Source organism: Pseudomonas sp. JY-Q (genome assembly GCF_001655295.1).
GTDB classification, from domain to species: domain Bacteria; phylum Pseudomonadota; class Gammaproteobacteria; order Pseudomonadales; family Pseudomonadaceae; genus Aquipseudomonas; species Aquipseudomonas alloputida.
In genome coordinates this window covers 3,475,311-3,587,077 of record NZ_CP011525.1, presented here as the reverse complement: position 1 = coordinate 3,587,077, position 111,767 = coordinate 3,475,311, and the positions used below count along the sequence as shown (strand labels likewise).

Sequence of the window (111,767 nt, the reverse complement as noted above, 5' to 3'; positions counted from 1 at the left end):
GGTAATAGGCGCCCTTGCCGGCGGCAGGCAGGGCCAGGTAGGTGTAGGGCGAGCCATAGGTGGCCAGGAACGGGTCGGCGTAGGTGGGCGTGGCCATGCCGTAGGTCTTGCCGAACTCGAGCTTGCCCAGGGTGCGCGAGCGCAGGGCGACTGTCGCCAGGCGCAGGGTACCGACGGTGTCCCAGGTGCCCTCCAGGGCCTCGCCATTGAGGTTGAAGCCCTCCTCGACGTCAAGCTCCACGACGGTATCGGGGTCAAGCGCCTTGCGTGCGTACAGCCCGAGCTTGTTGGTCCAGGCGCCGCCACCGGCCAGCCTGAAACCCGAGTGGTGCTGTGAGTCGTGATAGCTGGCGAATGCATCCACGGTGCCGTACACCTTGAGCGTGTCATCGAAGCCGTAATCCAGCCCGTAATAACCAAAACCCGGCGCAATCCGCGCGAGCGTCGGAAAACCCTCTGCCTGTGTCTGCGCAGCAAGGCAAGCCCCTTGGATCATCAACAGCAACGATGTAATGCGAGTGTTCATTCACGACTCCAGGCCAGCACGGTGATGGGGTGGCTTTAGCGTCGGTGAACAGAACGTTGCAGCGTGATTGCTTATTCGGTCAGGTCATGCCGTTTGGTTAATCAGGGGCTGGCGCGGCGTGTGGATTGGCGAGCGCATCCGCGTTAGACAGGCTTGGTACCTGCGTCAACGCTGCGCTACGGCTGCTGATTTGTGGGCGTTATTGGGGCCGCGCGCGGAGCGAGGGCGGACTGTGCGCCAGCGCAGGGCAGTTTGGCCAACGATCGCGCCGGCTAATTAATCATTGGTTATCCCTATGCCGAAACTGCAAGTGTATTGGGTGCCCGATTGGCTGATATTCGCTGCACGCCGCGATTTGCCAACGGAGACAACAATGATCAGACCGCTACCCACATCGCCGAGCCTGCAAAAAGGTGCGCATTCAGCCGCGCAGGTATCGTCCCCCCGTAAAACCTTGGTCGCCTGCTCGTTGGGCAATGCGCTGGAAATGTACGACTTCACGATCTACAGCTTCTTCGCTGTACTGATCGGCAAGCACTTCTTCCCCTCTGACTCGGCCATGGCGTCGTTGTTGATGTCGCTGGCCACCTTTGGCGTCGGTTTCCTGATGCGCCCGGTCGGGGCGATGGTCATCGGCCGCTATGCTGACCGGCATGGACGCAAGGCCGCTTTGAGCCTGACCATCGGGCTGATGACCCTGGGCACCGCAATGATTGCCTTTGCGCCCACGTATTCACAGATCGGGATTTTCGCCACTTTGCTGCTGGTGACCGGCCGGCTCATCCAGGGCATGTCGGCAGGCGGGGAGGTCGGTACCGCGTCGGTGTTCCTGATGGAATCCAGTGCAGTCGGCAATCGCTGCCAGAGCGTCAGCTGGCAGGCCGCCAGCCAAGGCTATGCCGCCTTGGTAGGGGCCGGCTTTGGGCTGGCCCTCAGCCAGTTGCTCGACCTCACGGCGCTGGAAATCTGGGGATGGCGCATACCGTTCATCTTCGGCCTGCTGATCGGGCCGGTCGGTTGGTACATACGCACGCGGTTGCCGGAAACCCATGAGGCCGCACCGGCGCAGAAGGCAGAGCAGGGGCTGGATGCCGAACTGCTCAAACGCATCGCCCAAGGCATCGGCCTGATGGCCAGCTCGACCATTGGCATGTACCTGTTCGTGTTCTACATGCCGACCTACCTGACCACCGCCTTGCATTACCCACCCGGCAGCGCGATGGCGATTGCCTGCATCAGTAGCGGTTGCATGGCCGTCATCTGCCCGTTGGCCGGCAAATTCGCCGACAAGTATCAGCTCAGAAAACGCCTGCTGGTGTGGACGGTCGCCGCGCCGGTGGTGTTGACCCTGCCCGTGTTCTATCTGCTTGGGCACGTGCAGCACATGGGCCTGGCCATGATGGGCGTGGCGATCCTGATCTTGCCGACCTGTATCGGTGCCGGTGCGTTCTTCGCGCTGATCATGGAGGGCTTCCCGAAGGCCAGGCGCTCGTTCGGCACCTCGGTCAGCTACAGCCTGGGTGTGACCCTGTTCGGTGGTTTTTCGCCGTTGGTGGCCACCTGGCTGATTGCAGCGCTGGGCACGCCGTTGGCGCCAGCTTACTTCTTGCTGGCCGGCGGCATCGTCAGCCTGGCCTGCCTCAGGTACTTCCCCGAAAACAAAGGATGCGAGTGATATGGGTATTTTGCAGAGCAATCAAACACGGGGCTCAGCTGCCGAGCTGGATGAGTTCGTCATGCTGCGCCGGCAGATCCACGCTGCGCCGGAAATTGGCGGCGACACCCCCGATACAGCGGCCCTGGTAGCCGACAAGCTGCAAGCGTTGGGCTATGAAGTGCATCGCAATGTAGGTGGGCATGGTGTGGTCGGCGTGCTGAAAGTGGGGGACAGCCCGCGCAGCATCGGTTTGCGTGCAGACATGGACGCACTGCCGATGGGCGAAAAGAATGCGTTTGCGCATGCCAGCAAGCTCCCCGGCCGCATGCATGCCTGTGGCCATGACGGGCATACCGCGATCCTGCTGGCAGCCGCTGCGCAACTGGCGGCTACGCGCCAGTTCAACGGGACGTTGAACGTGATATTCCAGCCCGACGAGGAAGGCCTGGCGGGGGCCAAGGCGATGATCGACGACGGCCTGTTCGAGCGCTTCCCGTGCGACTCGGTGTATGCGCTGCATAACATGCCCGGCCTGCCGGTGGGCACGTGCGTGGTGCAGGCGGGGCCCACCATGGCGTCTTCCGAACGTGTCAGCATTCGGATTACCGGCAAAGGTGGGCATGGTGCGATGCCGGAACTGTCGGTAGACCCGGTGATGGCGTTGAACAGCCTGATCAGTGGCATCCAGACCATCAAGTCGCGCAACCTGAGCGTCGAGGACTACGCCGTGATCAGCATCGGCATGATCCAGGCCGGCACCGTCTACAACATCATCCCTGACGAGGCCTGCATGTTGCTGAGCGTGCGCACCGACACGGCCCAGACCCAGCAGAAGATCAACAGCCGCATTGACGCCCTGGCCAAGGGGCACGCAGAAAGCTATGGCGTGGAGATCGAGGTGCAATTCACCCAACTGGCGCCCGCCTTGTGCAACAGCGATCACGAAAGCGCGTTGCTGCGTGACAGCCTGAGGCCGTTGTTCGCCGACGGCGCGTTGCTGGACAAGATGCCGAAGAAGGTCATGGGCACCGAAGACTTTGCCTACATGTTGCAGGCGCGGCCGGGCTGTTACTTCATGCTGGGCAATGGCACGGGCGAGTTCCATGGGTGCTCGGTGCATAACCCCCACTACGATTTCAATGATGCGTTGGTGAAAATTGGCGCTGATTGTTGGGTGAAGTGGGTTCAGGACTATCTGCGTTGACACTGCGTCATCTGCGTTGGAATGGTCTACGCTCTCAGCCGAAGCGCGTCGTGACAGGCTTCATCCCGTTATCGTCGCTCTGGCGATTCACACCGACGGACCAGGCTCGGTCCAAAGAGGGTGCTGCAATGGCGACTATCGACACCGAGAACCTTGCAAAGGGGCTGCAGCAGGTTGAAGCCTGCTGGCAGGCGTATACCTCGTCACAGCGGCTTGTCGAAGGCCTCGCGGGCAGCGACCGGAGCAGTGCCATTGAAACCGCCAACCGCGATTTCACCAGGTTTCAGAACCAGTGCCAGCTGTTTTATGCCGAAGTGCGCAAGAGGGCAGCGGATGCGGACAAGCTGGAGAGCGACATGGCACGGTATCCCCATTACTTTCAGTGACGCCCTGATTGAACGTCGCGCTGTGCCTGGGTTCTGACAAGCAAAGGGTACAGCGAGGACGCTTTCATGAGCATCGAACGCAACATTCCCGAGCTTGAAGCCTGGTACGCCCAGTACGACGACATCAGTTACCGGCGCGCGTCACCGGATGCCTACCACCATGAACTGCTTCGCACAGCCGAGGCCCTGCGCGACAACGGTGCCATCGACTGGGACGACTGGTTGGCGCTCAAGGCGCTGGCCGATGAGGCGCATATCCGCGCGCTGGAAGATGCCGTGCAGGCCCATGTGAGCGACCCGGACGCATGAAAGCGCTGAAGATTGCCACCTTCAACATCAATGGCATCCGCAGCCGTTTGCCGGCGCTGCTGGCCTGGCTGGAGCGGGAGCAGCCCGACATTGCCTGCCTGCAGGAGCTGAAGGCGGCCGATCAGCAGTTCCCTCGCGCGGAGCTGGAGGCAGCAGGCTATGGCAGCCTTCATCATGGGCAACCGTCATGGAACGGCGTGGCCATTCTGGTGCGGGGCACCGATCCGCTCGAGGTTCGCCGCGGCTTGCCCGGCCTGGAAGAGGACAGCCAGAGCCGCTATCTGGAAGCTGCGGCACACGGGGTGTTGGTCGCTTGCCTCTACCTGCCGAACGGAAACCCGCAGCCCGGGCCCAAGTTCGATTACAAGCTGCACTGGTTCGAATGCCTGATCCAGCATGCGCGCAGCCTCTATGGAAGTGGCCACCCCACGCTGCTGGCAGGGGATTTCAATGTCGTGCCCACCGACATGGACATCTATAACCCGCGTTCCTGGCTGAAGGACGCACTGCTGCAGCCTGAGTCGCGAGCGTGTTACCAACGACTGCTTGATCAGGGCTGGCTCGATGCCATACGCCATCTGTACCCGGACGAGCGTGTCTACACCTTCTGGGACTATTTCCGTAACCACTGGGCCCGCAATGCCGGGTTGCGAATCGATCACCTGTTGCTCAATCGCGAGCTTGCGCCTTATCTGAAACGGGCGGGTGTCGATGCATGGGTGCGCAACGAGGCCAAGGCCAGCGACCATGCGCCCGTCTGGATCGAGCTGGGTACGCGTCGTGCTCGGTCATAGTCAGTTCAGCACATGAACGAGCGCCGGGCTGAGGCGCTCCGACAGTAGCCGACTTCAGATTGCATTCAGATTCGGCCCCGATAATTCCCTCCGTCGCACCCAGGCGGGGAAATTTCATGACTCAGACTCATCAATGGCACAGTTTGCTTCCGTTACCCATCGGTAGCCATGCCGATCATCAGGCGCATCTTTCTCTTCACCTCAGCGGCGATCATGGGCGAGGCGAGCTGGAGCACTTCATACACGAGCGCTTTGCCTGCGTGCACCAGGCGGATGTGCAGCATTACCTGCCGGAACTGCTTGCCTTGCAGGGTAGCCACGGTCGCCTGATCGCGGCGGCGGGCATGCGACCGGCCAGCGAAGGGCCGCTCTTTCTTGAGCGGTACCTGGACGAGCCTCTGGAATCCGCTGTTTCACGGGTAACCGGTGCCTCACCGGATCGCAACTGCATGGTAGAAGTAGGCAACCTGGCCTCGCTCAGCGCCGGCAGCGCTCGAATAATGATCATTGCCGTGACGTGGTTGCTGGCCATGCGCGGTTTGGAGTGGGTCGCATTCACGGGCGCCGCGACACTGTTCAACAGTTTCCAGCGACTGGGGCTGGTGCCCACTGTTCTGGCCTCAGCGGATCCTGCGCGCTTGCAGGGCCAAGTGGACCAATGGGGGACCTACTACGACCAGCGACCCCAGGTATTTGCCGGCAACATAGGCTTTGGCTTCGATGCCCTGAAGCAGGCGGGCATGTTCGAGCGGCTTGGGTTTCCCATGCTAACCCTGGAGACCGGCCATGCGGCATGAACTGACTGCCTTTCAGGCACTGTTGCGCCAGCACGCGCTGGAACATCCTGACGCCGTGGCCGTCCAGGGCGATGCGCAGCGTTACACCTACCGGCAACTGCTCGACGAAGTCGAATCTCGGGCGGGCTGCCTGCGTAGCCAACCACCAGGAACCTTCGCCGTGGTGCTGGATAACGGGCCCGAGGCGCTATTCTGGGATTTGGCGGCGCTGTTCGCCGAACGCGCCAGTGTGACAGTGCCGTCGTTTTTCAGCGCGACCCAGTTCCAGCACTGCTTGCAGCAAAGCGGAGTCACGGCGGTCGTGTGCGAGGCGCAGTGGGCCGAACAGCTCGTTGCGCTTGGCTTTGCCCGGCAGGCGCCAGCTGGCGTGTGGCAGCGTGACAGTTTTGTCGCCCCGGCGCTGCCTGAGGGCACAGCCAAGATCACTTACACCTCCGGTAGCACCGGCACGCCCAAAGGCGTGTGCCTGAGCGCTGAAACCCTGCTGCGTGTGGCGCATGAGCTGGAGGCCGCCAGCCGCCCAACCGAGCCGCAGCGATACCTGGCGGTACTGCCACTGGGTGTTCTGCTGGAAAACCTGGGCGTCTACGCCGCGCTCATGGCTGGCGCTTGTGTGCAGCTCTATCCGCAGCAGCAGTTGGGGATGGGAGGCGCAAGCCAGGTCGATTTCAAGCGCCTGCTGGGCGCAATCGCCCTCAGTGGTGCGCAGAGCCTGATCCTTGTGCCGCAACTGCTGATGGGGCTGGTGACAGCGATCGAACGCGGGCTGATGCGGGTCGGCCCTCTGCGTCTGGTGGCGGTAGGCGGCGCTCGGGTATCGCCAAGCCTGCTCGCGCGGGCCGAGGCGGTCGGTTTGCCGGTGTTCGAAGGTTACGGCTTGTCTGAGTGCGCCTCGGTAGTGGCGCTCAACCGCACAGGGGCTGTGCGCCCTGGGAGCGTCGGCAAGCCATTGCCGCATGTGCAGGTGCGCATCGCCGAGGATGGCGAAGTCCTGGTGGCCGGCTCGACATTGCTGGGCTATCTGGGAGAGCCGCCTGTAACCGGGCAGTGGTGGGCAACAGGCGATGTAGGGCACCTCGATGAGGAGGGCTACCTCTACCTGGATGGCCGCAAGAAGCATCAGTTCATCACCAGCTTCGGGCGCAACGTCAACCCGGAGTGGGTGGAAGCCGAGCTGAGCCAAAGTGGCGTGATCGCCCAGGCTTTCGTGCATGGCGAGGCCTTGCCACGCAACCTTGCCTTGCTCTGGCCGCTGGATCCCGGCATCAGCGACGAGGCCATCGAACAGGCCGTACAGCAATGCAACGCGCGATTGCCCGATTACGCCAGGGTGCACGCCTGGCGCCGCTTGCCAGTGCCTCTTAGCACGCTTGACGAAACCCTGACTGCCAATGGCCGCCCGCGACGTGAGGCGATCTTGCAGCGTTACCACACCCTATTGTCCGACATCTCGTTGTGAGGTTCACAATGTCCTTTTTCGACACCCTGCAAGTACAAACCGCCCAAGAGCGTCAGGCGCTGTTCGCCGTACCGGTGATCCGCGAAGCGCTGGCCGGCCAGGTCAGCCTGGACAGCTACGTCGCCTTCCTGACCCAGGCCTATTACCACGTGCGCCATACCGTGCCGCTGATGATGGCCTGTGGGGCTCGATTGCCGCTGCGGCTGGAGTGGCTGCGCGGCGCGGTCTGCGAATACATTGAAGAGGAATACGGCCACGAGCAGTGGATCCTCAACGACATCAAAGCGTGCGGCGGTGACTGGGAGGCCGTGCGCGATGGCCAGCCGGTGCAATCCATCGAGCTGATGGTCGCCTACCTGTACGACCTGATCGCCCGTGGCAACCCAGTCGGGTTGTTCGGCATGGTCAACGTGCTCGAAGGCACCAGCATTGCCCTGGCCACCCAGGCGGCAGGCGTTATCCAGAACACATTGGCACTGCCTGACCAGGCGTTCAGCTACCTCAGCTCGCACGGTGCGCTCGACCAGGAGCACATGGTGACCTACAAACAGTTGATGGACCGCCTCGACGATGCCGGTGACCAGCAGGCCGTCCTCCACGCGGCCAAGGTCGTCTACCGCTTGTACACCGAGATGTTCCAGGGCTTGCCGCGTGCCGGGCAGCAAGAGGTGCACCATGCGTTTGGCTGAGTCCGTGGTAATCCTCACCGGCGCCAGTGGGGGCATAGGCCTGGAATTGGCTGAACAGCTCTGCGCTGCCGGTGCCCAGGTGTTGGCCGTCAGTCGGCATATGGGCAAGCTGGCTGGCCTGATGAACCGGTACCCTGATCGTCTGCGCTGGCAGGAGGCCGACCTGCGCAGCCCGTCAGGGCGCGAACATGTCATCGAGCGGGCACGCGAGATGGGGGCTGTCAATGTGCTGATCAACGCGGCTGGCGTGAATCGCTTCGCTCTGCTCGACCAGCTGGATGAGTATGCGCTGGACGAGCTATTGGACATCAACCTGAAGGCACCCTTGCAACTGACCCGGGCCTGCCTGCCGTTGCTGCGTGCTCAGCCCAAGGCGTTGGTGGTCAATGTCGGGTCGACCTATGGCTCGATCGGCTACCCCGGCTACGCCACCTACTGCGCCAGCAAGTTTGCGCTGCGTGGTTTTTCGGAAGCGCTGCGCCGCGAGTTGGCCGACACCACGGTGAACGTGCTGTATGCCGCCCCCCGGGCGACCCGCACAACGATGAACAGCAGTGCTGCGACTGCGCTCAATCAAGCGCTGAAAGTTGGCATGGACGACCCTGCGGACGTCGCCCGTGCTGTGCTCGAGGCGGTGCAATCCGAGCGCACCGAGCTTTATCTGGGGTGGCCGGAAAAGCTCTTCGTGCGTATCAACGGGATGTTGCCGGGCATAGTCGATCGCGCACTGCGCAAGCAACTGCCAGTCATTCGCCGCTATATCGGCAGCCATTCCAAGGAGTCGAACAAATGAAGCGTCTGTTCATTGCCAGCTTGCTGGCATTTGCACCCTTCACCTGGGCATTGGACCAGGCAGGCAGCCAGCGCCTGAGTGATCTGCAGCAGCGCTGGGCGCAGATTCAGTACCAAATGCCCAAGGACACGCGTGCCGACGCCTTCGAAAAGCTGGCAGGCGATGCAGCAACGTTTGTTCATCAGTATCCGGGCACACCTGAACCCTTGATCTGGGAGGGCATCATCAACAGCAGTTGGGCGGGGGCGACGGGTGGCCTCGGTGCACTGGGCAAGGTCAAGGCGGCGAAAGCCAGCCTGGAGCAGGCCATGAAGCTGGACCCCAACGCCCTGCAAGGTTCGGCCTACACCAGCCTGGGCACGCTGTATGATCAGGTGCCCGGCTGGCCTATCGGTTTCGGTGATGCCGAAATGGCCGACAAGATGCTGCGCAAAGCCTTGCAGATCAACCCCAACGGTATCGACAGCAACTATTTCTGGGCTGATCATCTGTATCGGCAAAAGCGCTACCCTGAAGCTACCGCAGCCCTGCAGAAAGCCTTGCAGGCACCGCCCCGGCCGGGGCGTGAGTTGGCTGACCAGGGCCGGCGTGCCGATATCGATGCTTTACTCAAGGCCATCAAGGACAAACAGGACTGAACATGCGGCTGTTGCTGGTTGAGGATGACATTGCACTGGGGGAAGGGATCTGCGACGGCTTGCGCCAGGAGGGGTACACCCTCGACTGGTTGCGGGACGGTGTCAGTGGCTTGCATGCGCTGCAACACGAGACCTTCGACCTGCTGATCCTGGATCTTGGATTGCCCCGTATGGATGGCCTCGAGCTACTCAGGCGATTACGCGCCGGCGGCGACTGCTTGCCGGTGCTGATCCTCACCGCGCGGGATGCCCTTGATGATCGCATTGCCGGCCTGGATGCCGGCGCCGATGATTATCTGGTCAAGCCTTTCGACCTCAACGAGCTCAAGGCGCGCTTGCGCGCCTTGCTGCGGCGCAGCGTCGGGCGCGCCAAGGTACTGATCGAGCATGCAGGGGTCAGCCTGGACCCGACCACCCAACAAGTGCATTACAACGGCGTCGAAGTTGTGCTCACCCCCAAAGAGTATGTGCTGTTGCATGAGTTGCTGGCACATCCCGGCAAGGTATTCACACGTGAGCGCCTCACTCAACTGCTGTATGGCTGGGATGAAGAACCGGAGAGCAACACGCTGGAGGTGAACATCTACCACCTGCGCAAGAAGCTGTTCAACGGCCTGATTCGCACGGTGCGCGGCATTGGCTATCTGGTCGAGGTCAAGGCATGAGCTCGTTACGCCAGCGTACGCTGTGGCGCGTGATGCTCTTGCTGCTACTGGGCACCGGCCTGCTCGCGCTCTATAACTACCATGACAGCAGCCACGAAATTAACGAGGTGTATGACGCGCACCTGGCCCAGAACGCGCGTTTGCTGCAAGGCGTCATGAGCATGCCGGTACAAGAGGGCTCGCGTGAGGCGCTGTATGAGGCCTTCAACGATGCCTTGGGCAAAGCGGGGCGGCACCAGGTGGGCCACCCTTACGAAAGCAAGCTGGCATTCCAGGTCTGGGGTGAAGGCATGGCGTTGCTGGTGCATACACCCAGTGCGCCGCCCATTGACCCACCACCCACTGCTCCAGGGTTCTACGACTTTTCCAGTGGCGGTGAGCAATGGCGCGGTTTCGTTTTGCCGGTGCCAGAAAAGCACTGGCTTATCTGGGTGGGTGAGCGTGATGATGTGCGCTACGACCTGATCGACCGCATCGTTCGCCACACGCTGTTCCCGTTCCTGCTTGGCAGCCTGGCGTTGGCACTGCTGGTGTGGGCTGCGATCGGCTGGGGGCTACGGCCACTGCAGAACATGGCCAATGTCATCCGCAGGCGCCATGCCGATTCGCTGGAGCCGCTGCAACTGGTACCGCTTCCCACTGAACTGGAGCCCATGCAGGCGGCCATCAATCGCTTGCTGGCGCAGATCGACGATCTGCTGCGGCGTGAGCATCGCTTCATTGCCGATGCTGCCCACGAAATGCGTACGCCTCTGGCCGTACTGCGGCTGCACGCGCAGAACGCGCTGGCCGCCAGCAATGATGCCGAGCGCGAGAAAGCCCTGGGCTTTCTTGTGGGCGGGGTCGATCGGCTGACACGGGTGGTCAACCAGTTGCTGACATTGGCCCGCGTTGAGCCAAAACTGGGGCAGCGAGCCAGCGCCCGGATCGACCTGGCCGAGGTCGTCACCGAAACGCTGGCTGAATTGACCCCATGGATACTGGACCGTGGCCTGGAACCCTCGCTGGACATCGACGAAGGGGGCCACCACCTGCAGATCGACGCCGGCGCGCTGGGCATTGCGCTACAGAACCTGGTGTCCAACGCGGTAGAACACTCACCGCCTGGGGGGCGCATCGCCGTGTCACTGAGGCGCCTGGCCAGCCGTATCGAACTGGTCGTCGAGGATGAAGGGACGGGTATCGACGAGGAGAGCCTATCCCGTGTATTCGAACGCTTCTATAGCCGAAACAGCTCAAATGGTGCTGGCCTCGGGCTCTCCATCGTCGCGACCATCATCGACCGTATGGGGGGGCAGGTACGCCTTGAAAACAGAGCGGGTGGCGGGCTGGCCGCTACCCTGTCGTTTCCACTGTCTTGAATCACGTTTGCGTCAGATGGATCGCTGATTGACCCGCTCAGACAGCTGCTCGGCGCTTTCCTTGCGCTCCGAATAGCGATCCACCAGGAATGCCTGGCGGTCGCGCAGCAGCACGGTGAACTTCACCAGCTCCTCCATGACATCAACCACGCGATCGTAGTACGGCGATGGCTTCATCCGCCCGGTGTCGTCGAACTCCAGATAAGCCTTGGGTACCGAAGACTGGTTCGGGATGGTGAACATCCGCATCCAGCGGCCCAGCACACGCAACTGGTTGACCACGTTGAACGACTGCGATCCGCCGCACACCTGCATCACGGCCAGGGTCTTGCCTTGGGTGGGGCGCAATGCCCCCAGCGCCAACGGAATCCAGTCGATCTGTGCCTTGAACACCGCAGACATCGCCCCATGGCGCTCCGGCGAGCACCACACCTGGCCTTCTGACCATTGCACCAGTTCTCGCAGCTCCTGCACCTTGGGATGCTCCACGGGGACATCGTCAGGCAGCGGCAGGCCCGACGGGTCGAAGGTGCGGGTTTCGGCACCGAAGTGCTCCAGGAGGCGCGCGGCTTCTTCTACCAGCAAGCGACTGAAGGCGCGTTCTCGGGTAGACCCGTACAGCAGCAGGATGCGTGGTTTGTGTTCGCTGGTCGGGGTTGCCGAAGGCGGCAGGTCGAACAGCGTGAGGTCGAGGTTAGGCAGTTGCTCGGACATGATTTCTTCCTGTTCAATGCGAGCCGATGCGATCCAGCGCGTGCTTGAGCTGCTCGCGGTCGAGTTGATCGAACGGCAGTGCGAAGAAGGCCTGGCAGCGAGACTCGATGCGGGCCAGTGTGGCGCGGAACGCCGCATCGACCGATGCTTCGTCACCCACGACATCGGAGGGGTCTTCCAGCCCCCAATGCGACTTCAGCGCAGGGCCGAAATACACCGGGCAGGCTTCGCCCGCGGCCTTGTCGCAGACGGTGATGACGATGTCGGGTGGGTTGCCCTCGAATGCATCGTTGCCTTTGCTGCTCAGGCCCTTTGTCGAAATATTGGCCTGCTGCAACGTGCTCAGGCTGCGTGGCAACACCTGGCCCTTGGGGAAACTGCCAGCGCTGACTGCCTCGAAACCGGGCGGTGCCAGGTGGTTGAACATTGCTTCGGAAAGGATGCTGCGGCAGCTGTTGGCCGTGCACATGAACAGGACTCGCATGGAGGGCTCCTCCGCTGGGGGCGAACGTCAGAGGCTCAGGCGCAGTGCCAGAGCAGAAAGGGTGATCAGCAAAACCGGTACGGTGAGCAGCAGGCCGACCTTGAAGTAGTAACCCCAGGTGATGCGCATGCCTTTACGCGCCAGCACATGCAGCCAAAGCAGTGTGGCGAGGCTGCCAATCGGGGTGATCTTCGGGCCGAGGTCGCAGCCGATGACGTTGGCGTAGATCATCGCCTCACGTACCACGCCCTCTGCGCCGCTGGCCTGGATCGACAAGGCGCCGATCAGCACGCTGGGCATGTTGTTCATGACTGAGGACAGCAGCGCGGAGATCAACCCGGTGCCAATGGCCGCGCTCCACAGGCCCTGCTCGGCAAGCCTGTCCAGCAGGTGGGTGAGCATGTCCGTGAGGCCGGCGTTCTTCAGGCCGTACACCACCAGATACATGCCCAGAGAAAAAATCACCACCTGCCACGGCGCTTCCCGCAGCACGCGACGGGTTGAGATGCGGTGACCGCGAGCGGCCACGGCAAAGAGGATTGCGGCACAGACGGCGGCCACCGCACTGATCGGGATGCCCAGAGGTTCCAGTACGAACAGGCCTGCAAGCAACACCAGCAGCACCCACCCACCGACTTTGAAGGTGGCGTGGTCATGAATTGCCTCGCTTGGCGCCTTCAGCGCATCGAGCGCGTACTGCCTGGGGATATCACGACGGAAGTACAGAAACAGCACCAGCAGGGTGGCCGCCACGCTGGCGATATTCACCGGCACCATCACCGATGCGTATTCGGCGAAGCCCAGGCCGAAGTAGTCGGCCGAGACGATATTGACCAGGTTGGAGACCACCAGCGGCAGGCTGGCCGTGTCGGCAATGAAGCCTGCGGCCATGACAAAGGCCAGTGTCGCTGCAGGTGAGAAGCGCAGCGCGAGCAGCATCGACATGACGATGGGGGTGAGGATCAGCGCCGCACCGTCGTTGGCGAACAGCGCCGATACAGCGGCGCCGAGCAGTACGCAGAAGGCGAACAGGCGGTAGCCGCTGCCGTTTGCCCAACGCGCCACATGCAATGCGGCCCATTCGAAGAAACCGGCCTCATCCAGCAGCAAGCTGATGATGATGACCGCGATGAACGTGGCGGTGGCGTTCCAGACAATGGCCCATACGGCAGGGATGTCATGCAGTGAAACGGCGCCTGTAGCCAGGGCGATGATGGCGCCTAGCGCGGCGCTCCAGCCAACACCGAGCCCCTTGGGCTGCCAGATGACCAGTATGAGGGTGAAGACGAAGACAGCAATGGCGGGCAGCATGAAAATCTCGCTTGGTGATGATCAGCAGCAGACGGAATCACGCACGGGGCGACCGTCCATGTTCTTCAGCCGAAGGGCATTGTCAGCCAGCCATTGCGAATTGGCGTGCAAGGTGACCTGAAGCATTTCGTGAACCCAGGAAGGCAGTTCCGGATTCAGGCGGTAATACACCCATTGGCCCTGACGGCGGTCCAGCAGCATGCCAGTGCTGCGCAGTTGTGCCAGATGGCGACTGATCTTGGGTTGGCTGTCGTCCAGCGCGCACATCAGTTCGCAGACGCACAGTTCGCCCAGGCTGGCGATAAGCAGCGTGGCGCGAGCGCGGGTTTCGTCAGAGAGGCTCTTGAAGACATCGGGCGGTGTGATCATGGGGGTGCCTGTACATGCGGAAAGCCGAATATACGTATTTCCATATGTTCGAGCAAGCATTCCTGGGCTGGTGCGCTTGCAGCTCACCATGGCCACGCCCTTCGGTCGACAAAAGCAGGGTTTTCGCAGGCTTCAGACGCTGATGGCACTGCAGGGTGTATAGTGCCTGCTCGGGTGACTGTCGTTCAGTGGCTCATAACCGAGAGGCCAACATGTCCCAGACGTACCCCAGCGCGGCCCAAAAAGCCCATGTGCGCATCTGCGAGCAGGTCGAAGCTTTCCTTCAGCATGGCGGCCGCATTCAGCAGGTAGCGATCGGTGTCACCGGCTACGCTGATGGTGTCTCCAGGGCGCAGTGGAAAAAAGAGCGAACGGCCAAGCCTTGAGGATGCCGGCAGTGTTTATCTGCCAGTAGGGGCCACACCATCAGAGCGCCGCGCGCGCTTGCTTGCCAGGGGCTCTCCCGTGGACGAAGAACCAAGCGATTTTTCGGTAGCCGTGTGCATTGGTATTTCCGAACAGCAAGTCACGTTGTACCGCCGTGAAACGTTCCATTTAGGTGATGGTTCATGGCTTGTGCATTTCGCGTTCTCCATGCCCAAAGAGCTGCGTCAGCAACTGACCGGCAGCTTCACATTGTTGTTGAAAGCCCCGCGAGCGTTCGGTGACGCTCGTTGGACCGATGAAGCTTGAACAGCGTAGCGGGGTGCCTGCGCGTCTTCACTGCTGAACCCTGGGTGGTCGCGCAGAGCTCTTCCAGCAGTTTCTTGACCAACGCATGGTCTTGAATCAGCAAATCGATAGCATTCATGGTGTCACCTCGTCGCGGGCGAATGAACAATGGCTTGCATGGAATTGAGTGACAGTGGGCGGCAGGGTTCAACGTCGATGATGGCTGGCAAAGCGCGCTTCGAGGTCACGCTGCGATTACGCGCTGCCAGAAGCGCCAAGGCCCGCGTATGCAGGCCTCGGCAGCACGTTCAAAGGATAGGTTTGCCCCCCGTCACGGCGTACCGCGAACCCGAGATGTAGCTGGCTTCATCGGACCCCAGCAAGACATAGATTGGCGCCACCTCCACAGGTTGACCCGGCCGCCCCATCGGGTAACCGGAACCGAAGTTCCTCACGGCCTCATCAGGCATGGTGGCCGGGATCAGCGGGGTCCAGATCGGGCCGGGTGCGACGCTGTTGACGCGAATGCCCTGCTTGCCCAGCAATTGCGCAAGGCCTGCAGTGAAATTGGCAATGGCCCCTTTGGTCGCAGCATAGGCCAACAGGCTGGGTGACGGGTCGTCCGAGTTGACCGAGCTGGTGTTGATGATCGAGCCGCCTTTTGGCATCGAGGGCAGAGCGCGCTGGCAAATGCGGAAAATGGCGGTGATGTTGGTATCGAAGGTCTTTACCCATTCATCGTCGTCAATGTCGTCCAGGCTTTCATGGGCCATCTGGAACGCGGCGTTGTTGACCAGGATATCGATGCGACCAAACTGCGCCACGGTCTTGTCGACGATGTCATGGCAGTGCTGTTTCTGTGCCAGGTCGCCGGGCAGCAGCAGGCACTGGCGGCCCGCCGCTTTGACCCAGCGCGCGGTTTCCTGCGCATCGTCGTGTTCATTCAGATAGCCAATGGCAACGTCAGCGCCTTCTCGGGCATAGGCAATGGCCACCGCACGCCCGATGCCGCTGTCAGCACCGGTTATCAAGGCGATCTTGCCTGCGAGGCGATTGTTGCCGGTGTAGCTCTGCTCACCGCAGTCCGGATAAGGATCCATCCTGCGCTGGGAACCGGGAACGCTTTGCGGTTGGGATGCGAATGGAGGGGTAGGGTAGTCGCTCATGCTGGAAGCTCCTGCAGGTTTGGAACGCTCATTCCCGTTCGAAAGGTGCTCCAAGCCAGTGTTGAAGCGGATCTTCGTGCTGAGCGACGAGCGGTTGATGCATCCATTCCCAGTGAATTTTTACCCACCGCATGGCTCTACCGCTGACGGGGCTTGCTGGCATGGGTGAGGCCCACGCTATCAAGGAGTCTGCAGTGCCTCGAATCATCACGCCTTCCACGCCGGAACATGAGATCGATCAGACGAACGAGAGGATGTTCGGTACGCCCAAAGAGCGGCTGGATTTCTATCGACGCGAAATTCAGTATGAGACCACCATCCTGGCCAACCGTACCGACGCTTATCTTGCGGCCCAGTCGTTCCTGGTGATCGCCTACGTGTCATCGATGGGTAACCTGAACCAAAGCTGGGGCGAGATGTTCACCTTGATGGTCCCGGCTTTTCTCGCATTGCTCGGCGTGCTCAGTACACTGAATGCCTGGCCTGGCATCCGCGCGGCCTTCCGGATTATCGAGCACTGGCAGATGAAGCAGAGCCACCTGCTGCGCAGCGAGCCGATGATGGGGCTGGCCTATGACGAGTCGCCGCTGTTCTGCGAGGCCGAAACCTCTCAGGCGGGGCACCGCAAATCGCTGCTGTTTTCCTTGCGCACGCCCTGGATTTTCCTGTGCTTCTGGGTGTTGCTGGGCAGCTATTCGGTTTTCATCCAGTTGGCGTGATCAGCGCGCGCTGGTCGGTGCCATGGGCGACCAGCACGCGCTGAAGAGAATCACGCTCAGCCTGCCAATGCCTTGATCAACTGCTCATTGAAGGCGGGGATGTCATCCGGCTGGCGGCTGGTGATGAGGTTGCCATCGACCACCACTTGTTCATCCAGCCACGTACCGCCCGCATTACGAATGTCATCTTGCAAGGTTTTGTAGCTGGTCATTCGCTTGCCTTTGGCCAACCCGCTCGATATCAGCAACCATGCGCCATGGCAGATGACCGCCAGCGGCTTGCCGGCCGCATCGTGGCTTTTAACCAGCTTCTGCGCGCCGGGAATCAAGCGAATCGTGTCCGAATTCTGCACACCGCCGGGCAGCACCAGGGCATCGTAGAGGTCAAGCTGCGCACTGTCGAAAGTCGCATCCACGCTGAACGCGTCGGCGGGTTTGTCATGGTTCCAGCCACGTACCGTGCCTTCTTTTTCGCTCAGGATATCGACCACCGCGCCGCTGTTTTCCAAGGCTTCACGCGGGCCGGTCAGTTCCACCTGTTCAAAGCCATCGGTGACCAGAAAGGCCACGCGCTTGCCGTTCAATTGTGCACTCATCATTTTCTCCTCGTGCTGATAGGCCTTTCATAAGGGCCTGCAAACAGCGAGCAAAGTTCCTGCTCGATGCCTGGCGGTATGGGGAGAACCTGCTAACGGTTGCGCACGGTATCCAATGCAGGCGACCAGACCGTATGACCGCAACGTGAACACGCCAGGGTGTCATGAGGCTCATGGTAGGCCGGGAAACCACAGCTCACGCAGCAATGCAACCCGGCGCCGGGCGGCGATGTGTACTCCGGGCGATGCTCGACCGGCAGCACTGACAAGCCTGGGCGTGTGTCTTGCTGATCGTAGAAATACAAACTGAGATCGCCATCGGTTTCCAGAAGGCCCAGTCGAACCTGGCCCAGGTGCTCGACACCTTGTTGGCGTAGCTCCATGAACAGCTCATTCGGTGAAATGTTCATGTGACGCAGCGAATGGATTTCGTACATGCCATCTTTCACTACCGTGACCGGCAACCCGTCGATCCAGGCCTCGCAGGTTCTGTTTCGCCTCATGAGGTAGACCGTTCCTCGGTAAAGCATGAACAGCGTGAGGAAAACCAAGGCCACCGGAAGCAGCGGCACGTCCTCGTAAAAGGTCACATCGCCGGCAGCTGAACCCAGGGTGAGAATGACCACGAGCTCGAACCGGGACAGCTGTCTGATCCCGCGCCGGCCACTGAATTTCAGAAAGAAGAACACGGCCAGGAAGGCCGCAGAAACACGCACAGCAACTTCCAGCAGAAAGGTAAAAGGGAAGTCGCCTATCAGCATCCGTTGCAGATCAAACGAAACCATTCGCTGCACCCTTCCTTCTGCCGTTGTCAGATAAAGGGTTGACCGTTCTCGCTCAGGGCTGGTTCATCGACTTGGCCTGGAGCTCTCCGCCCGCGTCACCAGGGAATCGGCGTGCCATCCCACGCCCAGAACGTTCCGCTCTGCGCCGGGCCGTGACGGCTCACAAGTGCCAGGATGCAGGTGGCGGCAAACGCGGGCGAGAACAGTTTGCCCGGCGGCACATTGCCCTGAAAGGGGCGGGAAAGCTGGGTGTCGGTGGTGCCGGGATGCAATGCAAGTACCGTTGACGCGGGGTTCAGTCGCTTCAGCTCGATGCTTGCAGTGCGCAGAAGCTGATTGAGCGCGGCTTTGCTGGCACGGTAGCTGTACCACCCACCCAGGTGATTGTCGCCGATCGACCCAACCCGCGCCGACAAGGCGACGAAGGCCATCGGTTGCCGACGCAGCAGCGGCAGCAAATGCTTGAGCAGCAGAACAGGGGCGAAACAGTTGGTTGTGAAAGTGCTCAGCAACCCCGCCATGTCTAGCTGGGTCAGTGCTTTTTCAGCCCTCGCCGGGCCTTCTTGCAGCACGCCAAGCGTGCTGAAGACCAGGTTCAGTTGGTCGCAGCAGGCGCCCACCTGCGCGGCCAGTGTTTGCAGTGCCTGCTCGGATCGGGCGTCGCAGTCGAGGCGAACCAACCGTCGCGCGTGCTCTGTGAACAAGGTATCCAGCGCAGGGCTGGTGGTGGCGCGTCGCGAAACGGCGAACACCAGCCCGATGTCATCGCGCGCCAGCAACTGCGTGCACAATGCCAGGCCAATCCCTTGGCTGGCCCCGCAGACCAGCACGTTGGCGGGTGTGTAAAGGTCGTTTATCAGGCTCATCGGCGTGTCCTCTTGGCCGGGCGCTGGCGCCTCGTCCTGTGATGCCTGCCAACGTTCTTGCACATGACAGGGGTGAGCTCACAGCAGGATATAGTCGCTGTACTGCCGTAAGCCGGCATGGGGCCCTTCGATCAAGTGCACGTAACGGCCGTTCACCCAGTCGATCGGCAGGCAATCGTCGACGTCCAGTACCGCATCGGTATGCGGCTTGAGCCAGTCTGCCTGCAGGCGCTGCTTGGCCAGTTGCTTGGCCTCGGCCTTGTCCCTGGCCACCACCAGCAGGTAGCGGTGTGCCTCGCCAAACACCCCGGGCTCGTAGCCGCCCAGGTTGATGAAGAACAACCTGGGATCGTGTGGGCCAGGCGCTACCTGACTGAATTCGAGGCGGTAGTGGTCAATACCGTCGACTTCCATCCATGCGTCGATGTGCAAGCCCGTTCGGCTCCCGAACCAGGCTTGGCGCAAATGTGGGTAGGCCTGTTCAAGTGAGTCCGCCTGGGCGAACAACACATCGTGGACCTCGATATTGGCCCGTGGGTGGCGTCCACCGAGCATGACGACGTACAGCATGAGCAATTCCTTCTATCTCGACTTTCATGGGTGTTCGATAACGGGGCGCGAGGCTTGCAGAAATATGCATGCTGGGCATTAAAAAACTATACATGGCTCGTCAAATATCTGTACAAGCGTCTACTATTGTATAGTATTTAGCAAAGTGCTCGAGGTCAGAATGGCGCACCCTGCACGTTGGACCTGTCTGTGCCTGCTGCTAGCCGCCATGTCGTCGGCGGCAGACTGGCGAGCGGAGCTGCCTGCGGCGCAACGGCTGGGCGCCGGTGATTTCACCTGGTTCGGCCTGCGGCTGTATACCGCCCGGTTATGGGCAGTTGGCCCGGTTCAGGACTGGAACCAGCCGTTCGCCCTTGAGCTGCTTTATCACCGTTCATTGTCCAGGGACACGCTGGTCAAAGCCAGCCTCGAGGAAATGCAACGCCTGGGTGGCGGCAGCATGACGGCACAGCAACGCGCGGCATGGACCAGGGCGATTGAGCAGGCATTCGTGGACGTGAGCCCTGGCATGCGCATCACGGGCTTGTACCTGCCGGGGCAGGGTTGCCGCTTTTACGTCGACGGCAAACTGAGCCACGCGATCGACGATCCGGTGTTCGCCCGGGCCTTCTTCGCCATCTGGCTTGACCCGCGGGCCAGAGATCCCCAATTGCGTCAGCGGCTGCTTGGGCTGGCTGGCGATGACCGAGGAGCCTGAACATGTACAAAGCGCTGTTGCTGGCTGCCTGCCTGCTTCTGGGCAGTTGTGGCAATGTCGGTATCGAGCACTATGCCCAGGAGCAGCCGAAGCTGGACCTGGCGGCGTTCTTCTCGCGCCCGGTTCAGGCGTGGGGGATGTTCCAGAAGCGTTCCGGGGAGGTGGTCAAGCGCTTCCACGTGCGCATCGACAGCCGCCGCGAGGGTGAGCGGCTGATCCTCGACGAACATTTTCTCTATAGCGATGGCACGCGCCAGCAGCGTACCTGGACGCTGGTGCCGGACGGCCCCGGGCGCTGGCGGGGAACCGCGGGGGACGTGATCGGCGAGGCGCGTGGCGAAGTGGCGGGCAACGCGCTGCGATGGCGTTACCAACTGGACCTGCCGGTCGATGGGCGGCACTGGCAGGTAGACCTGGACGACTGGATGTACCTCATGGATGACGACACCCTGATCAACCGCTCGAGCATGAGCAAGCTGGGCGTTGAGATTGGCCAGATCACCTTGTTCTTCCGCCGCCTGCCAGAGGGCACACCATGAACCTGATCGCGCTGACCCAGCTGGTTTCGACCGGCGAAGCCAAGGAACTTGAACTGCTGTCGCTAGAGGGGGGCTTCTACCTCCTGCGCGCCCTGACCGACGCCGGCCCTGTGACATTGAGCGATGCCCAGGGGCAGCCCGTGCGCGTGCGCTCCACGACCGAACTGCGGCAGTTGCTGGCCGACCTGCCGCCGGTGCCCTGCATGCTGGTGCAGCAGGTGGTGCACGATGAGATGTGCGGGCAACGCGACGGCCCCATCGCGCCGCTGCGCGTACCGGTAACGCTCACCAGCCAGTGGTAGCCCGGACGATGCGCCTGGGCCTGGTGCTGGGTGACCAACTGTCGTTCGACCTGGCAAGTCTGGCGTCCCTTGACCCTGCTCGCGATGCGGTCCTGATGGCGGAAGTGGAGGGGGAGGCCCGATACGTACCGCATCATCCGCTGAAGATCATTCTCATCTTCAGCGCCATGCGGCATTTTGCCCAGGCCCTGCGTGAACGGGGTTGGCAGGTGCACTATGTCGAGCTGGATGCCGAGGGTAACAGCGGCAGCATCGTGGGGGAGTTGCGTCGATGGCAACAAGCCTTGGGCGCTACCCACATTCACTTGACCGAGTGCGGTGAGTGGCGCCTGGAGCAGGCCTTGCGTGATGCCGCACTGCCGCTTGTGTGGTTTCGCGACACGCGTTTTCTGTGCTCCCGTGAAGCCTTCGGGCGCTGGGCCACAGAACGTCGCCAGCTGCGTATGGAGCACTTCTACCGTGGCATGCGCAAGCGAACCGGCCTGCTCATGGAGCCTGACGGCAGCCCGGCAGGTGGGGCCTGGAATTTCGATGGCGACAATCGCAAGCCATTGCCACGGCAGCTGCGTGGCCCGTTCGCTGCGCATTTCGCGCAAGACGACATCACGGCAGCGGTGGTGGCCTTGGTGCGTCAGCGCTTCAGCGACCACTACGGGGGCGTCGACGGTTTCGACTACCCCGTGACCCACGCCGAGGCACAACAGCTGTGGCAGCATTTTCTGGATTTCGGCCTGGCGGCTTTCGGTGACTACCAGGATGCAATGGCCGAAGGCGAGCCGTACCTGTTTCATGCGCGCATCAGTGCGGCGCTCAACATCGGGCTTCTGGATGTGCGTCGTCTGTGCGACGACGTCGACAAAGCCTGGCGCGAGGGGCGGGTGCCGCTCAATGCAGCCGAAGGCTTCATTCGCCAGTTGATCGGCTGGCGTGAGTATGTGCGTGGCATCTATTGGCAGCGCATGCCGGCGTATGCCGGGCTCAATCACCTGAACAACGACCGGGCGCTGCCAGAATTCTACTGGACCGGGCACACCCGCATGCGCTGCATGGCCCAAGCCATCGGGCAGACCCTGCGGTTGGGCTACGCTCACCATATCCAGCGGTTGATGGTTACCGGCAACTTCGCCTTGCTGGCCGGTATCGTGCCAACCGCAATTTGTGAGTGGTACCTGGCGGTCTACATGGATGCCTTCGAGTGGGTCGAACTGCCCAACACGCTTGGCATGGTGATGCACGCCGATGGCGGCTACCTGGGGTCCAAGCCGTACTGCGCCAGTGGTCGTTATATCCAGCGCATGTCCGATCATTGCAAGGCTTGCAGTTACAGGGTCGACCAGGTGACCGAAGAGGAGGCCTGCCCGTTCAATGCCTTGTATTGGCATTTTCTCATTCGCCATCGCCCCCAGCTCTCGGCTAACCCGCGCCTGGCCCTGGTCTATCGCAGCCTCGATGGCATGCCCGCTGGCCGTCGCGATGCTGTGTGGCAACGTGGCCAGTCATTGCTGGCGCGGCTCGATGCGGGGCAGGCGTTATGAAAAAGAGCCTTCTGCCCAGCAAGGTTTGCGTGGTGTGTGGCCGGCCGTTCACCTGGCGCAAGCGCTGGGCACGCTGTTGGGAGCAGGTGCGCTACTGTTCCGAGCGATGTCGCCGGTCAGCGCCGCGCCGCGATGCGCGCCAGCAGGGGCAGGGCCAACGCCCATATCGGCATCAGTAGCAGGCCGGTTTCCAGCGCGCCCAATGGCAAGGCGACACCTGCCAGCCTGGCGCCGCCTACGTAGGCCAGAGGGCCGCCAATCGCCCCCAGCAGTGCGCCGATTCGCCAGTGCCTGCCGGCCCATGCCAGGCTGTGACGCATTCCGCTGGCCAGCACCAACCACAGCAGCGCTAGCCACAGTGGCAGGGGCCAGGCGTCGAAACCGAACACCCCCAGTGCTCCCAGCACGCTGTCGAGCACACAGCCGATAAAGGTGACGCGCAACAGCGCCTTGACCTCGGCATGGATGGCCGGGCACAGGCGCAGGTGCACTGCCACGCCCGGAATCACCAGTAGCAACAGCAAAGGCCGCTCGGCCCCCAGCACGCAGACCCACCAGCCGGCTTGCAGCCAGAGGGCATTGGCGATCAGCCAGCGGCTGCGCATCAGGCACTGCCAGGCAAGGGCGCGCGGCGTGCCTGGGGTGCTGCCCAGAGCAGGTGCGCAACACCGATGGCGCGTTCCTCGAAACCGCCTTGGCAGTAGCAGAGGTAAAACTCCCACAAGCGCTGGAACATGTCGTCGTAGCCAAGGTCCGTCAGCGCAGTGCGTGCCTGACGCAGGTTTTCGCGCCAGTGTCGCAGGGTGTGGGCGTAGTCCAGGCCAAAATCTTCCATGTGCACAAGGTTCAGGCCAGTGTGCCGGCTGGCGGTATCGAGCAACACGCTCAGCGAAGGCAGGGCGCCACCGGGGAAGATGTAGCGCTGGATAAAGTCGACCGAGCGCTGCGCCTGGGCATAGCGCTGGTCGCGGATGGTGATTGCCTGCAATAGCATCAGGCCTTCAGGTTTGATGAGCGAAGCACACTGGCGGAAATACACCGGCAGGTAGCGATGGCCAACCGCTTCGATCATTTCGATGGAAACCAGTTTGTCGAACGTGCCTTGAAGGTCGCGGTAGTCTTCGCGGAGCACTTGCACGCGCTGCCCCAGCCCCAAGGCCTTGACGCGCTCCAGGGTATGGCTGTACTGCGCCTCGGAGAGCGTCGTGGTGGTGACCCTGCAGCCGTAACGGGTGGCTGCGTGGATAGCGAGGCTGCCCCAGCCGCTGCCAATTTCCAGCAGGTGATCGTCAGGGCTCAGTTCGAGCTTCTGGCAGATGCGCTCCAGCTTGTGCAACTGGGCCTGCTCCAGTGTTTGCCCCGGGTGTTCGAATTGCGCAGCCGAATACATCATGGTGGGGTCCAGCAGCCGCTCGAACAGGGCATTGCCCAGGTCGTAGTGGGCCAGAATGTTGCGCCGGGCTCCACGCTTGTCGTTGCGGTTGAGCCGGTGCAGCAGGCGCAGGGCAGGGCGGCCCAGGCGGGCCAGGCCGCCCTCGAGCGCGTCGAGCACTTCAAGGTTGGCGACGAACAGGCGGGTCACCAGCGCCAGGTCGGGGCTGCGCCAATAGCCGTGAATGTAGGCTTCGCCAGCACCGATCGAGCCATTGCCGGCGATCAGGCTCCAGGTGGCGTCATCGAGGATCTCCACCTCGGCCTGCAACGGGCTGTCGGCATCACCGAAACTCCACTGCTGCCCGTGGCTGAGCAGGCGCAGGTGGCCGTGACGCAGCTTGCCCAACTGGGCGAGCACGGCGCTTCGTGCCAGCCCGCCGAGCAGTGGCGCAAGGCCTGCGAACTTGCTAACGCTCAGGGTGGGATTTGACATCATCAAGGTCCTCGCAAGGTTGGCCGAGTGCCAGGTCACCCTGGCAGGTGGTGTGGTCATGCACGGGGGTGCGTTTGAGTAACAGGCGAAGCGCTTGCCAGTAGATGGCCGAGACGGTGCGCAGGCTCATCCATGGGAAGTTCAGGACATACCGACGTAGCGCTGCTCCATCCAGTGGCTTGCGGCGCAGGGCGAGGTCGGCCTCGAACACCTTTGTGCCGCCTTGCCAGTTCTGCATCTGAATGCGTACATGGTCCGTGTCCAGGAAGAAGCGCAGGCGATAGTCCATGTCCAGCGGCATGAACGGTGACACATGGAAGGCCTTGCCGACGCTGAAGGGCCTGGCAAGGTTGCCTTGCACCGGGAGCACGTAATGAAAGCGTTCACGCCAGGGCGTGTTGCGCACTTCCATCAGGATCGCGGTCAGGCACCCGTCGCGGTCATGGCAGAAATAGAAGCTCACCGGGTTGAACGACAGCCCCCAGCACCGCAGTTGCGTGAGCAGCTGTACCCGGCCTTCGGGCAGGTGCCCCGTCGCCTGCCCGACCAGCAAGCGTGCAGCCTGGGCCAGCGATTCGCCTTGGCGGGTCAGGGCGGGCAGGTAGTCGGTCTCGCGCCAGCACAACGGCGCCAGGCGCCAGCGTCCCATCCAGCGTGACAGGCCCATCAACCAGGATTGTTCGTCCAGGTCCAGGTAGAACATGCCGATCCGGTAGCGGAACGCGTGGGCCCGCGGCGTCAGCCGACGGTGGCTGATCCAGCCCAGGCAGAGGCTGCTGTTCACAGGTGCTCTCCGAAGTGCGCGGCCACCTTCAGTGCGCTGACCACCCCGTCTTCATGAAAGCCATTGCCCCAGTAGGCGCCACAAAAGTAACTGTGCTGCTGACCCTGCAGTTGCCCTTGGCATGCCTGGGCAGCCGACGCTGCAACGCTGTACTGGGGATGGGCGTACTGGAAGCGGGCGATGACCTGCGCCGGGTCTATCAGTGCGGTCTGGTTGAGGCTCACACAGAAGGTTGTCGGTGCCTGGATACCCTGCAGAATGTTCATGTTGTAGGTCAGCGCGGCGGGAGCCCGCTCAGGGCCGCCCAGGCGGTAGTTCCAACTGGCCCAGGCGCGCTGGCGGCGTGGCAGCAGGCGGGTATCGGTGTGCAGCACCACGTCGTTGCTGGCGTAATCGATGGCGCTGAGTACGGCGCGCTCCTGGTTGCTGGGGCTTTCCAGCAGCGCCAGGGCCTGATCGCTGTGGCAAGCGAACACCACATTGTCGAAGCGTTCGGTGCCGGCCGCGCTCACGAGGGTCACGCCACCTTCGTCGCGGCTGACGCGGTAAACCTTGCAGTTGAGGCGGATGCGCTCAGCAAACGGTCGGCACAGCGGCGCGACATAGCTGCGCGAGCCGCCTTTGATCACCCGCCACTGTGGGCGTTGGTTGACCGACAGCAAGCCGTGGTTGCGACAGAAGCGCACGAAGAACTCAAGCGGGAAGTGGAGCATGTCTGCGCGAGACATCGACCAGATCGCCGACCCCATTGGCACGATGTAATGATCGATGAAGCGTTGCCCATAGCGGTTCGCTTGAAGGTAGTCGCCCAGCGTGGTGCTGGCATCGATACGCTGGTTGTCCAGGTCGGCCAGTGCCTGACGGTTGAAACGCAGAATGTCCCGGATCATCCCCCAGAACCCTGGGGACACCAGGTTGCTGCGTTGGGCGAACAGGGTGTTCAGGTCGTGGCCGTTATATTCCAGGCCCGTCATCGGGTCATGCACGGAAAAACTCATCTCGGTCGGCTGTGAAGGGACCTTGAGCTGGTCGAGCAAGCGGATGAAGTTCGGGTACGTCCAGTCGTTGAAGACGATAAAACCGGTATCTATCGCATGCCGCTGGCCTTTCCAGACCACATCAAGGGTGTGGGTGTGGCCCCCGACCCATTGCTCGGCCTCGAAAACCGTGACTTCGTGCTTGCGTGACAGCAAATGGGCGCAGGTCAGCCCCGCGATGCCACTGCCGATGATTGCTATACGCATGGATCATCATTCCTGTTCATGACGGGCGAGGCGTTGGCCCAGCGCCAGGCGCAGGCGCGCGGGCAGCGCCCCGAGCAGGCGCAACACCAAGGTGAAAAGACCGGGGAAGTTGATTTCCAGGGGGCGGCCGGGCAGGCGCTTGGCGATATGCCGGGCGGCACGCTGCGCAGACCACAGCTGTGGCATGGGGAAATCGTTGCGACGGGTCAGTGGCGTGTCCACGAAGCCTGGGCTCACCAGGGTGACCGCGATGCCTTCGCGGGCCAGGTCGATTCGCTGTGACTCCACCAGATAGCGCACTGCGGCCTTGGACGCGCCATAGGCGCCAGCGCGGGGCAAGGCCAGCCAGGTTACCGAACTGCCCATCACCACCAGGTGGGGGCGTTGGCCGGTGCGAAGCAAGGGCAGTGCCGCCGCCAGGCAGTAGCTGACGCCCAGCAGGTTGGTGCGCATGACGCGCTCGACCAACGCCGGGTCGAAATGCCCCGGCTCCAGGTATTCGCAGGTGCCGGCATTGAAAATGGCCATGTCCAGGCCCCCCCAGGCCTGCTCGATATGCGCAGCGATGCCGGCGACCTGCTCCGGGTTGTCAAGATCGCCAATGGCCAGCAATACCTGCCCAGGAAACCGTTCGGCCAGCGGGGCAAGGCGGTCGGCGTGGCGCCCGCCCAAGGCGACCTGGTGACCTTGTTCCAGGAGGATTTGCGCGAGCGCGGCACCGATACCGCTGCTGGCGCCGGTCAGCCAACAGCGGCTCATGCCAGCCTGCCTTTGAGCCAGCGGATCGCAGTGCCCATGACGGGAAGGTGCTCATAAAGCAGGGCACCGGCGTCGAAATAGTCCTGGTGAAAATGCACACGGTCGCGCCAATGCAGGCAGCTGCACCCTTGCAACGTGATCGGCTGGCCCCCCGCCAGGCGCGGGTGGCAAAACTGCAGTGTCCAACGCAGGTAACCTTGCCCGGGCTTTACCTCGTCGGCGCTGGTGAAGGCGTAGCGGATATCGGTGGCGTTGGCGTACAACTGCTCGAAGTAGGCGCGCAGGGCCTGCAGCCCCTGTATCTGGTGCAGGGGATCACGGAAGGTGACATCGTCGCTGTACAGTTTATCCAGCGTGTCGAGGCTCGCCCCATCAAGGCGGGCGAAGCGCTCGGCGAACTGCTGTAGGTACGCTGACATACTGGGCTCCAGGCAATCCTGTACAACATTGAATTGTTGTACAGGTATAACTGAAGCCTAAGCTTTTATCTATACAAGTCAACGTCCTTGTATAGGTTTTTTGTCAGCGCTTGGCCTGGCCCTGCTGCCGGCGCAGTTCTGCCACTTCAGCCTCCAGCTCGCGAACCCTTTCCTCGGCGAATATCTGCGCTGTGACATCGCGCTGGATGCCGATGTAGTAGGTTAGCTGGTCCGCCTCGTTGTGCACGGGTGTGATGGACAACTCGTTCCAGAACAGGCTGCCGTCTTTGCGGTAGTTGCGCAGCACCTGGCAGCAGGGGCGGCCTTCGCGGATCGCTTCGCGGATGGTTGCGATGCCCGGCTGGTCGTGATCCTCGCCCTGAAGAAAACGGCAGTCCTGATAGAGGATATCGTCGGCGCAATAGCCGGTCAGGCGCTCGAAGGCCGGGTTGACGTAGATAAGGATGCTCTCATTGCCTTCCTGCTCGGCGACGACGATGCCATCGTTTGAATGTTCGACCATCAGTTGCAGGAGTTTTGCGTTGATCATGGGGCTCACCTACAGGCATTTCGTATGCGATGTGCGCCAAAGGCTTCCGTGCAGTAGCTTTTGGCGCTGTTTGTTGCATGATGAACCAAGGAGGCTCGCCGCAGAAGGTGCATCTGGGTTTAGAATGTATCACCCCTTGAATGACACCTCGTTATGACCGACGCCACCCCACCCGAATTGCTACCCATGCGCGATGTGGTCAGCCTGACCGGCATCAATCCGGTGACCTTGCGTGCCTGGGAGCGGCGTCATGGGTTGATTCGCCCGCAGCGCACCGAGGGCGGCCATCGCTTGTACACGGCCCAGGATGTGCAGCGCATACGTGACATCTTGCGCTGGACCGCCAACGGCCTGCCCATCAGCAAGGTGGGTGACAGGCTCGCCGGCCAGCCTGAGGTGCCTGTGCAGCAGCCCTCGGCCTTTGACGATTGGCGCGCCGCCGTTGCACGCGCCTCCAGGGCATTCGATGCGCAGGCGCTGGAAGCTATCCATGGGCAGCTGTTCACACTCTTGCCAAAGGCCACGGTGCTGCGGGACGTGCTGATGCCGGTTTGGCATGAGCTGGCTTCAGGCACTGCGCCAGGCCAGCGTAGCCAATGGTTGTTTCTCGATACGTTCTTGCGCGCCCGGCTGTTGCTGCGCTTGCAGATGAACCAGGCCGATGCGCCACGGGTGCTGCTGGCGGGTACCGAGGGGCAAGCCGAGTGCCAGGTATTGTGCGCCGGGCTGCTGTTGAGCAGTGAGCAACAACGCATCGAAGTGCTCGGCTGCGGGCAGCCGCTGGAAGAGCTCCCGCTGCTGTGTGCGGCGATGCAGCCTGCGGCACTGGTGATCGCGCTGCAGCCGCCGGTGAGCCCTGCCTTGGCCAAGCGCCTGCGCTCCCTGCAGATGGACATTGCTTGTCCGCTGGCCTTGACGGGCGAGGGGCTGGCCGGTGTGCAAGCGGCCTTGCACGGGCTGCCGGTGTGCCTGCTGGACGAGCAGGGTGCTGACGTCGCGCGTGTGCTTGATGCCTTGCTCAGGGGGGCGCTGGACGTTTGAGCCTGGCCCTGCGCGATGCTCAGGGTGGTTGGGTCGTTGCTCGGCATGCTTTTGGCCCTTATCGGCGTCGATGAACAAGATCCTCAAGCAGTCGGGGAGCAACACGCCGGTCATCGGCTTCCGTCTGCTACGCCGTTTCCAATGTCCTGTTGGCAGTCTGCGGGCCGGTGATCATTGCGCTGACCGGCACCTGAGGCCTCATTGCTCACGCGGTGTTTTCAGGTTTGGACGGGGCCGTGTGCCACTGCTCCTTGGGCACCCATTTGGGTTGCTCGGGATCGCCCAGGTAGTGAGGCGACATGATTTGCACCCCATACTCGTTGAACACGTCCTGGATATTGGCGTGCAACAGGCTCAAAAGCTGCGCGCGTGGCCTGGGCTCTGACGGGATGGCCTGGGCCACTAATCGATACTCGGGGTAGAAGTCCGACAGTGCCGTCTGGAATACCTGGGGCATGGGCGTTTGCAGCACGCCGTCGGTGCGCCGAGCCGCTTCCAGCAACATCGCCTCGACCTGACGCCACGGGGTGTCGTAGCCAATGGTCACCACGGTGTCGACCACATAGCCTGGCCCTTGCACGATTCGTGAGTAGTTCTTGGTCACCGAGCCGGTAATCATCGAGTTGGGAAGTGTCAGCACTTCGCCAAGCCCGGTGCGAATGGTCGTGGTGAACATGCCCACCTCGGTCACCGTGCCCTCGTAATCACCCACACGTACAAATTCACCGACGCGCAGCGTGCGCGTGTAGGTGAGAATCAGTCCGGCGGCGCCTTGGCCGATGACACTGGTCGCCCCCAGTGAAACCATCAGACCGAGCAACACTGACAACCCCTTGAAGGCATCGGTACCCGAGCCGGGTAGATAGGGGTAGGCCATCACCAGGGCAAATAGCCAGATCGCCAGCGACGTCAGGCGCATGGTCGGTTGCAAGGTTTCGGCGGTCAGCCATTTCAATGTGCCTGGGCGTGCCATGCGCCTTAGCACACGTTTGGAGAAAGCGCTGATGCCCCGGGCGATGAAGAAGATCGACAGTGCAACGGCCAGGCCGGGCATGGCACGCAAAATACCGCTGATCAGGTAGTTGAGCAGCGCCATCAGGTGGATATTGAGGCTTTCCCCCCAAGACCTTGTGTAGGGGAACTGAGACAGCACGAAGCCCAGCCACTGGTAGCAGAACAACAACACGACCAACCAGTACAGCAGCCAGAGAGAGCGGTCTATCAGGTAGTACAGGTTCTGCAGGTCGAACAGTTGCGTGTGGCCGACCTTGAGGCGCTCGGAGTGTTTGCCCATCAGTTTAGGCAGCAGTCCCAGGAGCTTGCGTCGACAGTAGCCTGCGGCCTTTACCAGCATGAAAAAGACCAAGGTTGCCGCAGCGCTGTAGCCTACCGCGGTGAGCAAGAACCGCAGGCTTCGCGCCTGGCGGGTTTCCTCGACGACAAGGCGCAGGTTCTCGGCGGCCTGCTCGGCGGCTTCGCCTGTTGTAATGGTATCGGCCGCAGCATCCAGTGGCGTCACGATGAATGCCCGGCGCCCGCCCAGCAGCACCAGGTAGCTGTGCAGGATAGGGTCGACGCGAACCTCCAGATCGTTTGTTTCCTGAAGCGTATCCTCGATGACCTTCTTGGCGCGCTGGGCACGCACCGTGGGTGTTTCGCCCAGCAGCGTCGCACGAAAGACCAGCACCGTGCGGTTGATGACGGTCAACGGTGCGGGTTCGGCAATCACACCCTCTATCTCTGGCCCAGGCTGAGGGGTGTCCGCATGGAGCAGGGGCGAGAACAGCAAGTGGATCAGTAGCATCAGCCCAGCAGCCCGTCCGAACCTGCGCTTGTTGCCCATTTAACAGCCCCTGTGCCGGCGTGTGGATTGCTACCAGCATAGTCGGCTTCAGCCAGCATTCAGTGGCTTAGTTCGCGGGCACGAGGATCACGAAGTTCTTCTTCATGTCTTCCACTACGGTCCATTTGCCCTTGGCGCCCGGTTCGATAATGAACGTGTCGCCAGCGGCCAGTGTGACCGGGGCGCAACCCTCAAGCTCGATGACGCAGCATCCACTCAGGACATGGCAGAACTCCCAGACTTTGTAGTCAATGCGCCACGCCCCGGTGCTGGCTTCCCATTCTCCGGAAATGCGACCTTGCTGTTCATCGTGATAGTACTTGGACGTCAGCGTGTGAGGGCTGCCTTCCAGGACTTCTTCAAAGAACGGAAGGTCGCGCAGCGGTTGGATATCCAGTTCGCGGAACACGGTCAGTTTCTGGTTCATGGCTGTTTCTCGAGCACGTTGTGAGTAGGGCGATACATTAAATAGGCTTCACCGGTGACGCCCAGCATCGGGTGCGGAACGATCTGGCAGGTTTTAACAATTTGAAAACCATGACGTTCGTAGAAGCGGCGTGCACCGTGGTTTTCTGCGTAATCGATCAGGCACAACCCATCAAGGCCCGCGTCGTCAGCGCGCTGCTGGGCGTGGCGAAGAAACTGGGCGCCCAGCCCCTGGCTCCGCCAGGCTTCATCCAGCGCCAGGCTGGATATGTACAAGGTATCGGGTACTTCCATGTCGGAATAAGGCGCGAGGACGGGGTCGGTCTCGACTGGCCTGTCAGGCGTTGCGCGCAAGGCATAGCTATGCATCATGCCGATGACGCGCCCTTCAAAAGTGGCCATCAGGCAGTTCTTGTATGAAAAGTCGCCCTGTTCTCTGGCATAGCGAGACGCACCGACACTCAGCAAGGCTTCTCCAGGTGCGGCGAGCTTGCTCCATATGTAATCGGCCATGCCCTCCGATGTCAGTTGAAAGAAGCGCGCAATATCATGCGCGTCCGAGACTCGAGCGGGTCTGAAGTCGATAGGCATGCACAGTGCTCCCATGGTGCCGGGGGTCAGTTTTCAAGGGTTACGCCTTTGGCAGGGAGGCAGGGTAGACGGTTATAGCGGTTCCCATGATGCTCTGCGCGAACACCATCAGCATGGCCTGCGACACGCCTCGTGGCCACATGGCCCGACCGATTTCAGGAGCAGGGACGCTCCACCGTCGCCACCTGCGCCGGGGTCATGCGCCAGTGCCCGGGCGGTTGGCAAGCAACTCGGCGACCAAGGCGCTGGTATCGACGATATCCAGTTGCGCCAGGCATCGCACGGGCAGGCGAAAGGGGGCGATGCTGTCGGCCACCAGTACCCGTTCGAACGCGCCGCTGTCGAACAGCTCGCCACCGGTGGTGAACAGGCCGTGGGTGGCCGCAGCCAGTAGGCGGCTGGCTCCGGCCTGCCGGCAGGCCTGGGCAGCGCGCAGCAGCGTCTGCCCCGTACTGATCAGGTCGTCGAACACAATGACGGTGCTGCCTGCCACGTTACCGACCAAGTGTTCGCCGCTCAGGCCTGCCTGCTGGCGGTGTTTTTCCATCATGGCCACCGAGACCGGGCGCGCCAGCAGGTGCGCCAGGACCTGGCGAAACTGCTCCGCACGTTTGACGCCACCGATATCCGGCGACACCACCGTGACCGCCTGCTCACCGAGGAGCGGGGCCAGGCGTTGGGCGAACAGTGGGGTGCATTGCAGGTTCCAGTTCGGGATTCGGTAGGCGTTGTCGAAGGCGCTGGGGTTGTGCACGTCCAGCGCCACAATGCGGTCCACGCCGCAGCTTTCCATCAGCCGAGCCACATGGCGGGTGATAATAGCGTCCTGAAACTCCACCTTGCGGTCCTTGCGACCATAACAGAGGTAAGGCGTGACTGCCGTCACCTGGCGGGCAGCAGCGTCCTTGAGCGCGCCACAGAAGAACAACAACCGGCATAGCTTGTCATGCGCGCTGTGGTGCGCGTCACCATACAGCGAGTGGAAGACGATGACCGATCGACCGTCCACCGATTCGCCGGGCCAGCACTTGTGCTCTCCGTCCTCGTAGTCGCGCTCTTCATGTGCAGACAGTGTCCTGCCCAGGCGTTGCGCCACGGCATTCCCATAGGCCTGGCTGCCTTGCAGGGCGAACAGCAACGGCGAGGTGTCATTCATGCCCTGCGCTCCAGAGGTCGTTCACAGCGACATGAGCTGCATGGCACTGTGCGGTTTGATGAGTGTCCAGTCGAGCATAGCCAGTGGGCGACCGTTCAACCGTGAATCGCCAGGATACTGGAGTGAACCTTGTACAGGGTTTGCTCGGTAGTACTGCCGACGACCTTGCTCACCCCCTCGTGGTAGAGCGTGCCCATCACCACCACATCGAAGCCTTGCTGGTTCGCGTATTCGCTGACCACGTTACGGGCAGCGCCCCGCACCAGGTGCAGGTGGTCTGGCTTGATGCCATAGTGGCCGCCGAACGTCGCCATGCGCTCGCGCGCACGACCGGACATTTCCTCGACCAGTTTGTCGGTCCAGGCCACGGGTGCGGCGGCATAGGCGACGAAACTGGCGCTGGGTTCGTAGGCCTGCAGCAAATGCAGCTGCGCCTTGCAGCGTTGTGCCAGTGCCTGTGCCGATTGCAGGATGTGGTCGTTGAGCTTGTCGATCACCGGGTCGTGCTCGACCAGATCAACGGCGACCAGTATGCGCGCTGGCAGCTTCGTTTCAGCCTGGGCTACCAGGTGCAGCGGGATCGGGCAGCGGCGTAGCAATTGCCAGTCCAATGGCGTGAGCAGGGCACGGCTCAAGGCGGTTTCGTGCTGGATGTCCTTGATCACCATCCCGACCCGGTGCAGTTGGGCCAGCCGGATGAAGTCCTTGAGCGGGTCTTGATCGTCCAGTGTCTCGGCGTAGGCGGTAATGCCCAGCTCGCCCAGCGCCTTCACCTGCTCAGCGAGCCAAGCCTTGCGATGCTCGGCGTCCTGCTTGCGGGCGTTTTTGCGTAGCACCTGGTCCAGGGTTGCCAGGCGCGAGGGCAATTGGCTGAGCGCCACCAGGTGCAAGGTAGCACCTGTCGCACTGCTCAGCGCTTGAGCACGCGTCAGGGCAGGCGAAGGGTGCAGGTCTGGATGGCAGATCAGCAGCAGTCTTGAGTAAGTATTCATGATGGCCTCCACCGCGGTGGCAGCCTCGATGAAGGCCCACCGGTTCAGGCCAAGCGTGACGCAGTGGGGCTCGATGACCTTGATATTTATCAAGATTGGCTGAATGCGGTGTACTCATGACCGGGTCGCAGAGCTCGGCATGTTTCTCGCTGCGCATCAACACTGTTCGCTGTTGTACAGCTGATCAGCAGTGATGTCGTCCTGCAGGCATTAAAGCTGCTTCGAGTAATCTCTATGTCATTGTAAATAAAGAAAATATTTATTGGCATGGATTGTGTTGATAGAGCATTGAGAGGCGCCGAAACAGGGTGCCGAGCCTATCGATCAGGAGCTCCCATGCCACGTGAAATTCGTTTGAACGCCTTCGAGATGAACTGTGTCGGCCATCAGTCGCCCGGACTCTGGAGGCACCCCAAGGATCGCGCCTGGCAATACAAGGATCTGGAGTACTGGACGGATCTGGCCAAGTTGCTTGAGCGCGGTAAGTTTGACGGCATCTTCATCGCCGACGTGATCGGCATCTACGACGTGCTGGGTGGCAATGGCGATGCGGCCATCCGCCAGGCGACCCAGGTTCCGGTCAATGATCCGCTGGCGCTGATCACCCCGATGGCGCTGGTTACCGAACACCTCGGTTTTGGCCTCACCGCCTCGCTGACGTTCGAGCACCCGTATCCTTTCGCCCGGCGCCTGTCGACCCTGGATCACCTGACCAAGGGGCGCATCGGCTGGAACATCGTTACCTCGTACCTCGACAGCGGCGCGCGCAACCTCGGGCAGAAGGCGCTGAGCGACCACGATGCGCGCTACGACTACGCCGACGAATATCTTGAAGTGCTCTACAAGCTGTTCGAGGGGAGCTGGGAAGAGGGCGCTGTGCTGCGTGATCGCGAGCGCGGCATTTTCAGCGATCCCAGCAAGGTTCATGAGATCCGCCACCAGGGCAAGCACTTCCAGGTGCCCGGCATCCACCTCTGCGAGCCTTCGCCGCAGCGCACGCCGGTGCTCTATCAGGCGGGGGCGTCGAGCCGTGGCAAGGACTTCGCAGCCGGACACGCCGAGTGCGTGTTCGTCGCCGCACCGTCCAAGGTGATCCTGAAGAAAACCGTGGCCGACATCCGCCGTCGCGCTGCCGAGGCCGGGCGTGATCCACGCAAGGTGCTGATCTTCAACCTGCAGACAGTGATCGTCGACGAGACCGACGCCAAGGCTCAGGCCAAGTGGCAGGAGCTCACGTCATATACCAGCTACGAAGGTGCGCTGGCGCTGATCTCGGGATGGACGGGGATCGACTTCGGCCAGTACCGGCCCGACCAGGTGCTCAAGCATATCCATACCAATGCCATTCAGTCGGCAGTGGAAACCTTTTCCACCGCCGACCCCAATAAGCAATGGACGGTGCAGGAACTGGCCGATTGGGTTGGTATTGGCGGCTTCGGCCCGCTGATCGTCGGCAGTGCGCAGACCGTCGCCGACGAGCTGCAGGCCTGGGTCGAGGAAACCGACGTGGACGGCTTCAACCTGGCTTACGTCCTGGCCCACGAAACCTTTCGCGATGTGGTCGAGCTGTTGGTGCCCGAGTTGCAGAAACGCGGTGTGTACAAGACCGAATATCGTTCCGGAACCCTGCGCGAGAAGCTGTTCGGCGATGGCCCGCGACTGCCCGCCAACCATCCTGGCGCCGGCTATCGCGACCTCAGCCAGCAGCGCGAAAACGTCGATGTCAACCTGGCCGAGCCGGCCTGAATCGGCAGAGGAGTCATCGCATGAGCATTCATGAACGCTATCCGCCGTTGCCCGACGTAGTGGCCGACAGCGCGCTGACGGCGCTGCAGCGTTGGGCCAGAGAACGGCCGACACAAATCGCCCTGCGTCATCGCCGTCTCGGTGCGTGGAAGGCCTGGCGCTGGATCGATGTGCAGCACGAGGTCGAGCGGGTTGCCAACGGCCTGCGCCAGCAGGGGTTCGGCCCCGGGCAGCGCCTGGCATTGAGTGGCGCCTTCGAGCCGAGCCTGCTGATTCTGGCGTTGGCTGCCCACCCGCTTGGCGGCCAGAGTCTGGTGATTGGCCGCGACAGCCGTGGCGATGAGCTGCAACGGCAACTGCGCCAGGCGCGTCCGACGTTCGCCTTCGTCCAACGCCGTGAAGACGTGTCGCACTGGTTGGGCAGCGGCCTTGCCGAGCTGTGGCCACTGCGTTTGTTTTCCGCCCAGGCCAATGTCGTGAGCAACGGCTTGTGGCAGGTGCAGCCGCTGTCGACGTTGTTTGTCGGCGAGGCGCCGGTGGCGCAGCCTCAGGGTTGGGCGCAGGGCGCCGAAGATGACGTGCTGTGGGTCGATGAGGGCACCGAATGGCGTGAGGGACTGGGGCATTTGCTGAGCCGTTGGTTGCACCATGGCGAAAGTCTAGCCTTCCCGGAAACGAGCGAGTCTGCTGGTCGCGACCGTCGCGAAATCGCCCCGACCGGGTTGTTGTTGTCCGCTGCGGGGGTCGAGGCGCTGGCGGGCGAAATCGATGCCCGCCTGGCGCCACCAGACAGTTGGCGACGGCGTCTGTGTGACTGGACGCTGGAAAATCCACACCAGGGCTTGCGTCGCTGGCTGAAGCAGCGGGTGCGGCGTCTGCTCGGCTTCCATCGCTTGCGCCGGATCGAGGTGCCAAGTGCGTCTGCCAGCGTGGCGCTACAAGGCCCGGCACGCTTGTCATGGCTGCACGAATATCTGGAGCGCGCGGCATGAGTGCTTTGCTGGAGGTGCGCAACGTGTCGCTGTCGTTCAAGGGCGTGAAGGCGATTTCCGACTTGTCCTTCAGCGTCAGGCGCGGCGAGATCTGCGCCCTGATCGGGCCGAATGGCGCCGGCAAGAGCTCGCTGCTGAACATCCTCAATGGCGTCTACCGGGCCGATGCCGGCCAGCTGTTCTTCGCCACCGAGCCGTTGCGCCGGCCGCACCCGCTGCAGGCGGCGCGGCTGGGGATCGGCCGTACCTTCCAGAACAATGCGCTGTTCAAGAAGATGAGTGTGCTGGACAACCTGCTTACCGGTCTGTCGCGTTTCCAGCGCAGTTTCTTTCTCGAACAGGCGCTGGGCCTGCCACGTGCCCGGCGCGAGGCCCGGGCTTTCGCCGAGCGTGCCGAGCAGGTGCTGGAGTTCCTCGAGCTGCAGCCCTGGCGCGACGTTGCCGTGGGCAGCCTGGCCTATGGCCTGCAGAAACGCGTGGAGCTGGGGCGTGCGCTGATCGCGCAGCCGACCCTGCTGCTGCTCGACGAGCCGATGGCGGGGATGAACGCCGAAGAGAAACAGGACATGAGCCGCTTCATCGCCGATATCAACCGTGATCTCGGCACCACGGTGATTCTCATCGAACACGACATTCAGGTGGTCATGGGGCTGTCCAGCCACGTGGTGGTGCTGGACTACGGGCGCAAGGTCGGCGATGGCACACCGGCCGAAGTGCAGGCCAATCCCGATGTGATCGCCGCCTACCTGGGAGCGCCACACGGATGAACTTCTTCCTGGAAACCTTGATCGGCGGCTTGCTCGCCGGCACCCTGTATTCGCTGGTGGCCATCGGCTTCGTGCTGATCTACAAGGCCAGCGGCGTGTTCAACTTCGCCCAGGGCGCGATGCTGCTGTTTGCTGCGCTGACCTTCGTCAGCCTGCACGAGCAGGGCCTGCCGTTCGCCCTGGCGTTGGCCCTGACCGTACTGGTGATGATCGTCGGCGCGCTGCTGATCGAGCGCCTGGTGCTGCGGCCCCTGGTCAATCGCTCGCAGATCACCCTGTTCATGGCCACCCTTGGCCTGTCGTTCATCATCGAGGGCCTGGCCCAGGGCTTGATGGGCGCCCAGGTACGCGCGCTGGATCTGGGCATCGAGGACGTCCCGCTGTTCGTCGGCGAACTGATGATCAGCCAGTTCGACCTGGTTGCCTCCGGCGTTTCCGCCTTGTTGGTGGCGGTGCTGGCGCTGCTGTTCAACAAGACCCGCATCGGTGTGGCCTTGCGGGCGGTGGCCGACGATACCCGCGCGGCGCTGTCGCTGGGCATCAACCTCAACCGCATCTGGCAGATCGTCTGGGCCGTGGCCGGAATGGTCGGGCTGGTGGCCGGGCTGCTCTGGGGGGCGCGCCAGGGCGTGCAGTTCTCGCTCTCGCTGGTCGTGCTCAAGGCGCTGCCGGTGCTGATCATCGGCGGCTTCACCTCGATTGGCGGAGCCATCGTCGGCGGGCTGATCGTCGGTGCCGCCGAGAACCTCGCCGAAGCCTACATAGGCCCGCTGATCGGCGGCGGCATCACGCCCTGGTTCGCTTATTTCCTTGCCCTGATCTTCCTCTACATCCGTCCGGCCGGCCTGTTCGGCGACCGGGCCACCGAACGGGTATGACGCAATGACCGCTACCGTTTCACGCTTGGGCGCCGGCTTCGACGAGGCGCCGCTGACCCTGGTGCGCCGTCGCTGGCCAGTGGGCCTGCCGTTGTTGCTGCTGGTGGCCTTCGTCGGCTTGCCCTGGCTGGGCAACGACTACTGGCTCAACGCGATCCTGATTCCCTTCCTGGTGCTGTCGCTGGCCGGGCTGGGGCTGAACTTGCTGACCGGCTACACCGGGCAGACCTCGGTCGGTGCCGCCGGCTTTATGGCGGTGGGCGCCTTCGCCACCTACGGCCTGCTGCTGCGTGTGCCTGGGCTCCCGTTGCCGCTGGCGCTGATCGGCGGCGGGCTGATTGCCGGCCTGGTCGGCTTGCTGTTCGGCATACCCAGTTCGCGGATCAAGGGTTTCTACCTGATGGTCACCACGCTGGCTGCGCAGTTCTTCCTCGAATGGGTGTTCGCCAAGTTTCCCTGGTTCTACAACCATGCCTCGTCCGGCACCATCAGCGCACCGCGCCTGGAGTTGTTCGGCCACAGCCTGGCCTCGCCGGTAGGTCGCTACCTGCTGACCCTGAGCTGCGTGGTGCTGCTGACCTGGGTCGCGGTCAACCTGGTGCGCAGCCAGGTCGGGCGCAACTGGATGGCGATCCGCGACATGGACACCGCCGCCTCGGTGATCGGCATTCCGGTGGAGCGCTACAAACGCCTGGCCTTTGCCGTCAGCTCTTTCTACCTGGGCATCGCCGGGGCGCTCTGGGCCTTCGCCTACCTGGGCACGTCCAGTGCCGGCAGCTTCGATATCAACCGCTCGTTCCAGATCCTCTTCATCATCATCATCGGTGGCATGGGCAGCATCGCCGGCAATTTCATCGGCGCGGCTTTCATCAGCCTCACACCGATTCTGCTCAGCCATGCCGGGCAGTGGCTGTTCGGCGGCAACGTCGATGCCGGGCAATTGCAGAACCTGCAGAAGATCCTCTTCGGCAGCCTGATCATCTGGTTCCTGATCAAGGAGCCGGAAGGCCTGGTGCGCCTGCTCGGCGACCTGCGCGAACGCATCAGGGTCTGGCCGCTGCGATTCTGAGCACGACCGCCTCTTTCCATGAACCTTGACCCGACCGCGGGAAAGGAGGTTTTCACCCCAGCACAAGAAGTTCACACCATGCGCAAACCCTTGCATCGTCACCTGCTCGTCAGCCTCTTTGTGCTCGGCGCCCAGGCCCTGTCTCCGGTCGTCACCCAGGCCGCCGACAACCAGCAGTTCATTCCCATGGCCACCTACCGGGTCGGCGCCTATGCCTCCAGCGGGATTCCCTGGTGGGCCGGAGAGATCGACTACTTCCGTTACATCAACGAGGTCGAAGGCGGCATCAACGGCGTCAAGCTGGTCTGGCAGGAGTGCGAGACCGAGTGGAACGTCGACCGTATCGTCGAGTGCTACGAGCGCTACAAAGATGGCAAGGATGGCGCGCCGACGGCGTTCTTCTTCACCCACAGCACTCCGGGCTCCTATGCGCTGATGGAGAAGGGCGCGGCCGACCGCATCCCGCTGATCGATGGTGCCGGCGGGCGCACCGAGTCTACCGACGGCAGCGTGTTCCCCTATGCCTTCCCACTGCTGCTGAACTACTACGGGCAGGCCTCGGTGGGCATCAACTACATCGCCGAGCGCGAGGGCGGCTTCGACAAGCTCAAGGGCAAAAAGATCGTCACCGTCTACCACGACTCGGCGTATGGCCGGGAAACCCAAGCGCCGATGAAGCTGCTGGCGGAAACATACGGCTTCGAGAACATCCAGATCCCGGTGGCCGATCCGGGCAATGAGCAGTCGGCGCAGTGGCGCCAGGTGCGGCAGATCAAGCCAGATTGGGTGTTCCTGCGTACCTGGGGCGTGTCCACTCCGGTTGGCATAAAGACGGCCGCACGCTTCGGCATCCCGGTGGAGCGCATCATCGGCGACGTCTGGGCCGGCTCCGAGGCCGACGTGCTCCCAGCCGGCACGGCGGCCAAGGGCTACCAGGCCCTGGCGCCGTTCCCCGGTGGCGACGGTTTCGAGATTCACCAGCGCCTGCGCCAGCACATCCTCGATGTTGGCAAGAGCGACCTGAAGGATAAGCGCTACTTCGGCAAGGTGTACTACAACATCGGCCTGATCAATGCCGCGATTGCCGTCGAGGCGCTGCGCACCGCCCAGGGCAAGTTTGGCAACCGCCCGCTCAACGGTGAGGAAGCGCGCTGGGGCTTCGAGCACCTGAATATCGACGCCGCGCGCCTCAAGGCCAGTGGCTTCGAAGGGCTGCTGCCACCGCTGCAGCTGTCCTGCTCTGATCACGAGGGCGGTGGTGCGGCCCGCGTTCAGCAGTGGGACGGCGAGAAATGGGTGCTGGTGACCGACTGGATCCAGGCCGACCGCACCACCTTGCGTCCGCTGATCGAGGCCAAGTCCGCCGCCTATGCCCAGGAGAAGGGCATCACCCCGCGTAATTGCGCCAACGAGCAATAACCCCCCATGACCTGCGCCCGGCCACCGTCGCGTGGGCCGGGCGCCTGAGGAGAAAGACCATGCATGCAACGCTGAAACGCGGTGTCGCCGCCTTTGGCCTGGCGCTCGCGAGCTACGCCGCGATGCCGTCGGCGGCCCAGGCGGCCAATGAACAATTCTTCCCGCTAGCCACCTACCGAGTCGGTGCCTATGCCTCCAGCGGCATTCCGGTGTGGGCCGGGATGATCGACTACCTGCGCTACATCAACGACGTCGAAGGCGGCATCAATGGCGTCAAGCTGGTCTGGCAGGAGTGTGAGACCGAGTGGACGGCGGAGAAGGGCATCGAGTGCTACGAGCGCTTCAAGAACGGCCTCAATGGCGCTCCGGTAGCGGTCTACCAGCCCAATGGTGCGCCGGCTGCCTATGCCCTGGCGGACAAGGCCGAGGCCGACCGGATCCCGCTGATCACCCTCGGCTATGGTCGTACCGAGGCCACCGATGGCCGCGTCTTTCCCTACAACTTCCCGGTGATGCTGACCTTCTACAGCGAGGCTTCGGCATTCATCAACTACGTGGCCGAGCGCGAGGGTGGGCTGGACAAGCTCAAGGGCAAGAAGATTGCCACCGTCTACCACGACTCCGCCTATGGCCGGGAAACCCAGGGGCCGCTGAAGCTGCTGGCGGAGAAGTACGGCTTCGAGAACATCCAGATTCCCGTCGCCGACCCGGGTAACGAGCAGGCCTCGCAGTGGCGCCAGGTGCGCCAGCTCAAGCCGGACTGGGTATTCCTGCGCACCTGGGGCGTGTCCACCCCGGTGGCGATCAAGACTGCGGCGCGCTTCGGCTTTCCGGTCGATCGCATCGTTGGCGACATCTGGGCCAGCTCCAATGAAGACGTGCTGCCGGCCGGCGAGGCGGGCAAGGGTTATCTGGCCCTGACGCCCTATCCGGGCGGTTCCGACTTCGACATCCACCAGCGCATCAAGGCACACATCCTCGACAAGGGCAAGAGCGACCTCAAGGATCCGAAGAGCTTCGGCAGCGTGTACTACAACTCCGGCCTGGTGAATGCCGCCATCGCCGTCGAGGCGATCCGCGCCGCGCAGAAGCACTTCGGAGCGCGGCCGCTCAATGGCGAGGAAGGTCGCTGGGGCTTGGAACACCTCGATCTCGACGATGCGCGGCTCAAGGCGATCGGTTTCCTGGGGCTGATGCAGCCGCTGAAGCTGTCGTGCAGCGACCACGAGGGGGGCGGTGCCGTCAAGGTGCAGCAGTGGGATGGCCAGCAGTGGAAGCTGATCACCGATTGGGTGCAGGCCGATCATGTCACCCTGCGCCCCCTGATTGACGCCAAGGCTGCCGAGTACGCGAAAGAGAAAGGCGTGACCCCCCGTGCGTGTGACGCGCCGTGAGCGCTCGCTTTTCACCTGTGGCAGGGGCTTTAACCGCGACCGGCACGGGCAACGCATTTCAAGGCTGTGGGGCGGCAGGCGCCGCCCGCTGAACGACGACCAGAGGGCAACAATCCATGACCAGTGCGACTCTTCCAGCCGCCGTCAGCAGCGAGCTGCTGGCAGTGGAGGACATCGAAGTGATCTACGACGGCGCAATCCTCGCCGTGGCCGGTGTATCCCTGCGGGTCGGGCAGGGCGATATCGTCGCCTTGCTAGGCGCCAACGGTGCTGGCAAGAGCACCACACTCAAGGCTATTTCCGGCCTGGTGCAGGCCGACCGGGCGCAGGTCAGCCGTGGCCATATCCGCTTCCAGGGGCAGGACACCGCCGGTGTCGCGGCCAACCTGCTGGCACGCCAGGGTATCGTCCATGTGCTGGAAGGACGGCATGTGTTCGCCCACCTGACCATTGAGGAGAACCTGCGCAGTGGCGGCTTCCTGCGTAACCCGACGCGGCGCCAACTGGAGCAGGATCTGGAGCGCATCTATGCCTGGTTCCCGCGCTTGAAGACCAAGCGCAAGACTCAGGCTGGGCTGACTTCCGGCGGTGAGCAGCAGATGCTCGCCATCGGCCGCGCGCTGATGACCAAACCGCGCCTGGTGCTGCTCGACGAGCCCTCGATGGGCTTGGCGCCGATCCTCGTCGAGGAGATCTTCGCCATCGTCGCCCAGCTCAATGCGCAGGAGGGCGTGAGCTTTCTGGTGGCCGAGCAGAACATCAACGTTGCCCTGCGCCATGCTAGCCATGCCTACATCCTGGAGAACGGCCGGGTGGTGGGTGAGGGCAGTGCTGCCGAGCTGGCCGCGCGGGAAGATATTCAGCATTTCTACCTGGGCGGCAAGGCTGACTGAGCGGTGGCGACGGCTGTGGAACGCTGTGGTCATACCGCCTTTTACTGAGTAGGTGATGTTCCATTCAACGCGGCCCAGGCCGCGTTTTTTTGTCCTGACGAAAGCGCTGTGGCGCCGGCAACAGCGGTTGTGCAGATTGCTCCGCAGACGGTGCATCATAGTGTTGAGTAGATTGTTCAAGTGATTGAATAACAATGATTTTTTCTGTTGGCATGGTTGTTGGAACAACTGGATTTGCAGCGCCTGGAAAGGCGCCTACCTCGTCATTCCAAGGATCACTGCCATGCGCTCTACCGCTTGCTACAGAACAGCTCTTTCTCTGGCCATCCTGCTGGCCGGCCCCGCGTTTGCCGACAGCGATGATGAAGGCTTCATCGACGGCACGCAGATCCATGTGCTCAACCGCAACTTCTTCTTCAGCCAGGACTATCGCAACGGCGACTTCACCCTCAACCCCAACAAGGGTGAGCGGCAGAGCCTGCATCGTGAATGGGGCCACGGCATCATCGCCAATCTGCAATCCGGTTTCACCCGTGGCACTGTCGGCTTCGGCGTGGATGTGCAGGGGCTGGTCGGGCTCAAGCTCGATGGCGGCAATGGGGCAGTCGGCAATGGTGTCGGCGTGCCCGGCATCGTGTCGCGCTCGGGGAGCAACTTCGATGGCGAGCCCAAGGACAGCTACGGCAAGGTTGGCGCCGCGCTCAAGGTGCGCGCCTTCGACACCGAACTGCGCTATGGCGACGTCAGCCCGACCAGCCCGGTGCTGCACGCCAGCGACATTCGCCTGCTGCCGCAGACTCTGCGCGGCTTCATCTTCAACAACAACTCGCTGGATGGCCTGAGCCTGCAGGGCGGCAAGCTGGAGTCGAGCAGTGACCGCAACGCCAGCAACCACCGTGGTGATCTCGGCACCGTCTATGCCGGGCGTATCAAGGGCGCCAACGATGTGGTGTACCTGGGTGGCGATTACCTGTTCAACGACCAGCTCACCTTGCGCCTGCACAGCAGCCGCCTCGACGACGTATGGAACCAGTCGTTCTTCAGCGTCGACCATGTGCAGCCGCTGGGTAGCGAGCTGAGCCTGAAGACCGGCCTCAATTATTACCGCACCCGTGACAGCGGCCAGGCGCTGGCCGGCCAGATCGACAACGACTCATGGAGCGTGCATGCCGGTCTGGCTGCCGGCGCTCATGGCTTCAAGCTGTCCTACACACGCATCGATGGCGACACGCCGTTCGACTACGTGTGGAACACCTATGACCTGCAACTGGATGCCGCCTCGCAGGTTTCCGACTTCAACAACCCCAATGAGCGAGCCTGGGAAGCCCGTTACGACTATGACTTCGCCACGCTTGGCGTGCCTGGGCTGAGCCTGACGGCCCGCTACGTGCGCGGTACCGACATCGACGGTACGCGCGCGGGGGGCGCTTACAGCTACTTCAATGGTACCGAGGACGGCCGCCACTGGGAGCGCAACCTGTGGCTGAAGTACGTGCTGCAGAGTGGGCCGGCCAAGGACCTCTCGTTCAACCTGATGCAGGCCACCCACCGCGTCGGTGGCGATCACGTCGCCGAGTCCAACGTCGACGAACTGCGCCTGATCGTCCAGTACCCGCTGGATATCAGCCTCTGAGAACCTGCTCACGATCTCGCGAGATAACGCCATGCAACACCGATGGCGGCCCCGCAAAAACAGGCGAGGCGCGGTCGGAGTCGCGCTCGACTTCATCCGCTGTAAATGAGCAGTCCGACCACGCTGGCGCTCCAGCCTTTTTTAACGCAGGAGGGCCGACGCGCAGCAGGTCGTGAACAGGTCTGAGGCAAGTGTCCGCCCGGCAACAGCCAATCCACAGTTTGCCGCCACAGGTGCTTTTCCAATTATCTGGATTGCGCATCAAGTCATTGAATATGAAGGATTTTCCAGGTTGGTACGGGCTGTGCAGTAGCCCTGGAGAATCCATCACGCTTGGAGCAACACATGACTCAGTCACAACCCGCCGATCTGCGCGAGCAGGTCAGCTCGGCGCCTCGGCGCCCGGCACAGATCATCCGTAGCGACGCCGAAGCCATCGAGGTGGCGCAGCGCTTGGCCGAGGATTTTGCCCGTGAGGCAGCCTGGCGTGATCGCGAGCGGCGCCTGCCCTGGGAGGAACTGGATCGCTTCTCCGAAAGCGGTCTGTGGGCAATCAGCGTGCCCAAGGCGCACGGCGGCGCCGGGGTATCTTATGTCACCCTCAGCGAGGTGATCGCGACCATCTCCGCCGCCGATTCATCGCTCGGCCAGTTGCCGCAGAACCACTTTGGTGTGCTCAGCAACCTCGGCCTGACCGGCAGCGAGGCGCAGAAGCGCCGCTACTACGCCAAGGTGCTGCAAGGCTACCGTTTCGGTAACGCCTTTTCCGAAGCGCGCAGCCAGTACGTCACCACCTTCCAGACGCAGATCCGCTTCGACGGCGACAGCGCCGTGCTCGATGGCGAGAAGGCCTACTGCACGGGGGCACTGTTCGCCCACATCGTCCCGGTCGCGGGTGTCGACGAGGAGGGCCGCCCGCACATCGCCTTCGTGCCACGCGATGCAGCTGGCCTGACGGTGATCGACAGTTGGGATGGCTTCGGCCAGCGCATCACAGCCAGCGGCCAGGTGCGTATCGAAGGCGTGCGAGTGCCAGCGAGCCAGGTGATACCGGCCTGGAAGGCCTACGACCAGCCAACCGCTGATGGCCCGATCTCGCAGATCATCCAGGCCGCCGTGGACACCGGCATCGCCCGTGGCGCCTTTGCCGAAACCCTGCGCGTGGCGCGTCAGGCACGCCCCTGGGTCGACAGCGGCTTGCAGCACGGCTGGCAGGATCCACTTGGCCAGGCGCTAATCGGCGAGCTGGCCTGGCGCCTGCAGGCGGCCGAGGCGATCTTGCAGCGCGCTGCCGAGGCGGTCGATCGCGCCGTCGCCGAGCCTGGCGAAGAGCTCGTTGCTGAAGCCTCAGTGGTGGTCGGCCAGGCCAAGGTGCTGTCTACCGAGATTTCCCTTGAGGCGTCCAGTCGCCTGCTGGAGCTGGGCGGCACGCGCAGCGTCTCGGCCAGCCAGGGGCTGGACCGCTTCTGGCGCAATGCGCGCACCCACACGCTGCATGACCCGGTGCGCTGGAAGTACCACCTGGTCGGCAATCAACTGCTCAACGGCATCAAGCCGCAACGTCATTCCTGGAACTGAGGTCACGTCATGTCCAACACCCATTCCCAAGGCCGGGGTGACCTGGCCCACGCCCGTCATGTCGAGGCAGCTCTGCTTGACTACCTGCGCGGGCAGAGTGCTCGCCATGAAGCGCTGGTCATCGCTGCAGTCGGCGAGTTGCGCATCCGTATCGACGCCGCCGACGCGTTGCTGGCACGCGCCGACGCCTCGCAGTCGGCCGCCATCGCTTTTCGTTTGGGCGCCGCCGAGGCCGCGCGCCTGGCCGCGCAGACGCATTTCGAACTGGTGGGCAGTAGTCTGCCGCGTCCGCAGCCGGGCAGCGCCGAACCGGCACTGCCCACTCAACGGCGACTGCTCGGCGACCACTACCTCAACGGCGCCGCCTTGGCAGATCAGCAAAGGGCGCAAGCATGAGTCGAATCCTGACGTTGCTCACCGCCCTGGTGCTGGCATTGGCGGGCGGCCTGGCACAAGCCGAGGAGGAGGGCGAGGCCGTGCCGTCGCTGGCCGGCAAGCGCATTGCCGTGAGCATGACTGGCACCAGTCATTACTTCGACATCAAGGCGTTCCAGGCGCAGGTCAATGAGATCAAGCGCCTGGGCGGCACGCCGATCACCCTCGACGCCGGGCGCAACGACCGCAATCTGGTCACACAACTGAACACGGTGGTCACGCAAAAGCCCGATGCGGTGATTCAGACCCTCGGCACCCTGAGCGTGATCGACCCCTGGCTCAAGCGCATCCAGGCAGCAGGCATCCCGCTGTTCACCATTGATGTGCCATCACAGTACAGCCTCAACAACACCACCTCGGACAACGTCGCGGCCGGCCGCGCGTTGGCCGAACAGCTGGTGCGCGACACCGGCGGCAAGGGCCGCATCCTGGTGTTCAATGGCTTCTACGGGGTGCCGGTCTGTGGGATCCGCTACGACGAGTTGAAGAAGGTACTGGCCGATCATCCGCAATTGCAGATCGTCCAGCCGGAGCTGCGTGACGTGATTCCCAACACCGTGCAGGACGCCCGCAGCCAGATCGCCGCGCTCCTGAACAAGTACCCCAAGGGCGATATCGCCGCCATCTGGTCGGCCTGGGACATCCCTCAGCTCGGCGCCAGCCAGGCGCTGATCGACGCCGGGCGCAGTGAGATCCGCACCTATGGTGTGGACGGCACGCCGGAGGTACTGGAGCTGCTCGCCCCTGACAACTCGCCCATCGGCGCGGTGGTTGCGCAGCAGCCCGACCTGATCGGCCGCACCGCCGTGCGCAACGTTGCCCGCTACCTGGCCGGCCAGCGTGATCTGCCGAAGGAAACCCATGTCGCCGCGCTATTGACGACCCGCGACAACCTGGCTCAGGTCAAGCACCTGCGAGGTGACCAATGAGGGACAACGACTGCTCCGGCATTTCCCGGCGCGGCCTGCTCGGCGCGTCTTCGGCGATGCTCGCTCTCGGGCTTGCCGCACCATTGACCCGCACCATGGCGGCTGGAGCCGACAGCGGTGCCGAGGCCAGTGCCACAGTGCCTTCGCTCAAGGGCAAGCGCATCGCCATCAGCACCGTGGGCACCAGCATCTACTTCGACAGCCGGGCCTTCAAGGCGCAGGTCGAGGAGGTACAGCGCCTGGGCGGCACGCCGATCACCCTGGATGCCGGGCGCAACGACAAGGCCATGGTGACCCAGTTGCAGAATCTGGTGACGCAGAAGCCCGATGCAGTGATTCACACCCTCGGCACGCTGAGCATCATCGAGCCCTGGTTCAAGCGCATCAGCGCCGCCGGCATCCCGCTGTTCACCATCGAGGTGCCGTCGCAGTACGCGGTCAATACGATTTCCGCAGACAACTGGAGCACGGGTTTGCTGCTGGCCAAGCAGTTGGTGGCCGATCTGCGCGGCAAGGGCAGGGTGCTGCTGTTCAATGGCTTCTATGGCGTGCCGAGCTGCGGCATTCGCTATGACCAGTTGAAGCTGGTGAGCAAGTTCTACCCGCAGATCGAGTTCATCCAGCCGGAGTTGCGCGACGTGATTCCCAACACCGTGCAGGATGCCCGCAGTCAGGTTGCCGCCTTGCTCAACAAGTACCCCAAGGGTGAGCTCGACGCGATCTGGGCGGCCTGGGATCTGCCGCAGCTCGGTGCCAGCCAGGCGCTGATCGAAGCCGGGCGCAATGAAGTGCGCACCTATGGCGTCGACGGTACGCCCGAGGTGCTGGAACTGCTGCGCCAGCCCGGCAGCCCGGTGGCTGCAGTGGTGGCGCAGCAGCCTGCGTTGATTGGCCGTACGGCGGTGCATAACGTCGCCCGCTACCTGGCCGGCGAGCACGATCTGCCGCCCGAAACCTTCGTCGAGACCCTGCTGACCACGGCGGGCAACGTCGATGACGTCAAACGCATTCGAGGCGACGCATGAGTACGCCGGTGCTGGAGCTGCGTGGCATCGTCAAGACCTTCGGTGCCACCCGGGCGCTCGACGGCGCCAGCCTGCGGGTGGCGGCGGGCAGCGTGCACGGTCTGGTGGGCGAGAACGGCGCCGGCAAGTCTACGCTGATCAAGGTGCTGGCCGGCATCCACCGCCCGGACGCCGGCAGCCTGCTGCTCGACGGCCAGCCGCACGGGCATTTCAGTCCGCGCCAGGTGGAGCGCCTGGGCATTGGCTTCATCCACCAGGAACGCTTGTTGCCGGCCCGTTTCACCGTGGGTGAAGCCTTGTTCTTCGGCCACGAACGGCGATTCGGGCCCTTGCTCGATCGCCGCTCCCAGCAGCGCGAGGCCGCGCGTCTGCTGGACGACTACTTCGGCCTGCGACTGCCGGCGAATGCGCTGATCGGTGAACTGAGCAGCGCCGAGCAACAGATGGTGCAGATCGTCCGCGCGCTGCTGATCAAACCGCGTGTGCTGGTGTTCGACGAACCCAGCGTGGCCCTGGTGCAGCGTGAGGTGGAGCGTTTGCTGCGGATCGTCCAGCGCCTGCGTGACGATGGCCTGGCGATCGTCTACATCTCCCATTACCTGCAGGAAATCGAGGCCCTGTGCGACCGCGTGACGGTACTGCGCAACGGTCGCGATGTCGCTGAAGTCTCCCCGCGCAACACGTCGCTGGAGCAGATCACCCGCCTGATGGTCAACCGCGAAGTCGGCGAGCTGTACCCCAAGGTAGCGGTGCCTGCCGGTGCGCTGTTGCTCGACGTGCGCGGGCTGGGTCGGGCACGGGCCTACCAGGGCATCGACCTGCAGGTGCGCCGTGGCGAGATCGTCGGCCTCACCGGGCTGGTGGGCTCGGGCGCCAAGGAGTTGCTACGCAGCCTGTTCGGCCTGGCGCCACCGGACAGCGGCGAGGTGCGCCTGGACGGGCAACCGTTGTCCTTGCGCAGCCCGCGCGAGGCTGTCGCCCAGGGCGTCGCGCTGATGCCCGAGGAGCGCCGTCGGCAAGGCGTGGCGCTCGACCTGAGCGTGCAGGAAAACACCACCCTGGCGGCACTGTCGCGCTTCGTCCGCCTGGGGCTGCTGTCGCCGGCGCGCGAGCGGCATACCACCCTGGAGCTGATCGAGCGCCTGAGGATCAAGGCCCCTGGCGCGCATGCCAAGGTGCGTCAGCTCAGCGGCGGCAATCAGCAGAAGGTGGCGCTGGCCAAGTGGTTCGCGCGGTGTTCCAGCCTGTACCTGCTGGACGAGCCCAGCGTTGGCATCGATGTTGGCGCCAAGGTGGAGATCTATCGGCTGATCGGTGAACTGGTGAAGGAGGGCGCCGGGGTGTTGATCCTCTCGTCCGACCTGCCGGAGTTGATCGGCCTCTGCGACCGCATTCATGTCATGCACCGCGGCGCCATCGCCGCACGTTTCGCCGCTGGCGAGGCGAACAGTGACCGCCTGCTGGCGGTGGCTACCGGCGCGCAACGCGCGCAGAACGAGGAACGACCTTTCTATGCCTATGCCATTGCTATCTGATGCCTTCCACCCGCGATTCGCGCAGTGGCTGCTGCGCCGTGGCGCGCTGCTGGCCTTCGCCGCGATCCTGTTGGCCTTCGCCCTCAGTGCGCCGAACTTCCTCACCCCGAGCAACCTGGTCAATGTGCTGGCCCAGTCGGCGATCCTCGGCAGCCTTGCCTTCGGCCTGACCACGGTGATCATCGGCGGCGGCTCGAACGTGGTGTCCGGTGGGCTTGATCTGTCGCTGGCGGCCAACCTCGGGTTGTCCGCTGCGGTCTATGCCAGCCTGAACAACGCCGGTTTCGGCGATGTTGTCAGCATCGCCGCGACGCTTGGCACTGGCCTGGCCATCGGCACGCTGAATGCGCTGGTGGTGGTCGGTTTCCGTTTGCCGCCGCTGCTGGCGACCCTGGCCACGATGAACCTGGTGGCCGGGCTGGAACTGGTGCTGACCGAAAACACCGTGCTGCCCAGCACTTCGCCGTTGCTGGAAGGGCTGGCCTTCGGTAGTTGGCTCGGCGTGCCAGCTCTGGCCTGGGTGCTGCTGGCGGTCGGTGGCGTGCTGATCGTGTTGATGCAGTACACGCCATTCGGCCTGCGTCTGTACGCCATCGGCGAATACCCGGAGGCGGCTAATGCCGCTGGCCTGTCGGTGCGTGGCTACGTGTTCGCCAGCTACCTGATCAGCGGTCTGTGCGGCAGCCTGGCCGCGTTTTGTTCAGCGGCCTGGTTCAGCGGCAGCACCACCGGCTCCGGCGAGATGCTGCTGTCGGTGGTGGCCATCGCTTTTCTTGGGGTGATCTTCTCCCAGCGTCTGCAGCCGAGCATCGGCGGCACGCTGCTGGCAACGATGCTGGTCGGGGTGTTGATCAACGGCTTCCAGCTTCTGAATATTTCCAGCTTCTGGGTCGACGGCGTGCAGGGTGTCCTGATCCTGCTGGTGGTGGCCCTGTCCGGTTTGCGCAACAAGGAGGCCTGAGATGTCCGATTCGTTATCCGCCCCGCAGCCTGCCGGTCTGACCGGGCTCTCTGGCCGGGCGTTGCTGCGCCTGGTCATGCCGACGCTGTTCGCCGCCGTTCTACTGTTCTTCGCGTTGAAGGCACCCGGCTTTCTCACCGTCGGCAACCTGTCCAGCCTGTTATTGAACAATTTCGTGCTGCTGGCCATCGTCGCCATCGGCATGACCTACGCCATCGCTGCGGGTGGCATCGACCTGTCAGTCGGCACTGCGCTGGACTTCTCGGCGCTGACCTTCGTCCTGCTGCTCAATGCCGGCTTCGGGCTCTATGTCGCGATTCCCGGTGGGCTGCTGGCTGGCAGCCTGGCCGGGTTGTTCAATGCCGGGCTGATCGCCGGGCTGCGTATTTCCCCTTTTCTGGCCACCCTTGGCACGCTGTTCATTGGCAGCAGCGTGCAAAAGCTGCTTTCCGATGGCGGACAACCGATCTACCTGGAGGCGCAGGTGCGCAGCGGCTTGGCCAGTGAGCGCTTGCTCGGCGTGCCGCTACCCTTGCTGCTGGTGGCACTGTTGGCGCTGGTGTATGGCGTGGTATTGGCGCGTGGCCGCTTAGGCCGGGAGATCATCGTCCTTGGCAGCCAGCCACTGGTGGCGCGTTATTCGGGCCTGGCGCAGCGACGTATCGCTGCCCTGGTGTTCATCGCCAGTGCCTTTGCCAGCGCGCTGGCGGGCATCCTGCTGCCGGCCACGGTGAACGCCTACGCGCCGATGTCCGGCAATGCCTTCCTGATGAATGCCATCGGTGCGGTCTTCATCGGTGCCACGCTGAGCCTGCACAACCGGGTCAACGTACCCGGTACACTGCTCGGTGTGCTATTTCTCAACGTCACGGCCAACGGTCTGCTGCTGATCGGCTGGAATTTCTTCTGGCAGCAGGTGGCCACCGGCGTTCTGATTCTCTCGGTTCTGCTGTTCAGTTTTGCCAGTCGGCGGCTCGGCGCTGGCTAGTTCTGGCGTTCCGGGCGAAACGCCAGTGCCGTGACGAGGCCTGGGGTGTGCCCCAGGCCATGCTTTCAGGACTGCTTGGCACCGCCACCGATCTGCCAGACATAGGGCGGTTCGCTGCCATTGACGTGCCAGTCGCCGATGATGCGTTCCTTGTAGATCACCGGGTTGTGCGAGGCGGCAGTACGGGCGTTGCGCCAGTGGCGATCGAGCTGTTTGGTGGTGCTGGTACCGGAGGCGCCGAGGGTGTTGAACAGGTCGCTGGTGGCACGCAGCACCCATTCGATGGCCGCCACCTGGGCCTGGGCCGATTCCAGTTCGGCGGCGATGTTGGCCTTGCGCTCGGCGTTCTCGTCATTGCCGAAACGCGCCAGGTAGGCTTGCTGCGCGGCCTCGCTGGCGCGCAGGGTGCCTGCCTCGGCGGCGTAGATCAGGCCGGAGGCCTTGCCGATAACCTGCAATACCTGTGGATCCTCGCTTACCGCTGCGCCATTGCCATGGCTGAACACGCGCGTGCGCTTGCTGGTTTCCTGGCTGAAGTCACGCACGGCGGCGCGGCCGGAACCGACGATGACGGCGAGCAGCACCAGTTGGTAGAAGGCCGTCTGGTATTTGAAGCGGGTGGCGAAGTCGATGATGTTCTCTTCCTCGACCACCGCGTTCTCGAACACCGAGGTGCCGCTGCCGGTGGTGCGCTGGCCAAAACCATCCCAGTCGTCGCTCTGGGTGATGCCGGGTTGGCGGGTACGGATCGCTGCGATCACGTCGCCACCGGTGTCGTCTCGGCGGGCGAACAGGTCGATCCAGTCGGAGAAGAGGCTGCCGGTGCTGTAGTACTTGGTGCCATTGACCACCCACTGATCACCCTGGCGCGACACCCGGGTGCTGACGTCGCCGATCTTCACTGCGCCCACCTCCGTCCAGGCGCAGCCCACCAGATCGCCGTCGACGAAGCGTTTGAACCAGACGTCCTGTGGTGTGCTGGCATGGGCGTTGAGGCGGTCCTCGACGAAAGCAAAATGCCCGCGCAGTGCCTGCGGCACATTGGAGTCGGCTTCGGCCAGTTCGATCAGCAGCTGGAACAACTGTGGCAGGGAAGCGCCGGCACCGCCCTGTTCGACGGGTACACGCACGGCGCCGAAGCCGGCGTCCTTGAGCCACTGGATGGGCTCATGGGGCAGGGTGCGGTTGCGCTCGCGTGCCACGCTGGATTCGGCGATGCGGGCAAAGATGGGGCGGAAGCGGGCGGCAAGGGATTCGTAGTGGGTACCGGTAGACAGGTGGGGCAGTGGGGCTTGGGCGGTCATCGCAGTTCTCCTCGATTGATGCGATTGCTGACGGTGACGCTCTCGCAAACTTCGTGCCTTGCAGTGAATGCCTTTTAAATCAACGGGTTGTGATCATTCTGGTGGGGCGGGCTGTTCGCTCGCCGACAGCTTGCTGAATGACTGTTGGTGGGCGGTCAATTGCGTTTTCCGGGGCAACTGTTGGCCGAGGGTCAGTGGTTCAACAGCTTGTTGGCCAAAAGACAGTTCAGGCTGCTAGCGCTAGCGTTCAAGTACTTGAATTTAAATGTTTTTATGGGTTGGCACGGTTGCTGCTGAAGCTCCCTCAGGTAATGCCCGCTGGGCAAGGAGGGATGAGCATGAACGCACGTGTTATCAGGGTCGTGGTGGTGTCCGGCAGCCTGCGGGCCCCGTCACGCACCCATGGTCTGCTGCAGGCCCTGGTGGAGCGGCTGCCGGCCGTGTTGCCGAAGCTGGAGGTGCACTGGGTGCGCATCGCCGAACTGTCCGCCAGCCTGGCCGGTTCGCTGGAGCGCGATAGCGCCTCGGCTGACCTGCAACCGCATTTGCAGGCCATCGAGCAAGCCGACCTGCTACTGGTCGGCAGCCCGGTGTATCGCGCGTCCTACACCGGTTTGTTCAAGCACCTGTTCGACCTGGTCGATCACCAGTCGCTCAAGGGCGTGCCCGTGGTGCTTGCCGCCACCGGTGGTAGCGAGCGACATGCCTTGATGATCGATCACCAGCTGCGCCCGCTATTCGCTTTCTTCCAGGCCCACACCCTGCCGTACGGGCTGTACGCCAGTGTCGAGTCTTTCGACGATCAGCGCCTGGCTGACCCTGCGCAGTTCGAACGGATCGAGCGGGTGCTCGACACCGTCGGCGCCTTCTTTCATATCCCGGTCGCCCGCGCGGCCTGACTTTCCGAGTTACAGGAGACATCGCCATGAGCCAACCGATCAAATTCGCCTACTGGGTTCCTAACGTCAGCGGTGGCCTCGTTGTCAGCAAGATCGAACAACGCACCAGCTGGGACATCGATTACAACCGCAAGCTGGCGCAGATTGCCGAGCGTTCCGGGTTCGAGTACGCGCTTTCGCAGATCCGCTTCACCGCCGGCTATGGCGCTGACAACCAGCACGAGTCGGTAACCATCAGCCACGCGCTGCTGGCCGCCACCGAAAAACTCAAGGTGATCGCCGCGATCCTGCCCGGACCCTGGACGCCGGTATTGGCAGCCAAGCAATTGGCAAGCATCGACCAGTTCACCGCGGGCCGCATCGCCATCAACGTGGTGTCCGGCTGGTTCAAGGGCGAGTTTCGCGCCATCGGCGAGCCATGGCTGGACCATGATGAGCGCTATCGCCGATCCGAGGAGTTCATTCGTGCGCTGAAGGGTATCTGGACGCAGGACAATTTCAGCTTCCACGGTGATTTCTACCGTTTCAACGACTACACCCTCAAGCCCAAGCCGCTGCAGCAACCGCACCCGGAAATCTTCCAGGGCGGGAGCTCGCGGGCCGCGCGCGACATGGCCTCGAGGGTCTCCGACTGGTACTTCACCAATGGCAACAGTGTCGAGGGCATCAAGACCCAGGTCGACGATATCCGCACCAAGGCAGCGGCCAACGGGCATTCGGTGAAGGTCGGGGTAAACGCTTTCATCATCGCCCGCGACACCGAAGAAGAGGCCCGCGCGGTGCTGGCGGAGATCATCGCCAAGGCCGACCCGGAGGCGGTCAACGGCTTTGGCAGTGAAGTGAAGAACGCCGGTGCGGCCAGCCCGGAAGGCGAGGGCAACTGGGCCAAGTCGACCTTCGAAGACCTGGTGCAGTACAACGACGGCTTCAAGACCAACCTGATCGGTACGCCACGGCAGATCGCCGAGCGCATCGTCGCGCTCAAGGCGGTCGGCGCCGACCTGATCCTCTCCGGCTTCCTGCACTTCCAGGAAGAGGTCGAGTACTTCGGCAAGCATGTGTTGCCGCTGGTGCGCGAACTGGAGCAGGAGAAGCATGCCTCCCTCGCTGTGGCCTGAGGTGCGTGGCCATGCATGAGCCGCTCGCGGACAACCTGCCGGCCAGCTTGCTGGCCCGGGCACATCAACGTGGGGCGGACGTTGCGTTGCGCCACAAGCGTCTAGGCCTGTGGCAGGCGCGCAGCTGGGCGCAACTGCTGGCCGAGGTGCAGAGCCTGGCCACCGGGCTGCGCGAGGCCGGCTTCGCGGCCGGCGACAGTCTGCTGATCGTCAGCCGGCCGCGCCCTGAGGCGCTGCTGGCAAGCCTGGCGGCGCAGTGGCTGGGCGGCGTCGCGGCACTGCTCGACCCGCTGATGCCCGACGCGGAGCAACTGACGCTGTTGCGTGAACTGCAGGCCGGTTTCGTCTTTGCCGAAGGTCAGGAGGAGGTCGAGCGGGTGCTGGCGAGCGGTCATGTGCCGGCATTGCTGTTCTACGCCGATGGCCGTGGCCTGGCGGATTCCGGGTTGCCGAATTACGCTCGCCTGGCCGCGCAGTTGCCCGATCCTGCCTTGCCGGTGCAGGCGCAGAGCGAGCGCCCAGCCTTCAGCTTTCACCGGCTGGATGCCGATGGCCAGGTTCAGCAGCATGGGCTCAGCCATGCCGAGGTGCTGGGCGAGGGGCGTCGGCTGGTCGAACAGGAGCGCCTGACGGCGGCCGAGGAAGCCTTGGCCTCCCGCAACTTCGCCACCAGCGGCCAGGCCCGCTACCTGCTGGCGCCTTGGCTGCTGGCAGGCTTTCGGATGAATTTTCCGGAGAGCCTGGCGACCCGCGACACCGACCGCCGTGAACTCGGCGCGACCCTGGTACTCGGCACCCACGACAGCTACGGCCGCCTGTATGCACTGGCGCAGCAGCGTCTACCGCTGCCGGGCAGCCTGCTGCGGCGCTGGCTGGACTGGGCGCTTGACGCGCGCGGTGGGTTGCTGCGCAACGGCCTTGGCCAGGTGTTGCTGCGTCGGCCGCTGCGCGATGTGCTGGGCCTGAGCCGCACCCGGGTGCCGCTGCTGGTCGGTGAGGCCCTGCCGGGCGAGGTGCAGGCGTTCTTCGCCGCCCTTGGGGTGGCGCCGCGTATCTGGCGGGAGGCGCCCCGCTGGCAGGCCGTGCGCAGCCCTCGTTCATCCCTCGCTGCTCGGTCGCAAAGCCGGGTTCAGCCCGTCTGAGGAGTGTTCATGTCGAATTCCCCGTTGCTGGAACTGGAGGGCATCAGCCTGTCGTTCAAGGGTGTGAAGGCCATCAGCGACATCGGCTTCAGCGTCGCCGAAGGCGAGATCTGTGCGCTGATCGGGCCCAATGGCGCGGGCAAGAGCTCGCTGCTGAATGTCATCAATGGCGTCTACCGGGCGCAGCAGGGGCGTATTCGTTTTGCCGGGCAGCAGCGTCGGGTGATGCACCCACATGCAGCGGCACGCGGCGGCATCGCTCGCACCTTCCAGAACATCGCGCTGTTCAAGGGCATGAGCGTGCTCGACAACGTGCTCACCGGGCGCAACCTCAAGCGCCGCAGTTCCTGGCTGGAGCAGGCGTTGCGCATCGGCCGCGCGCCGGGCGAGGACGATCGCCAACGCGCCGCCGCCGAGCGGGTCATCGAGTTTCTGCGCATCCAGCCGTGGCGTGACGAAATCGTTGGCACCTTGCCCTATGGCCTGCAGAAGCGGGTCGAGCTGGCCCGTGCGCTGGCCGCCGAGCCTCGCTTGCTGCTGCTCGACGAGCCGATGGCCGGGATGAATGCCGAGGAGAAGCGCGAAATGAGCCGCTTCATCGTCGAGATCAACCGTGAGTTCGGCATGACGGTGGTGCTGATCGAGCACGACATCGGCGTGGTCATGGGCATTTCCCACCATGTGGTGGTGCTCGATTACGGCCGCAAGATCGGCGACGGCTCCCCCGAGCAGGTTCGCCGCAACCCCGACGTGATCGCGGCCTATCTGGGTGTCCGCCCGGCGGCGGCTTCGGGGCTGTTCCCACACAGGAGCGCGACATGGCATTCTTTTTCGAAGTGCTGATCGGTGGCCTGCTGGCCGGGGTGATGTACTCCCTGGTGGCCATCGGTTTCGTACTGATCTACAAAGCCAGCGGTGTGTTCAACTTCGCCCAGGGGGCGATGGTACTGTTCGCCGCGCTGACCTTCGTCAGCCTGCTGGAGCGCGGCGTGCCGTTCTGGCTGTCCTTTCTCGTCACCCTGGCGACGATGATCGCCCTGGCGCTGCTGATCGAACGGGCGGTACTGCGGCCATTGGTGGGGCGTTCGCCGATTACCCTGTTCATGGCCACGCTCGGCCTGGCCTACATCATCGAGGGCGTCGCCCAGGCCTTGTGGGGTGCTCAGGTTCACGGCCTGGAGCTGGCCATCAGCGACGCGCCGCTGGCGCTGGGTGGCCTGCTGCTGTCGCAGTTCGACCTGTTCGCCGCCGCAACGGCGGCGGCCCTGGTGGTGCTACTGTCCTTGCTGTTCAACCGCACGCGCATCGGCCTGGCGCTGCGTGCGGTGGCCGACGATCCCCGCGCGGCGATGAGCGTCGGTATCCGCCTGCCGAGGGTGTGGGCGGTGGTCTGGGCGGTGGCCGGGTTCGTTGGGCTGGTCGCCGGGCTGCTCTGGGGCGCGCGCCTTGGGGTGCAGTTCTCGCTCTCGCTGGTGGTGCTCAAGGCCCTGCCGGTGCTGATCATCGGCGGCTTCACCTCGATCAGCGGGGCGATCGTCGGCGGCCTGATCATCGGCGCTTCGGAGAAGCTCGCCGAGGTGTACCTCGGGCCGCTCATCGGCGGCGGCATCGAAAACTGGTTTCCCTATGTGCTGGCCCTGCTGTTCCTGCTGGTGCGTCCGGCTGGGCTGTTCGGCGAGCGCGCCATCGAGCGAGTCTGAGGAGCGTCGATCATGCTGTATCGAGAAGCGGGTCAGTTCAGCGTGCGTTACGCCGACGACCGACGATTCTTCCGCCTGCGCCAGGATCGGCTGGGCCTGGCGGCCTTGGTCCTGTTCGCCTTCATCGGCGTGCCACTGCTGGGCAACGATTACTGGTTCAGTGCCATCCTGATCCCATTTCTACTGCTGTCGCTGGCCGGCCTAGGGCTGAACCTGCTGACCGGTTATGCCGGGCAACTGTCCTTGGGTTCGGCGGCGTTCATGGCAGTAGGTGCCTTCGCGGCCTATAATTTCGAGCTGCGCGTGGCGTGGCTGCCGCTGCTGGCCAGCCTGCTGCTCGGCGGCCTGGTGGCGGCGCTGGTGGCCGTGGTGTTCGGCCTGCCAAGCCTGCGCATCAAGGGCTTCTATCTGCTGGTGTCGACACTGGCGGCGCAGTTCTTCGTGCCATGGACGTTGACCCGCTTCAGTTGGTTCAGCAACGACAGTGCCTCGGGGGTGATCAGCGCGCCGCCACTGCTGATGGCCGGGTATGACTTTTCGTCGCCGGCCGGGCGCTACCTGCTGACCCTGGCGGTGGTCAGTGCGCTGTTCTGGCTGGGCGCCAACCTGGTGCGCAGCGAGCTGGGGCGCAACTGGATGGCGGTGCGCGACATGGACACCGCCGCCGCAGTGATCGGCATTCCCCTGTTGAAGACCAAACTGCTGGCTTTTGCCATCAGCGGCTTCTACCTCGGCGTGGCCGGTTCGCTCTGGGCCTTCACCTACCTGGGCACGGTGGAGCCACACGGCTTCGACCTGAACCGCTCGTTCCAGATCCTGTTCATCATCATTATCGGCGGCCTGGGCAGCATCCTCGGGAACTTCCTCGGCGCCGCCTTCATCGTGCTGTTCCCGGTGCTGCTGTCGAACCTGGCCGGGTTGCTGCCGACCGGGCTGATCGATGCCGGACAGATAGAGAACCTGCAGAAGATGGCCTTCGGCACGCTGATCATCATCTTCCTGATCAAGGAACCGGAGGGCCTGGCGCGCCTCTGGCAACGCTTTCGCGAGCGCACTCGGCGTTGGCCGTTGCGCCACTGAGCGAACCTTCGCACCGGGCTTCGCCCGCCTTATGTCACTGCCCACTGATTTGTAAAGGATAACCACGATGTCGACCCGATCCGTCCTCGGCCGCCTGGCGCTGGCCGTGAGCCTGGCGGCCGGTGCACTCAACGTGCACGCGGCCAACGAACAGTATTTCCCCCTGCAGAGCTACCGCGTTGGCCCCTATGCCGCAGGTGGCACCGGTTTCTTCGGTGGTTTTATCGATTACCTCAAGTACGTCAACGCCCAAGGCGGCGTGAATGGTGTCAAGCTGACCTGGAGCGAGTGCGAGACTGAATACGTCGTGGAGAAGGGGGTGGAGTGCTACGAGCGCCTCAAGGGTGGGCTCAACGGCGCACCGGCTGCCGCCACCAATCCGCTGTCGGTGGGTATCGCGTATGCCACCCTGGAACGCTCCACGGCCGACAAGCTGCCGCTGATCACCATCAACCACGGGCGTACCGACTCCACCGATGGCAGCGTGTTCCCTTACGTCTTCCCGCTGCAGCTCAATCCCTATTCCGAGGTATCGGCCATCGTCAACTGGATCGCTCAGCAGGCAGGCGGCGAGCAGGGCCTCAAGGGCAAGAAGATCGTCACGCTCTTTCACGGTTCGCCCTATGGCAAGGAAACCAACGGGGTGCTGCAGGCCCTGGCGGACAAGTACGGTTTCGAGTTGACCCTGCTGGAGGTGCCGCACCCCGGCAACGAGCAACAATCGCAATGGCTGAACATCCGCCGTCTGAAGCCGGACTGGGTCATCCTGCGCGGCTGGGGCGTGATGAACCCGGTGGCGCTGAAGACTGCGCAGAAGGTCGGTTTCCCTGCCGACCGCATCATCGGCAATATCTGGAGCAATTCCGAGGAAGACGCGGCGCCTGCCGGTGCCGCGGCCAAGGGCTTCATCGCCATCACCACGCATCCGTCAGGTACCGAGTTCCCGGTGCTGCAGGGCATCGAACAGGCGGTGGTGGACAAGGGCCAAGGCGACCTGGCCGATCCGAAGCGCTTCGGCACCGTTTACTACAACCTCGGCGTGGTCAACGGCATCCTCAACGTCGAGGCATTGCGTCTGGCTCAGGAGAAGTTCGGCAGGCAACCGCTGAGTGGCGAGCAGGTGCGTTGGGGCTTCGAACACCTGAACCTGGACGATACCCGCCTGCAGGCACTCGGTGCCAAGGGGCTGGTGCAGCCGCTGAAACTGTCCTGCTCCGACCATGAAGGCGGTGGTGCGGTGCGCTTCCAGCAGTGGGACGGGCAGAAGTGGAAACTGATCAGCGACTGGGTACAGGCCGACCGCGCGTTTTTGCGGCCGATCATCGAGGCCTCGTCGCATCAATATGCCAAAGAGAAGGGTATCACCCCGCGTGATTGCAGCCAGGAAGGCTGATCGCGCAGGCAGGGCCGGTGGCGTCCCCCCGGCCTGTCTTCAGCCCTGCGCAGTTCGGGCGCCGCCGCGCACCAGGCCCACACCGGCTCAAAGGTTGGGGGCTGCTTCCAGTCTGTTGCGATTGCCGCCATTTGTCGCGGCCATGCGCTTCTGTCCTTCGCAACCCTCCTCGCGCAGTTGGCAAGGGGGGCGCAATCGTTCGTGGCGGCCTCTCAGATTGATAGTTGTATCGCCCGCTCAGGGCGCATCTGGGGCTCTGGCCGGCGCCGATTGACCACCAGTTCGCCGATGGCGATCAGTCGGGCGCGGGTGATGTTGCGGCTCAGACCCAGCAGGCTGGCCGTGTGCACCTGGTTGCAGTGGCAGAAACGATAGGCACTGCGTAGCAGGGTGTCCTCGACCTTCTCGTGCAGGCTGCCGGCCTGCTCCTCGAACAGGCGCTGAAAGGCACGCAGCAACTGCTCTTCGGCGCTTTCGGCGGTGCTCACCGGCGACTTGTCCTGGCGCTCGATGCGCAGGTGCGACAGGCGCAGGTCGTCGTCCTGCACCAGGCCATTGCGGCACACCAGCAGGGTGTGGTGGATGACGTTTTCCAGCTCGCGGATGTTGCCGGGCCAGTCGTAGCTCACCAGCTTGCGTTCGGCCTCGGGGGACAGGCGCACTTCGCCGTAACCCAGGCGGTTGCAGTAGGTCTTGATGAAGTGTCGGGTCAGCGGCAGGATGTCGCCCGGGCGTTCTCGCAGCGGGTAGAGTTGCAGGCTGACCACGTTGAGGCGGTAGTACAGGTCTTCGCGGAAGTTGCCGGCAGCGATGGCCTTGTCCAGTTGCACGTTGGTGGCGGCGACCACGCGCACGTCGATGGGGATGCTCTTGCGCGAGCCCAGGCGCACCACTTCACGCTCCTGCAGCACGCGCAACAGCTTGACCTGGATGGCCATGGGCAGGTCGCCGATTTCGTCGAGGAACAGCGTGCCGCCGTTGCCCTCCTCGAACCAGCCGGCCTTGGCTGCCAGGGCGCCGGTGAAGGCGCCTTTCTCGTGGCCGAACAGCTCGGCTTCCACCAGCGACTCCGAAAAGGCGCCACAGTTCACCGCGACGAAGGGGCCGTTGCGCCGTCCGCTGAGGTTGTGGATGTGGCGTGCGACCAGCTCCTTGCCCGTGCCGGTCTCGCCGATGATCAGGACGCTGGCCTCGCTGGGGGCGACCTGTTGCAGGTGGGCGAGCAGCGCCTGCGATCTAGCGTCTTCGAAGACCTGTGCGGTCGCCCGGATCGAGGTGGCCAGTGACGGCGAAGGGGGGAGGGTCAGCAACTGCATGGCGATTCCTATGAGTAGAAAGATGGGGTCGGTCGCGTCTGGCTCAGTGCCCACTCACCCAGCTCGTGGAGTTTGTAGTCCAGCGGGTCGTGCAGGCTCTGGGTACGCAGGTTGCGCCAGTAGCGATCGAGGCGTAGCGAGGCGTGGGTCGCGCGTGCGCCAGTGACCTCGAACAGGCGGTTGCAGATGTCCAGGCCAGTGCGTGCCGCCGCCACCTTGGCCGTGGCGATGGCCAGCGCCAGTTGCGCACGCTCTTCGGCGCCGAGCGCGTGCTCCTTGTGCCAGGCCGCGTCGAGTTGCGTAGCGGCGCGCTCCACCAGCAGGCGCACGCTTTCCAGACCGACCCAGAACTCGCCGAAGTGGCGCAGGATGTAAGGGTCTTCGCTGACATGTCGGGCTTTGGAGCGGAACCACGGGCGGCCTTCCTTCAACGTGTAATGGCGGGCCTCTTCCAGAGCGCCTTCGGTGATACCAAGGAATACGTTGGCGAAATGCAACTGGGCGATCAGCGGGCGCAGGCTGGCGAAGGGGGTGCTCAGCGGGCCGGGGTCGAGAAGCATCTCGTTCTCTTCGACGCGCACGCGCTCGAAAGTTGCGCTGCCGCTGTCGGTCTGGCGCTGGCCCATGTTGTTCCAGTCATCATGCAGTGTGATACCGGTGCGGCCGCTGGGGATGGCAGCGATCAGCAGCTTGCCGCCAGCACTTTCATCGACCGCCGAGGCAATCAGCATTTCCGAGTCGCTGGCGCCTGAGCAGAAACTCTTCTTGCCGGAAAACTCGTACCAACCGTCGAAGCGTGTGAGTACGGTGCGGCTGTCCAGGGGGTTGAGCGCATTGCCCCAGAACCAGTTCTTGCGCGCGGTCTGCTCGAACCAGGGTTGCCACTGATCGCGGCGGGAGAACAGGCGTACGGTAGCCAGCATCAGGTGCTGAAAGCCGAAGACGTGGGCGATGGAACTGTCGACCCGGGCGAATTCGCGCACCACCTCCAGGGTTTCGCTCCAGCTAGCGCCGAGGCCGCCGAACTGGGTGGGTATGCTCAGCGCCAACAAGCCGCTCTGGCGGATAGCGTCGCGCTGGGCCTTGGGTGTGCCGCCGGCCTCGTCGCGCTCGACGGCGGTTTCGGCGAACGCCGTCGCTAGGCGACGTGCAGTCTGCAAGGGGCTGAGCACGGCAGGTCGTAGAGGGGTTGTCACTCGGCATTCCTCGCTGGCGGGTGGGGAGGGCGGATTGGGGGGCGTTTCATAGCGGCTCCTCAGGCAATTTGCTCAGCACATGCGCTTGGCGGTGGAAGAGGGCTGCGGTGCGTTCTGCGGCTAGCGGGATGCGGGCCTGCAGAGGCTGGAAGAAACTGAACAGCGGGTGCAGCTGCAACAGCACCTGGGATTGGCCGGAGGTAGGCAATGACGTTGGCATCAGAAACTTCAACCCTCCAGCACGGTTACCCCGATTCATCGCGGGTCTGATGAAAGTATAAAAGTCGATTAATATCTCTAAAAATAATAAAAAATAATATTTATATTCCCGCATGGAATACTTAGTCATTGCAAATGCAATGGCAGCACAAGGCTGCCAAAGCTTTCGTTCAACTAAGACCGCAGGCGTGTTCCTCGCTGTTTCCCACACAACAGCAGCCATGCAACGTTGCTGCCTCTTCAACACCATGCCGGCATGACAAAAACCCGTCTCGCGCTTGAGTACGCGGGGTTTGGCCGATTGGCATGGCGTCTGCGTCGTTGCCCTGGAATCCACTGAACTCCAGGGGGCGACGTGATCGCTGATAAATATCCACTGATTGCCAACGACCCTTTGGAAACCCCTGCGCGGATCAGCGCAGACTTCCTTGGCTCTGCATCGATTCCTGCTGTCGCGCTGGAATTTCGCGCGGTCACCAAACGCTACGAGGGGAGCCGGTCAGGCTCCAGCAACGCGGTTGAGCAAGTGAACCTCGCGGTGCGGCGTGGCGAAGTGCTTTGCTTGATGGGTACATCCGGCAGCGGCAAGTCGACTTTGCTGCGCCACGTCAACCGGTTGATAGAACCGAGCAGCGGCGAGGTGCTCATCGACGGTGAGGCCCTGAGCGACTTGACGCAGCCTGCGCTGCGCCAACTGCGGTCGCAGCGCATCGGCATGGTGTTCCAGCATTTCGGTTTGCTGCCGCATTGAAGCGTGCTCGACAACGTGGCCTTGCCCCTGGGATTGCGCGGTGAGCCGGAGCGTACACGACGCGCAGCGGCACAACGGCAGTTGCAGGCGGTGGGGCTGAAAGCGTGGGGCGAGCGTTTGCCCCACGAGTTGTCTGGTGGCATGCAGCAACGTGTCGGGCTTGCGCGGGCAACCACCCACCGCTGGGTCATCTGGCTGTTGCCTATGGCCGGCTTTGCGGCGGGGCTGGTTTATCACCTGATCGGCAAGCCGGTGAACGCGGCAATAACCTACTGATCAACGAGATTCACGGCCCGACGAAAACCGTTCCGCTGCGCAGGGTACCTCTGGTGCTTGCGGGTACGGTGACACCCCATTTCTGGAACTCTCGTGCTGTTTCAAGCCATCGATTTTGTCATCTTACGATTCCTCTCCAAGCCCCATTGAGCGGCATAAATCAAAGGTTTCAGGGTGCGTCGGGATTTCCCACAAAAAGCACTGATGGCACGTTGACTCTCCCCTTAGGGGGAGACTTTAGACTCCCGGCCCTCGATAGATCTGGCCTGAAAACAGCTTTTTTGGCCCGATGACTTTATTCATTCAATGCGGCTTTTGTAGGGAAACAATCAATGAATAATCCGTTGGAACTGGACAGCGTTATCAGCAGTACACAGGAGATTCTTGCGCAGTTGCTGGTGTTGGACAGGGGCGACGTGACAGAGCACAGCAGTATCGTTGACGACCTCAGCGCCGACTCGCTGGACATCGTCGACCTGAGCTTCCAGCTGGGCCGTCAGTACGGTTGCACCTTGCCGAAAACCAGCGTGCTGGATCACGCGGTAGCGGTGTTCGGCGACGCCACCCGGTTTATCGAAAAAGGCCGAATCACGCAGGACGGCGTGGCCTTGCTGGAGCAGAGCCTCAGCGCTTATGCGCCGGGCCAGCTGCACGTGGGCATGCAGCCGGGCGATGTCTTCTCGGCCACCACCGTGCGGAACTGGGCGCAGCAATGCCATAACGTGTTCAACCACCTCCCCGAAACCTGCCCTGAGTGTGGCGCGGCTCATGCCCAACTCAATGAACGCCAACAAGTGGTGTGTGGCGGTTGCAGTGCTCGCCTGACCCCTCTGGACGGTGACTCGATCTCGCGTCTGCTGGTTGAGCAGTACGCGGCCGCCCAGTTGAAGGCTTCGGCGTAGGGGGTGCCTTGATGCAGGCCCGAGAGGTTCTGGTCACCGGCTATGGACTGGTGGCTCCCACGGCACTGGATGCGGCCTCGCTGTTCACGACGATCAGCGAAAACCGTTCCTGCATTGGCCAGCACCCGGCGTTTGTCGAACTGGGGTTTGCGAACCCGGCGGCCGGATTTATCGATGAGCAACAATGGCAGGTCATCGCGGCGGCCTTTCCGGGCGACCTGCAGACCACCTCCCGCCAGGAATGGCTGGCGCATTACGTGGCCCGTCAGGCGCTGGCCCATGCCGGGTTGGCCGACGGCGCATTTGCCCGAGTCGCCAGCGGTATTTTTGTCGGGGCCAACAAACATTGCGTGAGCAGTGATTTGCGGGACGCCAGCCGTTACATGGACGATCAGGGGCGGGTCGATCTCGACCAGTTCCTGGATAACCACACCCTCAGCGGTGGGGCGTTTGCCCGGCGGGTTGATCAGCAAACCCGCCATCTCGCCGAATGGCTGGGTGTACGTGACCATATTTCCACACATTCCGATGCCTGTGCCGCCGGCACCATGGCCATCGGCAGCGCCTATCGAGCGATCGCCCGTGGCGAGATCGACCTGGCGTTGTGTGGCGCGGTGGAGTTGATGGCCCATGAATTGTCCTACTACAGCTTTGATGGGCTGGGCGCACTCTGCCAGCGCGTGGACTTTTCCCCACAAGAACAGAGCCGGCCGTTCATGCCGGACCGCTGCGGCTTTGTGCTGAGTGAAGGGGCGGCGCTGTTGGTGCTGGAATCCCGCGAGCATGCCGAGCGTCGTCAGGCCTGTTCGCTGGGCCGGGTGCTGGGTTACGCGAATCTGTGCGAGGCAGAGAAAATCACCTCCAGCAGCCGCGACGGCAGCAAGTATGCCGCCTGCATGACGGCGGCCCTGGCCGATGCCGAACTGACCAGTGCGGCTGTGGACCATGTGAATGTTCACGGTACGTCGACACAGGCCAATGACCGTTGTGAGGCCCTGGGCCTGGCGCAGGTCTTCGGCGAAACCCTGGAGCAGATGACGTTCACCGCCAACAAGTCTGCCGTAGGGCATTCGTTGGCCGGCAGCGGTGCCATTGAGGCGGTGCTGTCGTTGATGAGCATTCAGTTGGGCGTGGCCTTGCCGACCCTCAATTTTCAGCCGGAAAAATCCGAATTTCCGGCGTTGAAATTCCTTTGCGAACCGTTGCAGCAACCGATCAATGTCGTGCTCTCCAACTCCTTCGGGTTTGGTGGCGTGAACAGTTCGTTGGTGCTGGGCAGGGCATGACATGACCAGATCCAATTCAACCGCTGTTTATATCACTGCGGCGTCGGTACTCAACGCCGCCGGTACTGAATGTGCGCCTCGTGACAGTCAACCTCAGGCCGCGCAACCGCTGGATTTCGACCCGGCACGTCTGGCCCATTGTGTTGCAGCGCCCGCCTTGCCGGCGGGTGTGTACGACCGCAAACTGTCCCGCAGCCTCGAGCCTCAGGGCGCGCGCCTGCTGTATTGCGCCGGCCGTCTCGCCGAGACCTTGCGTGGGCTGGAGCTGCCCGACGAGCGGATCGCATTGACCGCTGCCATTCCGGAAGTGGATGGCCCCAGCTCGTGCTGGGATGCAGTGCAGGCCATTGGTGCACAACCGGCCGATCTGTTGGCGCAATTCTTTGCCCACACACCGCCGCTGCATGCGCTGATGATGCTCAACAGCAGCGTCATGGCCCACACGGCTGAGGCCTTGCGTTGCAAGGGGCCCATGGGCGGTTTTTGCTCCCAGGGCAATGCGGGGCTGGATGCTTTGATGGAGGCCGCTGCCCATCTGAGCGAAGGCCGTGCCGATGCTGCCGTGGTCGTCAGCAGCAGTCCGAACATCACCCCCGCGTTGTACCTGCGTGACGCTACTCACCCACCTGTGAACCCCGGCTCGTGGGTTTTCGGCGAAGGTGCTGCGGCACTGTTGCTGACGACCAACCCGGGCAGCGGTGCTCAATCTGCGTTGCGTATTGCCGGGTTTGCACGGGGTTACAGCGCGCAACCCGAGCGTGGACTGGCGGTTGGTCGCGACGTCATCGAGCGTGCTTTGAGCAACGAAAAACTGTGCCTCAGCGATGTCGGGCAAGTCGTCGCCGATGCACAGGATCCGCAGATTGCCGCGTTGTTTACCCTATCGGGGCACACCCTCGAACACTCCAAGGCGTTGCTAGGTGACTTGGGCGCCAGCGCCTTGCTCAGCGAAATTGCTGTGACCTGGGCACTGGATTGCAGCCGTTACACGCTGTTGCTCGAACATAGCCGAGGCGGGCATTGGGGCGCGGTGCTGCTGGCCAGAACGTCGTCGGACACCCAGACAATGGAGAATTACCCATGAGCCCCACACGGATCGTGATCACGGGCATGGGCGCCGTCACCGGCTTCGGTTTCGAGTGGCAGTCCATGTGGCAAAGCATGTTGGCCGGCGAGCATTGCATTCGGCCATGGCAACCGGAAGGCGTCGAAGCGGGTGCGTTCCCCGTGCGTTACGCAGCGCCCGTGGATATGGGCTTGATGCCGGCACACTTGAAAAACCATCCGGCCTGGGGATTGTCGCTGGAAAAACGCACCCGCTTTGGTTGGGTCGCGGCCACCCAAGCCATTGCCGATAGTGGTCTGAGCCCCGAACAGTTGCGTGGCGCGGCGGTATTGTCAGCGTCCGGCGCACCTGCTCATCGTTTGCAGGACATGCTGCTCAGCCTGGCGGATAACCCGGCGCAGGCGCCGTCCTGGGCTCAATTGATGGCGCGACAGGCGCAGGTCGATCCTGACAGTTCACTGTGTCAGAGCAACGACCGCCTTGCGCGGGTGATTGCCGATGGCATCGGCAGTGAAGGCCCGGTGATCAATATCAGCAGCGCCTGCGCGGGAGCGTCCCAGGCCATCGGCAATGCATTCCAGATGATCCGTCGCGGCGAGGTCGAGCTGGCCATTGCCGGGGGCGCCGATTCGGTGCTGAGCCTGGACACCATGACCGCGCTGTATCTGCTCGGCGCCGCCAGCAGCGAACAGCGTTGGGGCACCGAACTGTGTCGGCCGTTCGACCGCCATCGCAGTGGCTTGATTGCGGGTGAAGGCGGTGGTTTTGTCGTGCTCGAAACCCTCGAACGGGCGCTCGCCCGAGGGGCCACGCCGTACGCCGAAGTGCTGGGTTTCGGCAGCAGCCTGGATGCCTACAAAATCACCGCCCCCGACCCGCAGGGCCGTGGCGCGGTGCTGGCGATGCAGGCGGCCCTGACGGATGCCGGGCTGGCGCCGCAACAGGTCGATCTGATCAATGCCCACGGTACCTCGACACCCCTCAACGATGCCGCCGAAACCCTGGCGATCAAGACCCTGTTCGCCGAGCGCGAACATTATCGGCGGTTGCTGGTGACGGCCAACAAATCCCAGTTCGGCCACCTGATTGCGGCCGCCGGAGCACCGGAGTTCATGCTCACGGCCCTGGCCTGCCGGGATGATCGGGTCACGCCGACCCTGAACCTGCAGGATGCCGACGAACAATGCGACCTCGACTACTGCGCCCATCAAGCGGTCAAGCGCAAGGTTGACGTTGCCCTGAGCAACTCCTTCGGTTTCGGCGGCCTCAACACTTCACTGGCGCTGGGCAAGTACCGGGAGGCGCCGCGATGAAACAGGCGGTCGCGATTGCCGGTGCGGGTTGCGTGTTGCCCAGCGGTTGGGGTGTCGAGCCTTTCTGGGCGGCCGCAACCGAAGGGCGCAGTGCAATTACGGCGCTGAACGCCCGACGGTTCAGCAGCGAACGCGTGGTGGCGTTCGGGCAAATTCAGGATCAGGACCACCAACGCAGCCGACAAGACCTTGCGCAAAACCTTCAGCGTTACTGCACGCCGGCAGTGATCTGGGGTGTCAGCGCGGTACGTCAGGCGTTGGAAGAAGCCGGCCTGGCCGATGAGCCGCCGGATGTCCGTTTCGGTTTGTATTGCTGTCAGGGCGGCTACACCCATCCGTCTCTGGAATCCTATGCCGAGTTGTTGCTCGGCTGTCGGCAGGACGGCGTCGCCGACATGGCGGCGTTCGCCAAACGGATCCTGCAAGACCGTGCCCAGGACCCTTTTCTGGTGCTCAAAGGCTTGAGCAACTGCTTGCTGGGTGTCACCAGCCTGGCGCTGAAACTGGTGGGTGAGTGCAACGCCTATATGCAAGGTGTCGCCGGCAACCTGGCAGCCTTGCGTGAGGCTACGGCCGCTTTGCAGGCTGGCCGAATTGACGCGGCAATCGTTGTCGGTGCGGGCAGTGAGCTGGATGCCCTGGCGCTGTCCGGGTTGGTCCAGGCGGGTGTCATCAGCGCCAATGGCTCGAACACGCTGCTGCCGTTTGACCTTCGGGGCACCGGCGGCATTGCCGGGGAGGGCGCGGCAGCATTGGTGCTGCGCCGGCGCGAAGACCTGCCGGCCGGTCCTCAGGCGTGCCTCGCCGACATGACGGCCCATGCCACCCTCGGTCGCTTGAGCCTGCCCGACAGCCCAACCGATGTGTTGGTGTGCAGCGGCACCGGCGATGCGCACAAAGACCGCGTGTTGTGCCAGACGCTGGCCCTTGCGCGCGCCTCGCACATCACCAGCGGGTTGGCGATCAACGGCATTCTCAGCGCGGCGCCGAGCCTGGTGGATCTGATGCTGGCGCGTTGCGCATTGCAGGCCCAAAGCGTGCCGCCGATTGCCGGTTTGCAGCAACCAGTGGCGAACCTGCCGTTTATCCAGGGCGCGCCTCACGCCGCGAGCCTTGCGCATTGCCTGGTGCTGAACCGCGACGACAACGGATTCAGCGCCGCCTATCAAGTGCTCTACAGCGCAAAGGCCACTCAGGACTGCCGCTGACTACCGCCTCTTTTTTACTTTCAAGGGATATGACTGTCATGGATTATCGCGATTTCGTTCGGCCCAAATTCGTCGGCCTGCTGCAGGCACTGGGCCTGGAATGTGAATTTCAGCGCGCCCTCGGTAGCCAGTTGTTCTACCGCAACCCCAAGGGCGACATGGTCGCGGTCACCGACTTTCTCGGCGGTTACGGTGCGGCACTGTTCGGCCACAACGACCCACAGTTTGTCGATCAGCTATGTGCGCTGCTGCGCAGCGACGTGCCGTTCAACGCACAAATGTCGATCCGCGGTGCGGCCGGGCAATTGGGGCGAGCGCTCAGCGACGCCTTCAATCGCGAACTGAAGAACACCGAACGTTATGTTTCGACTTTCTCCAACAGTGGCGCGGAGGCGGTGGAAATCGCCGTCAAGCACGCGGAGTTCCGTCGCCAGAAGAGCCTGCAAAAGCAGTTCGACGACATCGATTTCACCCTGGCCAGCCTGACCGCCAGCGAACACGCTTACCGCGAACTGGAGGTGGCCGACCTCGACCTGCCTGCAGGTGTCCTGCCGACCACCCTGAACAGCGTGACCTTGCGTCAGGTGGTTGAAGCCGTTCGCCAACACAACCTGGCGCAGTTGCACATCGAACCGGTATTCGTCGCCCTGCGCGGCAGCTTCCACGGCAAATTGGTCAATACCGTGCAACTGACCTATGGCCGTCAGTACCGCGCACCGTTTGCCCGTTTTGGGCTGAACGTCGAGTTCATCGACCCACAGCAGCCCCATCAGTTGCAGGCATTGCCGGCCCGGCACACGCACCATTGGTTGAGCCTGCAATGGGACGGCGAACACCTGCACGTGCTGCAACTGCCGTTCAGTGCGATTACCGCCGTGTTGATGGAACCGATTCAGGGCGAAGGCGGTATCAACGAGTTCGCGGCCGAGTTCTACCTGGGGCTGCGCAAGCTGTGTAACGAGCAACAATGCCCGCTGGTGGTCGATGAAGTGCAGTCGGGCTTTGGTCGCGCCGGGACGTTTCTTGCCAGCAGCCAGTTCAACCTGCAAGGCGACTATTACTGCCTGTCCAAGGCCCTCGGCGGCGGCTTGATGAAAATCGCCGCGACGGTGATCCGCAGCAGCCACTACGAAGGCGAGTTCAGCTACATCCACAGCTCGACCTTCGCCGAGGACGATCCGTCCTGCCATATCGCGCTGTCGGCATTGCGCCGGTTGTTCGCCAATGACGACGCGATGCTCAAAGACATACGCACCAAGGGCGCCTACCTCAAAGCCTCGCTCAATGAGCTGAAGATGGCCTATCCGGATGTGATCGCCGATGTGCGCGGGCGTGGCTTGCTGGTGGGGCTGGAATTGCACGACTTGAGTGTCAGCAGCTCGCTGGTACAGGCGTCGGCCCAGTACAACGATGCCTTGGGTTACTTGATCGCCGGTTACCTCTTGCAATTCGAAGCGTTGCGGGTAGCACCGTCGGGCAGCAACTCCAACGTGATTCGCCTGGAGCCGCCAGCCTGTATCACCCTGGGCGAAATCGACGGGCTGATCGCTGCCCTGCAACGGGTCTGCGACATGCTGCGACGTGGCGATGCGTTGCCGTTGGCGGCGGGTATCTGCGCGGACTCGATGCCCACCGTGCCAGCCCGTCAGGACGATTTTCGGGTGACCGAGCCCGTTGAAAACAGGGATGCCAAGGTCGAAGTCGTCGCTCGGGTAGCGTTCATCAACCACCTGATCGATGCCGATATCCTCGGTGACGTCGATCCCTCGCTGGCAGCCCTGAGCCCGGAACAAAAACGCACGTTCATCAATCGCACCAAGCCTGAACGCCGGGCTGTGCCAGTCGGCCCGGTGATCATTCGGTCGCGCCTCGGCATGGCGGTGGAGTTCACGTTGTACCCGCTGTGCATGGATTCGGATGCCATGGCCGAGTACATCCGCAGCGGTGACCTGGACAGCATTCGCGAAGAAGTCGGCAGGCGTGTCACCGATGCCCGCGCCGATGGCTGCAGCATCGCCGGCCTCGGGATGTACACCTCGATCGTCACCAACAATTGTCAGGCGCTGAAGATTGCCGACATGGCGCTGACGTCCGGCAACGCCCTGACCATCGGCATGGGGCTCGAAGCCATCGAGCAAGGCTGTGTACAGCAAGGTCTGGCCCTGCGCGAGCAAACCGCTGCCGTTGTCGGTGCCGCCGGTAACGTTGCGTCGACCTATGCCTCGGTGCTGTCCGCCACCGTCGATCACCTGATTCTGATTGGCAGCGGTCGTGACGGCTCGGTTCGGCGCCTGGAGAAAACCGCGCAACAGATCTACGCCGACGCGGCCCGTTCGATCCTCAAAGGCACGGCCGAACACGACCGGTTGGCGCAGCGACTGCTGACCCTTGATGGTTTTCGTGGCGTGTTGCACTCACATGGCCAAAAAGCCGACCTCGGTTTGCACATCGCCCGTCTGGTGGATGAGCGCCTTGGCGCGAACGCCTTCATCACGGTCACCAACGATCTCGACGCCATCAAGGGCGCACGGATTGTCCTGTGCGCTGCCAATGCGCCTCAGCCGTTCCTCGGTGCCGAACATTTTGCCGAGCGCAGCGTGATTTGCGATATCGCCGTGCCGCTGAACGTCCATCAAGACCTGCCGAGCCAACGCGAAGACGTGCTCTACATGCACGGCGGCATCGTCCAGACGCCGTTCGACGACGGCCTGGCGCCCAACGTGCGGGCCTATCTGAAAAAAGGTCAGCTGTATGCGTGCATGGCCGAGTCGGTGTTGATGGGCTTGTCTGGCATGAGCCAGCACGGCTCCTACGGCGATATCAGCCGTGAGCAAGTGCAGCAGGTCCGCGCACTGGCCGCGACCCACGGTTTCACCCTCGCGCAATTCAAAACTCAAAACTCACTGTAAGGAGCGGTCATGACTCAGAAAATAGCTGTCGTGACCGGCGGCAGTCGCGGCATTGGCAAGTCCATCGTGCTGGCCCTGGCCGGCGCGGGTTATCAGGTTGCCTTCAGTTATGTCCGTGACGAGGCGTCAGCCGCTGCCTTGCAGGCGCAGGTCGAAGGGCTCGGCCGGGACTGCCTGGCCGTGCAGTGTGATGTCAAGGATGCGCCGAGCATTCAGGCGTTTTTTGAACGGGTCGAGCAACGTTTCGAGCGTATCGACTTGTTGGTCAACAACGCCGGTATTACCCGTGACGGTTTGCTCGCCACGCAATCGTTGAACGACATCACCGAGGTCATCCAGACCAACCTGGTCGGCACGTTGTTGTGCTGTCAGCAGGTGCTGCCCTGCATGATGCGCCAACGCAGCGGGTGCATCGTCAACCTCAGTTCGGTGGCCGCGCAAAAGCCCGGCAAGGGCCAGAGCAACTACGCCGCCGCCAAAGGCGGTGTAGAAGCATTGACACGCGCACTGGCGGTGGAGTTGGCGCCGCGCAACATCCGGGTCAACGCGGTGGCGCCCGGCATCGTCAGCACCGACATGAGCCAAGCCCTGGTCGGCGCCCATGAGCAGGAAATCCAGTCGCGGCTGTTGATCAAACGGTTCGCCCGCCCTGAAGAAATTGCCGACGCGGTGCTGTATCTGGCCGAGCGCGGCCTGTACGTCACGGGCGAAGTCTTGTCCGTCAACGGCGGATTGAAAATGCCATGAGCCAGTTACGCACGATTGTGATTACCGGCGCGGCCAATGGTATTGGCCGCGCCGTCGCGGAAAGTTTTGCAGCCCAGGCCGAGCACCTTTTGATCTTGCTTGATCGGGATCTGGCAACCTTGCAGAGCTGGGTCACCGAGGGCGAATTTGCCGCTCGCATCGAAACCCATCAAGCGGACATCGCCGATCTCGCCAGCCTGCAACTTCTGTTCAAGGGCCTGGCCAACCGGGTCGGCTTTGTCGATGTGCTGGTCAACAGCGCCGGGGTCTGCGACGAGAACGAACCCGAAGACCTCGACAACTGGCACAAGGTGATTTCGATCAACCTCAACGGCACCTTTTACGTCACCTCGTTGTGCCTGCCACTGATGGCGGAGGGTGGGCGGATCGTCAACATGTCGTCGATCCTCGGCCGAGCGGGCAAGGTTCGCAACACCGCTTACTGCGCCTCCAAGCACGGCATCATCGGCATGACCAAAGCCTTGGCGCTGGACCTGGCGCCACGGCGAATCACCGTCAATGCCATCCTGCCCGCCTGGATCGACACACCGATGCTGCAAGGCGAATTGGCGGCTCAAGCGCGCATCGCCGGGATCAGCCACGAGCAAATCCTGCGCAATGCCAAGAAGAAGTTGCCGCTGCGGCGCTTCATTCAGGGCGACGAAGTGGCGGCCATGGTTCGTTATCTGGCGAGCCCGCAGGCGAGTGGTGTCACGGCGCAAAGCCTGATGATCGACGGCGGTGCCGGGTTGGGAATGTAGCCATGGCTCGACTGGGATTGAACCGCGGCCTTTTGGCCGCGCTGGTCAGCCTCGGCCCGCCAGCGGCGATCGCCGAGTGGTTGCCGGAGCATCATGAAGCGGAGATCGGCGTTGCCACGGCCGTGCGTCTGCACGGTGACGACCAGGTCACGCAAAAGGCCGTGTACCTCAAGTTCAGCCTGGAGGATGCCTGGGACAGCGGCTACTACAAGGCCAAGGGCCGAGCCCGTTACGACTTCCGTTATGACGGCAACAACCCATACAGCGCGCAAGCCCGGGACGATTACCGGGCGACTGCCGATTGGCGGCACCTTTACTGGGGGCTCTACGTCGGTGACGGCGAGCTGACGGTGGGCTGGCAGCAGGTGGTGTGGGGGCGTGCAGATGAATTACGGGTGCTCGATCAGATCAACCCGCTAGATTATCGCGAGGGTGTGATCGGTCTGTTGGAAGACAGCCGCATCGCCGTGCCGATGGTTCGCCTGGTGCAGCCGGTCGCCGAGTGGGAGCTGGAAGCGCTGGTGATCACTGATTTTGTGAAGAACCAGGCGCCGGCCGTCGGCAGCGAGTTCGATGCACCGATCTTTGCCACACCCGATCCGCAGATGTTCGTGGTCGATTCGCGGCCCGGTTATGACGGTCACAGTGGCTTCGGTTACGGCGCCAGTGCCAACGGCCGGATCGGCACGGTGGATGTCAGCTTCGTTGCCCTCAACGCCCGCCAACAGGACCCGGTTTACGCCGTCGAAGGCCAGACCGAAGAGGGCCTGATTCGCCTCGAGCGGCAATTCCCGCGCTATTCCATGGGCGGCGCCGGTGTGGCCATCGATGCCGGCCACAGCATCGTGGTACGCAGTGAAGTCGCCTACTTCGACAATTGGCGCGTCACTAATCCTTACCGCGCTTACGGCAGCGACCAGACGGCGATGACCAAGTCGCTGCTGGGCGTCGATTACCTCTTGCGGGACTGGCTGATCTCGACGCAGTGGCAACATCAGCGGCTGCTCGACTGGCAGCCCGGCATGGTCCAGGACAAACGCGACGACCTGTTCACCGTGTCTGCCGAAGGCTCGCAGTTCCAGGATCGCCTCAAGACCCGTCTGGTATTCGGCATGTCGCCGCCAGCGCAGGACGACAGTTTCGTTCAGGGGATCTTCACCTACAAACCGGTGGACTGGCTCAAGTTGGGGCTCGAAGTCGATGTGTTCTTCGGCAAGCCCGACCGCCAGTTCGGTGCGTACGACAACCGCGACCAGGTGCGCTTGTCCGCCGGTTATCTGTTCTGACCACACCGGTGCGGTGTGCGAACCACTCAAACAATGAAAAGGAAATCGCCATGTTGCCCATCTTCAAGACCCTGACTGTAAGCGCACTGCTGCTGAGCGCCGCTGCCGCCATGGCAGCTGAAACACGCACGGCCGACGACATCATTCGCCAGGCCCGGGACCGCGATGACGGCAAGAGCTTCATGTCCCAGGTGTCCCTGATCCTGATCGACAAGCAAGGTAACAGCCGCATCCGCGAGTTCAGCTACCTGCAAAAGGATTACCCGGACAGCGACAAATTCACCATGTATTTCTCCGCGCCGAGTGATGTGCGTGACGTCGCCTTCCACATCGAAAACCCGCGCGAGGCCCTGGGCCTCGAAGACAGCCAATGGATGTATTTGCCGGTCAGCCGACAGACCCGAAGGATTTCCACCACCGACAAACGCGGGGCGTTCATGGGGAGCGACTACTCCTATGCCGACCTCGACAAGATTCGCGCCGAAGACTATCGCCAAACGCTGGTTGGCGAAGAGCAGTTGCACGGCCGCGATTGCTACGTGATCGAGCGTGAGCCGGCGACGCCTGCCGTGCTGGCCAAGACCGGCTACAACAAGCTCAAGGTCTGGGTTGACAAGAAGAACTCACTGGTGCTGCGCCAGGACTTCTTCGATGTCAAAGGTGTGATGTTCAAGCAGATGCGCACCCTGAAGACTGAAACCATCGACCAGATCGACAGCATTACCCTCAGCGAAACCGAGGACTTCATCGCCGGTACGCGCTCTCAGCTGCGCTTCAACCAGTTGCAGTACAACGTCGCGCTGGACGACCGCCTGTTCACGCAGACCGCGATCAAGCGCGGGCTGAAAGCCGGCGACTTGCCGGAATACGCCGTGTCTGCCCGCTAAGCGCCGCTCTCGATTCATCTGGAACCCTCATTCATGGAAAGATACCTGAACTTCGTCGAGCGCTATGCGCGGGCAATTGTGTTCGTGTTGGTGGCGATCACCGCCTACTTCACCTACACCCTCGGCGCGCTGATGTCGGACACCAATCCGTATCTGCTCAAGGACACTCACCCGGCGCGCAAGACGATCATTGATCTGCAGCGCGAGTTCACCGGCACGTATGACTCGGTCATGGTGGCGCTGAACAACCCCGTGAGTGTCTTCAACACCACGTCGCTGAACGCCCAGTTCGAGCTGTCCCAGGCCATACGCCGGTTGATGCTGGCGAACGATGAGGACCGTGTCGAACTGCAGCGCATCGTCGGCCTGCACAGTGACGACCCTGATGCCCAGGGTTTGCTGGTGCAGATCCTCGCCGAGGGTTTTTCGCAGAACGATTACGCTGCCGCCAAAGCGCTGCGCGACCATGGGATTGCCCGGCACTGGGACAGCCATGACCTGCAGTTTTTGAGCTTTCTTGCCGAGCGGATCAACCCGATCCAGGAAATGGCCTCGATGGCTGACCTGGAAAACATCAGCTTGAGTGCCGATGGCGAGTTGTGGATCCACAAGACCCTGCACGCCCTGGATATGGACCCGATCAAGGTCGAAGCGCAGATCATGGGCAACGAGCAGATGGTCGGTGGCGTCGTCTCGGCGGACAAGAAAGTCGCCATGGTCGTCGCCGAACTGGGCACCAAACAGGACGACGCTCAGGCCCAGTTGCGTGCTTATCACCAGGTCCGCGAGATCATCGCGAAGTACCAGGCCGCTCACCCGGAGTTCACCGATGAGGTGTTCATCGCCGGCATGCCGATCTTCATTGCGGCCCAGCAGGAAATCATCGATCACGACCTGGCGATGCTGTTCCCGATCGTGTTCCTGCTGGTGACCTCTCTGCTGGTTTTCTTCTTTCGCAAACCACTGGGCGTGGTGCTGCCGCTGTTCAATATCCTGTTCTGCACCATCTGGACCCTTGGCCTGATGGCGCTGCTGCGTGTGCCCATGGACTTGCTCACCAGTGTCTTGCCGGTGTTCCTGTTCACCATCTGTTGTGCCGACGCGATCCATGTCATGGCCGAGTATTACGAACAGCTCAATTCGGGTAAGTCTTTCCGCGAAGCCAACCGGGAAACCCAGCGCCTGATGGTCACGCCCGTAGTTTTGACAACGGTCACGACTATTGCGACGTTCCTGATTTCCACCACCAACAACATTGTCAGCATCCGCAACTTTGGCGTGTTCATGTCCATCGGCCTGACGGCGGCGCTGATCATCTCGTTGCTACTGATTCCGGCGTGGATTTCGATCTGGGGCAAAGATGCCGTCCCGCGCAAAGTGCAACTGAAAGCGTCGCTGATCTCCCACTATCTGGTGGTGTTCTGTGCCTGGCTGATTCGCTGGCGCAAGCCGGTATTGCTGGTGACCCTGCCGTTGTTGGCGATGATGACGGTGTTCACGTTCAAGGTGGATATCGAAGACTCGGGCATTGCCTACTTCAAGAAGGACAGCCCGGTGCGGATGTCCGACGAGTTCATCAACCGGGCTGGAGTCGCCGGTACATCGCCGGGCTGGATCGCTTTCGACACCAAGACTCCGCGTGGCGCGCTGACCACTGAAACCGTGCAGTTCCTCGACCGTCTGGACCAGTTCATCAAGGCCCAGCCGAACGTGAGTTACACCTATTCGGTGGCGACCTACATCAAGCGCATGAACCTCGTGCTCAACGACATGAACCCTGCGTTCCTGCGGGTGCCGCAGGCGGTGGAGCAGGTGACGGTGGTCGATGATGACGGGAAACCGGAGACCTTCGATGTCGATGGCAACTCGCTCATCGAACAACACATCATGATGTTCGAGAACGGTGGCGGGACTGACTTGCAGAACGTGCTCAATGCCGATTACTCGAAGGCAGTGACGCTGTTCACCATGACCTCCTCTGTGGCGGGCGATTACCAGGCGATGCTCGATAAACTGGACGCCTGGCTGGTCATCAACAAACCGGCCAACCTGCAGGTCACCCATGCCGGTACGCCGTACATATGGACCGGGGTGTTGCAGGAAATCACCCAGGGTCAGGTGCTGAGCTTCTCGCTGGCGTTGCTGGCCGTGACCTTGATGATGATGTTCTGGCTCAAGTCAGTACGCCTGGGCATCCTCGGCATGCTGACGTTGCTGACCACGTCGGTGACGGTTTACGGCAGCATGTACCTGTTGGATATCGAGTTGAACATCGGTACCACACTGGTGACGTTCCTGGTGGTGGGCGTCGTGGATTACGCCGTTCACCTGCTGTCACGGATCAAGATGCTGGTGCAGAAGGGCATCGAGATCGACGAGGCCATCCTGGCGGCCATGCAGGGCGTCGGGCGCTCGACGGTGGTCAACGTCGTGATCTTCTCGATGGGCTTCGTCGCGCTGCTGTTCTCCGCCTACAAACCCGTCATTGACCTGGGTGTATTGGTGATACTGGCGCTGTCATCCAGCGGCTTCATGACCATTTTGTTGGTCACGCTGATTTCGCCGTGGTTCTTTGCCTCGATTGTGCCGCAGCCAGCCGTGCAAGAGGGCGAGCAGCCGGGGGGTGGGGCTGTGCCAGGCTAAATCGCCGGGGCGCCTGCGTGCTGAAAACGGCACGGGGCGCCATGGCCGGTCAGGGGCGGCGGAGCGGATTCAGCGGGCCTTTTCCAGGTGTTCGAACTGGCATTGCATCTGAGCATCTTTGAGGCTCAGCTCAAACTCAACCAAGCCGTCATGCACTTGCTGCAAGGCCTGGATCTGCCCCATCAATTCCTGCTTTTTGTTATCGATGGCCTGCATGGCCAGATCCCAGGGCAGCTCCTGGCCGCGATGATCCTGCAGAATGGCCTGCATTTCCTTGAGCTTGAAGCCGAGTTGCTGAGCGCATTTGATGAAGGTCAGCAGCTCTACGCTTTGCTGGCTGTAGATGCGGTACTTGCCTTCGCGTTGCGGGGGTGGCAACAGGCCGATTTCTTCGTAATGTCGAATGCTTTTGACGGTGGTGCCCGACAGCTGGGCAGCTTTGCCGATGTACATGAAAATCCCTTTTTATGACGCATCAGAAGCGAAAAGATGTCGCGTGCTCGTACAGGCGCGCGACATCTTTGCACAAGCGTCAGGGTGTGGGAAGCCAAGTTGGACAAGGTGTCACAGCAGGGAGGCCCGGCTGGGCGGCGCAGGGGCACGGCCCGACCGGGGCCGATCAGCGGCTGGCGACTGCCTGGACTTGTTTGAGCCAGGCTTCACGCTGTTCCGGCTTGGAGCCCAATACCGGACCGAAGGTCAGGGTTTTCAGGGGTTTTATGCCGCAGAACTCCAGGGTGGTCTTGCGCATCTGGTGCAGGCCCGGCATGCGATACACCCACCGGTAGTACCACGGCGGCGTGTCCATGGTCACCAAAAGGTGAGCCGTGCGGCCCTTGAGCAGCTTATCCGGGAAGGGCGAGCCCTTGCGGTACTTGAAGGCAAAGCCGGGCAGAAACACGCGGTCGAAGAACCCCTTGAGCAACGCCGGAATGCCGCCCCACCAGATCGGGTACACCAATGTCAGGTGTTCGGCCCAGGTAATGTCGTTCTGTGCGTTGATCAAATCGGGCTCAAGCAACTGGATCTGGTTATAGCCATCGTGCAAGACCGGATCGAAATCCAGGGTGTCCAGGCGCAGCAGGCGCACCTCATGGCCTGCTTGCGTGGCAGCCTCGACATACCGTTCGGACACAGCGCCGCAAAAGCTGTCGTTCGAAGGGTGGCCGAGGATTACGAGCATGCGTTTGCGCTTCATGACAAACTCCAGGTAATGAAGTGCCAAGGGTAAAGTCTGCCCCTTACGGTAGAGTCAAGCCTTGCCGGTTAGCGGTAGAGACAAACAGTCCAGCAGCGCTCGGCTGGAGCCCGGTAAACCGTCTAATGAGCGGGCGCAGAAACGCAATGTGCGTTGAGCCAGTACTCGCACCTGCAAGCGCCAACCGGATTGAAGGGCTTGCGCCTCCAGATAGACGGCGAGGGCACTGTTGGCGTTGAGGGCGACATAAGCGTGGCTGAGGGTGTCGTTGAACGTCAGGGGGGGGGCGAGCCCTGTCAAGGCATTATCGACCGGCATCACCAACATTAACGGGTCGCGATCGCGCAGGGGGCATGCCGACCTACAGCCAAAGCGTCTATGAAGCCTTACCGGCGCGAGATGAGCCGGCCGCACAGGTTTCGGTGAGGGTGTGCTTTTAGAGGTCTCGTACCTTATACCGGTCGTGCAGACCGTTTTTTTGGTTCTTCACGGATTGCCGGGCAAGTAATTCAAGGCCAGATTTGAGGCCAGAATGGGATAGACCCCAGTTCGGTTTTTCGATGGAGCGGGATCGTGGACGAGATGAGCATTTGGCTTCTGGCAGGTTCAGGAGGTCACCATGGCTCTTTCGGAAACAGCGATGGGCTTACTCGAACCGCTGTCTATACAGGAGGTCGAGTGCGTGCGGCTGTTGCTGGATCAGGTGGGCCCGGCTCAATGGCATTCATAGCGTGAAAGCGCCTGCCAGGCGTTTGCGCACAACCCTCTACGTTGTCACCGCTCGATCTTGCCGCGTGAACAGTGTTTTCAAAGTTATAGCCGGCACTGGCAACCGTGGAACAGATTCTCGATATCAACGTGGTCGGCAGCTTTCAATTCGCGGAGTTATCGCGGTTGCCATAAGCATGACGGCGGCCGCTTTTTTTAAAGGAGACGTTTTGATACCTATGGATAGACCAATAAGACTGGTGGTATTGGGCGCGTCGGGGCGCATGGGTCAGAGACTGGTGCGAAGCTTGCTTCATGCCCAGGGTGCGTGCCTGCATGCTGCGGTGGTACGGCCTGGTTCCAGCTTGGTTGGCAAGGACTGCGCTGAAGTGGTGGGGAGTGGCCCGACTGGGGTGCATTTCACTGACGATATGTTGCGATCGCTCGACGGGGCTGATGGCGTGCTTGATTTCACCCAGCCCGAAGTCACGTTGCAATGCTTGGAGTACACCTCGGCCCGAGGGTTGGTTCACATTATTGGTACGACTGGTTTCAACCCCGAGCAGGAAGCGGCGATTGCTGGCAGCCAAGGGGCGCGCATTGTCAAGTCTGGCAACATGAGCGTAGGGGTGCAGTTGCTCAGTGTCCTCGCTGAAATTGCCGGTCGAGTGCTACCTGCGGAGGATTGGGATGCTGAGGTGCTGGAAATGCATCACCGTCATAAGGTAGATGCACCGTCCGGCACGGCGTTGATGATGGGGGAAGCGGTCGCCAAGGGCCGGCAGGTGGACCTAGGCAGCCAGGCGGTGCGCGTGCGGGATGGGCTGACCGGCCCCCGTGAAGTGGGCACCATTGGTTTCGCCACCCTTCGGGGGGGCTCAGTGGTGGGGGATCACTCACTCATCTTTGCGGGCGAAGGAGAAGTATTTACCCTTAGCCACCAGGCACTAGATCGGCAGGTATTCACCCGAGGGGCGCTGCGGGCGGCACGCTGGGCTTGGCATCAGCCTGCCGGGGTATATTCCATGCAGGCGGTGCTTGGCTTGGCAGTGAGTTGAGCGTGAGTGCGATGCGGGCTAGTGGTGCTCTAGTCGCAAGGATTGGTCCAGCGCTTGCAAGAGTGTCTGGTCGATCTCGTCCAGATCCTTGCAGATGAACCGCACACCCGATGCCTGCATCTGCTGTTTCTGGTACAGGGTTGCGGGTTTGCCGATAAAGCCACAACCGAGCGTTTTGCTCACTTGGGCGACCCGGTTCAGGTCATCGATGAACACCAGCTCGCCGGCACTGGTAGCTGTTTGACGGTGGATTTCAGCCATGCCCGGGCGTGCGTGGCCCATGTCGATGTAAGGCAGGTCGGCATCGAAGTACTCACTTACCGACGCCAGGTAGCGGTCGAAGATCGCTGCCTTGGTGCTTCCCCCATATGCGGTGATACGAGCGCCTGTTTCTTTGAGCCGGGCGAGCAAGGCAACGGCTCCCGGTGCCAGCTGTACAGGGTGGCGTGCGGCGTACTGGGCTTGTTCTGCGAGGAAGGCATCTATGGTTTCCATGGCTGTCCAGGGCAGGTTGCAGGCCAGCGCCATGATGTGCCCCCCGGCCATATGCGGCGAGCCTAGTATCTGGCGTTCTAGATCGGCCGCGCGAAAGAACAGCCGAAAGCACCTGCCGATTGTTGCCCGCCGTCAATGTCGGTAGGCGGTGCCCCGCGTGTTGCCTTGGCGGAACTCATCACTGCCCGGGTCGGCAGGCACAGCCTCCATGATCAGATGGCTCAATGCCCAAAACAGCTTGACGTTGGCGTTGCTTTCAAAACCTTGCAGGTCGTTCTGCCCGGCCCGGGCGGCGGCTTCTTGCAATTTGCGTAGCTGTAAAGTCACACCTTCATGGAACAAGAGTGTCCAGCCATGTCGCAGCATCAGATCGCGACCTCACTGTCGATATCTTCGTCCAGATTTACAGCGTGGCCCGCATTGGCGAGCATGGTTTGCGCCAGGTCTTCCGGCAGGGGGGTGAGGTTGCGCCCGCTGCGGATGTCAGCCTCCAGCAAACCCAGGAACGCACCGATGGCAGGGTCTTCATGGAGGGTGTCTACGCGGCTGACCACGACTTCACCGTCGCGTACGTCGAACGCGATCTTGCCACCGGTATCAATGCCCAGTAGCTGGCGAACGGATTTGGGCACCGTGACCTGCCCCTTCGAGGTCAACGTGGCGATTTCGTGGATGGCAGGCATGGGCGTTCTCCCGGGTGTGCTGGATGAAAGGTAAGGAATACTCCTTGCTTGATCAATCTTGATTTTTTGCTGATTAAGCACCTGCATCGTGAAGGCCGTCGAGCTGGGTCGCGGAGAGTTTGGCGCCGTAGCCAACAAGCGCGGTAACATGTTCTTTTATCACCGCCGGACAGTTCTAGAGGTTTTGGTGCACATCGATTTTCAAAGTATTGAGAAAAAATTCCGGGCCCGCATCCAGCCGGAGAACATGGTGTTAACGCATACACTGGAGGTGGTTGTTGCAGGAGCTCACCGTCGGTTAGACGTAAAGACTACTGTATTGCAAGGCATTTTTGCTGCGGATGGCGGGACCGAAACTGCGGGCTACGAGTTCGAATACTTTCAAATCAGTGCACCCGCCCCACATAAAATCTCGGGGCTGTTGCCGCCCTTCCAATACAAACCGACCACTAACACATTTTCGGCCATCATTTGCCATACGACAAAGACTGTGCGCTTTGGCCCTGTCAATGCCATCAAAGCGAGCCCTGGCAAAATTGGTATCGGCAGCGCGTTGATGGGGGCTGTTATCGAGAGGCTGCAAGGCCAACCCCTGACGAGCAGCTACCGCGTTGCCCCCGGAAGCTTGGCGGAGGCGCATGCCATCGAGGATGAGGCAAGGAAGAACCGAAACAAGTTTTATATGGCTCACGGTTTTCAACTGTCGAGCAAATGCGGCTTGTTACACGGCCTCGATGTCGTAGAAGGATGTTTTGCCGCCGAATCGGTTGGATCGCTGACGACTAGCTATAAACGTGGAGTAAGGGCTGCACCAATAACGTCGGTAGCTGACCCTGGCCCTTCCTCGGTGTCTCTTTTCGGCTGGTTGCGAGTACGTATACTGCGGCTCAAGTGGTGGCGGAATTAGCCGGTCACAAGGCGTCAGTGCTCGCGAGCCTGCCCGGCGTTGGCGCAACCGTAGCGAATAGGGCGTCGAACCCGCCGCAGTGCGCACCGGCCTGCGCGTTCCTTGAGAGGGCAATGGCCAGCCCCTGCGGCGATTGGAAACTGTCCACCGGCTGTACCGCACTGCCGGGGAAGTTCGGGTCGTCATCTTCGCTCAGGATTCGAGCACTCCTTCACGGCCAAAGGGGCGACTCTTGCAAGGCCATCCTTCCAAGAGCCTGACAAGATCAGAAGAGGATGGCGCAAGATACCCTCAGTGGGATGCGCATCCAAGAACGGCGATTTCTGACAGCTATCGAGGTGGCGCACGCGGACTCAATGTACCCCATGGTAGATGGCCAGAAGCGGGGCGGGGCTGCGTACGTATGGGGCCGCTTGTCACGAGCGGCAGCTATCGACCCGATCGTAATTTGGCGGACTTCTGCTCTGTGACATGACAAGGCAAACGACAGCACTGGTTACTGCGGATGTAGGCGTGGTTAAAAGAACAAAAAGCGATTACTTTGTTGATCGTCCAGGGATCGGACATTGGTGTGGCTTTTAAGCGTCATGGCGTCATTGAGGCGGCGAGTGGCTTTCGGACTTTGGCGGCAATGATTGGCTACCTACAGTCCCGGCGGCGACATCTGGTGGGATTGCTGCAATTCATTCCTAAGGCGTGCCGAGGAATGAAGTCCATCAGGCATGAGGATGCGCTCAACGTTTTCCTGCCTGTTGTGGAGTTCAGCGGAGCTCCGATGAAGGGAGCTCAATATGCTCTGATGGTAAAGCTTGCACAGGAGCGACTGGGCATCCCGGATGATGCCAACGCTGAGACGGCCATGTTGAATGGACTATTCCTAGAGCCAGAGCGTGCTCTAATTTTCGAGATGCCCAACTCGCCAGAGGGTAGGCAGATACTGGAGGCCATGGAGCAGGTCCGGGCCGATCGATTATTTTCGGCCGCAGAGCTGATAAACGACATTCTCCTATGTGAAGCGGTCTACGCCGAGTTTGACCTAACAAGTACCGAGTTCGCCGTCGCCGCGTCATTAATACGTCGCCTATCCAAGGAATTTATAGAGGACGACTACTGGATTCGCATCTCCCCCGAGGATCTGACCTTGATCACCCTGCAGGAAGGAGCTTCGCCGCTGCTCGCGGCGGCGTTAACCTGCGGTGCCGACACTTATATGGAAAGCTTGTCGACCTACGCGCCGCTGGTGCTGTCTGGCGACCACTATTTATCTACCGTTACTCTGCTCAGCCGCTTTGCCTATAACTGGCGTGCGCAAGTACTTGATCGCCAGAAACGGTATCAGATTAGGGCAGGCTTCATCTTTGAGGATGTGGTCAAGGCAGCGCTGGAAGCCCAAGGCTTCATCGTCCAGGATATTGTGCGCGTCAGTCGCAGGAGTTTGACGTCGTGTCGCTACGCGATGGCATTATCTGGAATGTCCAGTGCAAGAACAACTTCGTCGATCTCAAGCGCGTCGACTCGGATGCGGTTGCCTTTGCCCGTTACAACCGCGGACTAGTGCGAGCATATGAGAGGGCCTTGATGAAGGAGCGAAATCGCGAGCACCTTCTGAAGATGAAACTGGACGTCGAGCCCGTGCAGCACATGCTGGTTTCGCGCTTTCCTGTAGTGACGGACAACCCGCGTATCGTGGTCTTCAGCCGCATCGCCGAGTTCGCATTGCGGGCCGATGGGGTCTTGGCAGCCTCTAAAGGTGAGTCAGCCCATGTCTGAGGATTGTTGGCGTTGATGCAGAATTGTCCTCCCTGCTGGGGCAAGACTGCCCCAACATGGATCGGTAGATGTCCAGCACATGCGGCCGTAGCCTTGAAGGTTGCTTGGGTCAGCGTTTTTTCGGCAGATGGGTCAATTCCTCATCAGCGCCTACGGTTCTAGGCCTATTAGCTTTTCCTGCGGTAATGCCTTGCCCGCCTTACGGACGAGCTGATAAACCCTGACAAGCTCAGGGTCAGTCAAGCTATCGAGAAAGGCCAGCTTACCTGCGACCTGCTTCTGGTAACGATGCTCGGTGCTGAGCTCGCCCATGAGTGCCTCAAGGCACTCGTCTGAAGGTGCAAGATACCGAGAGAAGCCGGGGAGGGTGGCAGCAATACAGATACCCTCAGGATCATAATCAGTGAAGGCTACTACTGGCAGCTTTAGCTCTGCCAACAACGCCTGGCTGCTATCCGTTTTGTAGCTTCCTGGCGCACCTCGAAATACCACCAGCGGATTGCCAGGCACCTGCTGGAGAAAGGGTGTCTCATGAGTAAGCTCAAAGTTTTCCCAGTTCTCGATAAGCAATACGCTGTCGTGCGCGCAGTGCTCAACCACCCAATTGCGATCGAGATCTAAGCTTGAACCTGGAGGGAGTTGAATTGGAGTTGGGCCTAGCAATAAAGGCCGACCGGGTAGGGCCTTCACTGCTACACGCTTACCACGCAGGCGTTTGGTGGTGAGTTTCTCATCACCGCCTTTCTTCAGCGCGCCATGGCGTGACTCTCCCTCCCACGCATCAAGCGATTGGTTTGGGTCGACCTTGGCCTCGTTCTGAAGGTAGGTCGCAATCTTCGCCTTGTGGCTTGGACTGAATCGCCAAACAGATCCGACGCGGTGGCCGACGCTGTAATCCTCACAGAATTCGTTCAGCATCTTGCTTGGGCGAAAGTCTTGCTCCTCTGACTGGAAGATAGACAGGAGCCTCTTGGTGAGGGCTAGCGTTGGCATAGCAGCACATCCTTGATGATTACGTTTCCGCTGAGCGTATCGTCCTCATTCTTAGCAACGTGGTTTATGGACAGCCGCCTGATGATCCTGGCGTTGGCGTTGATCTGTTTCTCGACAAGCGTGAGGAAGCACATCATGCAGGACTCCTGATCCAGTACCTTGGTTTCCTCGGCCTGTATGAAGTAGCCAGCAGCCGAAATCGGGGTGGGGGATTTAGCAGCCTCATTGAGAAGGCGTTGACTGACCACTACAAGTGGCGAGCCTTTGATGAGCGCAGCTTTCGGTGGCGCCTCATCGACCGGTGTGCCGGGCTTTCTGGTTTTGACGGGGACAGCCACCGCCTTTTCAATGCTCTTGGCAATATCGACCAATGAGTCTCTGATGTTTTGGGCGCCCAAGTCAGGCACCAGCTGAATCTTCAGAGGCTCGTGATGGTAAGCCCACTCCGGAATCTCATGATATTCATCTGGGGATCGCACCTCGTACTCAGGATGCTTCTGAAGATAGAGCTGCAGCGCACGAATGCGACGCGCGCGAGGGGCGACTGTCCTGATTTTGTAGAGATAGGTCTTAAGCACATGGATGATGTCGACTGTCCTGGAGCGCCACTCTGAAAGCTTGTCCAAAATGTGGCTCTGATACAGAACCTCTAGGGTCTCGCGCTCCGGTGGCGTCAACTCGTCAAGGATTGCCTCGCCATCGAACATACTCAGGGCCTTGAGGATCCGCTCAAGCTGGTTGAGATAGTGCTCGGTCTGCTTTTCCTTCTCCTTATATGTCGTAACGTTGCCGAAATTGTTCTCGGCCGCCGTGCGAAGATGGAGGAGGAAGTCATTCATGGCCTCCGCCATCTCGTACAGGGTCGCATCGATATCGCCCTGAATGAGTAATGAGTCTTCGATGCGATTCTGTAGGCAGGCGTCGGTGTAGTCGTCCATCAGCTTGATGAGACGTGCCATCTGCTCACCGAAATCGGCCGAGATATCGTAATTCCGAGCACGATGGGTTGCTTCGTTCAGCAGACGATTGAGGGTAGGCGAGAGCCGGTAGGTGTTCTCAACTGCGGCGTTGATACGCACGGCTCTTATCTGCTGCAGCTTCGTTAGCGCTCGGGCATTGTGATCATCCCGGGTGACATACCCGGCCGAATACATCTGTGAGATCACCCTGCGATATTTATGCAAGAGCTCAAGATGATTGGCCACCGACTCTTCGAGCGTGCTCATGACTCGGCTCTCTTGTCGTACTCGCTATCTTCTTCAGAGATCTCGTCGTGCAGCATGAGGTACTCGATAGCTTCCATCAGCCACTCGATGCGGCCAGTGAACATGTAGATCTCGGACTCAGGATTGATGAGGAGCAGGTACCCCTCATTCTGGAAGCGTTTGACGATCTTGTTCAGACGCTCCCGATCGGAACCATCCTTTGTGTTGATGTCGATCGTCGTCTGCCGCAGCTGTAGGTATAGACTGGGATTCTCAGAGATCCTGGCCATCATTTGATTGAGATTCAGAACCTGGCCTGCAGCAACAGACTCATCATCCCCAGTGATGCGCATCACCAGTTCAAGGAAAGACACCATGGGGCGCAGAACATTCTTAACCTCAGTGAAGCGCTTTTTCGCGTCCTTTTTCCCCTCAATGTCGATGTCAGCATGCGCGGCAAAGAATGCACCGCCATCCCGCGTGGTGGTCAATCTGAGATCAATGCGTCTGAGGTACTGATCAACATCGCCCTGGTTGACGGTGTTGGCCAAGAACTGATGGCCTTCGTAGTCGTTAATCTGGCAGATGAACCCGCCCTGCATGAGAGTAGTCGCTACCCGGGCAAAAGTGCTCATTCGCCGTCCTCCCAGGCAAGCTCAAGCTCGCTGTCATCGGTTGCGTCGTTTTCCAGGGCGAGCTCGCAATGCACCAGGCGTCGTTCCGCATCCAATTTGTATTTGTGTTCAAACAGCATCAGCGTCTCGGCGTCAGGATCGGGGAAAGCGGTGCACAGAGTAATTCTGTTCTGGCCTAGGTAGTTGCAGAGCGACACGATGTTCTCGGCATCAATCGCCTTGAGCTCATCGACACACCAGGTCAACTGTACAGGAGCGTTTCCCCGAACCTTACCAATGAACCCCAGGAACAGGATGATGAGCACGAGGTAACTGAGCCCGTTCGAAGAGATGTTTTCGAGTTCAGTACGATTGCGGAACTGCCGGAAGTTGCCCTGTTCCCGCACGGAGCCGCGGATACTGACCAACGATTTAAACTGAGCACTGATGCCGCGATTGCCATCCCAGATCGCGAGCAACGCGTTCAGATGGGCAACGGCATCCGCGCTGGGCAGACTGTCCTCCTGCGTCCATTCCTCTCGGTCATGGGTGATTTTGTTGATTACAGACCAATAGTCGAGCTCTTCAACACCCGAGTAGATGGAGATCTTCAGTTCGGAGAGGTTGTCGAACACCGTCGAGCTGTGCTCCAGATGCTCTTGCAGGGACGTATTGAAGCTGGAGAGCTTCTTGTTGAAGGTCTGCAGCTCACGGTGAAGGCCTTGGATTTCGCCGAAAATGGTTTTGGCATCTGCGACCAGAAGTCGTCGGCTCTTATCATGCTCGGTGGCGAACCAGTCCTCGACAACTCGAAGGGTCACGCGGGCATCGACATCCTCACCAGTTTCAGTGCGGATGTTGTGAAGGCGATCTTGGAAGTAGGTCGACGGGGCAGCAAGGGGCACCTCGTTGAAAGCAGTTCGCATTTTGGAGGTAAGCTTGCGCAGTTGACCTTCTGCTTCCGAAATTTGTTGCTGGAACGTGAGCATAGCTGCGCGCAGGGAGCTGGCTTGCCAGGCGCTGTCATAGGCTTGGTGACGACTGGTGGGTTCGTAGAGCTTCAGCCTGTCATCAATGCAGTTGGCAACGATGACCAATTGGCTCTCAATGGTTGAGATGGCTGTACGACACTCCTTGATGGCGGCGTTTACCAGTTCACGCTTTCGTAGCCAGGTCTCAGTCTCTTCATTGACAAGCAAGGTGTCTCGGTCGAAGTCTGCCTGCTTTTGCTCTTTTTTGGCCTGAAGCTCAGGAATCTGCGGGAGCATCTGGTTTTTCCAGACTTGCCACATGGATAAGAGCTCGCTCCATGACTGGATATCTTTGAGCGTTTTCAACAGCTCCGCACGCCGGCCTTCAAGTTCGCTGATGACGTCGACGTCTGCACCTTCGCCCGCGAGCTCTTTCTTTTGTTGTTCAAGGAAGAATTTAATACTGTCGTCGCACGTCCGCTTGTGTGCATCGACACCAGCTTGTATCTCGCGAACCGCGGAGTTCAGTCGTGCTTCATCCTCCGAGATCTGCTTCCTACATTGCTGGACGAGAGCTGCTTTCTTGCTTGCAATGCGCTCATTGAAGTCGGTGTGAGCCTGTTGAGCATGCCCGTGGAGGCGTTCGCACTCACCCAGTTGAGCTTGGGCAAGCTCGAGAGCTTGGGCAAAAGCATGGCTCAGCTGTTCGTTCAGCCCATCGACATCTCTCTCCAAGCCCTGGGCAGTTGATTTGGCCTTCGTCAGGCTGGAGCGAGCCAGAGCGAGCTCTTCAGTCGCGGCTTTGATCGACTTGCGCAGTTCAAACTGCTCATGAACAGCACGTTCCAGCTGAGCCTCGAAAGCCTCTAGTGCTTGGTTCGCGTCTTCAAGTTTTTCGTGAAGCTTCGACTCGTCCGCCTCGTCAGTGGCCTCAACAAATTCCAGCTCCAGCGCGATCCCGTATAGGTTTTCATACATCGCTGTCAGTTGCGGGCGGAGATCATTGCGGTATAGGAGTTTGGGGTTGATGACTTTGGCTATGTCTTCTGACCAACCTGGACGATTGGTTCGCAGAAACGCGAGGAGGCTATCCTGATCAGGGGTATGAGCTTGTCGGATGTCAGCAATCAGGCCTTTCTGTTTCTCGATGGAGTCTTTGATCGCTTTGATCGTCAGATCGTGACTGGCTGATCGGTCTTGAAGGTCGTCGACTGAACGCTGCTGGTCACCGACTAATGTCTGCGAGGTTACGATGGCCTTGTTTGCATCCCTGATCTCGAGATTTTTGTTGTCGATCCTGGCTCGAATTGACGGGTCAACCGGTGGGTTTGCCACGAGCACTTGAGCACGTACCAGATCACCATGACGTTGTTGCGCCTCGCGTACCAAGCGCTGGAGTTCATCGGCAGATGAGTCGTCCACCACCTTCAGTGCATCTTTACAGGCGGCCTCGATCCTGGTCTGAGCCTCGCGAGCTTCTTCCCTGAGGTTGTTGGCTTTCTGGATGGCTACAGCGTGAAATTCGTTATGAAGCCGGTTCTCCTCATTGATCTGCTGCTCGTACTTTGCCTTGACCTCCTGAGCAGCCCCTAGAGCCAGATTCAGCTTGTTGCCAACGCTTCGGAGTTCGTCTTCATAAACGGCTTTCTGGGCTGTGCGAGCGCGCTTCTCCTCAACACCCTTCCTTTCGTAGTCCTGCCTGGCGGCCTCAATTTCCTTGAGATTACGATCACATGAATCGATCTCAAACTGCGCACTATGGATGGCTTGGGTCAATGCCAAAGCGCGCTCGTCGTGGGCGGCGGTCTCGTCGTCGAGGTAAGTTTGCTTTAGCAATTGCTCGCTTTCGCGCTGAGCTTTTGTGAACTGAAGGTGGTCTTGAAGGAAGATGAATTTTTCCTTCACCTCTCGAATGGCATCTTCAGCAGATTCTAGCTCAGATCGGTGCGCCCGAGCGGTTTCGACCAGTGGGGTAATGTTCTTGATGCTTTGGTAGGCGTTGTAGTCTCGCGGCCAGTTTTCTACGCGCTTGCGCTCTGTTTGGATGCCGGCGGAAGGTTTGCCTTCGAAAACCCAGTCGGCAACCACCTGCTGGAGATCATCAAAATTGGCCTTTCGAGAGAACATACCTTTGGTGAGCTTCTCAAGATGCCGCAAAGGACGGTTGTAGGTAGTGAATCCGTACATGTCCGACATCCCAATCAGATAGCGCCTGTGCGTAGGGTCTACGTGCGGCGGCTGCCATCCCTGGATGATGGCCCTGTAGTCGATGTACGTATCTACCAGTCTGTCAGCATGGGGGATTTTCAGGTAGATCAGGCGCTGGCGGAACTCCTTATTGAGTACAAACTGGCCGTCATCGGTGACGAACATGTCACGTCGGAAATGGCTGTTCACGAACCTAAAACGGATCTTGTCGGCGGTAGAGTTGCTGAGCACGACCACGATCCGGCGGGTACCATCGGGACGTTCATACTCATACACGAGGTAGGAAGTCTGATTCGGTAGGTAGTAGTCGATGAACGAATCCTTACCTTGCGAAACCACGTCGCGGGGTTCAACGCCGGCGAAGAGCAGCGCCAAAGAGAGGAGGGAGGTCTTGCCTCGGCCGTTGCGCCCGGTCAGCGCCATGCCACCATCAATACCCATCGTCTGAACTCGCCCGCGGGAAAGCGAATCGATGAGATGGATGTTCATCAGTCGGAAAAGCGCCTCCGGCGCGCTCTGCGGCGGTTCAATTTGCTCCCGGGCCGGCAGTGGCGGCTCCTCGGCCATTACGTCCTCTGGTACCAGAAGGTCGAGATCAGCGTTATGTGTTTCAATATTCATCGCAACTCCTTTGCCGTACCCAAGTCCTGCAAGCACCAGGCGAGTCCACACGAGTGGATGGTCGTTTGGATGGCGACCAGGTTAGGGAATGTATAAACGTGAACGAGCAGTGAGTGGGTCGCTCTATCTGAAGGGAAGCGGTGCCTGGCGAGCTCATTGAGGGTTTCAAGGCGCTTTGGAGGGCTTCGCGGCGCCTGCCTTAGTAGCGGCCTTTGCTTTTTTCGTCTTGGTTGACGTACCTGACGTAGGTGAAATTTTCTCGATCAGCTCTTTGCCGATCTTCATACCCGTGCGTCGCAGTCGATCACAGGCTGCCATGAAGCTAACTTTGCTGAAGAACGGGATTCCCAAAGAGCCGCCTTTATAGGGGGGGCGCATGATTCCGTACACTACGGTGTAGTCACTACGATTGAAGTCAGATTTTCGCCCGTCCGGGAGTGACTTCAAAAATGCGCTTCCACCCTTGGTCTTCGAGACGGTGTCCTTCAGCTTCGTGCGGAATTTGCTATCTGCCACGAAGGCCTCAGCACTGACCACACCTTGCATCCACAGGTGGCTGATGGGCCCTGATGAACCGCCATCCTTCAAATGGATGAATATCTTGTCGTTTGAGTAGAAGTCACAAGGCTCAAGGTTGCCCGCAGTGACGCCCTCGGGATTGATTTTGGTACGGTCTAGCTTGATCAAGTCGGGACGCTTAGCAGTGATGTCCGCAATCAGCTCTTCCTCGTTCAGACATGAGGTTCGACCGATGATGCTGAAATCCGGAATGCTATCGAAATGTTTTTCGACCAGATCTTTGAAGGTTGCGGAAATTTCGTACCATTTTCCTGCAAATAGCACGTAGTGCGTCCGCGTCGGCTTGGTTAGCGTGCACTCCCAGTTCAGGCAGTCATAAACCTTCCAGCCAATCGGTTCGCCAGACTTTTGGCTCACGGAGCGGACCCGGTGCGAGGACTTCATGACCTCCATCGTTTGAGTGCAGGTCAGCCGATTTAGCTCGTCCACGTAATCGGTGATGGATAGCTTGGTGAACTCGCACTTGCGGCTACCAAAACCGGTGTACCCCAGTTCTGCGCCCTCTTGGTAATCAAGAATCTCTGGAGGGGACATGTGCAATAGGCTGTTGGCGCCTCCGCGGATCGCACGAATCTCGCTATAGAGCTGCCGATCCAAGATCTTCAACCGCTCAGAACTGGTCTCCTCCCTGACGTTGTCAAACCAGGCGTAATCGCGTTTGTAGGCGATTGACTTATAAGCCTTCAGAATTTCCGCGCACTTGTCGTGAAACTCGGACGGAGCCAGGGGGGCGTCTAGGCTTAGCGCGTCTTTGCCGGCAACAAACTTGGCAAATCCATCGTCACTGGGCTGACCGCCCGCCACCCTGGCCAGGTCTCGTAGTGTGTCCATACCAAACTGGCTGAAATCCGAGAGTTTGCTGGCTTGTATCCGCTTCTGAAATGTCACCGCGTCTGGAGTTGCGAGATCAAGGCTAAGCAAGCTACCTCGCGGCACAGTGTTGAGCGCCACCTTCAGTCCAAATTGATGAACGAAGGCATCTTCCTCCAGCGCGAGGTGGGCATAGCCAAAACAAAGGGCCATCCAGCGGTTTTGTACGTACAAAAAGAGGATGGCTGCAGAACCGCTGGAGTGCAGGCTTCCGAGAGGATCTGAGATGTGGGGCTCGAGCAGGGCCAGCCATTCAGGAGTTCGGTCATACACCTGGCCGTAGTAGAGGATGCCTTCTCCGCCACCCTCCCAGTCCTGCCCCTTCAACTCCTTAGCGCCGCTTGGCCCATATTTCGGGCTGAGGCCATCCTCTGGACCTAGGTTCGGCTTCAGTAGCCGCACCGTGATTGAGTTGACGCCAATCCTGCTCATTACCACCCCTTAGCAAATGACCAATTCAGACATATTTGGATCCGATTCTTGCTTACAGTGATGTCAAATTGCAATGAGTGCCAATATTCTGGTGGCTAGACCGCAGTGGCTAGGAACTGTACGAAAAGAGATGTCATAAACACCGCCGGCAGCAGGCCAATGTGAGCATTTCTGCATAACTTGTTGCGAGCTTGCAGTAGCGAGTCGCCAGGCGGCGGTGCTCCTTCAGCCTGCCAAACAGGCGCTCGATGACATTTACTGGTGATGGCGCCGTGTCACAACAAGCTGTCCCTAGGCACTTGGTCTAGGACCTGGATGCAGTAGGCAGGTACAGGGTAGGAAGGTGACCTGCTGTGGGCAGCTATTACCTGCGCTGGATAGCGAACGCGCTGGTGGAGGATGTGGCGCATTCGATTTCTGTTTGTAAGTGTTCGGCAAAGTCACCTTCCGAACTCCAGCATTAAGGGCGATGGTGCCCGCGTATTAAGTGAACACCATGGCCTTCGGCGGTGGAGTCGAGAAGGTGTGGTCGCCGGCCCCTTACGGTTGGACCTTAGACTGGGGGTATCATTTTCAAACCATCCAAAGCATACCCTCAGATTTGCCCCCAATGTAGCAATCCACTGGAAGTGAATGGAGCTCCACGGTCGATGAAAAGACAGAAGTGATCAGTTGAACGGTCTGCCCGACGACGCCTAAATACTCTCAGGGTCGCCGAAGAACATCTGTATCCGCGACCGCAGCCACCGCTCCGCCGGGTCATTGTCCTGTGCCCCGCGCCAGGCCATGTGCAGTTCGAAACTGCGCACGGGTATCGGCAAATCCTCGGCCCGCAAGCCGCCGGCGGCCGTCAGTGCATCCGCCGTGTAGTCCGGTACCGTCGCCACGATATCGGTACCTGCCAGCAAGCTCCCCAGCCCGTTGAACTGCGGTACCGCCAGCACCACGTGGCGCTTGCGGCCGATTTCTTCCAGGGCTTCGTCGATGAACCCGGACAAGTCCCCGGCAAACGACACCAGCGCATGGGGCCGGGCGCAGAAGTCATCCAGGGTGATGCTGCCGGGTACGCTGTCGGCGCGCAGCAGTTTCGGCATGCTGCGGCGCAACACCTTGCGCTTGGCGTTGGCCGGCAGTTCGCTGGTGTAGCTGACACCCACCGAAATCTCGCCCGAGGCCAGCAGGGTTGGCATCAGCAAGTAGTTGACCCGTCGCACCACCAGCACGATACCGGGTGCCTCGGCGCGAATGCGCTTGAGCAGTTGCGGCAGCAAGGCGAACTCGGCGTCGTCCGACAGGCCGATGCGGAACACCGCATTGCTGGTGGCCGGGTCGAACTCGGCGGCGCGGCTGACTGCCGTGGAAATCGAATCCAGTGCCGGTGACAGCAGGGCGAAGATCTCGTGGGCCCGTGCCGACGGCTCCATGCTGCGCCCTGTGCGCACGAACAACGGGTCATCGAACAGGTTGCGCAGGCGCGACAGCGCCGCGCTGATGGCCGGTTGGCCGAGAAACAGTTTTTCTGCGGCACGGGTCACGCTGCGCTCGTGCATCAGCGTTTCGAACACGATCAGCAGGTTGAGGTCTACACGACGCAGGTCGTTTCGATTCATCGGTGCGCTTCGCCTAATGTGGGGCAGAGGTGAATCTTAAGGCCAAAGGCTGTTACCCTGCACGGGTTTAGGGGGACCAATCGCAGGGAAAGTCAGGTGCCCAATCGATGACAAGCATGTCGACTATTAATGCCCACTGATGGTCTAACGGGCAAAGCCCGGATAGAGTCAGTGGTAATTAGAGGTTCACAAAGGCGAGGTATGCGATGTCCCGCATGATCCGTTTCCACAAGTTCGGCGCTGCCGACGTGCTCCGTTGCGAAGAGCAGGCCGAACCGTCACCCGCTGCCGACGAGGTGCAGATCCGCGTCGAAGCGGTTGGCGTCAGCTGGTATGACGTGCTTTGGCGCCAGAATCTGGCACCGTCCCAGGCGCGTCTGCCAGCGGGGATCGGTCACGAAATGGCCGGGGTGGTGACTGCGGTCGGGGAAGGGGTCGATGACATTGCCGTCGGTGATCGGGTCGCCAGCTTCCCGGCCACCAGTGCCAACGACCACCCGGTGTACGGCGATGTCATCGTACTGCCCCGTACAGCCATCACGCGCTACCCGAATGTGCTCACACCGATCGAGGCCAGCGTGCACTACACCCCGCTGCTGATCGCCTACTTCGCCTACGTCGACCTGGCACGGGCCAAGGCCGGGCAGACAGCACTGGTCACCGATGCCAGCCATTGCGCCGGGCCTGCCTTCGTGCAGCTGGGCAGGGCCCTGGGGCTGAAAGTGTTCGCCGCCACCAAGGATGCGGCGCAGCGTGACTACCTGCTGGGCTTGGGCGCAGACAAAGTGATCGTCACCGAAGAGCAGGACCTGCTGCTGCAGATTGGCAAGTACACCGATGGCCGTGGTGTGGACATGGTGCTCGACGGCATGGGCGGCCCGCAGATGTCGCTGTTGGGTGATGTGCTGGCGCCGCGTGGCAGCCTGGTGCTGTACGGTCTGCAAGGCGGCAACCAGACGCCGTTCCCGGCCTGCGCGGCATTCCAGAAGAACATTCAGTTCTATGTGCACTGCATCGGTAATTTCACCGGCAAGCCAGAGCTTGGCATCAGCCAGGACCAGGTGGCACTGCAGCGTGCCTTGCGCGATATCAACCAGTTCACCGCCGATCAGCTGCTGACACCGCAGATCATCAAGGTGTACCCGTTCGAGCAGGTGGTCGAGGCGCATCGCTACATGGACCAATGCCCGTGCGGCGGGCGCGTCGTGCTGGACATGGCGCAACACTGACGGTGGCTGGCGCAAGCAGAAAACCCGGGCAATGTCCCGGGTTTTTTATGCGCGGAGTAAAGTGTTTCAACACTTAAAGTAGGACTGTTCCTACAATAAACCCAGATGTGGACTACATATAAGTCCGTAGCTTTCGGGCTGTCAGAAATATCCCGGCAAATAATCAGCCTTGAACGCTTTTGCCTTGCGAGTCACTGTGAACTGACACGGATGCTGAATGGTTTTTTTACCCTGAACTGTATCTTCAATTCATGCTGCCTCCCTCTCGATAATGGCCCAATGATAGTTTGTGCAAGGAACGTGGGATGAGCATGGCTATGCCTGATATAGAGCAGCATGTGACAGCGACAGGCCATCGCAGGGGTGGTTTCTTCTCGATGGCTTGGCGACAGTGAAGGGTTACGTCATTACTTTCATTTTGTTGTAAGAAATTTCTTCTAGGTAAGTTCGGTGCATGTTCACGTTCAAATGTTGGATACCGCATGCGCTGGCTGCATGAAGTTGATGAGGTGATTGCGTGACTGCTATTCACGACCAGGCGATGCATTATATCTACCAGCAAGTACTCGAGCGCTTGTTGAACCACATGTCCCAGGCCCAGCGCGCTTCCTTGCAGTTGCTGATACAACGCCTGTTGGTCGCTGCAGGCGGGCCGGAGTACATCGGTACTTTCAGCTTGCAGGTATTGCAAGGGAGCGACCGCCATAGCAGCCGGCTGCTGGCCATGTTGCGTGCCGCGCAACTGAGCATTGCCCTGCGTTCGCCGGTAACCTTCCAGCTGCGGGTATTGGTGGTCAGCCTGCCGGTTGCCGATAGCGCCACGCTGGAAGCTCACGAGCGCAGTTTTAGCGCGTTGTTCATGCAGGATGACCCGCGGGTGCAATTGCAGATGATCGAGGGGCGCGCAGTGGTGCCGTTCAGTCGTCGGCTCTCGGTAATGCCTGAGCGCTGGCTGCTGGCGAGGGACGCGATGTTGATGTTCGGCCACATGATCGATGCCAGGCCTGAAGCCCTGCTGGGCTGCCGCCTGCACCTGGAGCTGGCCGGGGCCGTGGGTCAGGCGCTGCAGGCAGCGGTGCCTCCCGATGCGTTGGTCACCGCCATGCCCGGGCTGCAGCGGCGCCGATACCTGGCGTGGGCCCGGCGTAGCCTGCGCCTGGCCGGCGTGCGTGGCTCGCATGCAGTGCACCAGTGCCTGGCGGCGCTGGCCCAAGGGCTGAGCCGATTGCACGGTGCTGTTGGGGGCGCACCGGGTGGTCAGCACGAGCCGGTTCCAGGCGCCGTACCGGAGCGCGCGCCGGTGCGGCTGATTGCTATTGATGACCTGTTGCCGCACTTGCTTGAAGAGCCGCAGCTTGACGCGATGCTGGGTTGTCACTTCGAGACGGCTGCGGATGCTTTGCCGCTGTCCGAATTCGTTGACTCGCTAGCCACGGCCCAGCTGCATGAACTGCGCGCCCGCAGTCTGGAGCCGCTGGCCGGGCGCCCAGCGCTGAGGCTGGCAGGGCAGGCGGGCGGCAGCAAGCAGCGTGACGCCGCGTCGTTGCTATTGGGCAAAGCCTACGGCATCAATCAGGCCCAACTGGTGTGCCTGCTGTTCAGCCCGTTTGCCAGGCAGGGGAAAAACCTCGAGCGGTTCTTGCAGTGTCGGCACGCCGACATGGTGGTGGCGTTGCCGTACCTGCACAGGGCCTTGCAAGGCAAACCCTGCCCCGATGCAGTCAAAGCCTGGCTGGTGAATACCAGTGGCTTGCCGTTGGGGCAACTACGGCAAATTTATGATGGGCAGTTGCCGCTGGCGGGATGGCGCCTGCTTAACAACCTGGCCCGCCGCGATGTACACCTGAGGCTGCTGCCGCAGCTGACGTTGGGGCGGCGGCGTGGTGTTGCGGGGCTGCCTTGATGGGGCGAGCGGCCCCAGGCGAGTTCGCGTATCGCAAGGTGTATCGCTACCTGGAAGCGTTGATCGAACAAGCTGCAGGCGTTGGCACATGCCGGTTGCCATCATTGCGTGAGCTGTCCCGGCGGCTGCGGGTGTCGTTGGCCACGGTACAAAGTGCCTACAGCCTGCTGGAAGAGGAGGGCCGTGTACACTGCCTGCCGAGGTCGGGCTATTACGTACAGAGCGGTGGCAAAGATCAGGCCGTGGCCGTGGCCCGGCAGCCTCCCTTGCCGACGCAGCCACTGTTGGAGCGCATGCTGCTTGGTCACGAACGGCGTTTGGCCCGTCAGCGTGATCGCAGCGTTGCGTCCTGGGAAGCGCTGGGTAGCGCCCGTTTGCGCAATGCTGTGGCTGAGCGATACACCCGCTGCTCCAATCAGTACTGGCATGCCGATGATGTCCAGCTAGCTCCCGATGTGCTGGCGGTGCTGGAGACGCTGCTAGCGGCGCTGGCCCTGCAAGGTGGTACCGCATTGGTGCATTCGCCTTGTTGCTGGCAAGTGTTGCGCGCCCTGGCGCGTGCCGGCATGCGCGTGCTGGAAACACCACTGGATGCCCGTGGCAACCCCGAGCTGCACGCGTTGGCCAAGCTGCTGGGTAGCGAGCCGGTAAGCCTGCTGGTCATGCCGTCTTGCCTGGGCATGCCACAAGGTCGGCTGGTTTCACCGTATTACCAGCAGCAGCTTGGTCTTTTGCTTGGCCAGCACCCTGTATGGCTGCTGGAAAACGACCTGGACAGCGAGCTCTGTTACGACGGGCCGCCGAGCACACGCCTGCGTGACTGGATCGACCCGCGCTGGCTTCTGGTGATGGGCACGTTCGAGGCCGCAGTGGGGGCAGAGGCGCCGTATGCCTATTTACTGAGCCGTGACACCGTGTTGGCCAAGGCATTCGCTGAACGGGCGTTTCGGCTTGCGCCGCTACGTTTGCAAGCGCTCGCTCACATGCTCGGCAAGGGGGAAATCGAAACGCAGCTGGTACAGCAACGCACAGATTTGCAAAGGCGTACGCAATACCTGGCGCATGTACTGCAGTCGCAATTCGGCCAACGGGTGGTCTTCGACATGCCGCAAGGTGGGCAAATGCTGTGGGTGAGCTTTTGCCAGCCGCTGGCGTGGGACGGTATTGCCGCAGCGTTGGCAGGCTCTGCATTGCACGCACTGCCGGGCGAGCAGTTCGGCCTGCCGGGGCATTACCCTCAACACCTTGCGCTGATCTGGCTGGGGGGGCGCCCGGATGAACTGCAACTGGCGGTAAGGCGACTGGCGCAGGCGCTTGAGGTGCGCTGCGGGCGAAACACCCGCTTCTCAAGTTGAAATCAAGACGCTTGTAGGCGCCGCCAAGTGCTGCGAGAGGGCCGACAAACGAAATGACGGCCTGAAGATCTCAAGGCTCACTCGCAGCACAAAAGCCACCTGCAGGGGGCGTAAATTGAGTACGCCTCAGGGTTGCTCTTGCCCTTGACGCAAACGGGTACTGACCAGCGCCGCACATACCAGCAACGCTGCAATGATCCACAACCCGTTGCGGGTGCTGCCGGTGGTCTGCTCGATCAGGCCCATCACCGACGGCCCGACGAAGCCGCCAAACAGACCGCAAGTGGTGACGAAGGCCAGGCCCGCCGCCAACGCGCTGCCGCTCAGTCGGCTGGAGGGGAAGACGAAGATGATCGACTGCACCACGAACAGCATCAGCGCGGTCAGGGAAAACCCGATCAGGCCGATGAACGAGTTGGCCAGCGATGCCAGCAGCAATCCGGCCGCCATGGTGAGCAGGCCAAAGAACAGCAGGGTGCGGCAGCGGCGCGGCGAGGTGGCCAGGCGTGGGAAGGTCGCTGCACCCATGGCTGCTGCAATCCACGGCACTGCTGTCAACAGGCCGACCTGGAAGGGCGAAAGCGCAGCGTAGGTGCCGATAATGCCCGGCAGGAAGAAAATCACCGTGTAGATGGTGATCTGGTGCACGAAGTAGACCACGATCGCCAGCCAGATCTGCCGGTCGCGGAACATCTGCCCCAGCTTGCTCTGCTGCGGTGCGGCCGCCTGCTCTGCCGCCAGGCGGCGCTCGATGTCCTGGGCGTCGGCAGCCGTCAGCCAAGGCGCCGAGGCCGGACCGTCCGGCAGCTTCTTCCACACCACATAGGCCAGGGCTACGGCGGGCAGGCCTTCGAGCACGAACAGCCATTGCCAGCCATGCCAGCCCAGTACACCGTCCAGCTCCAGCAGGGCACCGCCCAGCGGGCCGCTAAGGATGTTGGCCAGGCACACACCCAGCAGGAAGTACCCCGTGGCACGGGCGCGTTGTTCGCGGTCGAACCAGTAGGTCAGGTACAGCATTACCCCGGGGAACAGGCCAGCTTCGGCTACCCCCAGCAGCAGGCGCATGATGTAGAACGAGGTTTCACCCTGAACGAAGGCCATGCCTGCCGAGAGCAAACCCCAGGTAATCATGATACGGGTGATCCAGAAGCGCGCGCCCACCCGGTGCATGATCAGGTTGCTGGGCACTTCGGCCAAGGCATAGGTAAGGAAGAACAAGCCCGCGCCCAGGCCATAGGCGGCTGCCGAAAGGCCCAGGTCGATGCCCATGCTGGCTTTCGCCAGGGCGATGTTGGTGCGGTCAAGAAAGCTCATCACGTAGACGACGATGAGCAGTGGCATCAATTTGCGTAGCAGCAGGCCGTTCAAGCGCTGCTCATGGGTGGTGGCAGGGGCGCAAGCCGCTGCGCGGGTGAGGGTTGTCATTGTTTTTTTCCCCGTGAAAAGTGCTGGTGGTGTGCCGCGCAGCAGCGGCACACTCAGGTCTGTGGGTCAGGAACGGTTGATGTCGAGCCACACTGCGCCGTTGGGGTACTGATAACGTTCCAGGGTCTCAGCGTGCATCTCGATGCTGTAGCCAGGGCGTTGTGGCGGCATGTAGCGCCCGCGATGGATCACCACCGGGTCGATGAAGTGCTCGTGCAGGTGGTCGACATACTCCAGCACCCGGTTGTGCAGCGAGGCAGACACCGCGATGTAGTCGAAAAGCGCGATGTTCTGCACATACTCGCACAGCCCGACGCCACCGCCGTGCGGGCAGACCGGCACGTCGTACTTGGCGGCCATCAGCAGCACGATCAGGACCTCGTTAAGGCCGCCCAGGCGGGCTGCGTCCAGCTGGCAGAAGTCCAGTGCACCGGCCTGGAACATCTGCTTGAACATCACCCGGTTGTGGCAGTGCTCACCGGTGGCGACACCGATTGGCGCAATGCGCTGGCGAATGGTGGCGTGGCCGAGAATGTCATCGGGGCTGGTCGGTTCTTCGATCCAAAGCGGTTCGAAGGCGGCCAGGCGGCGCATGTTGGCCACCGACTCTTCGACGCCCCACACTTGGTTGGCATCCATCATCAGGGTGCGTTCCCAGCCGATTTCGTCGCGCAGGATGCTGGCGCGGCGGATGTCTTCTTCCAGGTCGGCCCCGATCTTCTGTTTGATGTGGGTCCAGCCGTCTGCCACGGCCTCGCGGGCCAGTTTGCGCATTTTCTCTTCGCTGTAGCCCAGCCAGCCCGGGGCAGTGGTGTACCCGGGGTAGCCTTCACGCAGCATGTGTGCCTCGCGCTGGGCTTTGCCCGGCGCCTGGCGGCGCAGCAGGGCGATGGCCTCTTCGGGGGTGAGCACGTCGGTGACGTAGCTGAAGTCCAGGCAGCGCACCAGCTGCTCTGGCGTCATGTCGGCCAGCAGTTTCCACACGGGCTTGCCCTCGTGCTTGGCCCACAGGTCCCACACCGCGTTGATGATGGCGGCGGTGGCCAGGTGGATCACGCCCTTTTCCGGGCCCAGCCAGCGCAACTGGCTGTCGCTGACGGTAAAGCGATGCCAGAAAGCGCCCATGTCGGCGCTGATTTCTTCGAGCGTAAGGCCGACGATCAAGGGGGCCAGCGACTGCACCGCTGCCGCGCATATCTCGTTGCCACGGCCAATGGTGAAGGTCAGGCCGTGGCCTTCGAGGGCTGCAGCGTCGGTGTGCAGCACCACGTAGGCCGCCGAATAGTCGGGGGCACTGTTCATGGCGTCGGAGCCATCCAGCGACAGCGAAGTGGGGAAACGGATATCGCGAACGCTCAGGTGGGTAATGCGTATGCTCATGGTCGACTCTTGTTCTGTTCAGGCACAGGGAGAGCTGACTGTAGGTTGTCGAGCGATACAGGCATAATCGCCAAATCTTAATCAGTGATACCGGATTCGATATGTCTCGCTTGCCACCTGACAAGGCCCAGGCGCCTGCCGGCCTCGGTGCCTTGAAGATTTCCAGCCGTCAGATCACGTTGCTCAATGCCCTGGGCGAATTCGGCAACCTGCGCCGCGCCGCCGCCGCGATGCACACCACGCAACCGGCCGCCAGCCTGTTGCTACAGCAGCTTGAGGAGCGCCTGGGGGTACGTTTGTTCGAGCGCCTGCCCCGGGGGATGCAAGCGACGCTGTATGGCGAGGTGATGATTCGCTATGCGCAAAACGCATTGCATGAGTTCGATCATGCCCAGGCGCAAATCGCCGAACTGGCGCGCGGGGCGTTGGGCCTGGTGCGGGTGGGCAGCGTCATGGGCCCGGTACCGGGCGTGCTGACCAAGGCGGTGCTGGCCTACAAGCGCGACCAGCCCAAGGTGCGTATCTCGCTGGAAGTGGGCACCAGCGACACCTTGCTGCCGGCCTTGCTACGCGGTGATTTCGATATGGTAGTGGGGCGCCTGCCGGATCAGAGCGACAGCCAGGAACTGAATATCGAGCTGTTCGACGGCGGTGAGCAGATGCGCGTAATTGCTCGCGCAGGTCATCCCTTGGCGACAGCCACAGGGCTGCAGCTGGCCGACCTGGTGAGCTTGACGTGGATCTTGCACCCCATCGGCAGCCCGATGCGCCGTCGCGTCGAAAGCGCATTGCAGGCCGGTGGCATGGTGCAGTCGCTGGATATCGTCGAAACCGCTTCGATCCTGGCGACCACTGCCATGCTCGAAGCGTCCGAAATGATTGCGGTGGTGCCCAATGACGTGGCCCAGCATTATGCCCGCTATGGCATGGTCGCCATCCTGCCGGTGGAGTTGCCACTGGCGATGGCCAACCTCGGCGTGCTGACCCTGCGCTCGCGGCCCAACTCGGTTGCCCTTGATACCTTGCTGCGCTACCTGCGGGCACAATAACTTTCACCTGCATGAGGCCCTGCGTCTATGCCGCCGGACATGACCCATTCCAGCTTTTGCAACTGGATCCGCTACAAGCACCTGGTGTTGATCGACACGCTGGCGCGCACGCGCAATATGCACGCCACCGCCACGCGCATGAACCTCAGCCAGCCGGCGCTCAGCAAAATGCTGCGTGACCTTGAGGAGCAGTTCGGCTTTGCCCTGTTCGAGCGCCTGCCTCGCAGCATGCCACCCACCGAGTTGGGTGAATACGTGGTGCGGTACGCCCAGGGTGCCCTGGCCGAGTCGCAACAGTTCGTCGACCAGGTCAACCGCCTGCGCAACGGCGGGCACGGTTTCATCCGGGTTGGCGGGATCTTTGCCGCGACCGCATTGGTATTGCCGCAGGCCATCGCCGCCATCAAGGCGCGAAGCCCGTTACTGTCGATTGAAGTGGTGGAGCATTCCAGCGATCACCTGCTGACCATGCTCGAGCAGAACAAGCTGGACATCATGATTGGCCGCTTCACCGAGGAACGCTTCGGTCAGCTGTTCGACTTCCAGCCGCTGGAGCCTGAACCCTTCAGCCTGGTGGTGAACAGCGAGCACCCGCTCAACCGGCTCGACAACACACCGCTTGAGGCGCTAGGCGATTGGCCGTGGGTGCTGTACCCGGTGGGTACGCCGATCCGCAACCGCCTGGAGCAGGCGTTCCGAGTGGCCGGAATCGCCACGCCTGCCGACTGCGTGGAGACCATCTCCATGCCCATGTTCCTGCAGTTGCTGCAATCGGCACCGATGATTGCCATGCTGCCGCGCTCGATGGTGGCCGCGCAGTTGGCCAGCGGGCAGTTCAAGGAGCTGCGCAGCCCTTTGCAGGTGCCCGCGCTGGAGTATGGTGTGGTCACCCGCAAGGATGAACCGCTGAGCGCCTCCGCCAGGGCGTTTGTCGAGATTCTGCTGGAGGGCGCGCAGCGACGGCGGCAATCTCCGGCAGATGCTGCGTTCCACCCCTAGCCGATTGAAGATCACGCACCCAAATACCCTTGCGATAACTCCAGGTTATCGCTCGATCGGATCATCTCATTGGGAATGCGGCACCAGGCTTCTTACAGTGGCGACAGCCATAACAAGAAGTCAGCCGCTCCGCCCTGAGAGGTCCCATGCAACTGATTGCCAAATCCGGTGACCCCGCCGTCATCCGCCTCAACCCTTTGGACAACGTCGTCATCGCCCGCCAGGCCCTGGCGCCGGGCGTGCGCCTGGATGCCGAGGCGATTACCGTGCGCCAGCCCATCCCTTCAGGCCACAAGCTCGCCACCGAGCCTGTGGCGCAAGGCCAGCCGTTGCGCCGTTACGGGCAGATCATCGGGTTTGCGTCCCAGGCGATCGACGCTGGCGACCATGTGCACGTGCACAACGTGCAGATGGGCGATTTTGCCCGCGACTACGCGTTTGGTGTCGATACCCGCAGCCTGCCAGGCTGCGCTGCGCAGTTCCAGGGCATCGTGCGCGCCGATGGCCGTGTCGCTACCCGCAACTACATCGGCATTCTCACCTCGGTGAACTGTTCGGCAACCGTGGCCCGGGCCGTGGCCGACCATTTCCGCCGTGACATTCACCCCGAGGTGCTGGCCGACTACCCGAATGTCGACGGTGTGGTCGCCCTGACCCACGGTGCCGGCTGCGCAGTGGACCCGAGCGGTGAAGCCTTGGGCCTGCTGCGCCGCACCCTGGCCGGGTACGCCGTCCACCCCAACTTCGCTGCCGTGCTGATCATCGGCCTGGGCTGCGAAACCAACCAGATCGAAACCCTGCTGGAAACCCAGGGCCTGCAGGCGAGTGCGCAACTGCGCGCCTTTACCATCCAAGGGATCGGGGGCACCTCGAAAACCATCGCTGCCGGTATCGCCCAGGTCAAGGCGCTGTTGGCCGAGGCCAATCAGGTACGGCGCCAGCCGGTCAGTGCCCGCCACCTGGTGGTCGGCCTGCAGTGCGGCGGCTCAGATGGCTATTCGGGGATCACCGCCAACCCGGCACTGGGCAATGCCGTTGACCGCCTGGTGGCCGCCGGTGGTACCGCCATTCTCTCCGAAACCCCGGAAATCTATGGTGCCGAGCACTTGCTCACGCGCCGCGCGGTAAGCCGTGAGGTGGGGGAGAAGCTGGTGGCGCGCATTCGCTGGTGGGAAGACTACTGCCAGCGTATGAACGCCGAATTGAACAACAACCCCTCGGCCGGCAACAAGGCAGGGGGGCTGACCACTATCCTCGAGAAATCCCTGGGCGCAGTGGCCAAGGCAGGTTCCAGCAACCTGGTCGATGTGTATCAGTACGCGCAAGCCGTGCGTGCCCAGGGCCTGGTGTTCATGGACACCCCCGGCTACGACCCGGTCTCGGCCACCGGTCAGGTGGCCGGCGGGGCCAACCTGATCGCCTTCACCACCGGCCGCGGCTCGGCCTACGGCTGTGCCCCGGCGCCATCGATCAAGCTGGCAACCAACAACCGGGTGTTCGAGCACCAGCAAGAGGACATGGACGTCAATTGTGGCGGCATCGCCGATGGCTCCACCAGCATCGAAGAGCGCGGCGCATTCATCTTCGAGCAGATGCTGCGCATTGCCTCCGGGGAACGCAGCAAGAGCGAACAGCACGGCTACGGGCAAAACGAGTTCGTCCCGTGGCAGATCGGCGCCGTGACCTGATTGACCGCTCCCGTCCCATTTGCGAGGCAACTGCAATGATTCAAACCACACGGTACAACGTGCAAACGCTTACCACGTTTGTCGAGCAACTGTTCATGAAAGCCGGAGCCGACGTGGAGGTCGCCCAGGTGGTGACCCGGGTGCTGCTCGAAGGCGAACTGCTCGGCCACCGTACCCATGGCCTCAACCTGGTCAGCCGCTACATCGACGGCGTGCTCAGCGGGCAGGTCAAGGCCCGCGCGCAGGCACTGGAGCAGGTCGCCGACAGTGGTGTTTCCAGCCTGTTCGACGGCCACTACGTGTTGGGGCCCTATTGCGTCAGCCGGGCACTGGATTGCGCGGCCGCGGGCGCGACCAAGCAGGGCATCGGTATTGCGGTAGTACGCCGCGCTGCCCATATCGGCTGCCTGGCCGCCTACCTCAAGCCATACACCGACCAAGGGTTGCTGGCCATCGTCTACTCGTCGGATCCGTCGGCGGGGTTGGTCTGTGCTCATGGTGGCATCGACCCGGTGTACACCCCCAACCCTATTGCTGCCGGTATCCCGACCCAGGGTGAGCCGATCCTGCTGGATGTCAGCATGTCCACCGTCACCCTTGGCCTGGTCGGCCAATGCCGCGATGCCGGCCGACGTCTGCCGCACCCGGTGCTGGTGAGCAATGACGGGCAGCTCAGCGATGACCCGGGCGATTTCTTTACCCGCCCGCAAGGCAGCATCCTGCCGCTCGGCGGCCAGGCCTTTGGCCATAAAGGGTTTGCCCTTGCGCTGTTGGTCGAAGCCCTCACCTCGGGGCTGGCCGGCCATGGGCGCAAGGATGCACCGGACCAGTGGGGCGCCTCGGCCACTGCGCTGGTGATTGACCCGCGCATGTTCGGCGGCCTGGAGGCGTTCCTCGACGAAACCAGCTTCCTGGGGGGATTGGTTCTGGCAAGCCGCCCGCTCGACCCCGAACGCCCGGTACGCCTGCCGGGGCAAGCAGGCCTTGCCCTGCGTCGCCAGGCCGTGGAGCAGGGCGTGAGCCTTTCGCCGCAGTTGATAGCCGACCTTGAGCGCGTGGCTGGGCAGTTGCAACTGCCGGGACTTTTCCAATGATGCACAGCAAGGGAACACAGATGACTGATCGAACGAACGCCAATCAACCGCTGCCACTGAACCATGATGCCAGCGTTTTTGACAGCGGCAGCTGGGTAGGGCGCGTCTGGTTGCCGGAGCAGGGGCCGGCGGTGGTGCTGGTGAAAGCCGGCGCTGTCTACGACATCAGCACCCACGTGGCGACCGTCTCGGCGCTGCTGGAAGTGGACGATCCGGTGGCCTACCTGCGTGCCTTGCCGCTGGCCGAACCCTTGATTGCGCTGCCGGCATTGCTGGGCAACAGCGATCCCGCACGGCGCACCCCGCACCAGCCGTGGCTGCTGGCGCCGATCGACCTGCAAGCGGTGAAGGCCGCTGGTGTGACCTTCGCCACCAGCCTGCTGGAGCGTGTGGTAGAAGAACAAGCCAAGGGCGACCCGGCAAAGGCCGACGCCATCCGTGACACCCTGGCCAGCCGCATCGGCGCCGACCTGTCGCAGATCGTGCCCGGCTCGGCTCAGGCCGAAGCGCTGCGCAAGGTGCTGGTAGAGCAGGGCCTGTGGTCGCAGTACCTGGAGGTGGGTATAGGCCCGGATGCCGAAGTGTTCACCAAGGCCCAACCGCTGTCCGCGGTTGGCCACGGCGCCGACATCGGCATCCACCCCAAGTCCAGCTGGAACAACCCAGAACCGGAAGTGGTGCTGGCCGTGTCGAGCAATGGCAGCATCAAGGGCGCCATGCTCGGCAACGACGTCAACCTGCGTGACTTCGAAGGGCGTAGCGCGTTGCTGCTGTCCAAGGCCAAGGACAACAACGCCTCCACTGCACTGGGCCCGCTGCTGCGGTTGTTTGACGAAAGCTTCGGCCTGGACGATGTGCGTGCTGCCGAGGTGGACCTGCGGGTGGAAGGCGAGGACGGCTTTATCCTCGCCGGGCGCAGTTCCATGCGCCAGATCAGCCGTGACCCGCAAGACCTGGTGCAGCAAACCCTCAACGAAAACCACCAGTACCCTGACGGCCTGGTGCTGTTCCTCGGTACCCTGTTCGCCCCCAAGCAGGACCGCGATCAGCCGGGTAACGGCTTTACCCACAAACCGGGTGACGTGGTGAGCATCAGCAACCCGCAACTGGGTACCCTGTGCAACCGCGTGACCACCAGCGATCTGGCACCGCAGTGGGACTTCGGTCTGCGCGCGTTGATCGACAACCTCGGCCGGCGTGGCCTGCTGGAGGTTGCGGCCACCGCCCGCCCGCTTTGAACGGCTCGCTGCGTCAGGGAGGGGCGCAGCATCATCGAGGGATCGTCAAGGCGCTGACAGCGCGGCAACAATAATAATAAAGGTCATCACATGAACCCAATGAAGAAGTACCAGCGCATTACCGTCGTGTTCCTGCTGCTGATCGGCATCGTCAACTACCTGGACCGTAGTGCGCTGTCGATCGCCAACACCTCCATCCAGAAAGACATGATGATCAGCCCGTCGCAGATGGGCATCCTGTTGTCGGCGTTTTCCATTGCCTATGCCTTTGCCCAGTTGCCAATGGGCATGATCATCGACCGCCTGGGCAGCAAGATCGCCCTCGGCGCCTCGTTGCTGGGCTGGTCGGTTGCCCAGGCGGCGTTTGGCATGGTCAACAGTTTTGCCGGTTTCATGGGCCTGCGGGTGTTGCTGGGGATTGGCGAGGCGCCGATGTTCCCATCGGCGGCCAAAGCATTGTCGGAGTGGTTCGACGCCAACGAGCGCGGCACCCCGACCGGTGTGGTCTGGTCGTCGACCTGTCTTGGCCCCTGCCTGGCGCCGCCGTTGCTGACGCTGTTCATGGTCAACTTTGGCTGGCGCGGCATGTTCATCATCACCGGCGTGATCGGCGTGGTGCTGGCGCTGTGCTGGCTGACCTTCTACAAGAGCAAGGCCCGTTTTCTGGCAGAGCTTGCCGCCGAAGGCAAACCGCTGCCGAGTGAGCGCCAGGCTGCGGCCGCCACGGTAACCGCGCCGAAGGCTTCGTACTTTGCCGGCTGGCTTGATCTGTTCAAGCACCGCAGTACCTGGGGCGCGGTGTTGGGTTTCATGGGGGTGATCTACATGCTCTGGCTGCACCTGACCTGGCTGCCGGGCTACTTCGAGCGCGAGCATGGCCTGGACCTGTACAAGACCGCCTGGGTGGTGTCGCTGGCGTATGGCTTCGGTGCGGCGGGTACCATCGTTGCCGGGCGCTTCTGTGACTGGCTGGTAAGGCGTGGCATGAGCGTGCTGGGCAGCCGCAAGTTCAGTGTCATCACTGGCCTGGTGCTGGCAGCGCTGTTCACCTTGCCACTGTCGTTCGTCACCGGCCTGACGGGGTGCATCATGCTGCTTTGCCTGGCGCTGTTCAGCATCAATATGGCCAGTGCCACCGCCTGGATGATCGTCAACACCATTGTCGACAGCCAGCGCGTGGCCTCGTTTGGCTCGATCCAGAACTTCGGCGGTTACATCGCAGGCTCGGTGGCACCGATCGCGACGGGCTTCAGCATCCAGTACTCGGGCTCGTTCACCACAGCGTTCATGATCAGCGCGGTGGTGGCGCTGTGCTCGGCGGTGGCGTACTTCCTGCTGCTACAGGCACCCATTGGCAGTGCCAAGGTCGAGGCAGGCGGGATGGCTGGCGCAACTGAACAGGCGTGAACGCTACGGGGGCTGCAGTGCAGCCCCTGAACCCTTGGTTGATTGTGACGCGACCCGCGGCGCTTGTCATGGAGGGGTATCTGTATGTATAAACAGTGCCTGTTGCCGCCATCTGACTTCCGCCCGTGATCGCCCATTCCGTCGACGACCCGTTCT

The 111,767-nt window shown here is 61.9% G+C and carries 107 protein-coding genes and 5 pseudogenes (2 of these 112 cut by a window edge); 70 read left to right on the top strand and 42 right to left on the bottom strand.

From position 1 onward, the window contains the following. Positions 1–526, bottom strand: the beginning of a protein-coding gene (locus tag AA098_RS16295) for a porin (protein WP_060545006.1). The gene continues 605 nt to the left of window position 1, outside the view; only the first 526 of its 1,131 coding nucleotides appear in the window; its start codon is at positions 524–526; the stop codon falls past the left edge of the window. 373 nt (positions 527–899) lie between these two features. Between AA098_RS16295 and AA098_RS16290 the strand changes: the two genes are divergently transcribed. The 12 genes from AA098_RS16290 (at position 900) to AA098_RS16235 (ending at position 11,278) form a co-directional block, all read left to right on the top strand. Then, positions 900–2,201: an MFS transporter gene (locus AA098_RS16290; protein WP_064614770.1), complete on the top strand. Its 1,302-nt coding sequence runs from the start codon at positions 900–902 to the stop codon at positions 2,199–2,201. Position 2,202: 1 nt separating this feature from the next. Next, entirely contained in the window at positions 2,203–3,387 is a 1,185-nt protein-coding gene (locus AA098_RS16285; RefSeq protein ID WP_054888219.1) for a M20 aminoacylase family protein, read from the top strand. Between the two features lie 128 nt (positions 3,388–3,515). After that, the gene (locus AA098_RS16280; protein ID WP_003254043.1) at positions 3,516–3,773 is read left to right on the top strand and encodes a hypothetical protein; all 258 of its coding nucleotides are present in this window, start codon (positions 3,516–3,518) and stop codon (positions 3,771–3,773) included. A 66-nt stretch (positions 3,774–3,839) separates the two neighbouring features. Next, positions 3,840–4,082 carry a hypothetical protein gene (locus AA098_RS16275; protein WP_060538177.1) on the top strand — a complete coding sequence of 81 codons (243 nt, stop codon included), beginning with the start codon at positions 3,840–3,842 and terminating at the stop codon, positions 4,080–4,082. Beyond that, entirely contained in the window at positions 4,079–4,876 is a 798-nt protein-coding gene (gene xth, locus AA098_RS16270) for an exodeoxyribonuclease III (RefSeq protein ID WP_004576498.1), read from the top strand. Before AA098_RS16275 ends, xth begins: the two co-directional genes overlap by 4 nt. Before the next feature lie 116 nt (positions 4,877–4,992). Next, positions 4,993–5,673 (top strand): thermostable hemolysin, encoded by a 681-nt coding sequence (locus AA098_RS16265; protein ID WP_033725924.1) that lies wholly within the window; start codon positions 4,993–4,995, stop codon positions 5,671–5,673. Beyond that, a complete protein-coding gene (locus AA098_RS16260; protein ID WP_064614769.1) occupies positions 5,663–7,132 on the top strand; it encodes an AMP-binding protein in 1,470 nt (489 codons plus the stop codon). The genes AA098_RS16265 and AA098_RS16260 overlap by 11 nt, the downstream gene beginning before the upstream one ends. 8 nt (positions 7,133–7,140) lie before the next feature. Continuing rightward, positions 7,141–7,821, top strand: a complete 681-nt coding sequence (locus AA098_RS16255) for a TenA family transcriptional regulator (protein ID WP_003254035.1) — start codon at positions 7,141–7,143, stop codon at positions 7,819–7,821. After that, on the top strand, positions 7,808–8,614 hold the full coding sequence (locus AA098_RS16250; RefSeq protein WP_004576501.1) for an SDR family oxidoreductase: 807 nt from the start codon (positions 7,808–7,810) through the stop codon (positions 8,612–8,614). The genes AA098_RS16255 and AA098_RS16250 overlap by 14 nt, the downstream gene beginning before the upstream one ends. Further along, positions 8,611–9,252 carry a hypothetical protein gene (locus AA098_RS16245; protein WP_003254032.1) on the top strand — a complete coding sequence of 214 codons (642 nt, stop codon included), beginning with the start codon at positions 8,611–8,613 and terminating at the stop codon, positions 9,250–9,252. The genes AA098_RS16250 and AA098_RS16245 overlap by 4 nt, the downstream gene beginning before the upstream one ends. A gap of 2 nt (positions 9,253–9,254) precedes the next feature. Further along, entirely contained in the window at positions 9,255–9,917 is a 663-nt protein-coding gene (locus AA098_RS16240; RefSeq protein WP_064614768.1) for a response regulator, read from the top strand. Next, complete coding sequence (locus AA098_RS16235; protein WP_064614767.1) at positions 9,914–11,278, top strand: HAMP domain-containing sensor histidine kinase; 1,365 nt, start codon at positions 9,914–9,916, stop codon at positions 11,276–11,278. The genes AA098_RS16240 and AA098_RS16235 overlap by 4 nt, the downstream gene beginning before the upstream one ends. A gap of 12 nt (positions 11,279–11,290) precedes the next feature. Here AA098_RS16235 and arsH read toward each other — a convergent pair whose 3' ends face one another. From arsH to AA098_RS16215, 4 genes are read right to left on the bottom strand one after another with little or no spacing between them, the layout of a single operon-like run. Continuing rightward, positions 11,291–11,992 carry an arsenical resistance protein ArsH gene (arsH, locus tag AA098_RS16230; RefSeq protein ID WP_004576503.1) on the bottom strand — a complete coding sequence of 234 codons (702 nt, stop codon included), beginning with the start codon at positions 11,990–11,992 and terminating at the stop codon, positions 11,291–11,293. Between the two features lie 13 nt (positions 11,993–12,005). Continuing rightward, positions 12,006–12,476, bottom strand: coding sequence for an arsenate reductase ArsC (locus AA098_RS16225; protein WP_054888223.1), 471 nt, complete (start codon positions 12,474–12,476; stop codon positions 12,006–12,008). 27 nt (positions 12,477–12,503) lie between these two features. Then, positions 12,504–13,787, bottom strand: a complete 1,284-nt coding sequence (locus AA098_RS16220; protein ID WP_004576505.1) for an arsenic transporter — start codon at positions 13,785–13,787, stop codon at positions 12,504–12,506. Between the two features lie 21 nt (positions 13,788–13,808). Next, positions 13,809–14,156, bottom strand: a complete 348-nt coding sequence (locus tag AA098_RS16215; protein ID WP_003254021.1) for a metalloregulator ArsR/SmtB family transcription factor — start codon at positions 14,154–14,156, stop codon at positions 13,809–13,811. A gap of 212 nt (positions 14,157–14,368) precedes the next feature. Between AA098_RS16215 and AA098_RS29545 the strand changes: the two genes are divergently transcribed. Both AA098_RS29545 and AA098_RS16210 read left to right on the top strand, forming a co-directional pair. Then, positions 14,369–14,542: a hypothetical protein gene (locus AA098_RS29545; protein ID WP_019751183.1), complete on the top strand. Its 174-nt coding sequence runs from the start codon at positions 14,369–14,371 to the stop codon at positions 14,540–14,542. Positions 14,543–14,621: 79 nt separating this feature from the next. Further along, positions 14,622–14,849, top strand: coding sequence for a hypothetical protein (locus AA098_RS16210; protein WP_003254020.1), 228 nt, complete (start codon positions 14,622–14,624; stop codon positions 14,847–14,849). Positions 14,850–14,868: 19 nt separating this feature from the next. Here the strand turns inward: AA098_RS16210 and AA098_RS29255 are convergent. Next, positions 14,869–14,967: pseudogene (locus AA098_RS29255) on the bottom strand (hemerythrin domain-containing protein); the annotation flags it as partial. A 169-nt stretch (positions 14,968–15,136) separates the two neighbouring features. Continuing rightward, positions 15,137–15,994, bottom strand: coding sequence for a glucose 1-dehydrogenase (locus AA098_RS16205; protein WP_004576506.1), 858 nt, complete (start codon positions 15,992–15,994; stop codon positions 15,137–15,139). Positions 15,995–16,188: 194 nt separating this feature from the next. Here AA098_RS16205 and AA098_RS16200 point away from each other — a divergent pair, with 194 nt between their 5' ends. Beyond that, complete coding sequence (locus AA098_RS16200; RefSeq protein WP_003254017.1) at positions 16,189–16,713, top strand: hypothetical protein; 525 nt, start codon at positions 16,189–16,191, stop codon at positions 16,711–16,713. 56 nt (positions 16,714–16,769) lie between these two features. Here AA098_RS16200 and AA098_RS16195 read toward each other — a convergent pair whose 3' ends face one another. The 4 genes from AA098_RS16195 to AA098_RS16180 form a co-directional block, all read right to left on the bottom strand. Further along, positions 16,770–17,309 carry a type 1 glutamine amidotransferase domain-containing protein gene (locus AA098_RS16195; RefSeq protein ID WP_029380592.1) on the bottom strand — a complete coding sequence of 180 codons (540 nt, stop codon included), beginning with the start codon at positions 17,307–17,309 and terminating at the stop codon, positions 16,770–16,772. A gap of 92 nt (positions 17,310–17,401) precedes the next feature. Then, entirely contained in the window at positions 17,402–18,094 is a 693-nt protein-coding gene (locus AA098_RS16190) for a DUF421 domain-containing protein (RefSeq protein ID WP_003254014.1), read from the bottom strand. Between the two features lie 95 nt (positions 18,095–18,189). Further along, positions 18,190–18,960 (bottom strand): SDR family NAD(P)-dependent oxidoreductase, encoded by a 771-nt coding sequence (locus tag AA098_RS16185; protein WP_054888225.1) that lies wholly within the window; start codon positions 18,958–18,960, stop codon positions 18,190–18,192. 78 nt (positions 18,961–19,038) lie between these two features. After that, complete coding sequence (locus tag AA098_RS16180) at positions 19,039–19,530, bottom strand: DUF1543 domain-containing protein (RefSeq protein WP_003254012.1); 492 nt, start codon at positions 19,528–19,530, stop codon at positions 19,039–19,041. A gap of 160 nt (positions 19,531–19,690) precedes the next feature. On the opposite strand from AA098_RS16180, the gene AA098_RS16175 reads away from it, so the two are divergent. Genes AA098_RS16175 through AA098_RS28560 form a run of 5 tightly spaced genes read left to right on the top strand, consistent with a single transcriptional unit; the run spans position 19,691 to position 22,782 of the window. Continuing rightward, positions 19,691–20,227: a chalcone isomerase family protein gene (locus tag AA098_RS16175; RefSeq protein WP_003254011.1), complete on the top strand. Its 537-nt coding sequence runs from the start codon at positions 19,691–19,693 to the stop codon at positions 20,225–20,227. A gap of 2 nt (positions 20,228–20,229) precedes the next feature. Then, complete coding sequence (locus tag AA098_RS16170) at positions 20,230–20,766, top strand: DUF3833 domain-containing protein (RefSeq protein WP_003254010.1); 537 nt, start codon at positions 20,230–20,232, stop codon at positions 20,764–20,766. Next, entirely contained in the window at positions 20,763–21,068 is a 306-nt protein-coding gene (locus AA098_RS16165; protein ID WP_003254009.1) for a DUF6482 family protein, read from the top strand. Before AA098_RS16170 ends, AA098_RS16165 begins: the two co-directional genes overlap by 4 nt. 8 nt (positions 21,069–21,076) lie before the next feature. After that, entirely contained in the window at positions 21,077–22,603 is a 1,527-nt protein-coding gene (locus AA098_RS16160; protein ID WP_004576509.1) for a cryptochrome/photolyase family protein, read from the top strand. Continuing rightward, positions 22,600–22,782, top strand: coding sequence for a DUF2256 domain-containing protein (locus AA098_RS28560; RefSeq protein ID WP_003254007.1), 183 nt, complete (start codon positions 22,600–22,602; stop codon positions 22,780–22,782). The genes AA098_RS16160 and AA098_RS28560 overlap by 4 nt, the downstream gene beginning before the upstream one ends. On the opposite strand, the gene AA098_RS16155 is transcribed toward AA098_RS28560, so the two are convergent. From AA098_RS16155 to AA098_RS16125, 7 genes are all read right to left on the bottom strand, one after another. Then, positions 22,720–23,208: a DUF2878 domain-containing protein gene (locus AA098_RS16155; protein ID WP_060538161.1), complete on the bottom strand. Its 489-nt coding sequence runs from the start codon at positions 23,206–23,208 to the stop codon at positions 22,720–22,722. The genes AA098_RS28560 and AA098_RS16155 overlap by 63 nt on opposite strands. Beyond that, entirely contained in the window at positions 23,208–24,470 is a 1,263-nt protein-coding gene (locus AA098_RS16150; protein ID WP_003254005.1) for a cyclopropane-fatty-acyl-phospholipid synthase family protein, read from the bottom strand. The genes AA098_RS16155 and AA098_RS16150 overlap by 1 nt, the downstream gene beginning before the upstream one ends. Then, entirely contained in the window at positions 24,445–25,254 is an 810-nt protein-coding gene (locus tag AA098_RS16145; RefSeq protein ID WP_064614766.1) for a DUF1365 domain-containing protein, read from the bottom strand. The genes AA098_RS16150 and AA098_RS16145 overlap by 26 nt, the downstream gene beginning before the upstream one ends. After that, on the bottom strand, positions 25,251–26,498 hold the full coding sequence (locus AA098_RS16140; RefSeq protein WP_004576512.1) for an NAD(P)/FAD-dependent oxidoreductase: 1,248 nt from the start codon (positions 26,496–26,498) through the stop codon (positions 25,251–25,253). The genes AA098_RS16145 and AA098_RS16140 overlap by 4 nt, the downstream gene beginning before the upstream one ends. A gap of 6 nt (positions 26,499–26,504) precedes the next feature. Further along, positions 26,505–27,257 (bottom strand): SDR family oxidoreductase, encoded by a 753-nt coding sequence (locus tag AA098_RS16135; RefSeq protein WP_054888229.1) that lies wholly within the window; start codon positions 27,255–27,257, stop codon positions 26,505–26,507. Then, positions 27,254–27,676 (bottom strand): nuclear transport factor 2 family protein, encoded by a 423-nt coding sequence (locus AA098_RS16130; protein ID WP_003254001.1) that lies wholly within the window; start codon positions 27,674–27,676, stop codon positions 27,254–27,256. Before AA098_RS16130 ends, AA098_RS16135 begins: the two co-directional genes overlap by 4 nt. Positions 27,677–27,779: 103 nt before the next feature. Further along, entirely contained in the window at positions 27,780–28,226 is a 447-nt protein-coding gene (locus AA098_RS16125) for a PAS domain-containing protein (protein ID WP_003254000.1), read from the bottom strand. A gap of 153 nt (positions 28,227–28,379) precedes the next feature. Between AA098_RS16125 and AA098_RS16120 the strand changes: the two genes are divergently transcribed. Then, complete coding sequence (locus tag AA098_RS16120; protein ID WP_064614765.1) at positions 28,380–29,267, top strand: MerR family transcriptional regulator; 888 nt, start codon at positions 28,380–28,382, stop codon at positions 29,265–29,267. A 205-nt stretch (positions 29,268–29,472) separates the two neighbouring features. Here AA098_RS16120 and AA098_RS16115 read toward each other — a convergent pair whose 3' ends face one another. From AA098_RS16115 to AA098_RS16095, 5 genes are all read right to left on the bottom strand, one after another. After that, positions 29,473–31,110 (bottom strand): mechanosensitive ion channel family protein, encoded by a 1,638-nt coding sequence (locus AA098_RS16115; RefSeq protein WP_064614764.1) that lies wholly within the window; start codon positions 31,108–31,110, stop codon positions 29,473–29,475. A gap of 67 nt (positions 31,111–31,177) precedes the next feature. Beyond that, on the bottom strand, positions 31,178–31,537 hold the full coding sequence (locus AA098_RS16110; RefSeq protein ID WP_014860486.1) for a cupin domain-containing protein: 360 nt from the start codon (positions 31,535–31,537) through the stop codon (positions 31,178–31,180). After that, on the bottom strand, positions 31,534–32,127 hold the full coding sequence (locus AA098_RS16105; RefSeq protein ID WP_230065177.1) for a GNAT family N-acetyltransferase: 594 nt from the start codon (positions 32,125–32,127) through the stop codon (positions 31,534–31,536). Before AA098_RS16105 ends, AA098_RS16110 begins: the two co-directional genes overlap by 4 nt. Before the next feature lie 196 nt (positions 32,128–32,323). Further along, the gene (locus AA098_RS16100) at positions 32,324–33,283 is read right to left on the bottom strand and encodes a ribose-phosphate pyrophosphokinase (protein WP_064614763.1); all 960 of its coding nucleotides are present in this window, start codon (positions 33,281–33,283) and stop codon (positions 32,324–32,326) included. A gap of 95 nt (positions 33,284–33,378) precedes the next feature. Continuing rightward, positions 33,379–34,368, bottom strand: coding sequence for a universal stress protein (locus AA098_RS16095; protein WP_060545017.1), 990 nt, complete (start codon positions 34,366–34,368; stop codon positions 33,379–33,381). 243 nt (positions 34,369–34,611) lie between these two features. Here AA098_RS16095 and AA098_RS16090 point away from each other — a divergent pair, with 243 nt between their 5' ends. The 16 genes from AA098_RS16090 (at position 34,612) to AA098_RS16015 (ending at position 52,517) form a co-directional block, all read left to right on the top strand. Next, positions 34,612–36,021 (top strand): LLM class flavin-dependent oxidoreductase, encoded by a 1,410-nt coding sequence (locus AA098_RS16090; protein WP_003253993.1) that lies wholly within the window; start codon positions 34,612–34,614, stop codon positions 36,019–36,021. Between the two features lie 20 nt (positions 36,022–36,041). After that, positions 36,042–37,013: an AMP-binding protein gene (locus AA098_RS16085; protein ID WP_064614762.1), complete on the top strand. Its 972-nt coding sequence runs from the start codon at positions 36,042–36,044 to the stop codon at positions 37,011–37,013. After that, positions 37,010–37,780 (top strand): ABC transporter ATP-binding protein, encoded by a 771-nt coding sequence (locus tag AA098_RS16080; RefSeq protein WP_003253991.1) that lies wholly within the window; start codon positions 37,010–37,012, stop codon positions 37,778–37,780. Before AA098_RS16085 ends, AA098_RS16080 begins: the two co-directional genes overlap by 4 nt. Further along, entirely contained in the window at positions 37,777–38,658 is an 882-nt protein-coding gene (locus tag AA098_RS16075) for a branched-chain amino acid ABC transporter permease (RefSeq protein ID WP_003253990.1), read from the top strand. The genes AA098_RS16080 and AA098_RS16075 overlap by 4 nt, the downstream gene beginning before the upstream one ends. Before the next feature lie 4 nt (positions 38,659–38,662). Continuing rightward, positions 38,663–39,727 (top strand): branched-chain amino acid ABC transporter permease, encoded by a 1,065-nt coding sequence (locus AA098_RS16070; RefSeq protein WP_003253989.1) that lies wholly within the window; start codon positions 38,663–38,665, stop codon positions 39,725–39,727. Positions 39,728–39,805: 78 nt separating this feature from the next. Continuing rightward, positions 39,806–41,146 (top strand): ABC transporter substrate-binding protein, encoded by a 1,341-nt coding sequence (locus AA098_RS16065; protein WP_060538311.1) that lies wholly within the window; start codon positions 39,806–39,808, stop codon positions 41,144–41,146. 59 nt (positions 41,147–41,205) lie between these two features. Continuing rightward, the gene (locus AA098_RS16060) at positions 41,206–42,540 is read left to right on the top strand and encodes an ABC transporter substrate-binding protein (protein ID WP_004576520.1); all 1,335 of its coding nucleotides are present in this window, start codon (positions 41,206–41,208) and stop codon (positions 42,538–42,540) included. A 116-nt stretch (positions 42,541–42,656) separates the two neighbouring features. Beyond that, positions 42,657–43,433 carry an ABC transporter ATP-binding protein gene (locus AA098_RS16055; RefSeq protein ID WP_003253986.1) on the top strand — a complete coding sequence of 259 codons (777 nt, stop codon included), beginning with the start codon at positions 42,657–42,659 and terminating at the stop codon, positions 43,431–43,433. A 283-nt stretch (positions 43,434–43,716) separates the two neighbouring features. After that, a complete protein-coding gene (locus AA098_RS16050) occupies positions 43,717–45,066 on the top strand; it encodes an OprD family porin (RefSeq protein WP_064614761.1) in 1,350 nt (449 codons plus the stop codon). Positions 45,067–45,411: 345 nt separating this feature from the next. Next, complete coding sequence (locus AA098_RS16045) at positions 45,412–46,644, top strand: SfnB family sulfur acquisition oxidoreductase (RefSeq protein ID WP_064614760.1); 1,233 nt, start codon at positions 45,412–45,414, stop codon at positions 46,642–46,644. 9 nt (positions 46,645–46,653) lie between these two features. Continuing rightward, on the top strand, positions 46,654–47,040 hold the full coding sequence (locus AA098_RS16040) for a hypothetical protein (protein WP_020193806.1): 387 nt from the start codon (positions 46,654–46,656) through the stop codon (positions 47,038–47,040). Continuing rightward, complete coding sequence (locus AA098_RS16035) at positions 47,037–48,008, top strand: sugar ABC transporter substrate-binding protein (protein ID WP_064614759.1); 972 nt, start codon at positions 47,037–47,039, stop codon at positions 48,006–48,008. Before AA098_RS16040 ends, AA098_RS16035 begins: the two co-directional genes overlap by 4 nt. Beyond that, positions 48,005–49,033, top strand: a complete 1,029-nt coding sequence (locus tag AA098_RS16030; protein WP_003253980.1) for a sugar ABC transporter substrate-binding protein — start codon at positions 48,005–48,007, stop codon at positions 49,031–49,033. Before AA098_RS16035 ends, AA098_RS16030 begins: the two co-directional genes overlap by 4 nt. Further along, the gene (locus AA098_RS16025; protein ID WP_003253979.1) at positions 49,030–50,568 is read left to right on the top strand and encodes a sugar ABC transporter ATP-binding protein; all 1,539 of its coding nucleotides are present in this window, start codon (positions 49,030–49,032) and stop codon (positions 50,566–50,568) included. The genes AA098_RS16030 and AA098_RS16025 overlap by 4 nt, the downstream gene beginning before the upstream one ends. Continuing rightward, a complete protein-coding gene (locus AA098_RS16020; RefSeq protein ID WP_003253978.1) occupies positions 50,552–51,529 on the top strand; it encodes an ABC transporter permease in 978 nt (325 codons plus the stop codon). Before AA098_RS16025 ends, AA098_RS16020 begins: the two co-directional genes overlap by 17 nt. Position 51,530: 1 nt before the next feature. Continuing rightward, positions 51,531–52,517, top strand: coding sequence for an ABC transporter permease (locus tag AA098_RS16015; RefSeq protein ID WP_003253977.1), 987 nt, complete (start codon positions 51,531–51,533; stop codon positions 52,515–52,517). 65 nt (positions 52,518–52,582) lie between these two features. Here the strand turns inward: AA098_RS16015 and AA098_RS16010 are convergent, their stop codons facing one another. Then, positions 52,583–53,821, bottom strand: a complete 1,239-nt coding sequence (locus AA098_RS16010) for an acyl-CoA dehydrogenase family protein (protein WP_004576524.1) — start codon at positions 53,819–53,821, stop codon at positions 52,583–52,585. Between the two features lie 338 nt (positions 53,822–54,159). Here AA098_RS16010 and msuE point away from each other — a divergent pair, with 338 nt between their 5' ends. From msuE to AA098_RS15975, 7 genes are all read left to right on the top strand, one after another. Then, entirely contained in the window at positions 54,160–54,720 is a 561-nt protein-coding gene (gene msuE / locus AA098_RS16005; RefSeq protein WP_004576525.1) for an FMN reductase, read from the top strand. A 26-nt stretch (positions 54,721–54,746) separates the two neighbouring features. Beyond that, positions 54,747–55,838: a dimethylsulfone monooxygenase SfnG gene (gene sfnG / locus AA098_RS16000; protein ID WP_004576526.1), complete on the top strand. Its 1,092-nt coding sequence runs from the start codon at positions 54,747–54,749 to the stop codon at positions 55,836–55,838. 11 nt (positions 55,839–55,849) lie between these two features. Then, on the top strand, positions 55,850–56,980 hold the full coding sequence (locus AA098_RS15995) for an AMP-binding protein (protein WP_064614753.1): 1,131 nt from the start codon (positions 55,850–55,852) through the stop codon (positions 56,978–56,980). Positions 56,981–56,989: 9 nt separating this feature from the next. Beyond that, positions 56,990–57,823: an ABC transporter ATP-binding protein gene (locus AA098_RS15990; protein ID WP_003253972.1), complete on the top strand. Its 834-nt coding sequence runs from the start codon at positions 56,990–56,992 to the stop codon at positions 57,821–57,823. Continuing rightward, a complete protein-coding gene (locus AA098_RS15985) occupies positions 57,799–58,680 on the top strand; it encodes a branched-chain amino acid ABC transporter permease (RefSeq protein WP_003253971.1) in 882 nt (293 codons plus the stop codon). The genes AA098_RS15990 and AA098_RS15985 overlap by 25 nt, the downstream gene beginning before the upstream one ends. Positions 58,681–58,692: 12 nt before the next feature. Then, positions 58,693–59,760 (top strand): branched-chain amino acid ABC transporter permease, encoded by a 1,068-nt coding sequence (locus tag AA098_RS15980; RefSeq protein WP_004576528.1) that lies wholly within the window; start codon positions 58,693–58,695, stop codon positions 59,758–59,760. Between the two features lie 67 nt (positions 59,761–59,827). Further along, positions 59,828–61,153, top strand: a complete 1,326-nt coding sequence (locus AA098_RS15975) for an ABC transporter substrate-binding protein (RefSeq protein ID WP_004576529.1) — start codon at positions 59,828–59,830, stop codon at positions 61,151–61,153. 90 nt (positions 61,154–61,243) lie between these two features. Here the strand turns inward: AA098_RS15975 and AA098_RS29840 are convergent. The 4 genes and pseudogenes from AA098_RS29840 to AA098_RS15960 form a co-directional block, all read right to left on the bottom strand. Then, positions 61,244–61,312: pseudogene (locus AA098_RS29840) on the bottom strand (hypothetical protein); the annotation flags it as partial. A 53-nt stretch (positions 61,313–61,365) separates the two neighbouring features. After that, on the bottom strand, positions 61,366–62,469 hold the full coding sequence (locus tag AA098_RS15970) for a sigma-54-dependent Fis family transcriptional regulator (RefSeq protein WP_003253968.1): 1,104 nt from the start codon (positions 62,467–62,469) through the stop codon (positions 61,366–61,368). Positions 62,470–62,477: 8 nt separating this feature from the next. Beyond that, on the bottom strand, positions 62,478–63,665 hold the full coding sequence (locus tag AA098_RS15965; RefSeq protein ID WP_064614752.1) for an acyl-CoA dehydrogenase family protein: 1,188 nt from the start codon (positions 63,663–63,665) through the stop codon (positions 62,478–62,480). A gap of 46 nt (positions 63,666–63,711) precedes the next feature. Further along, positions 63,712–64,107 (bottom strand): hypothetical protein, encoded by a 396-nt coding sequence (locus tag AA098_RS15960; protein ID WP_054888242.1) that lies wholly within the window; start codon positions 64,105–64,107, stop codon positions 63,712–63,714. Between the two features lie 189 nt (positions 64,108–64,296). On the opposite strand from AA098_RS15960, the pseudogene AA098_RS15955 reads away from it, so the two are divergent. From AA098_RS15955 to AA098_RS15900, 12 genes and pseudogenes are all read left to right on the top strand, one after another. Next, positions 64,297–64,806, top strand: a pseudogene (locus AA098_RS15955) (ATP-binding cassette domain-containing protein); the annotation flags it as partial. A gap of 437 nt (positions 64,807–65,243) precedes the next feature. Beyond that, on the top strand, positions 65,244–65,813 hold the full coding sequence (locus AA098_RS15950; protein WP_033726736.1) for an acyl carrier protein: 570 nt from the start codon (positions 65,244–65,246) through the stop codon (positions 65,811–65,813). 11 nt (positions 65,814–65,824) lie between these two features. Further along, on the top strand, positions 65,825–67,099 hold the full coding sequence (locus AA098_RS15945; protein WP_060538301.1) for a beta-ketoacyl-[acyl-carrier-protein] synthase family protein: 1,275 nt from the start codon (positions 65,825–65,827) through the stop codon (positions 67,097–67,099). A gap of 169 nt (positions 67,100–67,268) precedes the next feature. Next, positions 67,269–68,183, top strand: coding sequence for a hypothetical protein (locus AA098_RS15940; RefSeq protein WP_064615236.1), 915 nt, complete (start codon positions 67,269–67,271; stop codon positions 68,181–68,183). Continuing rightward, positions 68,180–69,478 (top strand): beta-ketoacyl synthase, encoded by a 1,299-nt coding sequence (locus AA098_RS15935; protein ID WP_064614748.1) that lies wholly within the window; start codon positions 68,180–68,182, stop codon positions 69,476–69,478. Before AA098_RS15940 ends, AA098_RS15935 begins: the two co-directional genes overlap by 4 nt. After that, on the top strand, positions 69,475–70,686 hold the full coding sequence (locus AA098_RS15930) for a beta-ketoacyl synthase N-terminal-like domain-containing protein (RefSeq protein WP_003253961.1): 1,212 nt from the start codon (positions 69,475–69,477) through the stop codon (positions 70,684–70,686). The genes AA098_RS15935 and AA098_RS15930 overlap by 4 nt, the downstream gene beginning before the upstream one ends. A gap of 38 nt (positions 70,687–70,724) precedes the next feature. After that, entirely contained in the window at positions 70,725–73,595 is a 2,871-nt protein-coding gene (locus AA098_RS15925; RefSeq protein ID WP_064614746.1) for an aminotransferase class III-fold pyridoxal phosphate-dependent enzyme, read from the top strand. 9 nt (positions 73,596–73,604) lie between these two features. Continuing rightward, entirely contained in the window at positions 73,605–74,342 is a 738-nt protein-coding gene (locus AA098_RS15920; RefSeq protein ID WP_064614744.1) for a 3-oxoacyl-ACP reductase family protein, read from the top strand. Next, the gene (locus AA098_RS15915; RefSeq protein ID WP_004576536.1) at positions 74,339–75,103 is read left to right on the top strand and encodes an SDR family NAD(P)-dependent oxidoreductase; all 765 of its coding nucleotides are present in this window, start codon (positions 74,339–74,341) and stop codon (positions 75,101–75,103) included. The genes AA098_RS15920 and AA098_RS15915 overlap by 4 nt, the downstream gene beginning before the upstream one ends. 2 nt (positions 75,104–75,105) lie before the next feature. Next, entirely contained in the window at positions 75,106–76,389 is a 1,284-nt protein-coding gene (locus tag AA098_RS15910; protein ID WP_064614742.1) for a DUF1302 family protein, read from the top strand. 50 nt (positions 76,390–76,439) lie between these two features. Beyond that, complete coding sequence (locus tag AA098_RS15905) at positions 76,440–77,276, top strand: outer membrane lipoprotein-sorting protein (protein WP_064614739.1); 837 nt, start codon at positions 76,440–76,442, stop codon at positions 77,274–77,276. A 33-nt stretch (positions 77,277–77,309) separates the two neighbouring features. After that, a complete protein-coding gene (locus AA098_RS15900; RefSeq protein ID WP_064614737.1) occupies positions 77,310–79,919 on the top strand; it encodes an RND family transporter in 2,610 nt (869 codons plus the stop codon). A gap of 69 nt (positions 79,920–79,988) precedes the next feature. Here AA098_RS15900 and AA098_RS15895 read toward each other — a convergent pair whose 3' ends face one another. Both AA098_RS15895 and AA098_RS15890 read right to left on the bottom strand, forming a co-directional pair. Beyond that, positions 79,989–80,372 carry a MerR family transcriptional regulator gene (locus AA098_RS15895; protein WP_003253954.1) on the bottom strand — a complete coding sequence of 128 codons (384 nt, stop codon included), beginning with the start codon at positions 80,370–80,372 and terminating at the stop codon, positions 79,989–79,991. A gap of 166 nt (positions 80,373–80,538) precedes the next feature. Continuing rightward, complete coding sequence (locus AA098_RS15890) at positions 80,539–81,117, bottom strand: NAD(P)H-dependent oxidoreductase (RefSeq protein ID WP_003253953.1); 579 nt, start codon at positions 81,115–81,117, stop codon at positions 80,539–80,541. Between the two features lie 1,007 nt (positions 81,118–82,124). On the opposite strand from AA098_RS15890, the gene dapB reads away from it, so the two are divergent. Beyond that, the gene (gene dapB / locus AA098_RS15885) at positions 82,125–82,883 is read left to right on the top strand and encodes a 4-hydroxy-tetrahydrodipicolinate reductase (protein ID WP_232535911.1); all 759 of its coding nucleotides are present in this window, start codon (positions 82,125–82,127) and stop codon (positions 82,881–82,883) included. 18 nt (positions 82,884–82,901) lie between these two features. Here the strand turns inward: dapB and AA098_RS15880 are convergent, their stop codons facing one another. The 3 genes and pseudogenes from AA098_RS15880 to AA098_RS15870 form a co-directional block, all read right to left on the bottom strand. Continuing rightward, complete coding sequence (locus AA098_RS15880) at positions 82,902–83,411, bottom strand: hypothetical protein (protein WP_173880156.1); 510 nt, start codon at positions 83,409–83,411, stop codon at positions 82,902–82,904. Positions 83,412–83,513: 102 nt separating this feature from the next. Next, positions 83,514–83,744 (bottom strand): annotated as a pseudogene (locus AA098_RS15875) (type II toxin-antitoxin system YhaV family toxin); the annotation flags it as partial. Then, a complete protein-coding gene (locus AA098_RS15870) occupies positions 83,744–84,061 on the bottom strand; it encodes a type II toxin-antitoxin system PrlF family antitoxin (protein WP_060545026.1) in 318 nt (105 codons plus the stop codon). The gene AA098_RS15870 and the pseudogene AA098_RS15875, both read right to left, overlap by 1 nt. An 88-nt stretch (positions 84,062–84,149) precedes the next feature. Between AA098_RS15870 and AA098_RS15865 the strand changes: the two genes are divergently transcribed. From AA098_RS15865 to AA098_RS29250, 3 genes are all read left to right on the top strand, one after another. Next, positions 84,150–84,968 carry a hypothetical protein gene (locus AA098_RS15865; RefSeq protein WP_177342681.1) on the top strand — a complete coding sequence of 273 codons (819 nt, stop codon included), beginning with the start codon at positions 84,150–84,152 and terminating at the stop codon, positions 84,966–84,968. A 541-nt stretch (positions 84,969–85,509) separates the two neighbouring features. Next, entirely contained in the window at positions 85,510–86,523 is a 1,014-nt protein-coding gene (locus tag AA098_RS15855) for a hypothetical protein (RefSeq protein WP_064614730.1), read from the top strand. Between the two features lie 23 nt (positions 86,524–86,546). Beyond that, the gene (locus tag AA098_RS29250) at positions 86,547–86,738 is read left to right on the top strand and encodes a hypothetical protein (RefSeq protein WP_156747526.1); all 192 of its coding nucleotides are present in this window, start codon (positions 86,547–86,549) and stop codon (positions 86,736–86,738) included. A 150-nt stretch (positions 86,739–86,888) separates the two neighbouring features. On the opposite strand, the gene AA098_RS15850 is transcribed toward AA098_RS29250, so the two are convergent. From AA098_RS15850 to AA098_RS15825, 7 genes and pseudogenes are all read right to left on the bottom strand, one after another. After that, positions 86,889–87,731: a hypothetical protein gene (locus AA098_RS15850; RefSeq protein ID WP_064614728.1), complete on the bottom strand. Its 843-nt coding sequence runs from the start codon at positions 87,729–87,731 to the stop codon at positions 86,889–86,891. Further along, positions 87,719–88,957: a hypothetical protein gene (locus AA098_RS15845; protein WP_064614726.1), complete on the bottom strand. Its 1,239-nt coding sequence runs from the start codon at positions 88,955–88,957 to the stop codon at positions 87,719–87,721. The genes AA098_RS15850 and AA098_RS15845 overlap by 13 nt, the downstream gene beginning before the upstream one ends. Beyond that, complete coding sequence (locus AA098_RS15840; protein ID WP_064614724.1) at positions 88,954–89,571, bottom strand: hypothetical protein; 618 nt, start codon at positions 89,569–89,571, stop codon at positions 88,954–88,956. The genes AA098_RS15845 and AA098_RS15840 overlap by 4 nt, the downstream gene beginning before the upstream one ends. After that, complete coding sequence (locus AA098_RS15835; RefSeq protein ID WP_064614722.1) at positions 89,568–93,350, bottom strand: ATP-binding protein; 3,783 nt, start codon at positions 93,348–93,350, stop codon at positions 89,568–89,570. Before AA098_RS15835 ends, AA098_RS15840 begins: the two co-directional genes overlap by 4 nt. 165 nt (positions 93,351–93,515) lie before the next feature. Continuing rightward, on the bottom strand, positions 93,516–95,231 hold the full coding sequence (locus tag AA098_RS15830) for a DUF6119 family protein (RefSeq protein ID WP_064614719.1): 1,716 nt from the start codon (positions 95,229–95,231) through the stop codon (positions 93,516–93,518). Between the two features lie 133 nt (positions 95,232–95,364). Continuing rightward, a pseudogene (locus AA098_RS28555) lies at positions 95,365–95,487 on the bottom strand (transposase); the annotation flags it as partial. A 439-nt stretch (positions 95,488–95,926) separates the two neighbouring features. Then, positions 95,927–96,841, bottom strand: coding sequence for a LysR family transcriptional regulator (locus AA098_RS15825; RefSeq protein WP_064614717.1), 915 nt, complete (start codon positions 96,839–96,841; stop codon positions 95,927–95,929). 206 nt (positions 96,842–97,047) lie between these two features. Between AA098_RS15825 and AA098_RS15820 the strand changes: the two genes are divergently transcribed. The 3 genes from AA098_RS15820 (at position 97,048) to AA098_RS15810 (ending at position 101,328) form a co-directional block, all read left to right on the top strand. Beyond that, entirely contained in the window at positions 97,048–98,070 is a 1,023-nt protein-coding gene (locus AA098_RS15820) for a zinc-dependent alcohol dehydrogenase family protein (RefSeq protein ID WP_003253945.1), read from the top strand. Between the two features lie 517 nt (positions 98,071–98,587). After that, a complete protein-coding gene (locus AA098_RS15815) occupies positions 98,588–99,973 on the top strand; it encodes a hypothetical protein (protein ID WP_003253944.1) in 1,386 nt (461 codons plus the stop codon). Next, on the top strand, positions 99,973–101,328 hold the full coding sequence (locus AA098_RS15810; RefSeq protein ID WP_003253943.1) for a GntR family transcriptional regulator: 1,356 nt from the start codon (positions 99,973–99,975) through the stop codon (positions 101,326–101,328). Before AA098_RS15815 ends, AA098_RS15810 begins: the two co-directional genes overlap by 1 nt. Positions 101,329–101,454: 126 nt before the next feature. On the opposite strand, the gene AA098_RS15805 is transcribed toward AA098_RS15810, so the two are convergent. Together AA098_RS15805 and AA098_RS15800 are read right to left on the bottom strand one after the other, a co-directional pair. Further along, entirely contained in the window at positions 101,455–102,756 is a 1,302-nt protein-coding gene (locus AA098_RS15805) for an MFS transporter (RefSeq protein WP_003253942.1), read from the bottom strand. 66 nt (positions 102,757–102,822) lie between these two features. Beyond that, entirely contained in the window at positions 102,823–104,136 is a 1,314-nt protein-coding gene (locus tag AA098_RS15800; protein ID WP_003253941.1) for an L-fuconate dehydratase, read from the bottom strand. 101 nt (positions 104,137–104,237) lie between these two features. On the opposite strand from AA098_RS15800, the gene AA098_RS15795 reads away from it, so the two are divergent. The 7 genes from AA098_RS15795 to AA098_RS15765 form a co-directional block, all read left to right on the top strand. Next, positions 104,238–105,185, top strand: coding sequence for a LysR family transcriptional regulator (locus AA098_RS15795; protein WP_003253940.1), 948 nt, complete (start codon positions 104,238–104,240; stop codon positions 105,183–105,185). Positions 105,186–105,212: 27 nt separating this feature from the next. Beyond that, on the top strand, positions 105,213–106,184 hold the full coding sequence (locus tag AA098_RS15790) for a LysR family transcriptional regulator (protein WP_014861306.1): 972 nt from the start codon (positions 105,213–105,215) through the stop codon (positions 106,182–106,184). Between the two features lie 146 nt (positions 106,185–106,330). Next, the gene (locus AA098_RS15785; protein ID WP_047605147.1) at positions 106,331–107,872 is read left to right on the top strand and encodes a UxaA family hydrolase; all 1,542 of its coding nucleotides are present in this window, start codon (positions 106,331–106,333) and stop codon (positions 107,870–107,872) included. A 35-nt stretch (positions 107,873–107,907) separates the two neighbouring features. After that, positions 107,908–108,966, top strand: a complete 1,059-nt coding sequence (locus AA098_RS15780) for an Ldh family oxidoreductase (protein ID WP_004576549.1) — start codon at positions 107,908–107,910, stop codon at positions 108,964–108,966. Between the two features lie 20 nt (positions 108,967–108,986). Continuing rightward, the gene (locus AA098_RS15775; protein ID WP_014861308.1) at positions 108,987–110,204 is read left to right on the top strand and encodes a fumarylacetoacetate hydrolase family protein; all 1,218 of its coding nucleotides are present in this window, start codon (positions 108,987–108,989) and stop codon (positions 110,202–110,204) included. Between the two features lie 99 nt (positions 110,205–110,303). After that, a complete protein-coding gene (locus AA098_RS15770) occupies positions 110,304–111,611 on the top strand; it encodes an MFS transporter (protein WP_003253935.1) in 1,308 nt (435 codons plus the stop codon). A 125-nt stretch (positions 111,612–111,736) separates the two neighbouring features. Further along, positions 111,737–111,767, top strand: the 5' end (the start) of a protein-coding gene (locus AA098_RS15765; protein ID WP_012052578.1) for a VRR-NUC domain-containing protein. 1,619 nt of this gene lie beyond the right edge of the window; only the first 31 of its 1,650 coding nucleotides appear in the window; the start codon lies at positions 111,737–111,739; the stop codon falls past the right edge of the window.

What these genes read in the sequence shown, in the direction of transcription:
- xth (WP_004576498.1), top strand. Translation starts at nt 4,079, where the DNA reads ATGAAAGCGCTGAAGATTGCCACCTTCAACATCAATGGCATCCGCAGC.
- AA098_RS16260 (WP_064614769.1), top strand. Translation starts at nt 5,663, where the DNA reads ATGCGGCATGAACTGACTGCCTTTCAGGCACTGTTGCGCCAGCACGCG.
- AA098_RS16220 (WP_004576505.1), bottom strand. Translation starts at nt 13,787, where the DNA reads ATGCTGCCCGCCATTGCTGTCTTCGTCTTCACCCTCATACTGGTCATC.
- AA098_RS15835 (WP_064614722.1), bottom strand. Translation starts at nt 93,350, where the DNA reads ATGAATATTGAAACACATAACGCTGATCTCGACCTTCTGGTACCAGAG.
- AA098_RS16240 (WP_064614768.1), top strand. Translation starts at nt 9,255, where the DNA reads ATGCGGCTGTTGCTGGTTGAGGATGACATTGCACTGGGGGAAGGGATC.
- AA098_RS15975 (WP_004576529.1), top strand. Translation starts at nt 59,828, where the DNA reads ATGTCGACCCGATCCGTCCTCGGCCGCCTGGCGCTGGCCGTGAGCCTG.
- AA098_RS15770 (WP_003253935.1), top strand. Translation starts at nt 110,304, where the DNA reads ATGAAGAAGTACCAGCGCATTACCGTCGTGTTCCTGCTGCTGATCGGC.
- AA098_RS16135 (WP_054888229.1), bottom strand. Translation starts at nt 27,257, where the DNA reads ATGAGCCGCTGTTGGCTGACCGGCGCCAGCAGCGGTATCGGTGCCGCG.
- AA098_RS15810 (WP_003253943.1), top strand. Translation starts at nt 99,973, where the DNA reads ATGGGGCGAGCGGCCCCAGGCGAGTTCGCGTATCGCAAGGTGTATCGC.
- AA098_RS15795 (WP_003253940.1), top strand. Translation starts at nt 104,238, where the DNA reads ATGTCTCGCTTGCCACCTGACAAGGCCCAGGCGCCTGCCGGCCTCGGT.
- AA098_RS15960 (WP_054888242.1), bottom strand. Translation starts at nt 64,107, where the DNA reads ATGGCTGCTGTTGTGTGGGAAACAGCGAGGAACACGCCTGCGGTCTTA.
- AA098_RS15895 (WP_003253954.1), bottom strand. Translation starts at nt 80,372, where the DNA reads ATGTACATCGGCAAAGCTGCCCAGCTGTCGGGCACCACCGTCAAAAGC.
- AA098_RS16115 (WP_064614764.1), bottom strand. Translation starts at nt 31,110, where the DNA reads ATGGGCAACAAGCGCAGGTTCGGACGGGCTGCTGGGCTGATGCTACTG.
- AA098_RS16155 (WP_060538161.1), bottom strand. Translation starts at nt 23,208, where the DNA reads ATGCGCAGCCGCTGGCTGATCGCCAATGCCCTCTGGCTGCAAGCCGGC.
- AA098_RS16285 (WP_054888219.1), top strand. Translation starts at nt 2,203, where the DNA reads ATGGGTATTTTGCAGAGCAATCAAACACGGGGCTCAGCTGCCGAGCTG.
- AA098_RS16280 (WP_003254043.1), top strand. Translation starts at nt 3,516, where the DNA reads ATGGCGACTATCGACACCGAGAACCTTGCAAAGGGGCTGCAGCAGGTT.
- AA098_RS15900 (WP_064614737.1), top strand. Translation starts at nt 77,310, where the DNA reads ATGGAAAGATACCTGAACTTCGTCGAGCGCTATGCGCGGGCAATTGTG.
- AA098_RS16290 (WP_064614770.1), top strand. Translation starts at nt 900, where the DNA reads ATGATCAGACCGCTACCCACATCGCCGAGCCTGCAAAAAGGTGCGCAT.
- AA098_RS15945 (WP_060538301.1), top strand. Translation starts at nt 65,825, where the DNA reads ATGCAGGCCCGAGAGGTTCTGGTCACCGGCTATGGACTGGTGGCTCCC.
- AA098_RS16110 (WP_014860486.1), bottom strand. Translation starts at nt 31,537, where the DNA reads ATGAACCAGAAACTGACCGTGTTCCGCGAACTGGATATCCAACCGCTG.
- AA098_RS16030 (WP_003253980.1), top strand. Translation starts at nt 48,005, where the DNA reads ATGAGGGACAACGACTGCTCCGGCATTTCCCGGCGCGGCCTGCTCGGC.
- AA098_RS15990 (WP_003253972.1), top strand. Translation starts at nt 56,990, where the DNA reads ATGTCGAATTCCCCGTTGCTGGAACTGGAGGGCATCAGCCTGTCGTTC.
- AA098_RS15845 (WP_064614726.1), bottom strand. Translation starts at nt 88,957, where the DNA reads ATGAGCACGCTCGAAGAGTCGGTGGCCAATCATCTTGAGCTCTTGCAT.
- AA098_RS16165 (WP_003254009.1), top strand. Translation starts at nt 20,763, where the DNA reads ATGAACCTGATCGCGCTGACCCAGCTGGTTTCGACCGGCGAAGCCAAG.
- AA098_RS15805 (WP_003253942.1), bottom strand. Translation starts at nt 102,756, where the DNA reads ATGACAACCCTCACCCGCGCAGCGGCTTGCGCCCCTGCCACCACCCAT.
- AA098_RS15840 (WP_064614724.1), bottom strand. Translation starts at nt 89,571, where the DNA reads ATGAGCACTTTTGCCCGGGTAGCGACTACTCTCATGCAGGGCGGGTTC.
- arsH (WP_004576503.1), bottom strand. Translation starts at nt 11,992, where the DNA reads ATGTCCGAGCAACTGCCTAACCTCGACCTCACGCTGTTCGACCTGCCG.
- AA098_RS16180 (WP_003254012.1), bottom strand. Translation starts at nt 19,530, where the DNA reads ATGCTGTACGTCGTCATGCTCGGTGGACGCCACCCACGGGCCAATATC.
- AA098_RS15935 (WP_064614748.1), top strand. Translation starts at nt 68,180, where the DNA reads ATGAGCCCCACACGGATCGTGATCACGGGCATGGGCGCCGTCACCGGC.
- AA098_RS15905 (WP_064614739.1), top strand. Translation starts at nt 76,440, where the DNA reads ATGTTGCCCATCTTCAAGACCCTGACTGTAAGCGCACTGCTGCTGAGC.
- AA098_RS15820 (WP_003253945.1), top strand. Translation starts at nt 97,048, where the DNA reads ATGTCCCGCATGATCCGTTTCCACAAGTTCGGCGCTGCCGACGTGCTC.
- AA098_RS16060 (WP_004576520.1), top strand. Translation starts at nt 41,206, where the DNA reads ATGCATGCAACGCTGAAACGCGGTGTCGCCGCCTTTGGCCTGGCGCTC.
- AA098_RS16080 (WP_003253991.1), top strand. Translation starts at nt 37,010, where the DNA reads ATGAGTGCTTTGCTGGAGGTGCGCAACGTGTCGCTGTCGTTCAAGGGC.
- AA098_RS16275 (WP_060538177.1), top strand. Translation starts at nt 3,840, where the DNA reads ATGAGCATCGAACGCAACATTCCCGAGCTTGAAGCCTGGTACGCCCAG.
- AA098_RS15985 (WP_003253971.1), top strand. Translation starts at nt 57,799, where the DNA reads ATGGCATTCTTTTTCGAAGTGCTGATCGGTGGCCTGCTGGCCGGGGTG.
- AA098_RS15790 (WP_014861306.1), top strand. Translation starts at nt 105,213, where the DNA reads ATGCCGCCGGACATGACCCATTCCAGCTTTTGCAACTGGATCCGCTAC.
- AA098_RS29250 (WP_156747526.1), top strand. Translation starts at nt 86,547, where the DNA reads ATGAAGGAGCGAAATCGCGAGCACCTTCTGAAGATGAAACTGGACGTC.
- AA098_RS16090 (WP_003253993.1), top strand. Translation starts at nt 34,612, where the DNA reads ATGCCACGTGAAATTCGTTTGAACGCCTTCGAGATGAACTGTGTCGGC.
- AA098_RS16020 (WP_003253978.1), top strand. Translation starts at nt 50,552, where the DNA reads ATGCCATTGCTATCTGATGCCTTCCACCCGCGATTCGCGCAGTGGCTG.
- AA098_RS15920 (WP_064614744.1), top strand. Translation starts at nt 73,605, where the DNA reads ATGACTCAGAAAATAGCTGTCGTGACCGGCGGCAGTCGCGGCATTGGC.
- msuE (WP_004576525.1), top strand. Translation starts at nt 54,160, where the DNA reads ATGAACGCACGTGTTATCAGGGTCGTGGTGGTGTCCGGCAGCCTGCGG.
- AA098_RS16205 (WP_004576506.1), bottom strand. Translation starts at nt 15,994, where the DNA reads ATGAGCGACTACCCTACCCCTCCATTCGCATCCCAACCGCAAAGCGTT.
- AA098_RS15970 (WP_003253968.1), bottom strand. Translation starts at nt 62,469, where the DNA reads ATGCAGTTGCTGACCCTCCCCCCTTCGCCGTCACTGGCCACCTCGATC.
- AA098_RS15830 (WP_064614719.1), bottom strand. Translation starts at nt 95,231, where the DNA reads ATGAGCAGGATTGGCGTCAACTCAATCACGGTGCGGCTACTGAAGCCG.
- AA098_RS15780 (WP_004576549.1), top strand. Translation starts at nt 107,908, where the DNA reads ATGATTCAAACCACACGGTACAACGTGCAAACGCTTACCACGTTTGTC.
- AA098_RS16255 (WP_003254035.1), top strand. Translation starts at nt 7,141, where the DNA reads ATGTCCTTTTTCGACACCCTGCAAGTACAAACCGCCCAAGAGCGTCAG.
- AA098_RS16195 (WP_029380592.1), bottom strand. Translation starts at nt 17,309, where the DNA reads ATGAGTGCACAATTGAACGGCAAGCGCGTGGCCTTTCTGGTCACCGAT.
- AA098_RS15980 (WP_004576528.1), top strand. Translation starts at nt 58,693, where the DNA reads ATGCTGTATCGAGAAGCGGGTCAGTTCAGCGTGCGTTACGCCGACGAC.
- sfnG (WP_004576526.1), top strand. Translation starts at nt 54,747, where the DNA reads ATGAGCCAACCGATCAAATTCGCCTACTGGGTTCCTAACGTCAGCGGT.
- AA098_RS29545 (WP_019751183.1), top strand. Translation starts at nt 14,369, where the DNA reads ATGTCCCAGACGTACCCCAGCGCGGCCCAAAAAGCCCATGTGCGCATC.
- AA098_RS16150 (WP_003254005.1), bottom strand. Translation starts at nt 24,470, where the DNA reads ATGTCAAATCCCACCCTGAGCGTTAGCAAGTTCGCAGGCCTTGCGCCA.
- AA098_RS16010 (WP_004576524.1), bottom strand. Translation starts at nt 53,821, where the DNA reads ATGACCGCCCAAGCCCCACTGCCCCACCTGTCTACCGGTACCCACTAC.
- AA098_RS16185 (WP_054888225.1), bottom strand. Translation starts at nt 18,960, where the DNA reads ATGAGCCTGATAAACGACCTTTACACACCCGCCAACGTGCTGGTCTGC.
- AA098_RS16160 (WP_004576509.1), top strand. Translation starts at nt 21,077, where the DNA reads ATGCGCCTGGGCCTGGTGCTGGGTGACCAACTGTCGTTCGACCTGGCA.
- AA098_RS15890 (WP_003253953.1), bottom strand. Translation starts at nt 81,117, where the DNA reads ATGAAGCGCAAACGCATGCTCGTAATCCTCGGCCACCCTTCGAACGAC.
- AA098_RS16190 (WP_003254014.1), bottom strand. Translation starts at nt 18,094, where the DNA reads ATGGTTTCGTTTGATCTGCAACGGATGCTGATAGGCGACTTCCCTTTT.
- AA098_RS16120 (WP_064614765.1), top strand. Translation starts at nt 28,380, where the DNA reads ATGACCGACGCCACCCCACCCGAATTGCTACCCATGCGCGATGTGGTC.
- AA098_RS16100 (WP_064614763.1), bottom strand. Translation starts at nt 33,283, where the DNA reads ATGAATGACACCTCGCCGTTGCTGTTCGCCCTGCAAGGCAGCCAGGCC.
- AA098_RS15925 (WP_064614746.1), top strand. Translation starts at nt 70,725, where the DNA reads ATGGATTATCGCGATTTCGTTCGGCCCAAATTCGTCGGCCTGCTGCAG.
- AA098_RS16250 (WP_004576501.1), top strand. Translation starts at nt 7,808, where the DNA reads ATGCGTTTGGCTGAGTCCGTGGTAATCCTCACCGGCGCCAGTGGGGGC.
- AA098_RS28560 (WP_003254007.1), top strand. Translation starts at nt 22,600, where the DNA reads ATGAAAAAGAGCCTTCTGCCCAGCAAGGTTTGCGTGGTGTGTGGCCGG.
- AA098_RS15910 (WP_064614742.1), top strand. Translation starts at nt 75,106, where the DNA reads ATGGCTCGACTGGGATTGAACCGCGGCCTTTTGGCCGCGCTGGTCAGC.
- AA098_RS16175 (WP_003254011.1), top strand. Translation starts at nt 19,691, where the DNA reads ATGGCGCACCCTGCACGTTGGACCTGTCTGTGCCTGCTGCTAGCCGCC.
- AA098_RS16170 (WP_003254010.1), top strand. Translation starts at nt 20,230, where the DNA reads ATGTACAAAGCGCTGTTGCTGGCTGCCTGCCTGCTTCTGGGCAGTTGT.
- AA098_RS16215 (WP_003254021.1), bottom strand. Translation starts at nt 14,156, where the DNA reads ATGATCACACCGCCCGATGTCTTCAAGAGCCTCTCTGACGAAACCCGC.
- AA098_RS15785 (WP_047605147.1), top strand. Translation starts at nt 106,331, where the DNA reads ATGCAACTGATTGCCAAATCCGGTGACCCCGCCGTCATCCGCCTCAAC.
- AA098_RS15800 (WP_003253941.1), bottom strand. Translation starts at nt 104,136, where the DNA reads ATGAGCATACGCATTACCCACCTGAGCGTTCGCGATATCCGTTTCCCC.
- AA098_RS16130 (WP_003254001.1), bottom strand. Translation starts at nt 27,676, where the DNA reads ATGTCAGCGTACCTACAGCAGTTCGCCGAGCGCTTCGCCCGCCTTGAT.
- AA098_RS16025 (WP_003253979.1), top strand. Translation starts at nt 49,030, where the DNA reads ATGAGTACGCCGGTGCTGGAGCTGCGTGGCATCGTCAAGACCTTCGGT.
- AA098_RS16245 (WP_003254032.1), top strand. Translation starts at nt 8,611, where the DNA reads ATGAAGCGTCTGTTCATTGCCAGCTTGCTGGCATTTGCACCCTTCACC.
- AA098_RS15930 (WP_003253961.1), top strand. Translation starts at nt 69,475, where the DNA reads ATGAAACAGGCGGTCGCGATTGCCGGTGCGGGTTGCGTGTTGCCCAGC.
- AA098_RS16035 (WP_064614759.1), top strand. Translation starts at nt 47,037, where the DNA reads ATGAGTCGAATCCTGACGTTGCTCACCGCCCTGGTGCTGGCATTGGCG.
- AA098_RS16070 (WP_003253989.1), top strand. Translation starts at nt 38,663, where the DNA reads ATGACCGCTACCGTTTCACGCTTGGGCGCCGGCTTCGACGAGGCGCCG.
- AA098_RS16040 (WP_020193806.1), top strand. Translation starts at nt 46,654, where the DNA reads ATGTCCAACACCCATTCCCAAGGCCGGGGTGACCTGGCCCACGCCCGT.
- AA098_RS16075 (WP_003253990.1), top strand. Translation starts at nt 37,777, where the DNA reads ATGAACTTCTTCCTGGAAACCTTGATCGGCGGCTTGCTCGCCGGCACC.
- AA098_RS16225 (WP_054888223.1), bottom strand. Translation starts at nt 12,476, where the DNA reads ATGCGAGTCCTGTTCATGTGCACGGCCAACAGCTGCCGCAGCATCCTT.
- AA098_RS16045 (WP_064614760.1), top strand. Translation starts at nt 45,412, where the DNA reads ATGACTCAGTCACAACCCGCCGATCTGCGCGAGCAGGTCAGCTCGGCG.
- AA098_RS16265 (WP_033725924.1), top strand. Translation starts at nt 4,993, where the DNA reads ATGACTCAGACTCATCAATGGCACAGTTTGCTTCCGTTACCCATCGGT.
- AA098_RS16235 (WP_064614767.1), top strand. Translation starts at nt 9,914, where the DNA reads ATGAGCTCGTTACGCCAGCGTACGCTGTGGCGCGTGATGCTCTTGCTG.
- AA098_RS15850 (WP_064614728.1), bottom strand. Translation starts at nt 87,731, where the DNA reads ATGCCAACGCTAGCCCTCACCAAGAGGCTCCTGTCTATCTTCCAGTCA.
- AA098_RS15915 (WP_004576536.1), top strand. Translation starts at nt 74,339, where the DNA reads ATGAGCCAGTTACGCACGATTGTGATTACCGGCGCGGCCAATGGTATT.
- AA098_RS15950 (WP_033726736.1), top strand. Translation starts at nt 65,244, where the DNA reads ATGAATAATCCGTTGGAACTGGACAGCGTTATCAGCAGTACACAGGAG.
- AA098_RS15775 (WP_014861308.1), top strand. Translation starts at nt 108,987, where the DNA reads ATGACTGATCGAACGAACGCCAATCAACCGCTGCCACTGAACCATGAT.
- AA098_RS16140 (WP_004576512.1), bottom strand. Translation starts at nt 26,498, where the DNA reads ATGCGTATAGCAATCATCGGCAGTGGCATCGCGGGGCTGACCTGCGCC.
- AA098_RS16055 (WP_003253986.1), top strand. Translation starts at nt 42,657, where the DNA reads ATGACCAGTGCGACTCTTCCAGCCGCCGTCAGCAGCGAGCTGCTGGCA.
- AA098_RS16015 (WP_003253977.1), top strand. Translation starts at nt 51,531, where the DNA reads ATGTCCGATTCGTTATCCGCCCCGCAGCCTGCCGGTCTGACCGGGCTC.
- AA098_RS16065 (WP_060538311.1), top strand. Translation starts at nt 39,806, where the DNA reads ATGCGCAAACCCTTGCATCGTCACCTGCTCGTCAGCCTCTTTGTGCTC.
- AA098_RS15880 (WP_173880156.1), bottom strand. Translation starts at nt 83,411, where the DNA reads ATGGCGCTGGCCTGCAACCTGCCCTGGACAGCCATGGAAACCATAGAT.
- AA098_RS16125 (WP_003254000.1), bottom strand. Translation starts at nt 28,226, where the DNA reads ATGATCAACGCAAAACTCCTGCAACTGATGGTCGAACATTCAAACGAT.
- AA098_RS16085 (WP_064614762.1), top strand. Translation starts at nt 36,042, where the DNA reads ATGAGCATTCATGAACGCTATCCGCCGTTGCCCGACGTAGTGGCCGAC.
- AA098_RS15825 (WP_064614717.1), bottom strand. Translation starts at nt 96,841, where the DNA reads ATGAATCGAAACGACCTGCGTCGTGTAGACCTCAACCTGCTGATCGTG.
- AA098_RS16105 (WP_230065177.1), bottom strand. Translation starts at nt 32,127, where the DNA reads ATGCCTATCGACTTCAGACCCGCTCGAGTCTCGGACGCGCATGATATT.
- AA098_RS16050 (WP_064614761.1), top strand. Translation starts at nt 43,717, where the DNA reads ATGCGCTCTACCGCTTGCTACAGAACAGCTCTTTCTCTGGCCATCCTG.
- AA098_RS15995 (WP_064614753.1), top strand. Translation starts at nt 55,850, where the DNA reads ATGCATGAGCCGCTCGCGGACAACCTGCCGGCCAGCTTGCTGGCCCGG.
- AA098_RS15870 (WP_060545026.1), bottom strand. Translation starts at nt 84,061, where the DNA reads ATGCCTGCCATCCACGAAATCGCCACGTTGACCTCGAAGGGGCAGGTC.